This window comes from Enterobacter sp. A103, from assembly GCF_034427535.1.
GTDB lineage: Bacteria > Pseudomonadota > Gammaproteobacteria > Enterobacterales > Enterobacteriaceae > Enterobacter > Enterobacter asburiae_B.
Genome location: NZ_JAXQPQ010000001.1, coordinates 736,399 through 851,741, shown reverse-complemented (window position 1 = coordinate 851,741; position 115,343 = coordinate 736,399). Strand labels below are relative to the sequence as shown.

Genomic DNA, 115,343 nt, shown 5'->3' with positions numbered 1-115,343 from the left:
CTACACCACCGATGAAGACCTTAAGAGCTTCAACATCGACAACCAGGTGACCAAAACCGTTGCCCTGGGCGACTGGAAACACCACCTGCTGGCCGGGTTTGACTATCAGAAGCTGAATTCCCATTTCCACTATCGCTACGCATCGGCCACGCCGGGTATCGATATGCGGCATCCTGACTATTCGCAGATCCAGGAAAGCGCGCCGGGGCTCTATACCGCCCAGAAAAACCGTCTCAGCTACCAGCAGAACGGCTATTACTTACAGGATCAGGTAGAGTTTGGCGGCCTCAACCTGCTGGGCAGCCTGCGCTACGACGATTACCGCTCCGTTACCACCAACTACCTGCAAAACGGTGATAAAGCCTGGGTATCGCAGGATCGCGTCACCAAACGCCTGGGCGCGCTTTACGCCTTCGATAACGGGATTTCGCCGTTTATCAGCTATTCAGAAGGTTTCGCGCCGGTGTCACCGCAGGGTACGCTCGTGGCGAAAGACGTCAAACCGACTACCAGCAAGCAGGTGGAAGGCGGGGTGAAATATCTGCTGGCCGACTACGCCACCACCTTTACCGCCTCGGTGTTTAACATCCGGCAGAAAAATGTCGTCACCTCCGATCCGGGCTTCCTGAACTATCGTCAGACCGGGGAAGTGGAATCCAAAGGGGCAGAGCTCTCCGCCATCAGCCGTCCGACGGACAACCTGACGCTGATTGCCAACTATGCGTACACCCACGCGATCAACCGGGAAGATGACAAATACAAAGGCAAACGTCCAACGCAGGTACCGGAGAATGCCTTCAACCTCTGGGGGGATTACACCTTTGACAACACGCCGCTGAAAGGACTGATGCTGGGGGCTGGGGCACGCTACACCGGGCCGATGGAAATCTCTCCGGCAAACGATGCGGGTAAGCTGGGCGGCACTACGCAGTACGATCTGGCGGCTTCCTACCGGATGGGTGAAATCCTGCCTTCGCTGGCAGGGCTAACGCTTAAGGCCAGCGCGCAGAACATCACCAATAAAGAGACGCTGACCTGCTACGACGCGACCAACTGCTGGATTGGGCGTGACAGGACGTATCAGCTAGGGGCGAGTTATAGTTTCTAAGGAACCAGGGAAACCCCGTCAAAAATGCGCAATCGGACTGCCCCCTCTCCCTTGAGGGAGAGGGCTGGGGTGAGGGGGAACATACGGCTGAGGTGGTCATTCCGTTCACTTTATGTTCCTTGCTACTCTGTAACGATGTGACCGGTGAACGTGCCAGGGGGGCTCAGTCGCCGCCACCCCGGCAACCCGGGCTCCCGGCGGTAAATCGCCGCTTCGCGGTGCCCTCGGCGTATTCCTTCCGGCTTATCGTGGACGGGCGGAGGTAACATCCCTGTAAAGCCCGCCCTCTCGGCGCATCCATGCGCCTCGCCCCGGCCGGAAGGCAAACGCCTCAGCGATTTACAGCCGGACCATGGCATCGCTGAAAGCGTTCAGGCGTTCTGAAACAACGTTATTGCTTCTGCTCAAAACTTACTGGCTAACCTTCTCCCGGAGGGAGAGAGCCAGCACGCGCAGGCCGGGTAAGGCGTAGCCGCCACCCGGCAATACCCTTACTGCGCCGCAGCTTTCACCGGCGCAGCCTCCTCATTCGCCGCAGGCTGATTCTCCGGCACGCTGTCGCACGGTTTTGCTTTCGGACAGACCCGATCCAGCATTTTCAGCGTCACGCCGTTGCTCCAGCCGAAGCCGTCCTGCAGCGGATACTCGCCGCCGCCGCCACCCGTACCGGTTGTCGACACGTCATACTTCTCGACCAGTTTCTTTTCCCTGTCGTAAGTATGCTGGACGTTCTTCAGGAAGCGCCAGGTCACGTCCATCGAGACCTTCTCCTGTCCGTAATTCTGCAGCCCTTCCGCGGCCACCCACTGTAGCGGGGCCCAGCCGTTTGGCGCATCCCACTGCTGGCCGCTATTGACGGTGGTGGTCGCAATACCGCCCGGCTTCAACAGGCGCGACGAGGTTGCCGCGGCGACTTTATCGGCCCGGTCCTGCGCCGCCGCCTTCACGTAAAGCGGGAACAGGGCTGCCGCCGTGAGCTGATTGCGTACCTTCTTGCTTTTCAGATCGTAATCCGCGTACCAGCCCTCTTTATCATTCCACAGGTGGCTCTCGATGGCTTTCTGACGCGCCGTTGCCAGCGCCTCGTATTTACTTGCGCTGGCGGCGTCGCCACTCTCCTGGCTTGCCCGCGCCAGCAGTTTTTCCATCTTGAACATCAGGGCGTTCAGGTCCACGGGGACAATGCTGGTGGTTCGGATGGTGCCGAGCTTTTGCGGATCGTCCATCCAGCGCGAGCTAAAGTCCCAGCCCGAGGCCGCAGCGGAACGCAAATCACGGTAGATCTCGGTCGCAGGCCGGTTAGGGTTACTTTTGGCGGTATTCACGTCGTCAAGCCAGGACTCCGGGCGCGGGGTATCGCGGTCGTCCCAGTAGCGGTTGAGGATAGCGCCGTCGTCCAGCTTCACCACGCGTTTGTTAGCCTGCCCCGGCTGAAGGGCGTCGACGCCGTCCATCCAGTAGGCATACTCTTTCTCCATCTGCGGACGGTACTTCTTCAGCGCATCGCTGTCGTGGGTCGCCAGCAGTTCAACCATCATTGAGAAAAACGGCGGCTGGGAGCGGCTCAGGTAATAGCTGCGGTTGCCGTTGGGAATGTGGCCGAAGGTGTCAATCTCATACGCAAAGTTATCCACCATGTCGCTGATTTTGTCCCAGTGTTCGCTCTCCGCCAGGCCCAGCATGGTGAAATAGCTGTCCCAGTAGTAGACCTCGCGGAAACGGCCGCCGGGCACAACGTAAGGTTTGGGTAACGGCAGAAGGGAATCCCATTTGTTGCTGGCTTTATCCGTGGTGCGCGTCAGTACGGGCCAGAGATCGTCGATGTGCTCACGTAAACTTTGTCCAGCAGGCGGAACATATTTTTCCCCTTCCGCAGGGAGCGTAAAGTTCATCTCGACAAAGTGGCGTAAGTCAAAGCTGGACTGCGCGTGCTGCATCCGGTAATCCGCCAGAATCATCAGCGGGTCGCTTTTGGGGACGGCATCCGCGAAGGTTTTCTGATCGGGAAACAGTTTGGCGCTTTGCACATCGTTAAACAGCGGGCCCAGCAAAATATCGGGTGAGGTTGTCTGGGCTGCGGGGCTATCATCGGCATAACCGCAAGTCGTGACGCCGAGCAGCGCGCCTCCTAACGCAAGGGGCAAGAACGCGGGGCGTAGTGTACGAGGTCTTATCATCAGTTCGTCTCCTGTCTTCACCAAACAGCGTGACCGCTGTTGTCAATCACCTGAAAACCTTAGACGAATATTGCCCGCTTCGCGTTAATAATTGCCTGCCCGTCAGACCTCTTCCGGCGTCTGGCTGGCTTCCCGCAGCGTGCCCGGCGCATGTCCTATGATGCGCTTAAATGCCCGGCTAAATGCCGCCAGAGAGCCGTACCCCAGCCGCAGCGCGACGGTTTCAATCGGCTGATTTTCGTGGCGAATGTACTGGATGGCCAGGCGCATTCTCAGCTCGCTGAGATATTTTGCCGGGGTGGTTCCCGTCGCGGCCAGAAACCGTTCGGCGAACACGGAACGGGACGTGCCCGCTTCTTTTGCCAGATCCGCCACGCTCCAGTTCAGGCCGGGCTGCTGGTGCATGGCGTAAATGGCCCGGCTCAGGCGCGGGTCGCGCAGAACCTGCACCCAGCCGGTGGCTTTACCACATCCGCCTTCAACCCAGCCGCGCACGATTAACGCCGCCACCACGTCGGCCAGACGCGCAAGGATCCCGGCGTACCCGGCCTGGCGCGACACGGACTCCCGCTCCATCGCCGCCAGCAGCGGGTGGATCTCCGGCCAGGTGGACATCAGCCGGCTGACCATCATCACTTCCGGCATCGCCTTGATCAGCGGCTGCATCCCGCCCAGCTCAAAATCCATGCACCCGCTAAAGATGATGGTGTTCTCGCTTTCCGGGCAGGGCTCGCAGGTGATGGCACACACCGAGCTGCAGATGGGCTCGCTGGGAAAGGCATTGATGGGCGTAATGGTTGCCCGCTCGTCAGAGAGCAGGGCATGGGAATCACCGCAAGGAATAAAGAGGGCATCGCCGCTGCTCAGTTCGAACGTCGCACCGCTTTCCATTCGCAGCAGGGCGCTACCGTGGCTCACAAAATGAAACTGCGCCCTACCGGGCGCCTGATGGAACGCGACGCCAAACGGCGCGCTGGCCTGGATCCGCCGGTATTTCACACCTGAAAGACGCATGCCGCGTAAAAGTTCGCTGATCAGATCGGGTGACTGTACGGTCATGGCGCAACTCCGGACGAATAATCAATAAGTGGAGATTATATGTCATAGATCGTCCAGGGTGAACCTTCTATGCTTTTGCGACAGTTGTCACATTTTTATAACGGGAGAAAAACAGATGAATTCATGTGTCGCGGCGAGCGAGGCGGTAGCGCCTGCAAAACCCGCCTGGCGGGCCGTCTATTCACTGGGGCTGGGGGTGTTTGGTTTGATTACGGCAGAATTTCTGCCCGCCAGTTTGTTAACGCCGATGGCCGCGAGCCTGGGCGTGAGTGAAGGAATGGCCGGACAGGCCGTCACCGCCACCGCGCTGGTGGCGCTGGTGACCGGACTGCTGATTACGCCGGCGACCAAAAGCATCGACCGCCGCTGGGTGCTGATGTTTTTCTCGGTCCTGCAAATTATCTCCAGCCTGCTGGTGGCCTTTGCGCCCAACCTGCACGTCCTGCTGATGGGGCGTTTGCTGCTCGGGATAGCCATCGGCGGATTCTGGGCGATGTCGACGGCGACCACGATGCGCCTGGTTCCGGCGGATAAAGTGCCGAAGGCGCTGGCGGTGATCTTCTCCAGCGTATCGATAGCCACGGTGGTCGCGGCGCCGCTCGGCAGCTATCTGGGCAGCCTGATCGGCTGGCGCAACGTCTTTGTTCTCTGCATTCTACCGAGCATGCTGGCGCTGCTGTGGCAGCTCTGGGTCCTGCCGTCCATGAAGCCGGAGAGCAGTGGCAGCCTGAGTACGCTGTTCCGCGTGCTGCGTCGTCCGGGGATGATCGGCGGCATGCTGGCGACCATCCTGATTTTCAGCGGCCATTTCGCCTTCTTTACCTACCTGCGCCCGTTCCTGGAAACGGTGGGGCAGGCGAGCGTGGAGACCATTTCGCTGATCCTGCTGGGCTTTGGGCTGGCCAACTTTGTCGGCACCTCCGTTGCCGGGCATCTGCTGGCACGCAATCTGCGCCTGACGCTGGCGCTGGTGCCGTTCGCGATGGGCGTTCTCGCGCTCACCATGGTGGCGTTTGGTCATCTGGCGATGCTGGACGGGTTCCTGGTCGCGCTGTGGGGCTTTGCATTTGGTCTGGTTCCGGTGGGCTGGTCAACCTGGCTTGCTACCACCGTTCCGGATGAAGCCGAAAGTGCAGGCGGGCTGCTGGTGGCCTCAATTCAGCTGGCGATAAGTGCCGGTGCGGCCGGGGGCGGCGCGGTATTTGACCTCAACGGCGCCAGCGGCGTATTCGCCGGAAGCGGGCTTCTGCTGGTAACGGCGATGGTGATTGTGTTTATGGGCGTGAAAGTGAAAGCAGAGTGAGCCTTTTCCCTCTCCTTTGGGAGAGGGACTTAACGGGTGTTCATTGTTCTATGCTGTTGCTCTTTCATTCCAGGTGTCTTTGAACATGATATTCCCGTCGCAATATTTCCATTCAATCGATTCATAGCGAAGTTCGACTTCTTCCATATGTGCACTTGCGATACCGAGCGGGTGCAATACTGGAGAGATCCTCGTTATCTTTACGTTTTCCAGAGTGATATTGAAGTATTCGCGCTCAATACCGGCGTCATCAATTTTATACATTTTGATTAATGCCGTTTTGAAGGTTTTACCTGTACATACGGCACGAAAAAGATGGGGTGTGATGCGATCTATTTCTTTTTCAAAGGTGATTGGAACATGAAGGCGTGTCCCGGTTAGTTTTCCCGTGTTGGAACTGGTGGGGATCCAGACGGAGTGATTAAACGATTTGAGTTCGGTAGAGCCCAATCTTGTAGGCATTAAACACTCGCCTAATACGGGAGCATTATTTTCGTCAGTAAACCATATATGTGCTGGTGTAGACATTTATTGATCCTTTGTTTTGTAACGAAATGCAATGAAGTACACAACTAATATAATAATCCCAACGATTCGTAGCGCAATTTTTTCGTTTTCTATAAAACTCACCACGATAGCACCGAGAATGATGGCGAATATTCCAGTGCCATACCAAAAAAAATCATCCATAATGTCTTGTAAGAAACTTTTTAAAAATTGTTTCAAAAATGCTTTTATCGATTGCCACATTATCGCATCATTCTATTCAGCGCATCAGCAATTTCGCTATCGGATGCAGTGTTTAAGTTAAGATAACCGGCTTTCATTATCACCGGTTCAATAAGGAAATACATCATTTCCAGCTTTTCAACATATAGCGCATGGTAAAATAACGGCTGAAATTTTTTAAGTGTATTTGCGCTGTCTGCCGCATGCTGAACTATAGCGTAAAGGTTTAATACGGTAATTACACCTCCTGTGCTCAAACCAACCTTTCTCATAAATGCACTTTTTACGGCCGCGTTCATTTTATTACCATAACAGATGTATGACGTGGCGGCATAAATCAAACCGCTCTTAGATACTTGCTTTACTGAATAGTTTGTTGTAAATGGTATTAATTTTTCGAGAATAATTTTTCTTTGAATAATGGATCTGTTCTGAAGCATCGTTTCAATATAAATCCTTACCATTCTAAAAATTACATCTCTATGCTTAACAAGTTCAGCGACTCCTGCTAAAAACCTCAAATCTTCCGAACCCAATTTTTTACAGACATCCTGATAATTATCAGTGAAGCAAGAGGTATAATAAAGCAATCGCGTGGTCGCATCGCCAAGATTATTTAAATATTCTATGGCACCGTCCTTTACCCCCGCGACGGCACGATCGAGCCTTAATGCAAGATCTTTATCGGCTCCAATTCTTTCTATAATTTCCTTGCTGTAATACATAATATGTCCCTGTTGTGTGCAGGGTGTATCATGGTCTACGTTATCGACTAAGGACAGTGATCGGACTCGCACTTTTAAACGTAAAATAAAGAATAAATATTAACCTATTTTCTAAGTTAATTGGTGCGTTTTTATAATTGATGCGATGAATTAGAAAGAGTTAAATAATCTTGAGATTATTAAGAATTATATATTCAGCGAGGAAGGGGGAGATATTACTGAATGATGACATAATTTGTAGGCCGGGTAAGCGCATGCGCCACCCGGCATCACGGTAAGACTTACAGCCCTTTCTTATCCATCCACACCGCCAGATCCACCAGACGGTTTGAGAAGCCCCACTCGTTGTCATACCACGCCAGGATCTTCACCATGTTCCCGCCAATCACCAGCGTGGAAAGCCCGTCGATAATTGAGGAGCGTGGGTCGCCCTGGTAATCGCTGGAGACCAGCGGTTCATCGCTATAGCCCAGAATGCCTTTCAGAGGCCCGCTGGCGGCCGCGTTGCGGAACGCGTCATTCACCTCTTCGGCGGTTACGTTACGGCTCAGCGTTACCGTTAAATCCACAATCGACACCACCGGCACCGGCACGCGCAGGGAGTACCCGGTCAGTTTGCCGTCCAGAGAGGGGATCACTTTCCCCAGCGCTTTTGCCGCGCCGCTGGAGTAAGGCACAATCGACAGCGCCGCCGCGCGCGCGCCGCGCAGATCTTTCTCCGGCTGATCGTGCAGCGCCTGGCTGTTGGTGTAGGCATGCGTGGTATTCATCAGACCATGCTCAATCCCGAACTGCTGATGCAGAACCTGAGCGGCCGGCGCCAGGCCGTTCGTGGTGCAGCTCCCGTTACTCACCACCGCGTGACGGGCGGGATCGTACTGCTCGTGATTAACCCCCATCACAATCGTCAGGTCGTCGTTCTTCCCGGGGGCGGAAATGATGACGCGCTTGGCGCCGCCGTGAGTGATATGCACCGCCGCTTTTTCCCGCTCGGTAAAGAAGCCGGTGGCCTCAATCACCACGTCAACGCTGACGTCACGCCACGGGATATTCGCCGGATCGCGTTCGCTAAATACGGCGATCCGCTGCCCGTCTACCTGCAGCGCGCCGTCTGCCGCTTCAACCGGGGCGGGAAGCTTGCCCAGAAGGGAATCATGTTTCAGCAGGTGGGCGAGGGTTTTACTGTCCGTCAGATCGTTAATGGCCACAATCTGCAGATCCGGGTTACCCAGCGCCGCGCGCAGGAAATTACGTCCGATACGGCCGAAACCGTTAATACCGACCTTAACCATGGTGCACTCCTTATCTCTGTTGTCTGGAGTCACTGTAGGCGTCGGGCCGGTTGGCGTAAACGACAAAAAAGGATCAGATTACGCCATCTTGCGGCAGTGGAAGCGCTGGCGGTACTCGCCGGGCGTGAGGTGAAGCTGTTTCTCAAAGATGCGGCGCAGGTTAATGCTGGTGCCAAACCCGCTTTGCTCGGCAACGCGTTCAAGGGAGTCATGGGTCTGCTCAAGCAGCTGGCGGGCCGCGGCCAGACGCGCTTCGGTAACGTAGCGGGCCGGAGAAACTCCCGCGTCGCGGGTAAACACGCGGGTGAAATTACGCGGGCTCATCGCCGCTTTCTCGGCCAGATTTTCCACGCACAGGTCGGCGGTGAGGTTCTGCAGGATCCAGGTTTGCAGTTCGCTTATCGGGCCCGATGTGCCGGGCTGCTGCAGGCTGTAACGGCTGAACTGCAGCTGGCCGCCGGGACGGCGCAGGTACATCACCATATCCTGCGCCACGTCGCGGGCGAGGGTAAATCCGTAGTCGTCTTCCACCAGCGCCAGGGTCAGATCGAACCCGGAACTCACGCCGCCCGAGGTCCAGATGGGGCCATCCTGAATATACAGCGGACCGCCTTCGACGTGGATAGCGGGATACTGGGCTTGCATCGTCTCCAGCAGGCGCCAGTGGGTGGTCGCGCGGCGACCGTCCAGCAGGCCGGTCTGGGCCAGCAGCATCGCGCCGCCGCAGATAGAGGCTACCCGCCGGGCGTGCGGCGCAGCGAGGTGCAGCCAGTCCACCACCGCCGTGCTCTCCTGCTCGTTCATGCCGCGTCCGGTGATGATAATGGTATCCAGCGGTTCACGCGGGTCCAGCTCCGGCAGGCGATAGTCCGCCAGCAGATTCAGGCCGGACTGGCCGTGGATCACCTGGTGAGGCTGCGTGGTGGCGATGATAATCCGGTAGCGGGGCTGCGCAAGACCTTCCGGATGCAGCCGGTTGGCCTGCATCAGAATATCGGCGATACCGGCGGCTTCAAACAGCATGCCGCCGTCGGGAACAATAATCAGGATCTTCTTCATGTCCTGAAAAGTACCTTTATCACAGAATAAGTCAAGCGACGCGTGCGCCCCACGTTTCTGGCAAAGCAAAGCGATTTAAGTTGTTTGTTATTTCAGTCGTTATCCCCGATCGTCAGAGAATTATCTCTGGCGAAACGGCGTCTGAAGGAATGGGTCAACGAAGCTCCCTCTATTTACATCCGCAACAACGCGAACAAATCCGCCATCTTGCATCGGGTTTTTTATGGCGCAGCGAACTGCCCACGTGGCTGTTGATTATCATGATTTATGCAGGCTGGTTTGCCACGCTGGCGTTCTGGCAAACGCTTGGCCTGCTGCCCGCCACGCTGCTGCTGATCGGGTTTACCGCCTGGTACATGTCCCTGCAGCATGAGCTGATCCACGGGCACCCCACGCGTTTTGCCTGGCTCAACCAGCTGTTCGGCACGCTCCCGCTGGCGGTCTGGTATCCGTATGGCCTGTACCGGGACTCCCATCTCGTCCATCATCGGCACCATAGCCTGACCCATCCGGTGGATGACCCGGAGTCATACTATTTTACCGACGAGAGCTGGGCGCGCTTTTCCCCCTGGCAGAAACGTATGATTCGGGCGCGGAATACCTTCGCCGGGCGGCTGATGCTGGCCCCGCTGCTGGATATCCTTCAGACGCTGGGCAGCGCTGCGGCGGCGTTTCGTCACCTTCAGCCGCGGGCAATGTCAATGTGGCTGGTTCACGTTTTGCTGCTGGTGGCGCTCTTCGCCTGGATGACGCGTACCGGTTTTTCACCCGTCTGGTTTGTGCTGGCCGTCAGCTATCCGGCGCTGGCGCTGACCAAGGTCCGATCGTTTTTCGAACATCGCGCGGCGGACGACCCGCTGGCGCGCTCCGTCATTAACGAGGCCGGGTTATTCTGGCGGGTACTGTTTTTGAATCTCAACTACCATTCAGTGCATCACGATCTGCCGGGCGTTCCCTGGTACGGGCTGAAGGCCATCTACCAGCAAAACCGGGAGGCGTACCAGCAGCGAAACCACGGTTTTCTCGTCAGGGGCTATGGTGAATGGCTGCGTCAGTTCTGGGTGAGACCCGTCGACGTCACCGTTCATCCCGCAAAACAACAGGGGGAAGGGTATGAGTAACCTGCTGGCGTTTCCCATGTATGCCGTGGATCGCGCCGATACCCGCGCGCTCTGGCTGGCGGTAAAGGGGCTGTTGGCCGCGCGCGGTGTGTTCGTCGATCGTGACCCCGGCTGGCCGGAGTCTGACCTGCTGAACCACTGGCAACAGCCTGCGCTTATCCTCAGCCAGACCTGCGGTTATCCGCTGGTCACGCAGCTCCCGGACGTGCAGGTGGTCGGCTGTTTTCACTACACGGCACCGGGCTGCGAAGGGATCCAGTACCGCAGCTTTCTGGCGGTGCGCGAGGAGGATCGGCACCTCACCCTGGCGGATTTTCGCGGACGCCGGGCGGTTTGTAATTCCCCGGATTCCCAGTCCGGCTACAATGCGCTGCGAAAAATAGTGGCTCCCCTGGCGAGCGGCGGTCCCTTTTTCGCGCAAGCGTCCTTCAGCGGCAGCCATCGCCAGTCGCTGACTGATGTGAAACGCGGGGCGGGGGATATCGCGGCCATCGACTGTGTGACCTGGGCACTGCTGCAGCGCCATGAGCCGGAACGGCTTGCGGGGCTGGCGGTCATTGACCGCACCCCGCTGACGCCGGGACTGCCGCTGATTACCTCGCCTAACACCTCGCCTGAAACGCTTAACGCCATTCGCGATGCACTCCACGAGCTGGTGGATGCGCCGGAATACCGGGAGGTGCGCGACGCGGTGCTGATCGACGGTTTTAGCGTAGTGACGCGCGAGGCCTACGCCTCATTGTCCGCGTGATAAATCTCCTGCGCGTCGGTAAAACAGCGCAGCGCCAGCGAGGAGACGGGCTTCTGCCTGCGCATAATCAGGCCGACGGGAGCCTCAATGTTCGCGTCGGCGATGGGGACAATCCTGAAGTTGCTGTTCAGTGCCTCCAGCCCGTTGTTCAGCGGCATCACGGCGCAGCACACGCCGCTCTGAACCGCCTGAATGATCTGGAACGTCGAGTCGCTCTCGAAAACGGACGTGGGTTCGATGCCGGCAGATTTAAAGCTGGCCTCCATATGCGCCCGGTAGTGCATCCCTTTGGTCAGAAACCCCAGCGGAAAATCCGTCAGGTCGTGCCACGTCAGCGCTGCCTGGCCGAGCTGGAAATGGCGGACGTCGTGCAGCAGGCCCATCTTCGTTTTTGGCAGCTGGATAATGTCAAACAGGCTGGTGTCGATGCTGTTGAGGTAGCAAATTCCCAGCTCAAGCTGATTGCGGCTGACGCCGTCGGCAATCTGCGCTGAGGACATGGAATAGAGGCTGTAGGTCAGCTCCGGGTATTTTTGCGTCAGCAGACGAATAAAGATCATCGGATCCACGCTCGCCAGCGGCACCATCCCCAGACGTAATTCGCCCACCACCTGACCTTTACACAGCGCGGCTTCTGCCTGTAGCCCGTCATGCGCGGCAAGCAGGGCGCGGGCCCACGCGAGGATGCGTTCCCCCTCCGGCGTAAACCCTTCAAAGCGCTGCCCGCGCACGATCAGCACCAGCCCCAGCTCCTCTTCCAGGCTGCGGATGCGCATGGAGAGGGTCGGCTGGGTGACGTTGCACTGCGAGGCCGCTTTACCAAAGTGCCGGGTCTCGTCGAGTGCGATTAAATATTTTAACTGTTTAATATCCATCATTATTTCTGCGCGAGCAGCCTTACAGCATGCGGATCTCTTTCGAGCGCAGGGTGATGCGAACCGGAACGGATTTATACGACGGCGTACCGCTGTCCTTATCCAGATAATCAAGCGGTACCAGCACGTTGGCCTCCGGGTAATAGGCGCCGACGGTGCCCGGCGCGATGCTGTACGCCACCACGGTAATGTCCTTCAAACGCTGGACGCTGCCGGGGAGGGCGGTTTCGATATCCACGCGGTCGCCGTGTTCCAGGCCTGACTGCGCCATATCGTCTTCGTTCATAAACAGCACGTCGCGGCGGCCAAACACGCCGCGGTAGCGGTCGTCCAGGGCGTAAATGGTGGTGTTGTACTGGTCGTGGCTGCGCAGCGTGATTAACCGCAGAACGTGCTCACCTTCGCCGCTGGCGTTCTCGTGAACGCCGTCGAACACCGAGAACATCGCTTTCCCCGTCGCCGTTGGCCAGATGCGTTGCGTCGGCGGCAGCGGCATACGGAAGCCGCCGGGAACGCGGATCCGCGCGTTGTAGTTCTCAAAGCCCGGAATGGTCTGCTCGATCAGATCGCGGATCCGGTCGTAATCTTCTACCAGCGTCAGCCAGTCCACGCGGGTTTCCGGCAGCGTGGCTTTCGCCATGCCGGCGACGATAGCGGGTTCCGAACGGAGCAGCGGCGAGGCGGGCTTCAGCTTGCCGGACGAGGCGTGCACCATCGACATGGAGTCTTCGACGGTAATGGACTGACGGCCGGTGGCCTGGAGATCCAGCTCGGTGCGGCCGAGACACGGAAAGATAAAGGTCTCTTTGCCCACCAGCAGATGGGTACGGTTGAGCTTGGTCCCGACGTGCACGCTCAAATCCAGGTTACCCATCGCCGGAAAACCCCGCTCGTGATCGGGCATCGCGACGGCAAAATTACCCCCGAGGCAGATGAGCGCCTTCGCGCGGCCGTCGATCATCGCCTGCGTGGCCTGCACCGCATCGTGTCCGTGGTGAGAGGGCGGCTCAAAGCCGAAAACGTCCTTCAGACGGTTCAGGAAGGCCGGGGTAGGCTTCTCGCTGATCCCGACGGTGCGGTTCCCCTGAACGTTAGAGTGGCCGCGCAGGGGGCAGATTCCCGCGCCGGGCTTGCCGATGTTTCCGCGCAGCAGCAGCAGGTCGGCAATCAGGCGGACGTTCGCCGTGCCTTTATTGTGCTGGGTAATACCCATCCCGTAGGTAATGATGGTGGCATTTGATTTCGCATAGGCGTCGGCCACCTTCCCGAGTGCCGCCCGATTCAGGCCCGACTCGCGCTCGATCTCGTCCCAGCGGGTTTGCGCGATATCGGCGGCGAAGTCCTCAATGCCCTGGGTGTGTTCGGCAATAAACGCATGGTCGAGCACGTCACCGCGTTCGGCCTCCATTTCCAGCAGATGTTTGGCAATGCCTTTCAGCGCGGCGGCATCGCCCCCGGCCTTCACCTGGAAATAGGTCGAGGCGATATCCGTGGAGCCGTAGGTCGCCATTTCAATCACGCTTTGCGGGTCGGCGAAACGTTCGAGGGCGCGCTCGCGCAGCGGGTTAAAGACGATAATCGGCACGTTGCGGCGGGCCAGCTCATGGAGCGTCCCCATCATTCGCGGATGGTTGGTGCCGGGGTTGTGGCCGATGGAGATCACCAGCTCGGTCTTATCGAAGTCGTCCAGCGAGACGGTGCCTTTCCCGATGCCAATCGAACGCGGCAAACCGACGCTGGTGGCCTCGTGGCACATATTCGAGCAGTCGGGGAAGTTATTGGTGCCGTATTCGCGAGCGAACAGCTGGAACAGATACGCCGCTTCGTTAGAGGCGCGTCCGGAGGTATAGAACTCGACCTGGTCCGGTTCGAGCCCGCGCAATACTTCGCCGATGCGTTGAAACGCCTCTTCCCAGTCGACGGGCCGGAAGGTATCGCTCGCCCGGTCGTAGCGCAGGGGATGCGTCAGTCGACCGTAGCCTTCCAGTTCAAAGTCCGATTTTGCCAGCAGCGAGGAGACGCTGTTTTCGGCCAGAAACGCGGGAGTAACGCGTTTGCTGGTGGCTTCCCAGGTCACGGCTTTGGCGCCGTTCTCGCAGAACTGGAACGTCGACTTGTGTTCTTTATCCGGCCACGCGCAGCCCGGGCAGTCGAAACCGTCAGGCTGGTTGGTGCGCAGCAGCGTGGCGGGAGCATCAAGGGTATCCATTTGGGTACGTACCGCGATGGCCGTCGCTTTTAACGCGCCCCAGCCTCCGGCAGGACCGTCATAGTGTCTGATACCCGGCACCGAGCGTCTTTTCTTATTCATACCCACTCCTGATTTCTTCGGTCACACAACGTCTGAACCCATAAAAACGCTGCAAAGGACAATAAGTGAAAGCAATGACGGCCGGATGGCTATGCGCATACGGTGTTGAAAAATGCTTTATCTTAAATTCGTTTTATTACAGCGATTTATCAGATCTGATGTTTAAATATTTAAAGAAATTATAACGAAATTTTATCATTTTAATAATAAATCTTATCTATCACACGGTAGGCAAGATAGATGAGGCGAGCAGGAGAGGGTGTAGCAACAATAAAATTTCGAATGAAGGCTGTGGGCGGCAGCAATAAACACGGGTCGCTGCTGGCGGGCTGTTGCGAGCATTTTTGGCGGCGATAATGTCAGGATGGTTAACTCAGGCTTAATGATTAAAGGATAAAATTCAGGCCTGGTTGGGTAATTGTCGCAACGCGAAATATAAAGTTATTTTGAGGCGTAAAATTAACGTTGTGCAACATAAGTGAAATAGTCACATTCACGTTAACACGTGCATTCAATATTAAAGTTACCCTGATAGTGCAACAAATAATTCATCTTTCATATATTCTGCAGACCTCACCAATACGCGAATTCTACTAATTATGGTAGTGGCGATAATAGCCGTATTGCGTTAATGAAAGTGGTTCTCTTTTGTGTTTTTTTTGTTTATAAAACAAATGATTACAATGTTGTGTGGCTAAGAAATAAAAGGGCGTAGGTCATATCGGGTTTTTTCATAGGATTAATCCTATAATTTTCCGACTGCTTCATTTACCAACAGTTACGTACCGGTAAATATTGAATTGAGACGAAGCTCATGTAAACTTGTTTACCGTTTGTCAAAATATGTCAGGAAGACACTGGGCCTTATTCTGAAGGGCTCGTGCGGTAGCTATGCCCTTAAAATAGTAACGCCCCGAAAATATCCTGGCTATTTTAACAATAGCACCTAAGTCAAACTTCACTCCCTTATCTTCATCATCGAAATATCGCTACGGAAAAGCATATGAAAATGCGCGTACTGTTTTCACTTCTGTTTGTAATGGCGGTGGCGGGCTGTAAAGCGCCGCAGAAACCTGTGATCAACGACGATACGATCGAGACCAGCCAGGTCAACGGCGTGACCTTAACCCACCGTCACGCTGTGACGCCGCCGGCGGAGTTCAACCCGGTCAACGAACCGTATCGCGCCATGTATCCAGCCTCCCTGATGAGCCGTCCTGACTTCGGCGGCAAAGTTATCCGCACTCTCGACACCGGAAAAACGTACGTGGTGCTGGGTCAGGTTGAACACTACTGGATGGCGCTTGCCGATGAAGGTAACGATCAGCTGATTGGTTACGTCCCGATGCGCGCCGTGATCAAGGCCGACCTGTACGATGCGGCCGTGCGTAAACAGGCCATTCGCCCGAAGGCGCGTAAAAAAGCGACCTGTGTCGACGTCGACGGCAACAGCAAAGCCTGCAAAGACAGCGCTAACGGTACCTGGATCCTGAACTAAACGGCTTGCATGAGCGCATTTTTATGAATAATAAAAATTTTCATAAGCTGTGGTTATTCTTTTACGCGGTGATTTTCGCCCTGGTCAGTGGTTGTACGTCGTCTTCACACAGCGACCCCTCCCGCTACAATCTGCAGTTTCAGGCTCATCCACAAATCAATGAATCTGCGCCGCTTAAGGTCCGGGTGCTGCTGCTGAAATCCGATGCGGATTTCATGTCCAGCGACTTCTACTCTCTGCAGAACAACGCGTCAGCCACGCTTGGCGCGAATCTGCTGAACAGCGACGTGTTCTTCCTGATGCCGGGACAGCTGTCCAAAACCCTCAGCGGGCAAAGCTCTCCGGAGGCCCGCTACATCGGCGTGATGGCGGAGTATCAGATGCTGGATGGCAAAAAATGGCGCGTTTCACTCCCTCTGCCTGTGCCTGGCGAAAATCATATCTACCAGTTCTGGAAATGGTCCGCGGATGAACTTCAGGCCAACGTTTTTCTCGACGTGAACGGCATTCGGGTCATCAGCCAGTAACGCGCTTCAACACAGGAAACACATCATCATGACGAAAGCAGAAAAGGTCGTCTGGACCGAAGGCATGTTCCTGCGTCCACACCATTTTCAGCGGACTGAAAGCTATCTGCTCAACCATGTTCGTGAATGGGGTGCGCTACAGCGATCGTATCTCTGGGGCTTTCTTGACGTTGAACTGGATGAAGCGATGCTTCGTCAGGGATGCATTGCCCTGAGCTACTGCAGTGGCTTGCTGCCGGACGGCACCTTTTTCCAGGTGCGTAACGGGCGCAACGGTCCTGCACCGCTGAAAATTCCTGACAATCTCACCAACGAAAAGGTGGTGCTCGCGCTGCCGGTTCGTCGTGGCGAGAGAGAAGAGGTGATTTTTAGCGAAGAGCCGGCCTCGCTGGCGCGCTTCATCGCTTTCGAGCAAGAGGTGGAAGACGACAACGCCATGTCGGTGGGGGATGCCACCGTCCAGTTTGGCCGCCTGCGTCTGACCCTGATGCTGGAAAAAGACCTCACGGCGGAATGGACCGCTATCGGCGTGGCGTTTGTGACGGAGAAACGTAACGACAACCACGTGCGGCTCGATAACAGCTACATTCCGCCGATGCTCAACGCCAACAACAGCCCGCAGATCTACAGCATGATCAACGATCTGCACGGTCTGCTGGTCCAGCGCAGCCAGCAAATTGGCGGTCGTCTGCGCCAGCCTGGCCGCTTTAACACCTCCGAACTGATTGAGTTCACGCTGCTGTCGCTGGTTAACCGTCATCTGGGCGAGGTTTCTCATTTAAAAACCCTCCCGCTGCTGCATCCGGAAACGCTCTGGCGCAGCTGGCTGCCGTTTGCGACCGAGCTCGCCACCTGGACGTCGCAGCGTACCGCCGAAAGCGTGCTGCCGATTTACGATCATGACGATCTGGCTAACTGCTTCAGCAAACTGATGCTGATGCTGCGTCAGGGGCTGTCGCTGGTGATGGAAGACCACGCGATTCAGCTGCCGCTTAACGAACGCTCTCACGGCCTGAACATCGCCACGGTGCCTGAAACCAGCATGGTGCGCGAGTTCGGCTTCGTGCTGGCGGTAAAAGCCAACGTGCCAGGCGAACACCTGCAAACCCATTTCCCGGCGCAGATGAAGGTCGCGCCGGTCTCGAAAATCCGCGATCTGGTTCAGCTCCAGCTGCCGGGCATTATGCTGCGCGCCATGCCGGTCGCGCCGCCGCAGATCCCGTGGCATGCCGGCTACAGCTACTTTGAACTGGAGAAGGGCAGCGAGCTGTGGCACGAGATGGATAAGTCCGGCGCATTCGCCCTGCATCTTGCAGGGGAGTTCCCGGGGCTGGATATGGAGTTTTGGGCCATCCGTAGCCCGACAGAATAATAAAGCGAGCGCTTAATATGCAGGAACGACAGGACACCGGCAGTGATGCCGCGTTTACCGGAGCCAGTAGCAACAATCAGCTGGTGGCGGCCGCCAATCCGCTGCTCAACGCGATTCCGCAGATCCGTCATTCGGTCTCCCATGACGATCAGGTGGCGTTACGCCAGCGTCTGATCGATGAGATTCGCCGTTTCGAAGTCCGCTGTCAGCAGGCGGGGCTGCCCTACGAAGTGATCGTCGGGGCGCGTTACTGCCTGTGTACGGCGCTCGATGAGGCCGCCGCGCTCACCCCCTGGGGCAGCAGCGGCGTCTGGTCAAGCAACGGTCTGCTGGTGACGTTCCACAACGAAACCTGGGGCGGCGAGAAGTTCTTCCAGCTGCTGGCGCGCCTGTCGCAGAACCCGCGCGAGCATATCCTGCTGCTGGAGATGATCAACTACTGCCTGCTGCTGGGCTTCGAAGGACGCTATCGGGTGCTGGATAATGGCCGCACGCAGCTTGAAACCATCAAGCAGCGGCTGTGGCAGATGATCCGCGGCGTGCGCGGCAGCTATCCGCCGCCGCTTTCTCCCCATCCGGAAGATCGTCCGGTACTGCGCAAGCTCTGGCGGCCGATGGTTCCCCTGTGGGCCTGCGTGGCGCTGGCCGGGTTTATCGCCTGCCTGTTTTATATCGTGCTTAACTGGCGCCTTGGCGATAACACCAACCCGGTGCTGGCGAAGATTTACCAGTCCCAGCTGCCGGAAACCACTATTCAGCAACCGGCCCGTCAGCTTCCGGCGGTGCTGAACCTGCGCGGCTTCCTGAAGCCTGAAATCGAGGCGGGCCTGGTCGCGGTGAAAGACGAAGCGGATCGCAGCGTCGTGATCCTGAAGGGCGACGGGCTGTTTGCCTCCGCCTCTACCGTCGTGCGTGACCGCTATGAACCGGTCATCAACCGCATTGCGCAGGCGATGAATAACGTCAGCGGCAAAATTCTGGTGGTGGGCTACAGCGACAACGTGCCGATCCGCAGCGCGCGCTTTGCCTCGAACTATGAACTCTCTCTGGAACGCGCCCGCTCGGTACAAAAAATGCTGCAGGGAAGCCTCTCTCAGCCTGGCCGCGTGAAAGCGGAAGGGCGGGGCGAGATTAACCCGGTGGCGCCGAACACGACGCCTGAAAACCGCGCCCGTAACCGCCGTGTGGAAATTACTCTGCTGGTGTCGCCTGAAAACACTCAGGCTGAGCTGAACGGATTGCCGCAAGGAAACTAAGGATGCTGACTACACTTCTTTCCATTTTGACCAACCGCATTCTGTGGAGCTTCCTCGGCGTAACGGCGCTTGCGGCGGTGATCTGGATGATTGGTCCCCTGTTGTCCATCGTGGACACCCGACCGCTTGAGTCTGAGCAGAACCGCATTATCAGCATTGCCGTGGTCTATCTGCTCTGGGCGCAGGGCCACATTCTGCCGCGCCTGTACAATGCCTGGCTGAACCGCAAGCTGATGGACAAGCTCAAAGAGAACACCGCCAGCCCGGAAGCGGCGGATCCGCAGAAGCGGCTGAACAGCGAGGAGCAGATCCTCGCCAGCCGCTTTGATGAAGCCGCGCAGATGCTGAAAAAAGCGCACTTCAGCAAAGCGGGCCAGGGCGCCCAGTGGACGCAGCGCTTCAGCACGCAATATCTCTATCAGCTGCCGTGGTACGTCATTATCGGCGCGCCGGGCTCCGGCAAAACCACGGCGCTGGTCAACTCCGGGCTGCAGTTCCCGCTGGCCGATCGCTTCGGTAAAACCGCGCTGCGGGGCATTGGCGGCACGCGTAACTGCGACTGGTGGTTTACCAACGAGGCGGTGCTGCTGGACACGGCGGGCCGCTACACCACCCAGGAGAGCGAGCAGGTGCAGGACGCCGGCGAATGGCTGGAGTTCATGGGGTTACTGCGCAAGTATCGCCGCCGCCAGCCGATCAACGGCGTTATCATCACCATCAGCATTTCTGACCTGCTCACCCAGTCCGCCGAGGCGTCCCGCCAGCAGGCGGTGAACCTGCGCCAGCGTCTGTCCGAGCTGCATGAACAGCTGGGTATTCGCTTCCCGGTGTACGTGATGGTGACCAAGGCCGACCTGCTTAAAGGCTTCCGCGCCTGGTTTGCCGACTACGACAAAGCGCAGCGCGACCAGATCTGGGGCTTTACGCTGCCGTGGGAGCAAACCAAACACGCCGATTACGACCTGATGGGCAACTTCCAGCAGGAGTTTTCTCTGCTCCAGCAGCGCCTCGATGCCGGGCTGCCGGAAACCATGCTGAAAGAGCATGACGCGAAAACCCGCGCCGAAGCGTATCTCTTCCCGCAGGAGTTCGCCGCGCTGCGTCCGCTGCTGGCGGATTACCTGAGCACGGTCTTCGCCCGCTCCAACTTCGAAACCGAGTTCTCTCCGCGCGGGATCTACTTCGCCAGCGGGACGCAGGAAGGTATGCCGTTCGACCGCGTGATGGGCGAACTGAACCGCGCGCTGTCGCTGCCGGAAGGGGGAGAGGCGGATAACTGGGATTCGGTCAGCAAAGAAGCGCCTATCCCGGGGGCAAAAGGCCAGAGTTTCTTCATTAAGAACCTGCTGCAAAACGTCATCTTCCAGGAAGCCGGGATCGCGGGCGAAAACCGCTGGTGGGAGCTGCGCAACCGGGCGGTGATCTGGTCTGGCTACGCGGCGCTGCTGGCCCTGTTGGTCATCCTCGGCGGTCTGTGGCTGACCAGCTATGCCAAAAACAAGGCCTATCTGGAAGAGGTGGATGCGAAGGTGCCGCTGCTGGACCAGCAGAGCAAAGCGCTGCAGAACCAGACCCAGCGTGACCTGTTCGATCTGCTGCCGCTGCTGAACGGTCTGGTGGACCTGCCGAAAAGCGACGCGTTTGATGTAAACGATCCGCCCGTCTCCCGCCGTATGGGGCTCTACCGCGGAGATGACGTCAGCGATGCCTCGCAGTCTCTGTACCAGAAAGCGCTGGATCAGATGCTGTTGCCTGTCGTCGCTATACACATCACCACCTGGCTGCGCAACGACAACGGTAGCGATGTGGAATATAGCTATGAAGCGCTGAAAGCCTATCAGATGCTGTATCAGCCGAAGCACTACGACGGCAAATTCCTGCATTCGTGGGTGATGCTCAACCTGCAGCGAAATCTGCCGCAGAACGTCACGAAGGCGCAGCTGCAGCAGCTTGAATGGCACCTGACGCAGCTGCTGGAACCGAAAATTCAGGCCTCGCCCTACGCGCAGGATGAATCGCTGGTGGCCCGCGAAAGAGCGATGATCAATCAGCAGCCGCTCTCCACGCGCGTATACGGTCGTCTTAAACGCCTGCTTGAACATGATGATAACCTCAAGCCGGTCTCCCTTTCCGACCTGGGCGGACCGCAGAGCGAGCTGGTGTTTTCACGCAAAAGCGGCAAGCCGGTGAGCGAAGGCGTGCCGGGTCTTTATACGCCGGACGGCTACTGGAAAAGCTTTAACGGCCAGATTGACAGCGTCACCACCGCCCTGCACGAGGACGACGCCTGGGTGCTGGGGGCCGCGACGGCGCAGGAAGATAAACAGCAGATCGATAACGCCGTGCGCCAGCTCTACATGCGCGACTTTATCGCGAACTGGGATCGCTTCCTCGCCGACATTCAGCTCAATAACAGCGCCGATCTCTCCCAGCGCATCAACACCGCGCGCCTGCTCTCCGGCGCAAACTCGCCTCTGCGCCGTCTGGTGCAGAACCTGAGCCAGGTCCTGACGCTGTCACGCAATGCGCCAGCGCCGGAAGATGCGGATAAAGCGCAGGCGCAGAGCAACCGCGCCACCCGCACGCTGGAAGCGCTGTTCAGCAACAATGACGCTGCGCCGACCCAGGCCGCCGCGGTCACCCAGGCGCCGGAACAGCTGGTCACCGACCACTACGCGCCGATGATTGAGCTGGCGCAGCCGCTGGAGAAGGGCGGGAAGACCATCGTGTTTGATGATTTTCTCAAGCAGGTGGATGAGCTCTATCGCTACCTGACCGCCGTCCAGGACGCGGCCAACAGCGGCATGCCGGCTCCGGGCGGAGAGGCGATCAGCCGCCTGCAGGCCAGCGCCGGTCGCCTGCCGGGCGGGCTGCAAACCATGTTCAGCAATATGGCGGTGGGCGCCAGCAGCGATACCCAGCGCCGCGACCTGGAAAACGTGCGGAAGCGGATTAACGTTGAGGTGGGCGGTTTCTGCCGTCAGGCGATCGCCGGCCGTTACCCGCTGGTGCGCAGCGCCAGCACCGAGGTCACTCCTGACGATCTCGCGCGCATGTTTGCGCCGGGAACCGGGCTGATGGACGCTTTCTTCCGCGACAATCTGACCAATAAAGTGGATACCACGCAGGCAAACTGGCGCTTTATGCCGGGCATCGACGGGAAAACGCTGCCGGGAAGTGAAGGGCTGCTGAGACCGTTCCAGCAGGCCCAGTCGATTCGCGACGCCTTCTTTGCTAATGGCGCCACGACGCCGTCCTTCAAGGTGACGGTTCGCACCGTGCGAATGGATAACACCATTCTGAACCTGACGCTCGACGTCGACGGCCAGCTGCTGCGCTACAGCCACGGTCCGCAGGCCGTACAGATCATGAACTGGCCGGGGCCTGGCGGCACTAACCAGGTACGCATGCAGCTGGGGCTGGCGAACGGCAGCACGGCGACGCTGGTCACCAACGGTGCCTGGGCGCTCAACCGCTTCTTCGATAAAGCGAGCACCAGCCCGGGCGCGGGTAGCCTGAGCCGTCAGGCTACCTTCAACGTCGACGGACATCAGGTCACGCTGGAGTTTGCGCCAAACAGCATTCGTAACCCGTTCCAGCTTCCCCGTTTCTCATGCCCATAACCGCAAGGACAGCCGTATGACGAATACCCCTGCGATGAACCGCTACAGCTGGTATGGCAAATTACCTAGCGCCGGAGATTTTTTGCAGCGTCGCTTTCCTGACACTTTACAGCGCCAGTGGTCACACTGGTTCCAGGTCGGCCTGCTGGCCTGGCAGCAGGAAGAGCAGCGCAGCGGCGAGCGCCAGTTTAACAAAGCGCCAGTCTGGAATTTTGTGGTGCCGCCTATGCTTGGCAGCCAGATGATCCAGATGGGCTGTCTGCTGCCCGGCCGCGACAGCGTTGGCCGCCAGTACCCGGTTTGCCTTCAGCTGAGCTTCGCCCCGTCAGAGTGGTCGACCAGCCTGCTCAGCCAGGCCGAAAGCTGGTACCAGCAGATTGGGCGCCTGGGGCTGCACGCGGTGCGCAACAGTTTTTCCGCCTCGCAGCTGGATGAGATGCTGATGACCATTCCGGCGCCGCAGCCCGTCGAGCCGCAAAAGCGTTCCGACATCCTTGATGTGATTGGCTATGACGAGGACGGGCAGAGCACGCTGGGCTGGCCTCAGGCGGCCGAGTGTTTTGATCCGCTGCGTCAGACCAGCTACTGGTGGACCAACCGCTGCGACGGCTACCCGCTGTACACCCACGTACACAGCGGGAACTTTACCGGGCAGCTTTTCACCCTGCTGTTCGACCCGGCAGGGGGCGCCCGTCCGGGGCGTCACGGTCTCTATCCGCCCATGTTTGAATAAGCAGGGATCTCATGAATATCGAAGAATTTCTCGCGCCAATCAGTCCCGAAAAACCCTGCGGGGAAAACCTGGAGTACGACGCCGACTTCCAGATCATGAATCAGGCAAGTCTTGGGAAAGCGGAACAGCAGTTTGGCGACACCATTATCCCGGCAGAGCCCGCTGACTGGAACACGGTGGAAAAATACGCCACCAGCCTGCTGACCCGCACCAAAGATCTTCGCGTACTGCTGGCGTTAACCCATGCCTGGACGCGCCGCCGCGGGCTGGCGGGCTACGCGGACGGATTGTTGCTGGTGCAGGAGGCGATCGCCCGTTACTGGGAGACGCTCTATCCGCTGCTGGAAGAGTATGGCGAAACCGATCCGTTCTATCGCATTAACGCCCTGGCAGGGCTGAGCGATAAATCCGACCTCACCGTCGCCGTGCGAAACGCCTCGCTTCTGCGTTCAAACGGCGATGAAATTTCGCTCCGGGATGCCCAGGCCCTGCTGGACGGCAGCAAGACGGAATGCCCGGACTATCCCGGCGGCCGTCCACGGCTGATTGACGAGCTGGCCCGCGGCGACCAGCCGGGAACCGCAGCGGTTATCGTCATTAACGAACGTCTGCTGGCGATTCGCGAGCTTCTCACCGGGCATCTCGGTGAAAGCGGCGTGCCCGAGATGGAACAGCTGCTGAAAACCGTCGGGCTGGTCGCCAGCGCGTGTCAGGTAACCGACATCAGCAAGCTGCTGCCGAACCGTGAGGCGCAGGCAGAACCCCAGGCCGAGCAGCAGTCGACGGCAGCGCAGCCCGTTCAGCCGGTCGCCGACTGGCGCAGCGTGCAGATCACCAGCCGCGCCGACGCGCAGCTGATGCTGGAAAAAGCGAAGCAGTATTTTGCGCAGTACGAACCGAGCCACCCCGCACCGCTGATGATTGAACGGGTGCAGCGGCTGTCAGAACTTAACTTTATGGACATTATTCGCGACCTTGCGCCAGACGGCGTTAACCAACTTGAAAACATCTTTGGGCGCCGCGAATAACGCGTCCAGGCATTATGACGACAGGCATGGAGCCTGCCGTTTCACCTTCACCGCGCATCTTTGATGGAGAACATCATGGCAATGAGTAACAGTGGGCAGAAATTCATCGCACGTAACCGTGCCCCCCGCGTGCAGATCGAGTACGACGTAGAGATCTACGGTGCAGAACGTAAAATTCAGCTGCCGTTTGTGATGGGCGTCATGGCCGATCTGGTCGGCAAACCGGTGGAAAATCTGCCGGCCGTCGACGAGCGTAAATTCCTCGAAATCGACATCGACAACTTTGACGAACGCATGAAGGCGCTGAAGCCGCGCGTGGCGTTCCAGGTGGATAACACCCTGACCGGCGAAGGTAAGCTCAACGTGGATCTGACCTTCGACAGCATGGACGACTTCCTGCCGGATGCGGTGGCCCGCAAGGTCGAGCCGCTGAACAAGCTGCTGGAAGCGCGTACCCAGCTCTCCAACCTGCTGACCTATATGGACGGCAAAAACGGTGCGGAAGAACTGATCGCTAAAATTCTGCAGGATCCGACGCTGCTCAAATCCCTGAGCCAGTTGCCGAAAAATGATGAAAGCGCGAAAGGTAGCGAGGAATAATCGATGAGCAACCAGACTCAACAACACGAGCAGCAGGCGGGTCAGGCGTTCAGCCAGGATGAATTCAGCGCGCTGCTGAACAAAGAGTTCCGCCCGAAAACCGATCAGGCCCGTTCAGCCGTCGAAAGCGCGGTCAAAACGCTGGCGCAGCAGGCGCTGGAAAATACCGTCACTTTCTCCAACGACACCTACCGCACCATTCAGAACCTGATCGCCGGTATCGACGAGCAGCTATCGCAGCAGGTAAACCAGATCATTCACCACGAAGAGTTTCAGAAGCTGGAGAGCGCCTGGCGCGGTCTGAGCTACCTGGTGAACAACACTGAAACTGACGAGATGCTGAAGATCCGCTTTATGAGCATCTCCAAGCAGGAGCTGGGCCGCACCCTGAAGCGCTTCAAGGGCGTGGGCTGGGACCAGAGCCCGATCTTCAAGAAAATCTACGAGCAGGAGTACGGTCAGTTCGGCGGCGAGCCGTTTGGCTGCATCGTGGGCGACTACTACTTCGACCACAGCCCTCAGGACGTTGAGCTGCTGGGCGAAATGGCGCGCATCGGCTCTGCGGCGCACTGTCCGTTTATCACCGGTACCGCACCGGGCGTGATGCAGATGGAGTCCTGGCAGGAGCTGGCTAACCCGCGCGACCTGACCAAGATCTTCCAGAACACCGAATACGCGGCCTGGCGTTCGCTGCGTGAATCCGAAGATGCCCGCTATCTGGGCCTGGTGATGCCGCGCTTCCTGTCGCGCCTGCCGTACGGTATTCGCACCAACCCGGTCGACAGCTTTGACTTTGAAGAGCAGACCGACGGCGCGAACCACAACAGCTACTCCTGGGCGAACGCCGCGTATGCGATGGCCGCCAACATCAACCGCTCCTTCAAAGAGTACGGCTGGTGCACCTCGATTCGCGGCGTGGAGTCCGGCGGGGCGGTGGAAAACCTGCCGTGCCATACCTTCCCGAGCGATGACGGCGGCGTGGACATGAAGTGCCCAACCGAGATCGCCATCAGCGATCGTCGTGAAGCTGAGCTGGCGAAAAACGGCTTTATGCCGCTGGTTCACCGCAAAAACTCTGACTTTGCCGCCTTCATCGGCGCGCAGTCGCTGCAGAAACCGGCCGAGTACCATGACCCGGATGCCACCGCCAACGCGCGTCTGGCCTCTCGTCTGCCGTACCTGTTCGCCTGCTGCCGCTTTGCGCACTACCTGAAGTGCATCGTGCGCGACAAAATCGGCTCCTTCCGCGAGCGCGAAGAGATGGAGCGCTGGCTGAACGACTGGGTCATGAACTACGTCGACGGTGACCCGGCGAACTCCTCTCAGGAGACCAAGTCCCGTAAACCGCTGGCGGCAGCGGAGGTGCAGGTGCAGGAGATTGAAGACAACCCGGGCTACTACGCCGCGAAGTTCTTCCTGCGTCCACACTACCAGCTGGAAGGTCTGACCGTTTCCCTGCGTCTGGTTTCTAAACTGCCGTCGCTGAAGACGAAAGACGCGTGATGAAGACACGGACGCCCCCTCTCCCTTGAGGGAGAGGGCGGGGGTAAGGGGAAAATACCGCTGCGGTGGTTATTCATTTTTCCTCAAACGTCACGGTCCGTAAGAATTCAAAAAATTAATCCCCGGTAATGCCGGGCTTATTCGGTTCCAGAATAACGCCCGGTAGTAAAGGCTTCACATTCTTTCCGTTCATTCAGGGGGAATGTAAGACTGTCAAATGACACGGGTCATTTGATGTGAGGCAGAGGTAAAATATGGACGGTTTTATTCAGCCCCATGCTTTCCTGTTTGCCATATAAGTGCTTTTTCGAAAGCAATATTGTTCATCCACGAAGAGTAGATATTATGGCTATTGATATGTTTCTGAAGGTCGAGGGTGTTACGGGCGAATCTAAAGATTCTAACCACACCGGCTGGACTGATATTACCTCCTTCTCCTGGGGCGCTTCCCAGCCAGGTAATATGAGCGTTGGCGGTGGCGGCGGTGCCGGTAAAGTTAACTTCAACGACCTGCACGTTAACGCGCTGATCGACAAATCCACCACCGCTATCCTGAAACACTGCGCCAGCGGCAAACACCTGACCAAAGTTGAGCTGTCCGTCTGTAAAGCCGGCGGCCAGCAGGTGGAATACTCCCGCATCACGCTGGAAGATGTGCTGGTCACCTCTGTTCAGTACACCGGTGCTGACAACGGCGATACCGTTGGTGTGACCTATGCATTCCAGGCTGCGAAAGTGAAACAGCAGTACTGGGAGCAGACCACGTCTGGTGGTAAAGGTGCTGAAAGCAGCGCTGGCTGGAACATCAAAGAAAACAAAGAAGCGTAATTGCGTATGTGGCCGGGGAGTTTTCCCCGGTCATTATGATTGCTTCACTATTCGGCGCGTATTTGCGATGGAAAGAGCGTTAACGGTTATACCCATTGTATTATCATGTAGCGCCTGCATATCCCACCCTGCTCAGTTTCAGAGTTTAACTGTTAAGGTGGAAAAAAATGCACCCTGTTTTGGCGTTTCGAATGACACTGAACCAGGTGAGGTTGTGCTAGTTTATGAACCCTCGATATCTCGACGTGCAGGTAACGAATGGGAAAGCATCTTCTCTCCAGGAGCATTTCCTTCCAGCCGCTTTTTGAAATCTGAAGAGTGCCTACGCTGGGATAAAGTAGACTGGCAGTCAGGGGAGTATGATGTGGTATTAGAATCGAGAAATCATAATACTATTGTTCGATATGCTACTCGCTTTATTCTCAGTATAAATTCCAGAGGCGAATTATCGCTGGTTAGAATAGAATAGGAGCGTTTTCAAATGTTGATGTTTTTAAGAAAGTGTCAACCTTTGGATATTAATTCAACTCCGTTTTTATTTAAATGGGTATGCTTATTTGTGAGCGTTTTTGTAAAAATCAAAGGGAATGAATATGGCTAGCCAATCATTAGTTAATCCGGGATATTGTATTGTTCAGCAACCCGGAACCCTGGATTTCCAGACAAGGCTTTTATTCAACGATCCAAATAGTGATGCTGCACGTTATTTCATGCAGGTTAATAGTGATGTGCAGTGGTCAAAACCTGGGCAGATGTTGATTCTTGGTGCACCGGGAAGTAATAATTCTGTGCAGCTTAAGCAATTACAGCTCGCTAAAAAGAAAGTCAACGGTGCTCTGGCCGATCTTAATTCTGGTGAAGCGAATTTCTTTAATCAACATTTTAGTACCATAGCTGCAGTTACTAATTTTATGGATAAGTCCCTTGGTGTCGTTGCTGATGCAGGTGAAAAATATTTTAGTGAAATAGAAAAAAAACTTAAATCCATTGAATTGGCTTACCAGAATCAGTACAGAGCACAAGGGACATTGATAAGCCAACAGTTTTTTGTTGAACGTCAGCGCCTCTTTTCTGAGTTGGATGGTTTATTAAACAAATTGTCCCGACTGACCTTAAAGATGAAGCCCTATAACGAATTGAAGCATGCATTAGGCTTGTCAAGCAGATCCATTGTACATGAATGGAGTACAGCCGGGGTCGCCTCTATTCGTGGTTATTCAACTTATATCGATAATGCCTCTAAGGCCGCTCGTTTTCTTAAAGCGGGAGGGTGGCTTGCAATAGGTTTTGCAGGTGCAAATACCACTAATGAAGTTTACAATGCCTGCACCGTAGGACGAGAGCAGAGTTGTTCTAAAGTCGCTGTGAAAAAATACAGCAGCTTTGGTGCAAGCCTGGCAGGGGGTATTTACGGTGGTAAATACGGAGCAATGGCAGGTGCTGGTGTATGCGTTGCGCTTGGTGTTGCGACGGGGGGCGTAGGACTGCTCGCCTGCTCTATTGTTGGGGCTGCTGCAGGTGGATACGTTGGTGGCGAGATAGCGGGCGGAGCGACTGAGTATATGATGGATAAAATATGGTGAATATAGAGAATTTATCATTATTTCTTATCGTGGTTTTATTGCTGGTTGTTGTAATTATGGATTTGTTCAGTTCTCGTTATTTCAAAAAACACGAGGCTGATTATAATCGGTTACTTTCAGACTATCGGCGCAAGGGATATGATCTGGATCTTGTAACCAACTATGCTTCTTTTTTTGGTTCGCTGGCCAATTATCAAAAAATAATCTGGTTTGTTCGCCTTTATAAAGGCGTTGAAATGAAATTCACGCGTGAAAGGCTTGTTCAGGAAGATGCTTATAAATATGTACAGTCGTTACCTGAAGAAAGAATTGGTTGGATGCTAAAATTACATCGCCGTTATAAGTTACAGGCGTTAATATTCACTCTATGGCTCATTGTTGGATTATATTTTATCACCTTCATTAAATAGTTTTGATATTCAATTTCTCAAACGCCGCCGTTCTCGCCCCGAGAGCGGCAGCGTTTGAGCGCTAATCATACCAGCAGGAATACGCCATGCGATTCACGATTATTTCTACGAAACCCGGTCATCAGCCGCCGCAAAGCAGCTGTGATTTTTACGCCCCGGGCGGCACCATTGGGCGCGGTACGGATAACAATCTGGTGTTGCCGGATAATGACCGCACCATCTCTCGTCTGCAGGCCATTGTTCACGTTGACGCCCAGGGCGAATGCCGCGTGACCAACCGTGGCAGCGTCACCCGCGTGGTATTAAATGACATTCCGCTGGAGCGAGGGCGTCAGGTTGAGCTGCAGGATGGCGACATTCTCGGTATTGATGACTACCGTATCGAAGTGACCGAACTGATCCACGATACGCAACCCGTAAGCCGTATGGCGGCCAGTATGCATCAGCAGGCGCGTCCGGCAGCCGCACCCGCGCCCGCTGCGCAACCGAAGCCGGCGAGTGCCGCACCGCGCGGGAAGGCCGAGCCAACCGCCGTGCCAACGGAGATCTGGGATAGCCTGATGCAGGAGTTCTCCATCTCCGACAGCATCTCCAGCAACCGTACAAAACCGCAGCCTGCTGCATCGCACGATCCGTTCTCCCAGCCTGCGGCCCCGGAGCGTAACGCGGAAGATCCGCTGGCGATGTTCAACGACAGCGATCCAAAGCTTGAGCGTAAGAACGTTGACCCGGACACGCTGTTCAGCGACGAAGCGTTGTTCAAAAAAGAGAGTATTTTTGACGACGTCACCCCGTCAACGCTGGTGCCGCCGGGTGAGACGACCCCCGCTAAGCCAGAAGATGAGGCGACGGACGAGCTCGATCCGCTGGCCCTGTTTGGCGGTAAGGCCAGCGCGCCAGCCGCGCGTAATGACGACCCGCTCGGGCTGATGGGCGGCGCACCGTTAACCCATCCGGATGACATTCTTGCCGAAAAGCCTGCGCCAGTGCCTGAACCCGAGCAGGAAGAGGACGTGCTGGCCGATTCTCCGCTGTTCGCCCCTGAGCCGCAGGAAGAACCGCGTGCTGAAGAAGAGCCCGCGCGACCGGATTACGCAGGCTTCACCATGCCAACGCCGCAGGCCGTTGCGCGCAGCAGCGCTCAGGCACCGAAAGGCCGTCTGCGCATTGACCCGGTCAATAACGCCGCCGCCCCAAGCGCTACGGCGAACAGCGGTGAGAAGGGCGAAGTGCTGCAGGGCGAGCTGCTGGAGGCGCTGCTGGAGGGGATGGGTCTGAGCGAAATGCAGCCCGTCCCGCAGTTTGATCGTGAAAATATGCGTCAGCTGGGGCAGATCCTCGGCATGTTCTCTCAGGGGACCGTGGCGCTGCTCTCCTCGCGCTCCATCCTCAAGCGCGGCGTGAAGGCCGATATGACCATGGTGCTGGACGATGCCAACAACCCGTTCAAGCTGCTGCCGACCGGCAAAACCGTGCTGATCCAGATGTTCGGCACCCCGATGCCGGGCTTTATGCCGCCGACCAAATCCGTGCGCGACGCGCTGATCGACCTGCAGGCGCACCAGCTGGGCATGATCTCCGGTATCCGCGCCATCATTGCCGCGATGCTGCAGTCCTTTAACCCGGAACAGCTGGAAGAGCAGGCGAAGCAGAACGGGATGACCTCTCGTCTGGCGCTGCCGGGCAGCCGCAAAGCCGCCCTGTGGGACTATTTTGTGCGCAGCTATGGCGAAACGGCTGGCGAGATTGAGGATGACTTCCACACCCTGTTCGGCGAGGCCTTCCTTCATGCGTACGACATGGAGGTGAACCAGTACAAAGACTCACAGAGCGGATCGGAAGACAAATGAATATCGCAACGGCTTCTCTCTCCCGCCAGGGGACGCGCGCCAGCAACCAGGACCAGACGGGAGAAACCATAGGGGAACGTTCGGCCTGCTTTGTCGTCTGCGACGGCATCGCGGGCCTGCCGGGCGGTGAGGTGGCTGCAGAGCTGGCCCGCAACAGCATTATCTCCCGCTTCGATGGCGACAAACATCTTAACGCGCAGCATATCCGCGACTACGTGCAGACGGCGAACCGCACCATCCTCAGCGAACAGCAGGCCGTTCAGGACTATCGCCGGATGGGCACGACGCTGGTCAGCCTGTTCATTGACCGTGATTACGGCCTGGCCTACTGGGCGCACGCCGGAGACAGCCGCCTGTACCTGTTTCGCCGGGGATGGCTGTGGCATGTGACCACCGACCACAGCCTGGTGCAGCAGATGAAAGACGCCGGGCACCAGACCGACAACCTGAACAGCAATTTGCTCTATCTGGCGCTGGGAATTGAAAACGGCGGGCCGGAAGCGAGCTACAGCGACGTGGTGCAGGTTGAAGACGGCGATGCATTCTTACTCTGCACCGACGGGTTCTGGCACGGCGTTAGCGAAGAGCAAATGAAGCAGTCGCTGCATATGGTCAATACGCCGCAGGAGTGGCTGACCTTAATGAACCAAATCATTCAAAAGAATGGCGAACAGGAGGGGAATGCTCAGGATAACTATACTGCCCTGGCGGTATGGATGGGCAACCCTCAGGACACCACTTTGCTGCACACCCTCTCTGACGCAGCACAATTTCTTCCCTGCGGAACTGATTAGACACACAAGGAACGATATGAAACTTTGGCTATCGGGTTTGGCACTTTTGGCGGTCACCTCCACCGCGCAGGCTGAGAATTTCCGCATCGTGCAGTCTCCTGCGCAGAAGCTGGATATCTGGATCGACAACATCAAAGACAACACGCCGCAGAGCTGGTGTAAGCCTGAGGTGGCGCTGCGCATTGTGGCGAACGGCAAGAAGGACGTCTCCGTGCTGGAGAACTTTGTGCCGCGCCTTGGCTCCCTGCTGGAACACCAGTGCAGCAAAGTGAATAAGCTTAGCTGGACGCTCAACGATCCGGCGGGTACCACGCTGGCGCAGGGTACGGCAGGCAAAGCGCAGGACTGGGCGCTGGTGGTGAAACAGGAGCAGGCCGCGCCTGCTGCGACCGTCACCGCAACCCCGGCCAGCGGCGCGCTGCTGCCGCCGGACCAGAACGTGGCTTCCCGCACCGTCGCGGCTGACCGCACGCCGTGGCAGGAATTCACCCTGCAGGACGGCTGTCACCTGCGCACCTTCTGGGAAGGGGGCGCTTCCGCTCCGGCGCTCTTTATTCCGGATTCTGACACCACCCGCTGCGGTAACGGCAGCTGGCTGAGCGGACACACCGTGGTTTCACAGTCCCGCAACGGCGGACAGAAAGAGATGGCGGTGACGTATATCCACGGCTTCCCGGTGACGGGTCTGAATCAAAGCGCCGATCCTGAAAACGCGCTGATCACCTCCGTCAACAAAGAGCGCATGGTATTCAGCACCCCAAACAGCGACCAGAGCTGGATGATCCTGCCTTACGATAACGCCCTCAACAGCTGGAAGAGCAACGGCACCGTAGCGGTGGAGATTTCCCGTGAAATCGCCAGCGACGATGCAAAACTGCAGGCGCGTATTGCGGCGGTGAAGAAGACCTGGAGCGCCTGGGTCGCACCCGGCACGCCGCTGAATATCGTCCTGATTGACACCCTGCGTCCTCAGCTGCGCGATCCGGCCGTCGGCGCATGGCGCGCGGCGAATTAAGGAATGGCTATGAATACGCTCTATCAACACCTGGCGGGCGAGTCGCTCAGCGATGCGCTGGCGCGCCTTGAAGCTGAAATCAAAGCCCGTCCGGCGGATGCCGACCTCCGCGCCGCGTTCGTGCAGTTTTTAACCCTCAGCGGCAACTGGACGCGCGCGCTGACCCAGCTGAAAAGCTGGCTGGCGCTGAAGCCTCAGGCGAAGCCCACCGTCACGCTGCTGGAGCAATCCATTCAGGGCGAGCTGCAGCGCGCGCAGGTGATGGCGGGACAGGCGCGTCCGGCCATGCCTGAAGCCCAGTGGCCGTGGCTGACGACCCTGGCCGCGGCGCTGAGCGAGGAGGGCGAGCGCGCCCGGGCGCTGCGTCTTGACGCCCTCGATCGGGCTGAGGCCACCGCCGGCCAGATTATCCTCGAAAACGAGGAGACGCAGGCTTTCGAGTGGCTGATGGACGGTGATGCCCGTCTCGGCCCGGTCTGCGAAACCATCGTGAATGGCCGTTATTTCTGGCTGCCGTTCAGCGCTATGGCGGAGATCCGTTTCCAGGCACCCGCCAGCGTGACCGATCTGGTCTGGCGTCACGCGCTGGTGCGCCTGACCGACGGTACGGAGCAGGTGTGTCAGATCCCGGCGCGTTACCCGTTTGCTGCCGATGCCACTGATGCGGTCAGGCTGGGCCGCACCACAGAATGGCAGCCGCTCGACGAAGACGGCACCCTTTACGAAGGCAGGGGCCAGAAGGCCTGGCTGAGCGAGCAAAGCGAATACCCGCTGCTGTCCTTAAGCCTCGTGACGTTTGCGACGGATGGAGACGATGAGTAATCCCGCTGGCGAAGGCGATCTGCTGCGCAGCGGCTGGCAAGCCCGCAGCAGGCAGGAGAAGGTGGGGGCGCGCGACAAAATGCAGCCCTCGCTGCTGGATCGCCTCACCGATAACGACCCGGAAAAAAAACGCGAGTCGGCCAACAGCAATCTGATCACCCACGCCGCCCTGCGCCGCAACGTCCTGCGCGATCTGCAGTGGCTGTTTAACACCATCAACCACGATGCCTCCGGCGATTTGAGCGCCTTGCCGCACGTGAAGCGCTCTGTGGTCAACTTCGGCGTCGCGCCGCTGGCCGGGAAAAGAATGTCGGATATCGAATGGCACGACATTCAGCGCAAGCTCACCGAGGCCATCATCAATTTTGAGCCGCGCATTTTGCCGCAGGGGCTGCAGGTCCGCTGCGTGTCGGATACCTCCTCGCTGGATCTGCACAACGTGCTCTCCATCGAGATCAAAGGGCGTTTGTGGTGTGTGCCGTACCCGCTGGAGTTTCTGTTTCGTACCGATGTCGATCTGGAAAACGGCCATTTTGAACTGAAAGATGCGGGGTAATCATGGAAAGTAAACTGCTCGAATATTACAACCGCGAGCTGGCCTACCTGCGCGAAATGGGGGCCGAGTTTGCCGAACGCTACCCTAAGGTCGCCGGACGGCTGGGCATGCGCGGAATCGAAGTGGCGGACCCGTATACCGAACGTCTGATGGAGGGCTTCGCCTTCCTGACCTCCCGCGTGCAGATGAAAATGGACGCGGAGTTTCCGCGCTTCTCCCAGCGTCTGCTGGAGATGATTGCCCCTAACTATCTCGCGCCCACGCCGTCGATGGCGATCGCGGAGATTGAGCCCGACAGCAGCCGGGGCGACCTGAGCAAGGGCTTTATCGTGCCGCGCGGTACCATGATGGACAGCCTGGCGCTGAAAAAAACCGGCGTGACCTGCAGCTATACCACGGCGCACGAGGTCAACCTGCTGCCGCTGAAAATCGACAAGGTCGAGCTGGGCGGCGTGCCCGCCGATCTGCCGCTCGCGCAGCTGGGGCTGAGCCAGCGGGGGATCGGCAGCGCCTTAAGGATCCGCATCGCCTGCGACGGCCCGCAAAACCTCGGACACCTGGATTTCGACCGTCTGGAATTCTTCCTCGGCGGTCCGGATATTGAAGCGCTGAAGCTGCTGGAGCTGGTGATGGAGCATCACGCCGGGATCGTCTGTCAGACGGTCAGCCCGCAGCCGCAGCGACAGCTGCTGGCGTCGGACGCGCTGCGCCAGGAGGGCTTTGAGCCTGACCAGGCCCTGCTTCCGGACGATCTGCGCAACTTTGACGGCTATCGCCTGCTGCAGGAGTATTTCGCGTTTCCGGCCCGCTTCCGCTTCATTAGCCTGAGCGGTCTGGGCAAGCTTATCGAGCGCTGTGAAGGCGAAAAAGCCTTCGACATCTTCATTCTGCTGGATAAGTCGGATGAACAGCTGGAGCGCGTGGTTGATGCCAGCCATCTGGCGCTGCACTGTACCCCGGTCATCAACCTGTTCCCAAAGGTCGCGGCGCGTCAGAAGCTGAATGAAGGCCAGCATGAATACCATCTGGTGGTGGATAACATTCGTCCGCTGGATTATGAAATTTACGCGGTCAAAAAAATCTATGGCAGCGCGGACGGCCAGCGCGATGACCAGACGTTTCGTCCATTCTGGAGCACCTGGAGCGGCGATGCGGGCAACTACGGGGCCTATTTTTCCCTGCGCCGCGAACAGCGCGTGCTGTCCGAGCACGCCCTGCGCTACGGTACGCGCACCGGCTATATCGGCTCGGAGGTGTTTGTTTCGCTGGTGGATGAACAGCACGCCCCGTGGCAGGACAACCTGCGCTATATCTCTGCCGAGGTGCTCTGCACCAGCCGCGATCTGCCGCTGATGCTGCAGCAGGAGCTCGGGCAGTTCATTATGGCCGACTCCATGCCGGTGAAATCCCTCACCCTGCGTAAAGGCCCGACGCCGCCGCGCCCGGCGCTGGCGGAAGGGTTCAGCACCTGGCGGCTCATCAGCCAGCTGCAGATGAACTACCTCAGCCTGATGGACAGCGAAAACGAAGACGGCGCGGCCGCGCTGCGCCAGCTGTTAGGGCTGTACGCCAACCTGGCAGAAACGCCCGTTGCGCGTCAGGTGGAGGGGGTACGCCACTGCGTGCTGGAGCCGGTTCACCGCCGCGTGCCTGAACCCGGCCCGGTCGTTTTCGCCCGCGGGATCGGCATTACCCTGACGGTGGACGAGCGTGCCTTTTCCGGCGCCAGTCCGTGGCTTTTTGGCAGCGTGATGGAGCGTCTCTTTGCCCGCCTGGTGTCCATCAACAGCTTTACGGAGTTCACCCTGAAAAGCCAGCAGCGCGGCGAGATCGGCTACTGGGCGCCGCGCATGGGTAAAAGGGCGCTGATATGAGTGACGCTGCCACTGCACCGCTGCGCGTGCATCGCCTGACCCGGCTGCCGGACGCGTTCTGGCAAGGGGTTCGCGAGACGCCCTGGCGCTACGACCTGTTTCAGCTGTTAAGGCGCATTGATGCCCAGGGCGGCGAGCGCTACCCGCTGGGACGCGCGCCGCTGCCGAAGTTTGAGCCGCTGCGCATCGGCCAGCAGCCGTCGATGAGTTTTGCACCGTCGACGCTGGCTCAGGTCCGCCAGCGGGAGGAAAGCGGGCTCCACGAGGTGTCTATCCTCAGCTTCGGCCTGTTTGGCCCGAACGGCCCGCTGCCGGTCCATATGACCGAATACGCCCGCGAGCGGATTTATCATCATCAGGACACCAGCCTCAGCGCGTTTGCCGACCTGTTCCATCACCGCCTTGCGCTGCTGTTTTACCGCGCCTGGGCGGATGCGCAACCCACCGTCTCCCTCGATCGCGCTGATAACAGGCGCTTTGAGGGGTATCTGGCATCGCTGATTGGCATGGGCCAGCCGGGACAGATGAACAAAGGCAGCCTGAGCTCGCATGCCCGCTTTACCCACGCCGGGCACCTGACCCGTCACGGGCGGGATCCGGAGGGGCTGGAGAAGATCCTGCGCAGCTATTTTAAAGCGCCGGTCAAGCTGGTCAGCAACGTGCCGCAGTGGATGCCGCTTTCCACGCGCGAGCAGGCGCAGCTGGGAGCAGGACGCCGCATGCCGCGCATGGGGGAATCCGCCTTTCTCGGCGTTGCCGTCCGCGACGTGCAGCACAAGTTTCGCATCGAAATTGGCCCGCTGAGCGCGGAGGAGTATAACCGTTTTCTGCCGGGTGAAGCGTGGGTCACCGAGCTGCGCGACTGGGTGCGTCAGTACGCCGGGGTGGAGTTTGAATGGGAAACGCGGGTGATCCTGCGTGAAGACGCGGTGCAGGGCACCACGCTCGGCAGCAATGGGCGATTAGGCTATAACACCTGGCTGGGCCTTCAGCCGCAGCCTGTCCCGCGTGGCGATCTGGTGTATCGCGCAGAGCGGTAATCCTTCCGTATACCGAATCATTGTTAATGGAAACTAACATGTCAGAAATTAGCCGTGCCGTGCTTTTCGGCAAACTGGATACGCTGTTATTTACCTCTCTGGAAAGCGCCACTGCGTTCTGCAAGCTGCGCGGCAACCCGTACGTTGAGCTGGTGCACTGGCTGCATCAGCTGATGCAGCAGCAGGATGGCGATCTGCAGCAGGTCATCCGCCACTTTGCCCTCGATGAACAGCAGCTGACCCGCGATATCGTGGCCGCGCTGGATGTCCTTCCGCGTGGCGCCAGTTCCGTTTCCGATCTCTCCGAGCATATCGACAGCGCCGTGGAGCGCGCCTGGGTGTTTGGATCGCTGAAGTTTGGCGTCAGCCGTATTCGCGGCGGTCATTTGCTGATCGGCATGCTGAAAACCTGGAATCTGGCCAACGTGCTGAAAAGCATCTCGTCGCAGTTCACCCGCCTGAACGTCGAGGTGCTGATTGAGCAGTTCGACGCGATTTGCGCCAACAGCAAAGAGACGCAGCAGGCCGCTGCCGCCGCAGACGCACCGGCGGGTACGGTACCGGCGGCGCAGGGGACGCTGGCCCAGTACGGCCAGGACCTGACCGCCCGCGCCCGCGAAGGGAAGATTGACCCGGTTGTCGGGCGCGACGAGGAGATCCGCCAGATGGTGGATATCCTGATGCGTCGCCGCCAGAACAACCCGCTGCTGACCGGGGAAGCCGGGGTCGGGAAAACGGCGGTGGTGGAAGGGCTGGCGCTGCGTATTGCCGACGGCGACGTTCCGGAGCCGCTGCAAAATATTCAGCTGTGGCTGCTGGATATCGGCATGCTGCAGGCTGGCGCAGGCATGAAAGGCGAGTTTGAAGCCCGTCTGCAGGCGCTCATTAACGAAGTCCAGTCCAGCGCCACGCCAATCATTCTGTTTATCGATGAGATCCACACCCTGATTGGCGCAGGCGGCCAGCAGGGGACCGGCGATGCGGCGAACCTGCTGAAGCCCGCGCTGGCGCGAGGTCAGCTGCGCACCATCGGCGCCACCACCTGGGCGGAATACAAAAAATACATCGAGAAAGACCCGGCGCTGACCCGTCGTTTCCAGACGGTGCAGGTCCACGAGCCGGACGAAGCGAAAGCCATTCTGATGCTGCGCAGCACCGTGTCGCCGCTGGAGACGCACCACCAGGTGCTGCTGCTCGACGAAGCGGTCAGCGCGGCGGTGAAGCTGTCGCATCGTTACATCCCGGCGCGTCAGCTGCCGGATAAAGCCGTTGCGCTGCTCGACACCGCCTGCGCCCGTGTCGCGGTCAGCCAGAGCGCGCCCCCTGCGCAGCTGGAAGACTGCCTGCGCCACCTTGCCGCGCTGGACGTGGAAATTGAGATTGCTGAACGCGAAGCGCGCGTGGGAGCCGGTGACGCCGATCGCGTAACCGCTTTACTCGCCGAACGCGACGCGTATGAGACAAAACGCGAAGCCCTGGCCCAGCGCTGGGAAGAAGAGCGCAGCCTGGTGCAGGAGATTATCCGCCTGCGCGCGGCGCTGTTCGCGGCGGGCGATGACGATAGCGCCGAGCTGCGCGGCCAGCTGGCGGAACAGCAGCAGGCGCTGAACGCCCTGCAGGGCGATGAGCCGCTGCTGTTTGCGGCGGTGGATGAAAACGTGGTTGCCGCGGTGGTCTCTGACTGGACCGGGATCCCGCTGGGCCGGATGGTGAAAAACGAGATCGACGCGGTGCTCAACCTCGCCGACACGCTTAACCAGCGCGTTATCGGCCAGCGTCACGGTCTGGATCTCATTGCCCGCCGCGTGAAAACCTCGCGGGCGAAGCTCGACGATCCGAACAAACCGGTGGGCGTCTTTATGCTGTGCGGCCCGTCCGGCGTCGGTAAAACCGAAACCGCGCTGGCGCTCGCGGAATCCCTGTACGGCGGCGAGCAGAACGTTATCACCATCAACATGAGTGAGTTCCAGGAAGCGCACACCGTTTCCACCTTAAAAGGTGCGCCTCCGGGGTACGTAGGGTATGGTGAAGGCGGCGTGTTGACCGAGGCCGTGCGCCGCCGCCCGTACAGCGTGGTGCTGCTGGACGAAATTGAAAAAGCGCACCCGGACGTCCACGAGATCTTCTTCCAGGTCTTTGATAAAGGCTGGATGGAAGACGGCGAGGGGCGCCACATCGATTTCCGCAACACCATCATTATTCTGACCTCCAACGTCGGCACCGACCTGATTAGCGCCATGTGCGCCGATCCGGAGCTGATGCCGGAGCCTGATGCGTTAAGCGGCGCCCTGCGCCAGCCGCTGCTGGAGGTCTTCCCACCGGCGCTGCTGGGCCGCCTGCTGGTGGTGCCGTACTACCCGCTCAGCGACGAGATGCTGGGGCAGATTGTTCGCCTGCAGCTCAAGCGCATTCAGCGTCGTCTGGAAGAGAATCACAGCATTATTTCTGAGTTTGACGACAGCGTGGTGGAACAGATTGTTCAGCGCTGTACCGAGGTGGAGTCCGGGGGCCGCATGGTGGATGCTATTCTGACCAACACCTTGCTGCCTCAGATGAGCCAGATCTTACTTACCGCCAGCCGCAGCGACGAGCAGTACCGACGTCTGCACGTCACCTGCGAGCAGGGCGAGTTTCACTGTCAGTTTGCCGCGTAATAATCATCAAGAGAACTGTAAAAGATGACGGATAATGATAACAATCGGACTGTCCCAAACGCGCTCCCGGTCGGGTACCGCTTCAACGAGTTTGAAATCAAAGAGGTGATCGGCGGCGGCGGTTTTGGCATCGTCTATCGCGCGTGGGATCACCAGCTCGAACGCACTATCGCTATCAAAGAATTTATGCCTTCCTCGCTCGCCGTGCGCGGCGACGACATGACCCTTGTGCTGCGCAGCGAGCGTTTTGGCAAAGCGTTTTCCGCAGGCCTGAACAGCTTTATTCAGGAGGCGCGTCTGCTGGCGCGCTTTAACCACCCGAACCTGCTGCACGTTCTGCGTTTCTGGGTGCAAAACGACACGGCCTACATGGGGACGCTGTTTTACAGCGGCACCACGCTTTCGCGCCTGCGCGAGGAAAAGCCGGAGCTGATCAACGAGGCCTGGATCCGCCGCACGCTGCCGATGCTGTTCGGTGCGATCAAGACCATCCATAACGAAGGCTATCTGCACCGCGACATCTCGCTGGATAACATTCAGATCCAGGATAACGGCCTGCCGGTGCTGCTTGATTTCGGCTCCGCGCGCCGCACCATCGGTAACCTTTCCGATGAAACGGAAACCATGCTGCGCCCGGGCTTTGCGCCGATCGAGCAGTACACCGACGATAACGAAAGCGAGCAGGGCCCGTGGACGGATATTTACGCCCTCGGCGCGGTGCTGCGTACCCTGATTGTGGGTTCTCCGCCGCCGGTCAGCGTGGTGCGCTCGATTCAGGATACCTGCAAACCGCTGGTGGAAATCATGCCGCAGGGCTATTCCATTCCGCTGCTGCAGGCCATCGACCGCGCGCTGGCGCTGCACATGGAGGACCGTCCGCAGTCCATCGACGAGTTCGCCGCGCTGATAGAGATGCCGGTCGCCGGGATCAACGACGTGCTGACGGCGAAAAAGCCCGGCACGATGCTGGTTCCGGTCGAAGACGAAAAACCGGCTTCGCTGCTCGACTGGCGCCGCTACAAGATCCCGGGCATGGTTGCCGCAGGCGTGCTGGTGGGTATTGTCGCCGGGGCGATGCTGTTCAGCGGCGGTAACGATGCTCCCGAGCAGGCGGCACAGGCACCGGCAGAGACGCGTCCGACTGAAACCGCCGCAAACGCGCCGGACGTGAAGCCGGAAACGGCGAAGGTTAACGAGCAGGCGACGGCCCAGCAGACTCCGCCGCCTGTGGAGAGCCCGGTTGCGCTGGTCTATATCCGCATCCTCGACGGCGAAACGCTGAAAGTGAACGGCGAGCCAAAAGCGCTGCGTCCGGCGACCAACGGCTATGCATCGCTCAAGCTGCCGGCCGGTGAGGTGAAGATTGAACTGCAGGGCAACGGAAGAACGCGTGGCCAGACGCTGGATATCACCAAGCCGGGCACCTGGCTGGTGAACCCTTAGAATTACGCTCAGTCACAGATGCGAACCTCTTTTCTGAATCGCATAAGCTAGATGGAATAAAGATTATGCTCAACCGAATTACCGTTCAGCTCCCGGTGGAGGGGCTTCTGTTCTGGAAACTGACGGGCCGCGAGGCGATGTCCGAGTCGTTCGCGCTGACGCTGACCGTGCTCGGCACGGACGCGCGCATCGATCGCAGCAAGCTGCTGGGCCAGCCGGTCACGGTGACCATCCCGACGCAGAACCTGCTGACGTCCCGCTATGTTAACGGCAAAATTACCCGCGTGGCGGTCAGCGCCGTCGAGCTGACGGGCACCCGCTATGCGGTGTACCAGCTGACGGTTGAGCCGGACCTGTGGCCGATGAAGCGCGACCGTAACCTGCGTATCTTCCAGGGGCAGACGGTGCCGCAGATTGTGAAAACCCTGCTGGGCGAGCATCAGGTTAACGTTGAGGATAAACTCACCGGCAGCTACCGGGTGTGGGACTACTGCGTGCAGTATCAGGAGTCGAGCCTGGACTTCATCAGCCGCCTGATGGAGCTGGAGGGGATTGCCTATCACTTCAGCCACGAGGCGGACAAACACACCCTGGTGCTCACCGACGCCGCCACGCAGCATCAGCCGTTCAGCGGCTATGAGGTCATTCCTTACCACCAGACGCCGTCCGGCGGCAGTACGGACGAAGAGGGCATCAGCCAGTGGGCGCTGGAGGATAGCGTGACGCCGGGGATTTACAGCCTCGACGACTATGACTTCCGCAAGCCGAACGCGTGGCTGTTCCAGGCCCAGCAGAACCCGGCGTCGCCGAAGCCGGGCAGCATCGACGTGTACGACTGGCCGGGTCGCTTTGTGGACAAAGGCCACGGGGAGTTTTATGCCCGTATTCGTCAGGAACGCTGGCAGGTGGAGCATCAGCAGATTCAGGCCACCGCCACGGCGGCGGGGATTGCGCCCGGGCACACCTTCACCTTAACCAACGCGCCGTTCTTCAGCGACAACGGCGAGTATCTGGTGACGGCGGCGGGTTACCACTTCGAAGAGAACCGCTACGCGAGCGGCGAGGGTGAAACCATTCACCGCACCGATTTTACGGTCATCCCGTCGGCGGTGGTGTACCGTCCGGCGCAGACCACGGCGTGGCCGCGCACCTACGGCCCGCAGACCGCGAAAGTGGTGGGGCCGAAGGGCGAGAGTATCTGGACGGACAAATACGGCCGCGTGAAGGTGAAGTTTCACTGGGACCGCCTGGCGAAGGGCGATGACACCAGCTCCTGCTGGGTGCGCGTGTCGAGCGCGTGGGCGGGCCAGGGCTACGGCGGGGTGCAGATCCCGCGCGTCGGCGATGAGGTGGTGGTGGACTTTATCAACGGCGATCCGGACCGTCCGATTATTACCGGTCGCGTGTACAACGACGCGAGCATGCCGCCGTGGGCGCTGCCTGCCGCCGCGACGCAGATGGGCTTTATGAGCCGCACGAAAGACGGTTCCGTCGACAATGCCAACGCCCTGCGGTTTGAGGATAAAGCGGGCGCAGAGCAGGTGTGGATCCAGGCCGAGCGCAACATGGACACCAGCGTTAAAAACGATGAAACGCACAGCGTCGGCGGGGCGCGCAGCCATTACGTGAAGAAAAATGAACTGCACCGCGTGGAAGCGAACCAGACTCAGGCCGTGAAAGGTGGAACCGAGATCCTGACGGGGAAAGGCAAGCTGGATGCGGCGGTGGAGCAGTATGTGATTGCTTCCGGGACGAAGCTGCGGCTGGTCTCAGGTGAAAGCGCCATTGAGCTGAATGCCAACGGCAAGATTAACCTGATCGGCAAAGAGTTTAACTTCTTCGTGGAAGGGGATGGGTATATCACCACGGGCGGTAAGCTGCATCTGAATACCTCTGGCACCAAGCCGGGCACAACGGCACCAGGATCGGGGCATAAAGGGGATATTGATGCGGCGGTGCAGGCGAAATTTACGCCGGGAAAGGAGAATAAGGCAGGTGCGGCTGCAAGCGCGCCTGCCGAAACCTCTAAAACTGCAACACCCCCATCATCAGGTGTGCCTTCAAGCGGATATGGCAAGGATGTAGATAGTCTTGTCGATAAATCACCGACCATGAAAAATGACATAGCTACGTTAAAGAAACGAGGCTGGACATTTGAAGAAGGTGAAGCAGGTAAGGGGACGTTTGCCAATCGTCAAAAGCGAGTTATTACCGTTGATAAAAACGAGCTCGGTAATCCGAATGCGGTTGTTCAGTCTCTGTCACATGAAAGTGGTCACGCTTTATATGAACCCAACATTGATTTTTCTTCGCGCGACGCCTATCTCAACAGCACACTCAGTGATGAAGGCGCTGCAACGTTAAACAATATCCGGGTCCAACGCGAAATCATAGCCAACAAGGGTGGGGATATTGGTATTGCGGGCAATCCGGTAAATCAGACACAATATAATCGTATCTATGATTCTCTCGAACGTGGGGCTATAAAGGAAAGTGAAGCGCGTACGCAGATAGGCCGTATCTTTGGCAAAGGCGAACAAACGTCCACCACGGGGCAATATTACGAAGATTATTATGGCGGTTGGTATGATAAAAATTATCCATAGTCTAAAAACGTGTGCGGTGCTTGCGGCTTTATTAACGACGGGAATGGCAGGAGGTAACATGCAGAAACAGGATCTTTGGCAGTTCATTGCAAAAATGAGCGCATCACTCAAAACGTTGTCCGTTAACAGTCTGGATAACGCTCCGTTGTCATTCAGGCTAACGAAACAGAATGAATATATCAATTTCTACAATGCCGACGATATCAAACTGGCGGATGGAACGAACATTACTGCAATTGATTTACGTTTAAGTAAAGAAAGTGACGGTATGGCACCGTTACTGAATTTTTCACCGTCCGGCCAGTGCATCACTCTCGATACTGTTAAAAAGCATTATCCGCAGCTGACGTTAACTGATTATCCACGAGGCCGCTCTGAGAACGAAGTGACCAGTTATACAGCGCCAAAAGATATGAATGGACAAAAGGTGAGCTTCAGTTTCACCGTGAAAAATCCTGACTGTCTGGGTTCAGTCGTCATAAGCGCCGAATAAGAAACGCTGCTTCCATGTCCTGGCGATGTTTCCAGTGGTGAGAAGCGCAATAAATATTCATTAAATGACAATTAATGTGAAAAAACATACTCCGACATTTCTTTGTTCTGCCCTGATGTTTACCTGTCTGAGCAGCAATGTGGTTTTGGCAGAAGCTATGCCGCCCGTTCTGACAAAACAGGATCTTTCCGTCAAGGTCAAAGGCCAGCCTGTCGCATTAGGCGACAGATGGACTCCTGATATTGCCCGTAAAATTGACGTGCCGCTTGAAGGCCATTTTGTCGGTGAGGTTCCTTTTGACGGAACCCAATATAAGTTCTTCCAGCATCAAAAGGCTGGTTTAGAAATATTCACTTCCAATCTCTGGTGGGATAAAGCAGAAAGAAGCGTTGATGATTATATCGTCTCCCAGATTACGCTGACTGCCTCAGATATTTTAACGCCGCGTGGAGTTCATGTGGGTTCAACAATCAGAGCACTGAACAATGCATACGGCGATGGCCAGGTTGAAAATGATTCCGGGGAGCAGTGGATTTCCTATGAATTGGGTAAGAAATTGCTCTCTTTTGAGGTTAAAGACAGTAAGGTTGTGAAAATAACCATGAATTACGAAAATGGTTCTTCAGAGTGATTTATGACCAAAAAATATCTGGCAGCCGTATTGTTCACGGCTTTATTGGCTGGCGTTGTTGAAACGTCATCGGCGCTTGAATTATCGCAATACAATAAGCTCGAAACGGTTAGCCGCATCGTTAACGACAGCGAAGTAACAGACAGTCTCAGGACGTTGCTGGGAAATCATTACCAGATCTTTATTGATAACTTTGATGTCTTCGGTGAACCGCATACCACCGCAGGTGGCGGATTGTTTGTTGAAGGCTGGCTAAAAGATCTCTATCTGGAGAACGCGTCAGCGCTGGTTATCGATCCTGACGGCAAAATCTTTGCGGCCTGGGTGGTTCCGGAGTCGGACGTTATTCATTACCAGTCTTCAGATAATAGCCCGGTTATTAATGCCGATATTCAGCAGTGGGCTGCCAGATTTGATGCGATGCATTTTGCAACGAACAAATAATCAAGATTATGCACCTGCGAAATTGGCTGTTAGCAAAGGCAGCCATGTTTTAGTCGAACAGTCAGGTCAATGGCGTAAATAATAAAACAGCCAGCCAGAGGGCCAGCATGGATTGGCCTTTTTGTTTCTCACAATATTAATCATCCCGAGTTCACTTATGAAATACACCCTCCAGGAAGGTTCGTTTTCCCTTTTTCCTGCTGCCTGGCAGGATAACAGCATGAATATTATTCGCGATGACGAAAGCGGGCTGTCAGTGGTGGTCAGCCGCGGCGTTATCCCCGATGGCAGCGACTATGAACAAGAGTTCCACCGCCAGTGGGATGTGCTGCGTCCTCAGATGGGCGAAATTGCCCAGAGCGAATTCCGGAATGTAAAAGCCGGGCCTGACGGAAAAATTAACGGGCTGGAAGTTGAGACCACCTTTGACCGTAACGGGCAGCGCCTGTGGCAAAAACAGCTGGCCGTACATACGCCGGGTAAACCGGTATTGATGATTTTTACCCTCTCGGCACTCAGGGCATTCACCGAAGAGGACGAGGTGCGCTGGAGCGCGCTTAAGCAGAGTCTGACGCTAAACGACAACCGGAATGTGTAAGGCATGAGCGATAACAACGCGGCCCGTAAGGGCGACGAGATTATTCACTCCAGCATTTTTGCTGACATCACCAGCATTGTGGCAGAAGGTGCCGCCTATGCGGTGATCGGCGCGGCGGTAGGCGCAGCTGCAACCGTAGCGGCGCCATTGCTGGGCGCAGGGGCGGCCGCAGCGGGCGTGGCAGCAATTGGATCCAGCTGTCTGTTAAGCGGGATTATCGGTGGCGTGCTGGCGAACGTCGCGGGGATCACCGACGATATCAGCAACGCCGCGGAAGGATTAGGCAATGCGCTTTTCCCGCCGTCGCCTGCGGGTAAAATCACTACCGGTTCCAGTAACGTTCTCACCAACGCAATCCCCGCCGCGCGCGCGGCAGGCACGCTGACGCCCGCCGATACGCCGTCTCCTGAGCCGCAGTCGCCGGGCAGCTTTGCCGATTACGCGGGCATGCTGCTTTCCGCCGCCGGACAGTTTGGCAGCGAAATGTGGCAGCCGAGCGTGGCCTCTGCCGCCGCGGGAACCTCGCCGCTGGAAGAAGACAAGGTGGTGTGCGAAAAGCACTCCGGGCCGCAGTATCTGGCGGAAGGCTCTAAAAGCGTCTTCATCAACGGGCAGCCCGCGGTGCGCGCCAAAGATCGCACCACCTGCGAAGGCACCGTTTCCGACGACGTCTCCCCGAACGTAATCATCGGCGGGGACACGCTCACGGTTCGCGATATCAAAAGCGGTAAAACGCCGGGTCTGGCGCTGGGGATGATTGCGCTCTCCCTGCTGCGCGGGCGTCCGGGCAAGATCCTGAAAAACATGCCCTGTGCGCTGGCGGCGGCCGGCGGCGGGATGCTAGCCGATATGGCGGTGAATGCCGTGTTTGGCTCCTCGCACCCGGTTCACGCCGCCACCGGCGTGAAGGTGCTGAATGACGACGACGAGCTCGACTTCTCGCTGCCGGGGCGCTTTCCGCTTCGCTGGCAGCGCAGCTACAACAGCCTGACCACCCGGGAAGGGCTGTTCGGTCTGGGCTGGGCAACGACCTTTGACAGCTATCTCACGCTGGAGGACAACAACGCCACCTGGTTCGACGAAACCGGGCGCGAGCTGAGCTTCGAGCTGCCGCCTGTCGACCGCGCGTTTTACAGCATCAGCGAAGGCATCATTATCCGCCGCAATGAGAGCGGCGACGTGGCGATTGCCGACGATGACGGCGCGGTGTGGCGTCTGTATAAACCGACCCGGGCGAATCCATCTATCCTGCGTCTGGCCTCCCTCAGCGACGAATACGGCAACGCGCTGCTGACGGAGTGGGACGAGCACGGCAGGCTGGTCGGCCTTCACGACGAGCCGCGGGCGATAGACGTCACTCTGCGCTATGAAGATGAACGTTTCCCGCAGCGCGTTACCGCAGCCAGCCATTTCGACGGCAGCCAGACATGGCCGCTGATGCAGTGGGGCTACGACGCGTGCGGCCAGCTGGCGAGCGCGACGGATGCCTCCGGCGTGGTGACGCGTGAATACCGCTATAACGAGCAAGGGCTGATGGTCTGGCACCGGATGCCGGGCGGTCTGGAGAGCGAATACCGCTGGAAAAAATTCGACCACTGGCGCGTGGTGGAAAACCGCACCAGCACCGGCGACGGCTGCCGCTTTAGCTACGATTTAGCCGCCGGGCTGACGACCGTCGAGCACTACGACGGCCAGACGCGCCGCCACTACTGGAACGCGCAGAATCTGATTGTCCGCTACGTTGACGAGCGCGGTGAAAACTGGCGCTACGAGTGGGACGAGAACGAGCTTCTGACGCGCCGCATCGATCCGCTCGGCAATGCCGTTACCTTCGTCTACGACGAAATGGGCAACCGGGTTCAGGAGATCGACGCCGACGGCAATACCCGCACCACCGCCTGGCTGGAACACCGCGCGCTTCCTGCGGCCATTATCGAAGCCGACGGCAGCGCCACCCGGTTCTGGTACGACGAACATCACGGGCTTAAGCGCGTGGTGGACCCGATGGGGCAGACCACGCAGCTGCGCCGGGACGAGTTCGGCCAGGTCGTTGAAGAGGTCGATGCCGCCGGAAACAGCCGCTACCAGGAGTACAACGAGGCCGGGCAGATCGTTCGCTCGACGGACTGTTCCGGGCGTATTACCCGCTACCGCTATCACCCGCTGGGCTGGCTGGTGGCCGAGACTGGCGCCGACGGGGAAGAGACGCGATATCGCTACGACGCCGCAGGGCGTCCGGTGCAGCTCGATCGCCCGGAAGGCTGGACGGAATCGCTCAAATGGAACGAACGTGGCCTGCCGGTGAAGCATGCGGGCGCCGACGGTAAAGAGAGTGAGTTCAGATATGATGCGGCAGGGCGATTAACCGCGACGCGTAATACCCAGGGTGAAGAGGTCCGTCGCCGCTGGGACAGCCGCGGGCGTCTGATTGCCCTGGAAAATGAAAACGGCGAAGCGTATCAGTTCCGCTGGGGCGCGGACTCGCTGCTGCTGGAAGAGGTGGGGCTCGATGGCGTAGCCTCGCAGTATCGCTATGACGCCTGCGGACGCACGATAGCACGCACGTTTGCCGCCGGTCATCCGGATGCCATCACCCATGCCTTCGCCTGGAGCGCGAGCGGCCAGCTGGTCGCCCGCACCACGCCGGAGGGGCAGACACGCTATCACTACACGCCGTCCGGGCTGTTAAGCCGGATTGGGCTGTATCCTGCGCTTGCAGCCGACGCGTGGACCACCGAGGCAGAGCAGGAGCTCGCCTTTGAGTATGACGCACTCGGTCGCGTGACGCGCGAGGCGGGCGAGCACGGCGAGCTGGCGTGGGAGTATGACGCGCTGGGCAACCGCACCTCCGTCACGCTGCCCGATGGCCGCGAGCTGAAGCAGTTTTACTACGGCAGCGGGCATCTGCTCAGCATTGCCCTCGATAAGCTGTCGGTCTCCGACTTTACCCGCGACGAACTCCACCGGGAGACCAGCCGCACTCAGGGGCTGCTGACCACCCGCAGCGAATACGATCGTCTTGGGCGACTGCATCGCCGGGACGTCTTTACCGGCAATGCCCAGCGCCCGTCGCCGCGCCGCTGGTCCCGCCGCTGGGATTACGACTACCGCAATAACCTGGTGCGGGAAGAGCGGGACGATAACCCGTTCAGCTGGTACCGCTGGCAGTACGACAGCGCCGGGCGTCTGCTGGTTCAGGACGGCACGCTGCCCGGACAGGAGCAGTGGCGCTGGGATGCTGCCGGTAACCCGCTGGAAGGGGCTGCTGAGAAGGTCACGCACAACCGCCTGACGCAGCTTAACGGCATTCGCTGGCGCTATGACATCCACGGCCGCACCGTGGAAAAAGATAACGGCCAGACCCGCTGGCACTACCGCTACGACGGTGAACATCGCCTGACGGAGGTCATCAGCCAGCCGCGGGACCGCAACAAACCGCAGACGCAGGTCAGCTTCCGCTACGATCCGCTCGGGCGACGCATCAGCAAAACGCGACGCCAGATTCTGGGCGGACAGCCAACCGGCAAGCCGGTCACCACCCGGTTTGTCTGGGAAGGGTTCCGCCTGTTGCAGGAGGTACACGGGGATGTGCCGCTCACCTACGTCTACAGCGATCAGGACAGCTACGATCCGCTGGCGCGTATCGATGGCGTGGATGCTCCGGAGATCTTCTGGTTCCACTGCCAGCCCAACGGCACGCCGGAGCGGATGACGGATATCGAAGGTCAGGTGCGCTGGGAAGGGGTGAACAGCGCCTGGGGCAAGCTGCTGCGGGAAAGCGAGACGCAGGTATCAGGATATTCTCAGAACCTGCGCATGCAGGGGCAATACCTGGACCGTGAGACAGGGCTGCACTACAATCTGTTCCGTTATTATGACCCGGACTGCGGGCGGTTTACGCAGCAGGACCCGATAGGACTGGCGGGGGGGATTAACCTTTACCAGTATGCGCCGAACGCGCTGGGTTGGGTGGATCCGTGGGGGTTGGCATTAAAGGGAGTTGACTTTACAGGAAGTCCAGATCTTTTCCCTACCAATGGAACGAAACAGAATATTGTATCTATTACAATGCAAGGAACTCGAGATAGAGATTTCACCGAGGCTTTCAAGGCAGCCGGTATTTCTAAAAGCGAAGCAACCGGATATACATGGCATCATGTCGATGACTTTGACCCAGCCACAGGAAGGACAACAATGCAATTAGTAAAAACTTCTGCGCATGAAGCTACTTTCCCACATAAAGGCTCAGTCTCACAATTCGAGAAATATTTTGGCGTAAAATATGGTTCCCAAGAAGCCATTGCTGTTTCTCATTCTAAAGGCTGGTTGAAGGGGCGTGTCCCGAAAAAATTGCGTGCAAACTGTCACCAGTGAGGTATAAATCTATGAATCATTTCAGTAACTGTGAAAAAAAGATTGGACGTGCAGATATTGCTAAAACGGAAGAGAAATTATCTATTACTCTTCCGGATGATTTCGTTTCACATTATCTGCAATTTAATGGTGGCATCCCAGAGAAAAGTTGGTGGGACGGTGATGAGGATTTTGAGCCAATAGAGGTGGCTGCGTTTAAGCCATTTGTTTATAATAGTCAGACAAATAATGCCCTTGGATCTTTAATTGACGGTTGCTATATCAGCATGGTGGATAGGGAAGTGATTCCTAAAAACCTGCTTCCTTTCGCAAATGATTGGGGAGGCAATTTCTTCTGCCTGGATTTAGATAATTACTCAATTGTATATTTTGCTACAGATTCTTTTGATGAGGATTTGACTATGCAAGAGAATCACACAAAACTTCAAAGATATCTGACAAATTCATTTGCTAACTTTGTTAACGGATTAGTAGCAGAAGAGGATCTTTCTTAAAGAATACTTAAGAATTTAATCGATTTATTTAATTCGATTGCTGTTATTTTGCTATTCATATTGTTAATAAAACTCTGTGACACAAATCATAGGGTTTTATTATAAAACACCATGGCGCTTGGTGGTATGAACATCCCTAGGATCCCAGGTGAAATAAATTACATTAAAACATGAAAATATTCCAGTTAGCAACATATATATAAATAATATTAATTGACTTGTTAATCTTGGTATGACAACGGCACTCACTGGTGTTTTCTAGGCTCAGTCTCTTAGCTTATTTATAAAATGGCTGAAAACTTATGAATGTGAGAGCACCAACCTGGAAGCAGTTAATGAAATAACGGGTTATCTCGCAAAAAAGAGACTAACAAATATCAATGCTGGAAATCTTTAGTCAAAGAACCTAAGAAAGTTGTGTAGAATAATATTATCCCAAAAATAACCTTCCCGGAGTCTGAGGAAGGCTCAATGACTGAGAACTTAAAATGGAACCTTGTGAATTACTTGCTTGAAGATGCGTATAGTAATTTTCTTCAAGAGCCATTCTTTTTTGACGGATTAATTAATGTTTATGAAGCTGGGCATATGCCCTGTGGGTGGTCAGGTACTTGGCCAGCGGGTAAACTCGTTATCTATTGATAGATCACGCGCAAAAAAAATCCACGCCAAAGCGTGGATTTTTTTCATTCAAAACAACTCAAACGTTAAACAAGAAGTTCATCACATCGCCATCTTTAACGATGTAGTCTTTACCTTCCGCACGCATCTTGCCTGCTTCTTTCGCGCCTTGCTCACCCTTGTAGGTGATAAAGTCTTCAAACGCGATAGTCTGCGCACGAATAAAGCCTTTCTCGAAGTCGGTGTGGATTTTACCGGCCGCCTGAGGCGCAGTCGCACCTACAGGAATGGTCCACGCACGCACTTCTTTCACGCCAGCGGTGAAGTAGGTCTGCAGGTTCAGCAGCTCATAGCCTGCGCGAATTACGCGGTTCAGGCCCGGCTCTTCCAGACCCAGCTCGGCCATGAACTCTTCACGGTCAGCGTCGTCCAGCTCGGCGATGTCGGATTCAACGGCAGCGCAAACCGCCACAACCACAGAACCTTCAGCCGCTGCGATTTCACGCACTTTGTCGAGGTACGGGTTGTTCTCAAAACCGTCTTCGTTAACGTTGGCGATGTACATGGTTGGCTTCAGGGTCAGGAAGCTCAGGTATTTGATCGCCGCTTTGTCTTCTTCAGTCAGGTTTTTCAGCGCGCGCAGCATGCCCGCATTTTCAAGCTGTGGCAGACATTTTTCCAGCGCAGCCAGTTCCGCTTTCGCGTCCTTGTCGCCGCCTTTGGCTTTCTTCTGCACGCGGTGAATAGCGCGTTCGCAGGTGTCGAGGTCAGAGAGCGCCAGCTCGGTGTTGATGACGTCGATGTCGTCAGCCGGATCCACTTTGTTGTTAACGTGGATGATGTTGTCGTTCTCGAAGCAGCGCACAACGTGGCCGATCGCTTCGGTTTCACGAATGTTGGTCAGGAACTGGTTACCCAGACCTTCACCTTTGGACGCGCCTTTTACCAGGCCCGCGATGTCCACGAATTCCATGGTGGTTGGCAGAATGCGCTGCGGCTTAACGATTTCCGCGAGCTGGTCTAGACGCGGGTCCGGCATTGGCACAACGCCGGTGTTAGGTTCGATGGTACAGAACGGGAAGTTCGCCGCTTCGATACCCGCTTTGGTAAGCGCGTTAAACAGGGTGGATTTGCCCACGTTTGGCAGACCGACGATACCGCATTTGAATCCCATTTCTAAATCACCTTAATATCTTGATAATCAATCCGTTAACGATAACCGACTGATGAAAAGTAAATAACTACGCCTATTATACACGTAACCCGCATGACGCGCGGTAAAAAAGCCGGATCGGGCGGATTATTGCGCTTTGAAAGCGTGTAAGCGGTTTGTCGCTTTGGTTAACCCATCTTTAAGCCAGATTTCAGTGCAGCGCGCCGCTTCGTCTACCGCCTCGTCAATCAGTTTCTGCTCAGAAACCGGGGGCTTACCGAGTACGAAACCGACAACTTTGTTTTTATCGCCCGGATGGCCGATTCCTACGCGCAAACGGTGGAAATTCGGGTTATTTCCCAGCTTGCTGATGATGTCTTTAAGACCGTTGTGGCCGCCGTGCCCGCCGCCAAGCTTGAATTTTGCCACGCCGGGCGGGAGATCCAGCTCATCGTGTGCGACCAGAATTTCATCCGGATTGATGCGATAAAACGTTGCCATTGCCGCCACCGCTTTACCGCTCAGGTTCATAAAGGTGGTGGGCACCAGTAAACGAACATCCGCGCCAGCAAGGTTGATACGTGAGGTATACCCGAAGAATTTAGGTTCTTCACGCAGGGGAGCACGTAACCGCTCGGCCAGCAGATCGACGTACCATGCCCCGGCGTTGTGGCGAGTGGCCGCATATTCTGCGCCCGGGTTGGCGAGGCCGACAATCAGTTTAATCGTCACGATTCAATTCCTAATGGGTTCCAGATCTGGCGCGTAGTTTACTGTCTGGCGCGCCGCTTGACAAAATTCTGCGATCTTCCCAGCGAAATATGAATAATTTCTGATTTGAACCATTAGAATTTCAAGCTGTTCAAAGCCTTATTTGTAAACTTTTGTTTGGGACTTATCTGTAATTGTGATCATTCACGCAACTCATAAAAGGGGCGTTGTCTATACTTTACACACAAGGATTAGGGGCTTTTCCCCTGACAACCCAAAGTTCCGGAGGTGACACATGAAACGCAAAAACGCTTCGTTACTCGGTAACGTACTGATGGGATTGGGGCTGTTCGTGATGGTAGCCGGCGTGGGTTATTCCATTTTAAACCAGTTACCTCAGATTGACCTCCCGCAATACTTCGCGCACGGCGCGATATTGAGCATCTTCGTTGGTGCGGTATTGTGGCTTGCAGGGGCGCGCGTGAGCGGCCATGAGGAAGTCTGCGATAAATACTGGTGGGTGCGCCACTACGACAAACGCTGTCGTCGCGATCAGCATAAGCACAGCTAGTGCTACGATAAAGAACGCCGAAACGGCTCCCGCGGGAGTCGTTTTTTTTTGCGTCAAGGGTTGACCCTCCCGTAACGTAAGGCTCCAGAGTGGCGCCACTGGCAAAGAAAAAGGAGCAGTTATGTTGATTCAGGTGGGTGAACTGGCGAAACGCGCCGGGATCACCGTGCGGACATTGCACCACTATGAGCAAACAGGGTTGTTGCTGCCTTCTGCCAGAAGCGCGGCAGGTTACCGGCTTTACAACCTGGCGGATGTCCAGCGTCTGCATATGATCCAGGCGCTGGCAAAAGCGGGGCTGGAACTTGCTGAAATCAGGGATTTCCTGGAACAGGAGTCGCTGTCGTTAACCGAGTTACTCGATGCGCAAATCACGCTGCTGGATAAACAGCTGCGCAGCATACATACGCTGCGCGACCGGCTGGTGGAGCTGCGAACCGGGCTTCTCGACGATGCGACGCCGGATCTGGAATCCTGGCTACAGACTCTGGAGTTAATGAATATGTACGATCGCTGGTTTAGCAAAGAAGAGTTACAGCAGCTGCCGTTTGCGGTGCAGAAGGATGCGCTGGCGGCTATCTGGTCAGGGCTGGTTGCAGAGGCCAACACGCTGCTGGAGCACCATATACCCGCTACTGACGCCCGGGCGATGGATCTGGCGACGCGCTGGATGGAGCGCCTTGAGCAGGACACGGCGGGCAAGCCGGAGTTTCTCACCCGGCTGAACGAGATGCACAGCGTTGAACCGCAGATGCAGGCGCAGACCGGCATCACGCCGGAGATGACGGATTACATCACGCGCGCGTTTGCTGAGTCTAAGCTCTGCATATGGGAGAAGTATCTCACTGCCGAAGAGATGGCCTTTACCCGGGCACACTACTTTGACCGCATGATGGAGTGGCCGCCGCTGGTGGCGAAACTGCATCAGGCGCAGCGGGAAAATATCGATCCTGCCTGTGAGGAGGCGCAAAAGCTGGCTGAAAACTGGCTGGCATTGTTCCAGTCTTACGCGGGCAAGAACCCGGAAACTCAGCAAAAGTTTCGTACTGCCATGCAGCAGGAGCCGCACCTGATGAAAGGAACCTGGATGACGCCTGCCGTGCTTGCATGGCTCCAGCAGGCGATCGGGGTGATGATGCAGAGACGTTTCTCTGCATCAGGTAACTCACAGATCCGCTAACGCGGCTTCACGGTTAGGGTAGAAGGAGAGTCGGCCAGGGATCGGCTGTACGCCCGCGCGCGCCATGGTGCGCAGCGGCTGAAACTCCAGGTTACTCACCCGCAGCTCGCAGCCTTCCGGCAGACGTTTCACAAAGCGCTGGAAGGCATCCAGGCCGCCTGCATCCAGCACCGGTACGGCATCCCATTTCAGCACCACAACCCGTTTGCCCGCGATGCGGGACTCCAGATCGCTGAACAGACCTTCCGCCGCGGCGAAGAACAGCGGGCCAATCACGCGCAGCACCAGCACATCGTCAGGCACCTCGACGTTAACCGGAGAAAGGCGCGTCATCTGCGCGATGCGGCGCATAAACAGCAGGGAAGCCAGCACGATCCCGACGCTGATGGCGATAACCATATCGAACAGCACGGTCAGCGACATGCATATCAGCATCACGATGATGTCGTCTTTCGGCGCGCGACGAAGCAGGTTCACCACCTTGTGCGCCTCGCTCATGTTCCAGGCCACCATCAGCAGCAGGGCGGCCATGGCGGAAAGCGGTAGCCAGGAGAGCAGCGGGGCGAGGATCAGCAGGGCGAGGATCACCAGCACGGAGTGGATAACCGCCGAAACCGGTGAGGTTGCACCCGCGCGCACGTTGGCCGCAGAACGGGCGATGGCTGCCGTTGCGGTAATACCGCCGAAGAACGGCGCGACGAGGTTGCCTAATCCCTGACCGACCAGTTCGCTGTTGGCTTTGTGCTTAGTGCCGGTCATGCCGTCCAGAACGACGGCGCAGAGCAGGGATTCAATTGCCCCCAGCATTGCCATAGAGAACGCGGCGGGAAGCAGGGCGCGCAGGGAATCCCAGCTTAGGGTAAAGCTGGAGCCGGGCATGTCCCACGGCAGCACCAGCTGCGGTAGCAGTTGCGGAATGCCGCTACCCTGTGAACCGTCCGCCAGAACATAGTGGAACTGCGAGCCGATAGTCGCGACGTGACCACCGGACATATTGACGATGGCCATTACCGCGCAGCCCAGCAGCAGAGCGGGCAGATGGCCCGGCAGACGAATACCGAGGCGAGGCCAGACGATCAGCGTGCCCAGCGTCACAATCCCGATGGCGGCGTCGCCCAGATTGGCCGTCGGCAGCGCCATAAACAGCGCCCCCACTTTTTGCAGATAGTGCTCTGGTACGTGGGGCATCTGCAGGCCGAGGAAATCTTTGATCTGCATGGTTCCGATGGTAATACCAATCCCCGATGTGAATCCCAGCGTCACGGAAAGGGGGATGTACTCGATCAGCCGCCCAAAGCGGGCCAGACCAAACAGAATCAAAAAGACGCCGGACATCAGGGTGGCGACCAGCAGGCCTGCCAGACCAAACTGCTGTGAAACCGGGTAGAGGATCACCACGAAGGCGGCGGTCGGGCCGGAGACGCTGAAGCGCGAGCCGCCCGTCAGGGCAATGACTATCCCGGCAACGGCCGAGGTGTACAGACCGTACTGCGGCGCAACGCCGCTGCCAATCGCCAGCGCCATCGCCAGTGGGATGGCGATAATGCCGACGGTGATCCCGGCAATCAGGTCACGAACAAAGCGTGACGAGGTGTACTTCTCTTTCCAGCAGGCGTCGATGAGGGCGCGAAAGGGCAGAACATGTGAGGAGGCTACGTTTTTCACAATTATCTATCATCCGTATGCGCATCATCTGTCATATGAATGGCAGGTGAAGGAGGCATTAATCATACAAATAAAACCCGGAGACAAAAAAACCCGCCGCAGCGGGTTTTTCGGCCGTGTTCGATTAGTGTTCGAACATTGCTGAGATGGATTCTTCGTTGCTGATACGACGAATCGCTTCGGCCAGCATCCCGGACAGGGTCAACGTGCGCACGTTTGGCAGTGCTTTGATCTCGTCGCTCAGTGGGATGGTATCGCATACCACCACTTCGTCAATGACGGAGTTGCGCAGGTTGTTTACCGCGTTACCGGAGAAGATCGGGTGAGTCGCGTAAGCGAATACGCGCTTGGCACCACGCTCTTTCAGCGCTTCAGCTGCTTTACACAGCGTGCCGCCGGTATCGATCATGTCGTCAACCAGCACGCAGTCACGGCCAGCAACGTCACCGATGATGTGCATCACCTGAGAAACGTTAGCGCGCGGACGGCGTTTGTCGATGATCGCCATGTCGGTATCGTTCAGCAGCTTAGCGATAGCACGGGCACGTACCACGCCGCCGATGTCCGGAGAAACCACGATTGGGTTATCCAGGTTCAGCTGCAGCATGTCTTCCAGCAGGATTGGGCTGCCGAATACGTTATCAACCGGGACGTCGAAGAAGCCCTGGATCTGCTCTGCGTGCAGGTCAACGGTCAGTACGCGGTCAACGCCGACGCTGGACAGGAAGTCAGCGACAACTTTAGCGGTGATTGGCACACGTGCGGAACGGACGCGACGGTCCTGACGGGCATAGCCGAAGTAAGGGATTACAGCAGTGATACGGCCTGCTGAAGCGCGACGCAGGGCGTCGACCATAACAACCAATTCCATCAGGTTGTCGTTTGTTGGAGCACAGGTGGACTGGATGATGAAAATATCACCACCGCGTACATTTTCGTTAATTTGTACGCTGACTTCGCCGTCGCTAAAGCGACCTACGGCGGCGTCGCCGAGGGAAGTGTACAGGCGGTTGGCAATACGTTGTGCTAGTTCCGGGGTGGCGTTACCAGCAAAAAGCTTCATATCAGGCACGAGAAGAACCTCAGGCATGCGTCCAGTGGTGGATAGCGTTCGCCGCAAACTGTGCGGGCCAGGCGAAGGCTATCCAGGCGGTGTATTAAAGAGCGCGATGCAACGTCTGGAACAGGGTGACGTTGTCACCGAAACTCAGTCTGCGCCAGAATGGTCTGCTGTAGGGGGGAGGTGTTCATCCCGCGTGCTACAAAACCATGCAGCCAAACCGGCGCTTGCTCAAGCACCTGACGAGCGGCGGATTCGGTGTCAAATTCAGCAAAGACACAGGCTCCTGTACCAGTCAGGCGCGACGGCGCGTATTCTAACAGCCAGGAAAGCACCGCATCAACCTCGCGAAAACGTTTTCTTGCGATATCCTCGCAATCGTTGCTGAATTCACAATTTAATAACGTTTCTATTGACCGAACCGGGGTATTCCTTTTCAGGTCAGGATCTTTAAAGATAACCGGCGTCGGAATGCTCACGCCAGGATGGGCAACCAGATACCACTTCTCCGGCGGTTCAGCCGGGGAGAGGATCTCACCCACGCCTTCAGCAAAGGCCGCATGACCGCGCACAAACACCGGGACATCCGCCCCCAGCGTCAGGCCCAGGGCTGCCAGTTCGTCCTTCGACAGCCCGCAGCCCCAGAGGTGGTTCAGCGCAACCAGCACGGTGGCGGCGTTGGATGAGCCGCCGCCCAGACCGCCGCCCATCGGCAGGCGTTTCTCGATACGGATATCCGCACCGCTTCCCGCGGGCAGACGGCCCGATTCCGCCGCGGCTTTCATCAGCAGACGCGCGGCGCGCACGATCAGGTTGTCCTCATGCGCCACGCCTTCGACAGGCGTTAGCAGGCAAATCTGCCCGTCCTGGCGCAGTTCAATAGAGATCGTGTCGCAATAGTCAATAAACTGAAACAGCGTCTGCAGGGTGTGATAACCGTCAGCACGCTGGCCGGTGATGTATAAAAACAGGTTCAGCTTTGCCGGAGAGGGCCAGTGGGTCATCATTTAACGATCCAGTTGTCCATTTTCAGCTTGATACGCTGGCTGCCTTGGGTCAGCTCCATGTTTGATGGCAGCGACGGTTTACTCTTGCTGTCATAGGCGCTGTACACCACTTTCCAGGTTTTGCCGTTCTGGGTGTAGTTCACCTGGCTCAGACGGTACTGGTCGTCAAGGGTGTAGTCAGTTGCCTCACCCGGCAGGCCAAGGATCCACTGGCGCAGGCTGTTGAGCGGGATAGGCATCCCGGTCAGCTTGCCAATCATCTCTTCGGCATCGGTCGCGGTATAGTGCTGGCCTTTGTTATCGGTGATCTGCGCTTCGCCCGGTTTGGCGATAAGCTCCAGCTCGGTGCTGCCCAGCGGGTTCAGCAGCAGAAGGCGGTAGTTGTCCTGCCCCGTCTGCTGCCAGAAGAAGCGGGCATAAACCTTTTGTTCGTCAGAGAGATAAGCGAAAGCGCCGCGGGTCTGGTACTGGTTCAAATTACGGACGTCCTGCTGGTGCTGACGCCACTGCGGTGAATCAGGGCTTTTGCCCGGGCCTTTTGGTTGGGTGACGGTACAGGCGGTCAGAACCAGTGCTGCCAGCGGCAGCAGGCGAATCAGTCGGGTCATAATGAGGACAAATCCTTGAGATACGTTGCAGTTATAACTGTTAATGCTAGCGTCGAAGGGGGCTACCGTCTACGTTCAAATTATCTCAAAGGGTTGTGTAACCTATTACTCCGAAAGGAGGCAGTCCCTTTTATTGATCTCGCGCATCCTGTATGATGCGTTCTGCTAACCTTATTAACGCTGGTACTACTCCCGCTCAACATGACCCTATTAGCACTCGGCATCAACCACAAAACGGCTCCGGTTTCGCTGCGAGAACGCGTGACGTTTTCGCCGGATACGCTTGACCTGGCGCTGGACAGCCTGCTTGCACAGCCTATGGTGCAGGGTGGCGTGGTGCTCTCGACGTGCAACCGTACCGAGCTGTATTTAAGCGTGGAAGAGCAGGACAACCTGCACGAAGCGCTGATCCGCTGGCTATGTGACTACCACAACCTCAATGAAGACGAGCTGCGCAACAGCCTGTACTGGCATCAGGACAACGATGCCGTCAGCCATCTGATGCGCGTCGCCAGCGGGCTGGATTCGCTCGTGCTGGGCGAGCCGCAAATTCTGGGTCAGGTGAAAAAAGCCTTTGCGGATTCGCAAAAAGGGCATCTGAAGGCCAGCGAGCTGGAGCGCATGTTCCAGAAGTCGTTCTCCGTGGCGAAGCGTGTGCGAACAGAAACCGACATTGGTGCCAGTGCGGTTTCTGTTGCTTTCGCGGCCTGCACCCTTGCACGCCAAATCTTTGAATCCCTTTCTACCGTCACCGTGATGCTGGTGGGGGCGGGCGAAACCATCGAACTTGTGGCGCGCCATCTGCGCGAGCATAAAGTGAAAAAGATGATTATCGCTAACCGCACCCGCGAACGCGCGCAGGTGCTGGCGGATGAAGTGGGTGCAGAGGTGGTTGCCCTGAGCGACATCGATGAACGCCTGAAAGAGGCTGACATTATTATCAGCTCAACCGCCAGCCCGCTGCCGATTATCGGAAAAGGGATGGTGGAGCGTGCGCTGAAGTCCCGCCGTAATCAGCCGATGCTGCTGGTGGATATCGCCGTCCCGCGCGATGTTGAGCCGGAAGTGGGAAAGCTGCCTAATGCCTATCTCTACAGCGTGGATGACCTGCAAAGCATCATTTCGCACAACCTTGCCCAGCGTAAAGCCGCGGCAGTTCAGGCGGAAACCATCGTTGAGCAGGAAACCAGTGAGTTTATGGCCTGGCTGCGCGCGCAAAGCGTCAGCGAGACCATCCGCGAGTACCGCGGGCAGGCGGAGCAGGTGCGTGATGACCTGACTGCCAAAGCGTTAGCAGCCCTTGAACAGGGCGGCGACGCAAATGCGATTATGCAGGATCTGGCGTGGAAACTGACCAACCGCCTGATCCATGCACCAACCAAATCTCTTCAGCAGGCTGCCCGTGACGGGGATGATGAACGCCTGACTATTCTGCGCAACAGCCTCGGGCTGGAATAGCGCCCTATACCCATTTTCTAAGACAAGGTGCACTTACGCCTATGAAGCCTTCTATCGTCGCTAAACTGGAAGCTCTGCACGAGCGCCATGAAGAAGTACAGGCGCTGCTCGGGGATGCCGGGACCATTGCGGACCAGGAACGTTTTCGCGCGCTTTCGCGTGAATACGCGCAGTTAAGTGATGTTTCTAAATGCTTTACCGACTGGCGACAGGTTCAGGAAGATATCGAAACCGCGCAGATGATGCTCGACGATCCTGAAATGCGCGAGATGGCGCAGGAAGAGTTGCAGGATGCGAAAGCGCGTTCTGAAGAGATGGAGCAGCAGCTTCAGGTGCTTCTGCTGCCGAAAGATCCGGACGACGAGCGTAACGCGTTTGTGGAAGTGCGTGCCGGTACCGGCGGTGACGAAGCTGCGCTGTTTGCCGGGGATCTGTTCCGCATGTACAGCCGCTACGCCGAATCGCGTCGCTGGCGCGTGGAGATCATGAGCGCCAACGAAGGCGAACATGGTGGCTACAAAGAGGTTATCGCCAAGATCAGCGGCGACGGCGTGTACGGTCGTCTCAAGTTTGAATCCGGCGGTCACCGCGTGCAGCGCGTGCCGGCCACCGAATCTCAGGGCCGCATTCACACCTCCGCCTGTACGGTTGCGGTGATGCCGGAGCTGCCGGAAGCTGAACTGCCCGACATCAACCCGGCGGACCTGCGTATTGATACGTTCCGCTCCTCTGGCGCGGGCGGTCAGCACGTTAACACCACCGATTCCGCTATCCGTATTACCCACCTGCCGACCGGCATCGTCGTTGAATGTCAGGACGAGCGTTCGCAGCACAAAAACAAAGCCAAAGCGTTGTCCGTGCTGGGCGCGCGTATCCACGCAGCTGAAATGGCGAAACGCCAGCAGGCGGAAGCGTCTACGCGCCGTAACCTGCTGGGCAGCGGCGATCGCAGCGACCGTAACCGCACCTACAACTTCCCGCAGGGGCGCGTAACCGATCACCGCATCAACCTGACGCTGTACCGTCTGGACGAGGTGATGGAAGGGAAGCTGGATATGCTGATCGAGCCTATCGTGCAGGAATACCAGGCCGACCAGCTGGCGGCGCTGTCCGAGCAGGAATAATGGATTTTCAGCGCTGGTTACGTGAGGCGGCCGGTGAGCTTTCAGAAAGCGAAAGCCCGAAACGCGACGCCGAAATTTTGCTTGAGCATGTGACGGGTAAAGCCCGCACGTATCTGCTGGCTTTTGGCGAAACCGAACTGACCGCGGAACAGGAAGCGCAGCTCGGCGCGCTGCTTGCCCGCCGTAAAACCGGCGAGCCGGTGGCGCACCTTGTCGGTGAGCGTGAGTTCTGGTCGTTACCGCTGTACGTCTCGGCGGCGACGCTGATCCCGCGTCCGGACACCGAGTGTCTGGTGGAGCAGGCGCTGGCGCGTTTACCGGCGGCGGCCTGCTGCATTCTCGATCTCGGTACCGGGACCGGGGCTATCGCGCTAGCGCTGGCCACCGAGCGCCCCGACTGCGCGGTAACGGCGGTGGATGTGATGACCGACGCGGTGGCGCTGGCGCAGCGTAACGTGGAACGTCTCGGGCTTCGCAACGTGACGGTGCTGCAAAGCAGCTGGTTTGCCGCGCTGGAGAATCGCTCATTTGCGATGATTGTCAGCAATCCTCCCTACATCGACGAACATGACCCGCACCTTTCGCAGGGAGACGTGCGCTTCGAACCGCTGACGGCGCTCGTGGCCGCCAACGCGGGATTAGCCGATCTCGAACACATTGTGACAATGTCACGGAAGCATTTACTTCCCGGCGGCTGGCTGCTGGTGGAGCATGGCTGGACGCAGGGAGAAGCCGTTCGGGCACTGTTTACGCAAGCTGGCTACGCCGCTGTCGAAACCTGCCGCGACTATGGCGGCAACGAACGCCTGACGCTGGGGCAGTGGCTATGAGCCTGTTTACCGTGCTCATTACTGTCCACCTCATTTCCGTTGCGCTGACCATCAGCTTTTTCATCGTCCGTTACTGGTGGCGCTACAGCAACAATCCGCTGATGGATGCCCGCTGGGTGCGTATCGCACCGCACTGCATCGACACGCTATTGCTCCTTTCCGGTGCCGGGCTCATGTGGAAGACCGGCTATCTGCCATTTACTGATAAAGGTGCATGGCTGACTGAAAAGCTGTTTGGCGTTATCATCTACATCGTTTTGGGTTTTATCGCGCTTGGGCGTCGTCGTCCGCGCAGCCAGCAGGTCGGGTTTATCGCCTTTCTGCTGGGTCTGGTGGTGCTGTACATCATCATTAAACTCGCCACCACAAGAATACCGTTACTGGGGTAAGTCATGAGGTCCTTAGCCGATTTCGAATTTAATAAAGTGCCGCTTTGCGATGGCATGATCCTGATTTCCGAGATGATTCGCGACGATTTTACGTCGCAGTTTGTCTACGATGAGCTGGAGAATCTGGTCAGCCTGGCGCGTGAAGAGATTAATCAGGCTCGCCCGCAAGACTGGCAATTAGAGAAGCTGCTGGAGCTTTTCTACGGCGAATGGGGTTTCTGCGACACGCGGGGCGTGTATCGCCTGTCTGACGCGTTATGGCTGGACCAGGTCTTAAAAAATCGTCAGGGCAGCGCCGTGGCGCTGGGCTCTATTTTGCTGTGGGTCGCGCACCGTCTGGATATTCCGCTGGTCCCGGTCATTTTTCCGACGCAGATGATCCTGCGCGCTGAGTGGCTGGACGGCGAAATGTGGCTCATTAATCCCTTCAACGGCGACACGCTGGATGAACATACGCTGGACGTGTGGCTGAAAGGCAATATCAGCCCGGTGGCTGAGCTCTTCAACGAAGATCTCGACGAGGCGGATAACGCCGAGGTCATTCGCAAGCTGCTGGATACGCTGAAGTCTGCGTTAATGGAAGAGAGTCAGATGGAGCTGGCGTTGCGCGCCAGTGAAGTGCTGCTGCAGTTCAACCCGGAAGACCCGTACGAAATTCGCGATCGTGGGCTGATCTACGCGCAGCTCGACTGTGAGCACGTGGCGCTGAATGATTTGAATTATTTCGTTGAACAGTGTCCGGAAGATCCCATTAGCGAAATGATTCGTGCGCAGATCAACGCGATCTCGCACAAACAAATTACACTGCATTAATCTTAATTCCGATTCACACCTGAATAAGGCGATCCTATGAAACAAAAAGTGGTTAGCATTGGTGATATCAAGGTAGCAAACGACCTGCCGTTCGTACTGTTTGGCGGCATGAACGTGCTGGAATCCCGCGATCTCGCCATGCGTATCTGCGAACACTACGTGACCGTGACCCAGAAGCTGGGCATCCCGTACGTGTTTAAGGCCTCTTTTGACAAAGCCAACCGCTCCTCCATCAACTCTTACCGTGGCCCGGGCCTGGAAGAGGGAATGAAAATTTTCCAGGAGCTGAAGCAGACCTTTGGCGTGAAAGTGATCACCGACGTGCATGAAGCCTCACAGGCACAGCCGGTGGCAGACGTGGTGGACGTGATTCAGCTTCCGGCGTTCCTGGCGCGCCAGACTGACCTGGTTGCGGCGATGGCGAAAACCGGTGCCGTGATTAACGTGAAAAAACCACAGTTCGTCAGCCCTGGCCAGATGGGTAACATCGTCGATAAGTTTATCGAAGGCGGAAACGATCAGGTCATCCTGTGTGATCGTGGCGCAAACTTCGGTTACGACAACCTGGTTGTCGACATGCTGGGCTTCAGCGTAATGAAAAATGTCTCCGGCCAGTCTCCGGTGATTTTCGACGTGACCCACGCTCTGCAGTGCCGCGACCCGTTTGGCGCCGCGTCCGGCGGCCGTCGTGCCCAGGTGACCGAGCTGGCGCGCGCCGGTATGGCGACCGGCCTGGCCGGCCTGTTCATTGAAGCGCACCCGGATCCGGCTAACGCGAAATGCGACGGCCCATCAGCGCTGCCGCTGGACAAGCTGGAGCCGTTCCTGAAGCAGATCAAAGCGATTGACGATCTGGTGAAGAGCTTCGACGAGCTGGATACCAGCAACTAATAAAAAAACCCGCTTCGGCGGGTTTTTTGTTCTCCCTCTCCCTGTGGGAGAGGGTTGGGATGAGGGCATCAGCCCGCGCCGGATAAAATTATGCAAATATCGTCATCAGATACGCAATAAACAAGGCCATATGCGCCGCGCCGTTCAGCACGTTGGTGCGCCCGGTTGAGAACGAAATCTGGCACAGCAGCAACGAGGCGACCATCACAATCATCTCCGGCGCGCCCAGCGCAAACTGCAGCTCGTTGCCCGTCATAAAGGCAATCAGCGTCACCACCGGTACGGTAAGTGAAATCGTCGCCAGTACGGAGCCGAAGAACAGGTTCATTGCGCGCTGTACCTGATTATTCAACACCGCTTTCAGCGCGCCCAGCCCTTCAGGGGACAGGATCAGCAGCGCCACCAGGAAGCCGGTAAACGCCACCGGCGCGTTCAGCTCGGTTAACAGCGTCTCCAGCGGGTTAGCGTTCATCTTGGTGACGGCAATCACCGCAATCAGATGCACGATCAGCCAAACCGTATGCCACGCGCTGCTGTGGGCCGACGGCTTGCCGTGGTGCGGGTCATCATCGTCGCCGTCATCTTCATGCTCGTACACAAACAGGCTCTGGTGCGTTTTGGTCTGAATCAACAGGAACACGCCGTACATGGCGGCGGAAATCAGTGCGACCAGCAGCGCCTGCCCGGTGGAAAAGTTTGCACCCGGCAGCGCCATCGGGAAGACCAGCACGATAATCGCCAGCGGGAAGAGGGCGATCAAATACTGTTTAATGCCGAACAGGTTCATATACTGGGTCGCAAATTTGCGCCCGCCCAGCAGAAGAGAGAAGCCCACCAGGCCGCCCGTCACTATCATAATGATCGAGTAAAGCGTGTCGCGCATCAGCGTCGGCGCGGCATCGCCGGTTGCCATAAGGGCGGAAATCAGGCTGACTTCGAGAATAACAACGGAAAGGCTGAGAATTAACGATCCGTACGGCTCGCCCAGACGGTGGGCCAGGACGTCCGCATGGCGAACAACGCTAAATGCGCTGGTTAAGATGCCGACCAGGGCAAGAATATTGATACCAACCACCACTGGCAGTGACTGACTGCTTCCCCAGAAGAGCAGCACAGCCAGTGCCAAAACCGGGAAAATGAGCGACGTCTCCTTGTGGCGGGTCTTTACCGCCTCGTGTGTTGCTGTCATGTGCTTCTCCATCAATGCAGGTGCTTGTAATTATAGATAGATTTTTGAGGTCATTAAATTAACAGATCTCTGATAAATACCCTTTATTTTTTACTTAATTTTACCCTTTGTCATTATTTTCATTGATGATGGGTATAATGCAGATTCTTTGTTGATTACTTATTAAATAACAATAAATTAAAAATATAATTTACTCATAAATTATGGCCGGGTGGCACCATGGCGTATCGTCGTCCACACTTATCTCTTTAACCAAAAGAGAGGTTAGTGATGCCCTATAAAGCGAAACGTGAATTACCGGATAACGTGCAAAACGTGCTGCCCGCTCACGCGCAGGATATCTACAAAGAGGCGTTTAACAGCGCCTGGGATCAGTACAAAGACAAGGACGATCGCCGGGATGATGCCAGTCGTGAAGAGACGGCCCACAAAGTCGCCTGGGCCGCAGTAAAACATGAATATGAGAAAGGAGACGATGATAAATGGCATAAAAAGAAATAGCCGTGAAATGATTCGCTGCCTTCATTTTGACTTTTCAGGCGGTTGAACTTCCGTTGTATTGCAACTGGTCCGCTAATTGCTTATCGTTATTCGACTGCTGGCAAAATGACCAGCATAAAATGCCGGGAAGGCGAATTACAGATGTCGCAAGGAAGCATGCAGTGGCGGAGGTGGAAAGTGTTAACGCGTGATTTCTTAATGAAGGCAGATTGTAAGACGGCATTTGGTGCTATTGAGGAATCGCTTCTCTGGTCAGCTGAACAACGTGCGGCGTCACTCGCTGCTACGCTTGCCTGCCGCCCGGATGATGGCCCGGTATGGATTTTTGGCTACGGCTCCCTGATGTGGAACCCGGCTCTGGAATTTGTCGAATCGGCAACGGGAACGCTGCCTGGCTGGCATCGCGCATTTTGCCTGCGCCTGACGGCCGGACGCGGCAGCGCGTGCCAGCCTGGGCGCATGCTTGCACTGAAAGAGGGCGGGCGCACCACGGGCGTGGCGTATCGCCTGCCGGATGCCACGCTGGGAGAGGAGCTCACGCTGCTCTGGAAGCGCGAGATGATCACCGGCTGCTATATGCCGAGCTGGTGCAAGCTGGAACTGGACGACGGACGCACCGTCAATGCGCTGGTGTTTATTATGGATCCGCGCCATCCGCTGTATGAAGCGGATACCCGCACGCAGGTGATTGCCCCGTTGATTGCCGCCGCGAGCGGGCCTCTGGGCACCAACGCGCAGTATCTGTTCTCCCTCGATCAGGAGCTGACCCGCCTCGGCATGAAGGACGATTGTCTGAATGAGCTGGTGGTGAAGGTGAAGGCGCTGCTGGAAGGGAACCCGCTCAACAGCGCGCTGCGACCGGGTTTTGCCTGACAATACGCCCGGCTTGCCGGGCGTTTAAACTTATGCTGCCACGTAGCTGACGGAATGCTCCAGCGACTGGCTGTGGCTATCAATCAGCACATCCCACGTGCCGGTATACGGCACGGTAAGCCAGGCCTTATCGTCCTGTACGGTGAGAATATCCGCCTGGGACTGTTTTTGTGCTTTCGAACTCATCAGATGAATACGACAGCGTTCTGAGCAACGCACCACTACCGTATCCCCACCAAACAGTTTCAAACTTGTTTTTACCAGTGCCATTTTTTACCCCGTAGTCTTAAACAACGCTCTCCCTGCTGCCATATCCGAGCGTGATGTTGTTCACAATTTACTCATGGCATAACACCAAAGGGGAGGGGGCGGGATGCTGATTTTGATCAAAAAATGGCATAACGATTAAACAAAAATGACAAAATTCCTCAAAATTTAGGCTAGCGCGCGTTTTACCCGCTAAACGCGCGCCGGAAGAAGATTAAATGCGGAAATGCCCGGCTGTTTCAGCAAGGTCGCCCGCCTGGCTCTGCAGGGCTCCCGCGGCGGCGGCGGATTCCACCACCAGCTCGGCGTTCTGCTGAACCATTCTGTCGAGATGGGTCACCGCGTGGTTGATCTCATGAATCCCTTTCATCTGCTCGCTGGTGGCGATGGAGATTTCACGCATGATGCCAGAGACGCTGCCGATGCTGGAGCGGATCTCATCCATGCTTTCCCCCGCCAGATGCACGTAGCGGGAGCCGGTTGCCACGCTGTCGGTGGTGGAGTCAATCAGAGATTTGATCTCTTTCGCCGCCTGAGCGCTACGACTTGCCAGGTTACGCACTTCACCTGCTACGACGGCAAACCCGCGTCCCTGCTCACCCGCACGCGCCGCCTCGACGGAGGCGTTCAGCGCCAGAATGTTGGTCTGGAAAGCAATGCCGTCAATCACGCTGGTGATATCGCCAATTTTTGCCGACGCGACTTCAATGGACTGCATGGTGCTGATCGCCTGCGATACCACCTCGCCGCCGCGCGCCGCGGCCGCTGAGGCCTTGCTCGCCTGGTCGTTCGCTTCTGCCGCCGATTCATTCGACTGCGTCACGGAGGCGGTGATCTGCTCCACGGCGCTGGCCGTCTCGCGCAGGCTGGATGCCGCCTGCTCGGTACGTCCGGAAAGATCCTGGTTTCCTGCGGCAATCTCCTGCGCGGCGTTTTTCACCGATTCGCTGGCGTCACGGAGCTGCACCATCACCACCGACAGCTTATCGCTGAAGGCGTTAAAGGCCTGCGCAATCTGCGCGACCTCGTCTTCGCCGTTATCCGGCAGGCGCTGGGACAGATCGTTAGTGCCGTTAGCAATGTTGTGCATCGCGTCGCGAATGTCGGACAAACGCTTGAGCAGGCGGGCAATCAGGAAATGCACAATCGCCGCGCTCAGGAGTGCGAGGATCACCAGCGAAATCGCCGAGGCTTTAAGCAGGGAACGCATGCCGGAGGTGGCGTCACCGCTGTCGAGCGCGACGACTAACAGCCAGTTTGTGCCCGGCACGGCTGTCGCCACGAAGGTTTTTTCCGCGTCGTTCAGCGTTCCGTCGACGGGGTTACCGCTTTTCAGCGCAGCAAAATCAATGCCCTTGATCGTCTCACCAAACGGTTTCAGCGTCAGAGCCGGATCGTTAGCGGCAATCACGCTGCCGTCGCTGTTCAGAAGCAGCCCGCTGCTGGCCGGGGTGGGATGGATCCCGCGCACGTTAGCCACCACGCTGTCCATCGCCACATCGCCCGCCACCACCGCTTTGAGCGTGCCATTTTCTTTCACCGGCACGGCGAAGGTTACCACCAGTTTACCGGTCCCCGCGTCAACGTAGGGCGCGGTGACAACCGGACCGTCCGTGCTGACCACCTGCTGATACCACGGGCGAATAGTCGGGTCATAGTCCGCCGGAACGCCCGCCGGTTCAGAGAATTTCGCCGTTTTGCTGGCGTAGCCAACATAGACGTTGGTGAATCCACCCGCCTGCGCAAGCTGTTTAAACACCGGAACCGGGTCGTCATTCAGCGCAACGGTCTGCGCGGAGGCGATCACCGTCATCTTGCTTTTTACCCAGTCGGCAATCGCCATGTTATGGCTGGCGCTGGTGCTGGTCAGGATATCGCGCTGGGACTGCTGGTTATCCTGGCGCGTGACCTGGAAGTTGATAACGGTATTAAGGAGAAGGGCGACGACCAGACAGCCTGCCGTCGCCGCGATGATGCGTGCACGAATCGATCTGAACATAAGTGAAATACCTGCTGTGTTGTTTCCATGCCTATCGGCAACCCCGCAGGTAAACTTGATGCTGAAACCGCGTCCATAAGAAAATAATATTTTTACGGGTTTATTATTAAAAAGTTAATACTTTATCGGCGGACAGCGTCCACTCGGCCAGCTCAACCAGCGTACCAATCTCTACGCCATCAATAAGCGGCAGACCGGTAATGCCGCGGCCGTCGGTGCAGGTCTTGCACAGCTTCACCGGCACGTTTTGCGCGGTGAGGATCTCCAGCATCTGCTGAATGTTATAGCCTTCTGCCGGTTTTTGACCCTTCAGCCCCGCGGTGACCGCGTCCGACATTAAAAAGAGTCGTAACGCCAGGTCGCTCTCTTTTTCACGCAGCGCAATCGCCAGGCGCAGGCTGTTAAAAAGGGATTCGCTGCCGTAAGCCGCACCGTTGGCGACGATCACAATCTTCTGCATGTTGACTCCTGTTCTTATAAAGGCACGAATATTGCTTAGCTTTCCCGAGTTTCGCTGTTCTGGAGAGTAAGCATGACATTAATGGCTGGCATTTCGCCAGGCGCTGGCGAATGGCTCGAGCGCGCAAGAATGATGCGCCGGGAGCAGCTCAGCAAGCTGGCACAGCTTGGCGTGCTTGTGCACGGCATTAGCCAACTGGTGCATATGTTACAGTGCGAGCGTGGGGCGTCCAACGTCTGGCTCTGCTCACAGGGTAAGCTCTACGCCCCCGAATGCAAAGCCAGCCGGGCGCTGGTGGATGAAAACCTCGCTGCACTTTATGACATTCTTGAAAAACAGTCGCCGATCCCGGGAAGTACCGTCTGTGAACGTATCGGCGGCGCGCTTCAGTGCCTTGATATGCTTCCCGCGCTGCGCGACGGTGTTATTCAGCAAACGGTAACGGCGCCGCAGGCGATGGAACACTACTCCCGCATGCTCCGCCATCTGCTCAGTATCGTGCCGCAGCTCAATGACAGCATTGACGATCCGCAAATCGCCGGGCGTTTTGTTGCCCTTTATAGCCTGATGCAGGGGAAAGAGCTGGCGGGACAGGAACGGGCCCTGGGGGCGATTGGCTTCACGCAGGGCTTTTTCGATGATGTGACTCGCCAGAGGCTGGTTGACCGCATCGACGGGCAGCAGGCCTGCTTTGAAATTTTTCTCTCACACAGCTCCGCTGACGTCCAGACCACCTTTTCTCTCCACTGCCAGCCCGATCGTGAAACGGAGCAACTCCGGCGCGTAGCCTGTACTCGCCAGCCTGCCGCGGATGATGGCCTTACCGCTCTGGCCTGGTTTGCTCTGCAAACCGCGCGCCTTGAGCATCTGCGCACGCTGGAGGAGACGCTCATCGCCGATCTGATGACGGCGGTGGACGAGCGTATTTACCGTAACGATGAGTACGTGCCTCCCGCCGATGAGCAGGACGACCCGCTGATACAGTATCCGGAAAAACCGTTGCTCACCCTGGTGCGCCAGCAGGCACGCGAGATAGAACAGCTCTCGCGCCAGCTAGCATCGCTGCGCGATACGCTTGAAGAGCGCAAAGTCATTGATAAAGCGAAAAGCGTGCTGATGACCCACCAGAATATGAGTGAGGAACAGGCCTGGACGGCGCTGCGCAAAATGGCGATGGACAAAAACCAAAGGATGGTGGATATCGCCCGCGCGCTGCTAATGGTGAAGAATTTATGGCAGGTAACACCAAAGGAGTAGCTGCACGGTCAGCGGGCATTTTGTGCCTGATTAAGGTGCGTGCAGGCGAGGGGAGTTCGGTTAGCGCCCCGGAAACTGCGGGTTAAAACCTGGCATTCACTTTGCATTATCGGATTAACCATTTTTGACGATGCGCCAACGGCGGCGCATGCGTCTTCGGGATAAAGGCGTCCACTGGTGCTTCGGCATCGTGGGCGCTTTTTTTGGTTTTTTTTCAGGAGTGGTTGGTCATGGCGGATTTGTCGAGACGGCGTTTTTTGCAGGCCAGCGTGCTGGCGAGTGGCGCAATGCTGTTACCGGGTATCATGCAGGCCGCATGGGCGGCAGGCTCGGATAAACCGGAGCAGGAAACGGTGCGCATCGGGTTTATCCCGCTGACCGACTGCGCCCCGGTGGTTATCGCGGCGCTGAAAGGCTTTGATAAAAAATACGGTATTACCATCGTGCCCACCAAAGAGGCGAGCTGGGCGGCTGTGCGCGACAAGCTGGTGGCGGGCGAACTCGATGCCGCGCACATTCTCTACGGCCTGCTGTACGGCCTGGAGCTGGGCATCGCCGGCAAGCCGCAGCAGATGGCGAACCTGATGACGCTCAATCAGAACGGCCAGGCGATTACGCTTTCCAGCGATCTGGCTGAGAAGGGCGTACGAGACCTTGACGGGCTGAAAAAGCTCATTGGGCAGCAGGCGCCCGGCACCTACACCTTCGCGCACACCTTCCCGACCGGGACGCACGCCATGTGGCTCTACTACTGGCTGGCCAGCGCGGGCATTAACCCCTTTGACGACGTGCGCACGGTGGTGGTGCCGCCGCCGCAGATGGTGATGAACATGCGCATTGGCAACATGGTTGGCTTTTGCGTCGGCGAGCCGTGGAACGCCCGGGCAATCAACGACCGCATCGGTTTTACCGCCGCCACGTCGCAGTCTATCTGGGCCGATCATCCGGAAAAAATCCTCGGTACGCGCCGCGACTGGGTGGCGAAAAACCCGCACACCGCGCGGGCGCTGGTGAGCGCGGTACTGGAGGCGGCGCGATGGATCGAAGCCTCCCCGGAAAACAAACGCGAGACCGCGCAGATCCTCTCCCGCCGGGCGTGGCTCAACTGCAAAGAACAGTATCTCACCGGACGCATGCTCGGCGAGTACGACAACGGCCTGGGCCAGCGCTGGCAGGACGCGCACCCGATCCGCTTCTTCAACGAGGGGGCCGTCAGCTACCCGTATCTCTCCGACGGCATGTGGTTCATAACCCAGTTCCGCCGCTGGGGCTTGCTCAAATCCGCGCCGGACTACGCGGGCATCGCGCAGCGCATTAACCAGACCGCGGTCTGGCAGGATGCCGCCACGGCGGTGGGGGGCATCAGCACACCGACTTCACCATTACGCAGCAGCACATTGATGGACGGCACCGTCTGGAACGGTACCGACCCGGAAGGATACGCCAGCCGTTTCGCCATTCACCGTAAAGAGGCCTGATTATGCAGCATCTGCAAAAGACGAATTCACACGAGACGCCGGAGAGTGGGGAGGTGATTGTCCTGCCTCCGGTGCAGGTTCGCCGCCGTACGCCGACGTTTGCGCGTCGGATTAACGCGATCCTCCAGCGCATCATCCCGGCGTTTCTCGGTCTGGGACTGCTGGTGGTGCTCTGGCAGCTGGCGGCGATTAACAGCAAAGGTTTCCCGACGCCGCTCAGCACGCTCGATTCCGCCATCACCCTGTTTGCCGATCCGTTTTATCGCGACGGGCCTAACGATATGGGCATCGGCTGGAACGTGCTCGCCTCATTACAGCGCGTGGCGGTGGGCTTTGGCCTGGCCGCGCTCGCCGGGATCCCGCTCGGCTTCCTGATTGGTCGCTTCACCTTTTTCTCTCGCATGTTCGGCCCGCTGATCGCGCTGTTACGCCCGGTTAGCCCGCTGGCCTGGCTGCCCATCGGCCTGCTGCTGTTCCAGAAAGCGGAGCCCGCGTCGAGCTGGACCATTTTCATCTGCTCCATCTGGCCGATGGTGATCAACACCGCCGAAGGCGTACGCCGCATTCCGCAGGACTACCTCAACGTGGCCCGGGTGCTGCAGCTTTCCGAGTGGACCATCATGCGCCGCATTCTCTTCCCGGCGGTGCTGCCCGCGGTGCTGACCGGGGTGCGTCTCTCCATCGGCATCGCCTGGCTGGTGATCGTCGCCGCTGAGATGCTCACCGGAGGTTTAGGGATCGGCTTCTGGATCTGGAACGAGTGGAACAACCTCAACGTCGAAAACATTCTCATCGCCATCGTCATCATTGGCGTGGTCGGGCTGCTGCTGGAGCAGGGGCTGATGCTGATCGCCCGTCGCTTTAGCTGGCAGGAAAAATAAGGAGCGAACATGAAACCATTAATTCAGGTCCAGGCCGTGAGCCAGCGTTTTTCCACCGCCAGCGGCGAGTTTCTGGCGCTGCAAAACGTCTCGTTTGATATCCACGAGGGCGAAACCGTCAGCCTGATCGGGCACTCCGGCTGCGGCAAATCGACGCTGCTGAACCTCATCGCCGGTATTACCCTGCCGACGGAAGGCGGGCTGATCTGCGACAACCGTGAAATCGCCGGGCCGGGTCCGGAACGTGCGGTGGTCTTCCAGAACCATTCGCTGCTGCCGTGGCTCACCTGCTTCGACAACGTGGCCCTGGCGGTCGATCACGTGTTTCGCCACAGCATGAGCAAGGCGGAGCGCAGGGAGTGGATCGAGCACAACCTCGACCGCGTGCAGATGGGGCACGCCCTGCACAAGCGACCGGGGGAGATATCCGGCGGCATGAAGCAGCGCGTCGGTATTGCCCGCGCGCTGGCGATGAAGCCGAAAGTCCTGCTGATGGATGAACCCTTCGGCGCGCTCGATGCGCTGACGCGCGCGCATCTGCAGGACTCGGTGATGCAGATCCAGCAGGCGCTGAACACCACCATCGTGCTCATTACCCACGACGTGGACGAGGCGGTGCTGCTCTCCGATCGCGTGCTGATGATGACCAACGGCCCGGCGGCCACCGTCGGGGAGATCCTGCACGTGGACCTGCCGCGCCCGCGCAACCGGGTGCAGCTGGCCGACGACAGCCGCTATCACCACATGCGCCAGCAGATCCTCCATTTCCTCTATGAAAAGCAGCCGAAAGCGGCGTAACGAGGGGGCTTTGATGCGACTGGTCATTATCGGAAATGGCATGGCGGCCACGCGGCTGATTGCCTCGCTCACCGGGCGTGCTGCCGGTCGTTTCGCTATCACCGTCATCGGTGACGAGCCGGAGCATGCCTATAACCGCATCCAGCTTTCGCCGGTGCTGGGCGGTGAAAAGCAGGCTGCAGACATCTGTTTGCAGGATGACGACTGGTACCAGTCGCGCGGCGTGACGGTGCTGCGGGGCGAAAAGGCGATCGCCGTGAATGTGGACGCGCGGGAAGTGCAAACCACCGCCCGCACGCTGGGCTGGGACGCGCTGGTGTTTGCCACCGGATCAACGCCCTTTATTCCGCCAATCCCCGGCTGCGATGCGCCGCATGTGTTCACGTTCCGCACCCTGGAGGATACCCGGGCCATTCGGACGATCGCCGGTCCGGCGGTGGTGCTGGGCGGCGGCGTGCTCGGGGTTGAGACGGCGGCAGCGCTGGCGCGCTCAGGTGACAACGTCACGCTGGTTCATCGCGGCCCGTGGCTGATGGAGCAGCAGCTGGATCGGCAGGCGGGAATGCTGCTGGAAGAGGCGCTGGCGGCGCGGGGCGTGCGCTGTGAGCTCGCCTCGGGCATCGCAGCGGTGGGCGGGAATAGCGTGACGCTGCTCAACGGGCGCCGCGTCGTCGCCGCGCGCGTGGTGCTGGCGACCGGCGTGCAGCCCAGCGTCGCGCTGGCGCAGGCCAGCGGCATTCGCTGCGCGCGCGGCATCGTGGTGGATCACCAGATGCAAACCTCCGAACCGAACGTCTACGCCATCGGCGAGTGCTGCGAAATTGACGGGCAGACGTTTGGCCTGGTCGCCCCCTGCCTGGCGCAGGCGGAAATCCTGGCCGCGCGGCTGGCCGGGGACGCTACCGCGCCGTTTACCCTGACCGACAGCGGGATGCGCCTCAAGGTGACGGGCGTGGAGCTGTTCAGCCTCGGCCGTGCGGCGGAGCAGGAGGGCGACGTGGTCTGGAGCGCATGGGATCCGATGACCCGTCACTATCGTCGTTTATTGATCCATCAGGGGGCGCTGGCTGGCGCGCTGTTGATGGGCGACTGCCGCAGCGCGGCAACGTTTACCGATTTACTGGCAACGGCCACGCCCGCCCACGCGGACTGGCTGTTCGATCGTTTCACTACGCAACCGCAGGTTGCAGGACAGAATGCTATGACAAAACCTACTCTGGTGGTGGTTGGGCACGGTATGGTCGGCCATCATTTCCTCGAAGACTGCGTTAAGCGCAATCTGCATCAGCAGTATCAGATCGTCGTCTTTGGCGAGGAGCGCTATGCCGCCTACGACCGCGTGCATTTGTCGGAATATTTTGGCGGCCGCAGCGCGGCGTCGCTCTCGCTGGTGGAGGGGGATTTCTTTGCCGACAGCGGCATTGAGCTGCGCCTGTCGCAGCAGATCGTCGGCATCGACCGCGACGCGCGCGTGGTGCGTACCGCCAGCGGGCATGAGACCCACTGGGACAAGCTGGTGCTGGCGACCGGCTCATACCCGTTCGTTCCGCCCGTGCCGGGCAACGATTTGCCGGGCTGTTTTGTCTACCGCACCCTTGACGACCTGGACAACATTGCTGCACATGCGGCTGGCTCGCGCCGCGGCGTGGTGATTGGCGGCGGCCTGCTCGGACTGGAGGCGGCGAATGCCCTGAAGCAGCTCGGGCTGGAAACCCACGTGGTGGAGTTTGCGCCCAACCTGATGGCGGTCCAGCTCGACAACGACGGCGCGGCGATGCTGCGCAAGAAAATCGAGGCGCTGGGCGTCTGCGTTCACACCAGTAAAGCCACGACGGAGATCGCCACCGCGGACGGCGGGCTGGTGCTGCGCTTTGCCGATGGCGAACAGCTGGAAACGGACATGGTGGTCTTTTCGGCGGGCATCCGTCCGCAGGACGCGCTGGCGCGCAGCAGCGGGCTGGCTATCGGCGAACGCGGCGGGATCTGCATTGACGACGGCTGCCAGACCTCCGATCCGGACGTGCTGGCCATCGGCGAATGCGCCCTGTGGGAGGGGAAAATCTTCGGTCTGGTCGCGCCCGGCTATCAGATGGCGCGCGTGGCCGCCGCCGCGCTGGCGGGAGAGGATAAAACCTTCACCGGCGCGGATATGAGCACTAAGCTCAAGCTGCTCGGCGTGGACGTGGCCTCGTTCGGCGACGCCCACGGGCGCACCCCGGGGGCGCTGAGCTACCAGTGGACGCACGGCCCGCAGCAAATCTACAAGAAAATCGTGGTCAGCCACGACGGCAAAACGCTGCTCGGCGGCGTGCTGGTGGGCGATGCCAGCGAATACGCCACGCTGGTGCAGATGATGCTTAACGGCATCAGCCTGCCGAAAGAGCCGGAAACGCTCATTTTACCCGCATCGTCAGGCAGCGCGCCAAAAGCGCTCGGCGTGGCGGCGCTGCCGGAAAGCGCGCAGATCTGTTCGTGTCATAACGTCAGTAAAGGCGATATTTGCCGGGCGGTGAGCGCGGGCGCGGCGGATATCGGCGCCGTTAAGCAGTACACCAAAGCGGCGACCGGCTGCGGCGGATGTAGCGCACTGGTGAAGCAGGTGATGGAGTTCCAGCTGGCGGAGCAGGGCGTGGAGGTGAAAAAGGACATCTGCGAGCACTTCCCGTACTCGCGCCAGGAGATTTACCACCTCGTGCGCGTCAACCATATCCGCACCTTTGACCAGCTTATCAGCCGCTACGGACAGGGGCACGGATGCGAGATCTGCAAGCCGCTGGTGGGATCGGTGCTCGCCTCCTGCTGGAACGAGTATCTGCTGAAACCGGCGCACCTGCCGCTGCAGGATACCAACGACCGCTACTTCGCCAACATCCAGAAGGACGGCACATACTCCATCGTGCCGCGCATGCCCGCAGGGGAAGTGACTGCCGACGGGCTGATTGCCATCGGGCAGATTGCGAAACGCTACAGCCTGTACAGCAAAATTACCGGCGGTCAGCGTATCGACCTGTTTGGGGCCACCCTCGAACAGCTGCCGGCGATCTGGCAGGCGCTGGTGGAGGCCGGGTTTGAAACCGGACACGCCTACGGTAAATCCCTGCGCACGGTGAAATCCTGCGTCGGCTCGACCTGGTGCCGCTACGGCGTGCAGGACTCCACCGGCCTCGCGGTCCGGCTGGAGCACCGCTACAAGGGCCTGCGCGCGCCGCACAAAATCAAAATGGCGGTCTCAGGCTGCACCCGCGAGTGCGCGGAGGCGCAGAGCAAAGACGTGGGGGCGATTGCCACCGATAAGGGCTGGAACCTCTATCTGTGCGGCAACGGCGGGATGAAGCCGCGCCACGCGGATCTCTTCGCCAGCGATCTGGACGACGAAACGCTGATCCGCACCGTCGACCGTTTCCTGATGTTTTACATCCGCACGGCGGATCGCCTGCAGCGCACCAGCACCTGGATGGACAACCTGGAAGGCGGCCTCGACTATCTGCGGGAGGTGATCCTCAACGACAGCCTCGGTATCGCCCACGAGCTGGAGCAGGAGATGGCCCGGGTGGTGGAAGCCTACCAGTGCGAATGGCAAACCACGCTCAGCGATCCCAGCCGCCTGGCGCTGTTCCGCACGACGGTGAACGAGACCGCGCCGGATGAAAGCAAGCGCTGGCAGGAAATTTGCGGCATCGACGATATCCCCGAGCAGGCGGGCATCGGCGCGCGGCTTGGACGTAAGCCGATTGCGCTGTTCCGCTTTGGCAAAACCGTTTACGCCCTCGACGATCGGGAGCCGGGCGGCGATGCGAACGTGCTTTCACGAGGCATTCTTGGCGATGCGGCGGGCGAGCCTGTGGTAATTTCACCGCTCTACAAGCAGCGCATTCGCCTGCGCGACGGCTGTCAGGTAGAGAACGGCGAACCCGCGGTGCGCGCCTGGCCGGTGAAAATTGAAAACGGCAAGGTGTGGGTTGGTAGCGACGCCCTGGTAATGCGTGCGGAGGCCTCATGACGGAAACCCGAACAACGTGCCCCTACTGCGGGGTGGGCTGCGGCGTGGTCGCCCGCGTGGAAGGTGAAGCGGTAAGCGTTCATGGGGATGAAACCCATCCTGCGAACCTGGGCCGCCTGTGCGTGAAAGGATCGGCCCTGGGGGAAACGACGGGCTTACAGGGGCGGCTTTTGCGCCCGGTCGTTGACGGCCTTGAGGTGGACTGGGCGCAGGCGCTGAGCGCGGCAGGAGAGCGTCTGCGGGACATTATCGATAAATGGGGGCCGCAGGCGGTGGCGTTTTACGCCTCCGGCCAGCTGTTGACCGAGGATTACTATGCCGCCAACAAGCTGATGAAAGGGTTTATCGGCGCGGCAAACATCGATACCAACTCCCGGCTCTGTATGTCCTCGGCGGTGGTGGGCTACAAGCGCGCCTTTGGCGAAGACGTGGTGCCGTGCGGCTACGAGGATATGGAAAACAGCGATCTGGTGGTGCTGGCTGGCTCGAACGCGGCCTGGACGCATCCGGTGCTCTATCAGCGGCTGGTGCAGGCGAAGCACGACAACCCGCGGATGAAGGTGGTGGTAATCGATCCCCGCAGAACCGCCACCTGTGATATTGCTGACCTGCATCTGGCGCTCGCCCCCGGCAGCGACGCCGGGCTGTTTGTCGGTCTGCTTAATGTGATTCAGGGAACGGATGAGTGGCCCGTTGAGCGCGTGGCGGCGTTTTGCGGCCTCTCGCCGCAGGATATAGGCACCTTTTACGACTGGTTTATGACGGCGCCCCGGGCCATCACGCTCTACACCATGGGGATCAACCAGTCCGCCAGCGGCAGCGACAAGTGTAACGCCATCATTAACGTCCATCTTGCCAGCGGGAAGTTCAACCGTCCGGGCTGCGGCCCGTTTTCGCTGACCGGACAGCCAAACGCGATGGGCGGACGGGAAGTGGGCGGGCTGGCTAACCAGCTGGCGGCGCACATGAACTTTGAGCCGGACGATCTCTCGCGGGTGGCGCGTTTCTGGGGAACGGAACGGCTGGCGCAAACCCCGGGCCTGATGGCGGTGGAGCTGTTTGACGCCATTGCCCGCGGCGAGGTGAAGGCGGTGTGGATCATGGGCACTAACCCTGCCGTGTCGCTGCCCGACAGCCACGCGGTGTGTCAGGCGCTGGCGAGCTGCCCGCTGGTGATGGTTTCTGAGGTGATGAAGGATACCGATACCAGCCGGTTCGCCCATATCCGTTTTCCGGCGCTGGGCTGGGGGGAGAAGGACGGGACGGTGACAAACTCGGAACGCCGCATTTCGCGCCAGCGCGCGTTTCTGCCCGCGCCGGGCGAAGCGAAGCCGGACTGGTGGATCGTCGCGCAGATGGCGAAACGGCTGGGCTACGGCGAGGCCTTTGCCTGGCAACATCCGCACGAGATTTTTTGCGAACATGCGGCGCTGACGGCCTTTGAAAATGACGGCGCGCGGGCATTGAGTCTTCATGAACTGGCTGCGCTAACCCGCGAGGAGTGGGATCAGCTTGAGCCTTATCAGTGGCCGACGGGGAGTTTTCCGCGCCGAAACATCGTTCCCGTTAACCCTCTGTCGCACGGCGCGACGGTCAGCGCGTTATACCCGCTGATTCTCAACTCGGGGCGCATCCGCGATCAGTGGCATACCATGACCCGAACGGGATACGTGGCGAGGCTGATGCAGCATATCGCCGAACCGTTTGTTGAGGTTGGCCCGGCAGACGCCGTTCGTTTTTCCCTGTGCGACGGCCAGCTGGCGCGCATCAGCTCGCCGCGCGGCGTGATGTTGGCAAGAGTGCGAATCAGCGACGGGATACGGGAAGGCGAGGCGTTTGCCCCGATGCACTGGAACGCCGGGTTTGCCCGCCAGGGAAAGGTGAATGCGCTGGTGGAAGGGCGCTGCGATCCGGTTTCGGGCCAGCCAGAGAGTAAACAAACCGCCGTCAGGATCCTGCCCTGGCAGCCCGCCTGGCAGGGGGAACTCTATGCCCGGGAATGGCCGGAAATGCCCTCTTCGGCTTACTGGTGGCGCAAAGCCTCACGCCTGACGGTGGCGGGCGATCAACCGCTGCTGCCGTGGGTAATGGAATACGTCAGCGACCGGGGCTGGCAGCTGCAGGTTGCGCAAACCGGCGAACGCAGCAGCGTGCTGGCCTGGCATGAAGGCCAGCTGATGCTGGGCTTCTGGGAGGGCTCCGCGTTACCGGCGCTGGCGCATTCGGTGATTGAAGCCGCTTTTCAATCCCCACCCGTGCTTCTCGCAGAACGCCACGCCTTGTTGAACGGGCAGAGCGTCGGGAAGGCGGCGGATCCGGGACGCATCATCTGCAGCTGTTTCAGCGTCGGGGAGAATGCGATACGGGAGGCGATCGTCGGCGGGTGTGATTCCGTCACCGCGCTGGGGGCGACGCTGCGCTGCGGTACGAACTGTGGCTCCTGCGTGCCGGAGCTGAAAGGGCTGTTTCAGGATAATCCTGAAATGTCCGTCAGGACTGCATTTCAAGGCTTATCGCGTTAACATAATAAGAGTTTGTTCATTAACACAGGTTCTTATTTACGACGTTGATGGCTGTATCGTCCCGCATTCGTTTGCTGTTTTTACTCTCCCTTGTTACGGCCGGAGCCGTTCACGGTGCGCCGAATTCCTTTATCCATCAGGCGCAAAATCCCTTTGATAATAACGGGGATAGTTTGCCCGACCTCGGCATGGCGGCGCCAACGGGCGAGGGGGAGAAGCACCTGGCCGAAATGGCGAAAGCCTTCGGTGAAGCCAGCATGACCGACAACGGTCTGACAACGGGCGAGCAGGCGCGTCAGTTTGCGTTTGGCCAGGTGCGCGACGCGGTGAGCGGCGAAGTGAACCAGCAGATTGAATCCTGGCTTTCGCCCTGGGGGAACGCCAGCGTGAACCTACTGGTGGATAACGACGGCAAATTTAACGGCAGCAGCGGGAGCTGGTTTATCCCCTGGAACGATAACAACCGTTACCTGAGCTGGAGCCAGCTTGGCCTGACCCAGCAGGCGGATGGTCTGGTCAGTAACGCCGGAATAGGCCAGCGCTGGGTCGCCGGGAAATGGCTGCTGGGTTACAACACGTTTTACGATAACCTGCTGGATGAAAACCTGCAGCGTGCCGGGCTGGGCGCGGAAGCGTGGGGGGAAAATCTGCGCCTGTCAGCCAACTATTATCAGCCCTTTGCTGGCTGGCGCGATCGCTCTGACGTCCAGGAGCAGCGCATGGCGCGCGGCTATGACGTCACCGCTAAAGCCTGGCTGCCGTGGTTCCATCATCTGAATACCAGCGTGAGCTTCGAGCAATACTTCGGCGATAACGTCGATCTCTTCAACAGCGGAACGGGCTATCACAATCCGGTGGCGGTGAATCTGGGGCTTAACTATACCCCCGTGCCGCTGGTCACCCTGACCGCCGCGCACAAGCAGGGCGAAAGTGGCGCGAGCCAGAATAACCTCGGGTTGAAGCTCAACTATCGCTTTGGCGTGCCGCTGGTGAAGCAGCTTTCCGCCGGTGAAGTCGCCGCCACGCGCTCCCTGCGCGGAAGCCGCTACGACTCGCCGGATCGCAATAGCCTGCCGGTGATGGAGTTCCGCCAGCGTAAAACGCTGTCCGTCTGGCTGGCGACGCCGCCGTGGGATCTGAAAGGGGGCGAGACCGTTATGCTGAAGCTTCAGGTTCGCAGCGCGCACGGCATTCGTGAGATCCACTGGCAGGGGGATACGCAGGCGCTGAGCCTGACGTCGCCGGCCAAAAGCAACAGCAGCGACGGCTGGAGTGTGATTATGCCTGCCTGGGATGACAGTGAAGGGGCGACAAACCGCTGGCACCTGTCGGCGGTGGTGGAAGATGAGAAAGGCCAGCGCGTCTCGTCCAATGAGATCGTGCTGACCGTCGTGCAGCCGCTGGTCGCATTGCCGGACAACGACCCGCGCTGGAAGCTTCTGCCGGAGGAGTAATCCTTAAAAAATGCGTTCCTGATGCACCCACACCGCGGCTTCAACGCGGGATTTGAGCTTCATTTTCTTCAGCATATGCTTCACGTGCACTTTGACCGTGCTTTCGGTAATGTCCAGGCGGCGGGCGATCATTTTGTTCGGCAGCCCCTGGGCAATGAGTTTGAGAATATCGCGCTCGCGCGGGGTTAACTGGCTGACGTCACGGTCAGAGGTGGCGCGATTGGCGCGCAGGCTGGCGGCGAGAACCGGCGTTAAGGCTTCGCTGAGAACCATCTCGCCCGCCGCGGCCTGCTGCAGCGCCTTAAGCAAGTCTTCCGGCTCCATATCCTTGAGCAGATAACCATCCGCCCCGCGCTTCAGCGCCGTGACCACATCCTCTTCATGGTTCGACACGCTAAAGACGACGATGCGCCCGGAAAGCGATTTTTCCCGCAGCTTGTCGAGGGTTTCCAGACCGTTCATGCCGGGCATATTCAGATCGAGCAGGATCAGATCGGGATCGAGGGATTCGGCAAGCTCAATGCCCTGTTCACCGTTGCTGGCTTCGCCAACCACGGTGATATCGGGCGCCATGCTGACCAGCTGTTTCACGCCAGTACGCAGCATCGGATGGTCGTCGATCAACAGGATGGATGCCGGTTCCTGATTAGTCATGGGTTTCTCCTTGAGCAGTTGTAAGCGGTTTCTCGGGAATAAAGGTGACCACGACTTCCGTGCCACCCGTCTCTCTCCGGCGAACCTGGCAATCACCGCGCAGGCTTTGGGCGCGGTCTCGCATAATAATTAAACCATAGTGGTTAGTGCGTTCGGCATTTTCCGGCACGCCGCGGCCGTTGTCGTGAACCGTGAGCTTCACCTGATTATTGTGCTGGCTGACGGTGACCGTTACCGCCGTCGCGCCGGAATGCTTGAGCACGTTGCTCAGCGCTTCACGGGCGATCTGCAGTACATGTATGGCCTGGTGGGAGGGGACAAACCGCGGCGGCAGCTGGTAGTCCAGCTTCACCGGGAACCCCAGTCGGGCGCTAAATTCGTGACAGCTGGACTCCAGCGCCGGGCGCAGGCCCGGCTCGGTCAGCTGCAGACGGAAGGTGGTCAGCAGCTCGCGAAGCTGTATCCAGGAGGTGTTCAGCTCGTTGCGGATCTGGCTGAGCAGCTGCTTGTTGCTTTCGGGCATCTCCGCATCCTGCATCTGCAGGCAGCTCACCTGCATTTTCATGCAGGAGAGCGACTGGGCGATCGAGTCGTGAAGCTCGCGGGCGCTGGTCGCGCGCTCTTCCATGACGATCAGCTGCTGCTGCTTTTCCGGATGCCTGTCGAGCGCCAGCGTGGCCGTTAGCTGTTCGACCAGCGTATCGACCAGCTGCTGCTGGTCGTGGCTCAGGTGACGCCCGGCTGGCAGCGTTGCCAGCAGAATACCGTACTGGGTGTGGCTGTCGGTCAGGCGCCACTTCAGGGTGGTGCCGCCGGACGTCAGCGGCGGCAGGCCGCGAGGGCAAAGATGGCAGCCTTTGTCATCGCAGGACATATCCGACTGGCAGGTAAATTCCTGATGGTTATCTTCGTCTTCCACGTCGTAGACGCGCAGCTCAAGGTCGTGAAGGAGGGTCAGATTTTGCAGGCCGTTCAGCACCGGAGAGAGGCGTTCGCATAGCGGCACCTGCATGTGCAGACGACGGTTGGCCTGCCACAGGAAGGAGAGGATCTCGTTTTTCTGCTCCAGTCCGGCCGTTTTTTCCTGAACGCGCTGTTCCAGCACCGCGTAGCTCTCGGAGAGTTCTGCCGACATGGTGTTGAGCGCCTGGCCGAGCATGGCCATCTCGTTGCGCCCGCTGATGTGCGTGCGCTGGGTAAAATCGCGTGCGGTGACCGCGCGGGCCATTGCCAGCAGCTGTTTCCACGGGTTCAGCAGCCGCGCGCGGAGCCAGACGATGGTGAAAATCAGCAGCAGACCCATAAACAGCGCCATCGCGCGGTGCACCATCACCACCCGGTCGATGCGGAGTTCGGTGGTTTGGTCGAAAGAGGAGACCAGCGCATCGATGCGTGAGACGAAACCCGCCACGTCCTGCGCAACGGTTTCGGTGCTGCGCGCCTGTTTCAGCCCGGGCTCCAGCTGGGTGTGCCAGTAGCCCTGAAGGGCTTTAAGCTGATATTGCTGACCGGCGCGGATGGCGGCGTTTTCCAGTTCGGGGCTGAAGACCGTGCGCTCCATTTCATCAATCAGGGGCCGATCGTCCTGCGTCAGGGGAACCGACGCCAGCAGGCGATAACTCTGCATGCGTAGCGAGCCTGCCTCGTTGATGGCATGCGCATTACCCTGCACTCCCTGTACCAGCCAGCCGGAGATCGCCATGCCGGTCACGCCGATGGCGGTGGACAGCAAAACGATAAGGGCTAGCTGATTCACGAGCGTCAGCGGAGATAAACATCTTTTTAACATAGAGGTGGCGTGCTCCTGACGTGGCCTGCTTGCAGGAATGGCGCTATTCTGGTGCATACCCTGGAGTATACCCATACCAATAAAGGATTACCCCTAAATTGCCAACGGAGTAGAGGGAAGGAGGTGGGGGTAGCCAGGAACCCTCAGTGCCGTGAAAAACCACGTCTTTTTTACCGAATTAGTCTACTCACTAAGGGTGAGGCCTTATTTTACGCCGCAAATCCCCCCACTTTTCCTTTGATTTATATCAACTTACCGCCGCCCTAAAACCCTAATGTTTGCAGCATCATTCGAGAATCAGAGGTGTCTATGAGTCACTCATCCGCTCCCGAAAGGGAAAATGGTGCCGTTATTACAGACTGGCGTCCAGAGGATCCGGCGTTCTGGCAACAGCGCGGCCATCGTGTAGCCAGCCGGAATCTGTGGATTTCCGTGCCGTGTTTGTTATTAGCGTTTTGCGTATGGATGTTGTTTAGCGCGGTGGCGGTCAATCTGCCGAAAGTTGGGTTTACGTTTACGACGGATCAGCTGTTCATGCTGACCGCGCTGCCGTCGCTGTCAGGCGCGCTGCTGCGTGTGCCTTACGCGTTTATGGTGCCGGTGTTTGGCGGTCGTCGCTGGACGGCGTTCAGTACGGGTATCATGATCGTCCCCTGCGTCTGGCTTGGCTTCGCAGTGCAGGATACCTCTACGCCGTTCAGCGTGTTCGTGATTATTTCCCTGCTGTGCGGTTTTGCGGGTGCGAACTTCGCCTCCAGCATGGCGAACATCAGCTTCTTCTTCCCGAAAGCGAAGCAGGGCGGTGCGCTGGGCATTAACGGCGGCCTGGGGAATATGGGCGTCAGCGTGATGCAGCTGATTGCCCCGCTGGCGATCTCTGTTTCTATTTTCGCGGCCTTTGGCGGCGGTGGCGTTGAGCAGGCGGATGGTTCTTCCCTCTATCTGCAGAACGCCGCCTGGATCTGGGTACCTTTCCTGGTGGTCTTCACCCTCGCAGCCTGGTTCTTTATGAACGATCTGTCCGCGTCGAAGGCATCGCTGAGCGAACAGCTGCCGGTGCTGAAGCGTGGACACCTCTGGGTGATGGCGCTGCTGTATCTGGCCACCTTCGGTTCGTTTATTGGGTTCTCCGCGGGCTTCGCGATGCTGTCGAAAACGCAGTTCCCGGAGATTCAGATCCTGCACTTTGCCTTCTTCGGACCGTTTATCGGTGCCCTGGCGCGTTCGCTGGGCGGCATGGTCTCTGACCGTCTCGGCGGTACCCGCGTGACGCTGGTGAACTTCGTCGTGATGGCGGTCTTCTGCGCGCTGCTGTTCCTGACGCTGCCCGTCGACGGGCAGGGCGGTAACTTCATCGCCTTCTTCGGCGTGTTTATGGTGCTGTTCCTGACGGCCGGGCTGGGGAGCGCGTCTACCTTCCAGATGATCTCCGTGATCTTCCGTAAGCTGACGATGGATCGCGTGAAGGCGCAGGGCGGGAGCGAAGAGCAGGCCATGCGCGAAGCGGCGACGGATACGGCTGCGGCGCTGGGCTTTATCTCTGCCATCGGCGCGATTGGCGGCTTCTTTATCCCGAAAGCGTTCGGTATCTCTCTGGACCTGACCGGCTCTCCGGCTGGCGCCATGAAAGTCTTCCTCGTCTTCTATATCGCCTGCGTTGTGATTACGTGGCTGGTATATGGCCGAAATACCAAGAAAAATAAGTAAGTGTGATTATCCGTTTACGCGGCCTTCGGGCCGCGTTTTTTTTGCCAGCATAATAGTTACAACATACTTACGGCTTTTACGGCAGACGCCTGCGGTGACACTGTGATCGCCATCGCTTTGCAGGTGGCTCTACCCCTTAATACCTGAGATGTTAAATTTTGACTGGCTTTTTGTACGATAAAATAAAAATAACTCTATATTTCATGATGATATGAAATTTTTGAGGATACCGCTTTGGTGGTATTTGGTGTAACCCCTCGCCTGAAAGTCCCTCCTCGTCTTGATCGTTATCAATTCTCCCCCTCTTTCAGGGCGTTACCTTCGCTGCAAATCAGCAATGTCGATTTAGAGAGCCACAGGCTCCACACAGGAGATACCCGATGAGCAAATTTTTGGACCGGTTTCGCTACTTCAAACAGAAGGGTGAAACTTTTGCCGATGGGCACGGCCAGGTTCTGGATACCAACCGGGACTGGGAAGACGGTTACCGCCAGCGCTGGCAGCATGACAAAGTCGTCCGTTCGACCCACGGCGTGAACTGTACCGGTTCATGCAGCTGGAAGATTTTCGTTAAAAACGGTCTGGTGACCTGGGAAATGCAGCAGACCGACTATCCGCGCACCCGCCCGGATATGCCAAACCACGAACCGCGCGGCTGCCCGCGCGGTGCCAGCTACTCCTGGTATCTCTACAGCGCCAACCGTCTGAAATACCCGCTGATGCGCAAGCGCCTGATGAAAATGTGGCGTGAGGCGAAAGTACAGCACAGCGATCCGGTGGATGCCTGGGCGTCCATCATCGAAGACGCTGACAAAGCAAAAAGCTTCAAGCAGGCTCGCGGTCGCGGTGGTTTCGTTCGCTCCTCGTGGAAAGAGGTAAACGAGCTGATTGCCGCCTCCAACGTCTACACCGTTAAAACCTACGGTCCTGACCGCGTGGCGGGCTTCTCGCCTATCCCGGCGATGTCGATGGTCTCTTACGCCTCCGGGGCGCGCTATCTGTCGCTGATCGGCGGTACCTGCCTGAGCTTCTACGACTGGTACTGCGACCTGCCGCCTGCGTCTCCGCAGACCTGGGGCGAGCAGACCGACGTGCCGGAGTCCGCGGACTGGTACAACTCCAGCTACATCATCGCCTGGGGCTCTAACGTTCCTCAGACGCGTACGCCGGACGCGCACTTCTTTACCGAAGTCCGTTACAAAGGCACCAAAACCGTGGCTGTGACCCCTGACTACGCGGAAATCGCCAAGCTTTGCGATCTGTGGCTGGCGCCGAAACAGGGTACCGACGCCGCGATGGCGATGGCGATGGGCCACGTCATGCTGCGTGAATTCCATCTTGATAAGCCAAGCCAGTACTTCACCGACTACGTTCGCCGCTACACCGACATGCCGATGCTGGTCATGCTGGAAGAGCGTGAGGGCTATTATGCCGCTGGCCGCACGCTGCGCGCCGCCGATCTGGTGGATTCGCTGGGCCAGGAAAACAACCCTGAGTGGAAAACCGTTGCGTATAACAGCAACGGCGAGCTGGTGGCGCCAAACGGCTCTATCGGCTTCCGCTGGGGCGAGAAGGGCAAGTGGAACCTTGAGCAACGCAACGGCACCACCGGCGAAGAGACGGAGCTGCGCCTGAGCATGCTGGGCAGCCAGGACGAGATCGCCGAGGTCGGGTTCCCGTACTTCGGCGGTGAAGGTTCAGAGCACTTCAACAAGGTTGAACTGAAAAACGTTCTGATGCACAAACTGCCGGTTAAGCGCCTGCAGCTGGCCGACGGTTCTACCGCGCTGGTCACCACCGTTTATGACCTGACCATGGCGAACTACGGTCTGGAACGCGGTCTGGGCGATGAAAACTGCGCAACCGGCTATGACGACGTGAAGGCCTACACCCCGGCCTGGGCGGAACAGATTACCGGCGTGCCACGTGCGCACATTACCCGTATCGCACGTGAGTTCGCTGAAAACGCGGACAAAACGCACGGCCGTTCGATGATCATCGTCGGCGCGGGTCTGAACCACTGGTATCACCTCGATATGAACTATCGCGGTCTGATCAACATGCTGATCTTCTGCGGCTGCGTTGGTCAGAGCGGCGGCGGCTGGGCACACTACGTCGGCCAGGAAAAACTGCGTCCGCAGACCGGCTGGCAGCCGCTGGCGTTTGCCCTCGACTGGCAGCGTCCGGCACGCCATATGAACAGTACCTCCTACTTCTATAACCACTCCAGCCAGTGGCGCTACGAAACGGTCACCGCACAGGAGCTGCTGTCGCCGATGGCGGATAAATCCCGCTACAGCGGCCACCTGATCGACTTCAACGTGCGTGCTGAACGCATGGGCTGGCTGCCGTCGGCGCCGCAGCTGGGCACTAACCCGCTGCGCATTGCGGAAGCGGCGAAGCAGGCGGGCATGTCACCGGTGGATTACACCGTGAAATCCCTGAAGGATGGCTCTATCCGCTTTGCGGCAGAACAGCCGGAGAACGGTAAAAACCACCCGCGCAACCTGTTCATCTGGCGCTCCAACCTGCTGGGCTCGTCCGGTAAAGGCCACGAGTACATGCTGAAATACCTGCTCGGTACCGAAAACGGTATCCAGGGGAAAGATCTCGGCAAGCAGGGCGGCGTGAAGCCGGAAGAGGTGGAGTGGAAAGATAACGGCCTCGACGGCAAGCTGGATCTGGTGGTGACGCTCGACTTCCGTCTGTCCAGCACCTGCCTGTACTCCGACATCGTGCTGCCAACCGCGACCTGGTACGAAAAAGACGACATGAATACCTCGGATATGCATCCGTTTATTCATCCGCTGTCTGCGGCCGTTGACCCGGCGTGGGAATCGAAAAGCGACTGGGATATCTACAAAGACATCGCGAAGAAATTCTCCGAAGTCTGCGTAGGGCACCTCGGCAAAGAGACCGACGTGGTGACGCTGCCAATCCAGCACGACTCTGCCGCCGAACTGGCGCAGCCGCTGGACGTGAAGGACTGGAAAAAAGGTGAATGTGACCTGATCCCGGGCGTAACCGCGCCGCACATTATTCCGGTTGAACGCGACTACCCGGCAACCTACGAGCGCTTTACCTCTATCGGCCCGCTGATGGAGAAAATCGGTAACGGTGGGAAGGGGATCGCCTGGAACACCCAGAGCGAAATGGATCTGCTGCGCAAGCTCAACTACACCAAAGCGGACGGCCCGGCGAAAGGCCAGCCGATGCTGAACACGGCGATTGATGCGGCAGAGATGATCCTGACCCTGGCCCCGGAAACCAACGGTCACGTTGCCGTCAAAGCCTGGGCGGCGCTGAGCGAGTTCACCGGTCGCGACCATACGCACCTGGCGACGAATAAAGAGGAAGAGAAAATCCGCTTCCGCGATATTCAGGCGCAGCCGCGCAAGATTATCTCCAGCCCGACCTGGTCTGGCCTGGAGGATGAGCACGTGTCCTATAACGCGGGCTACACCAACGTTCACGAGCTGATCCCATGGCGCACCCTGTCCGGTCGTCAGTCGCTGTATCAGGATCACCAGTGGATGCGCGACTTCGGTGAAAGCCTGCTGGTCTACCGTCCGCCAATCGACACCCGCTCCGTGAAAGCGGTGATGGGCGCGAAATCGAACGGTAACCCTGAGAAGGCGCTGAACTTCCTGACGCCGCACCAGAAGTGGGGCATTCACTCCACCTACAGCGACAACCTGCTGATGCTGACCCTGTCTCGCGGCGGTCCGATTGTCTGGATGAGCGAAACGGACGCCAAAGATCTGGGTATCGAAGATAACGACTGGATCGAAGTGTTCAACAGCAACGGTGCCCTGACGGCGCGTGCGGTGGTGAGCCAGCGCGTACCGGCCGGGATGACCATGATGTACCACGCGCAGGAACGTATCGTTAACCTGCCGGGGTCAGAAATTACCGAGCAGCGCGGCGGGATCCACAACTCCGTGACCCGTATTACGCCGAAGCCGACCCACATGATCGGTGGCTATGCGCAGCTGGCCTACGGCTTTAACTACTACGGCACCGTAGGATCGAACCGCGATGAGTTCGTGGTGGTACGTAAGATGAAGAATATTAACTGGTTAGACGGCGAAGGTAATGACCAGGTACAGGAGAGCGTAAAATGAAAATTCGTTCACAAGTCGGCATGGTGCTGAATCTGGATAAATGCATCGGCTGTCATACCTGCTCGGTCACCTGTAAAAACGTCTGGACCAGCCGCGAAGGTATGGAGTACGCCTGGTTCAACAACGTGGAAAGCAAGCCGGGCACCGGCTTCCCGACCGACTGGGAAAACCAGGAGAAGTGGAAGGGCGGCTGGATCCGTAAAATCAACGGCAAGCTGCAGCCGCGCATGGGTAACCGCGCGATGCTGCTGGGTAAAATCTTCGCTAACCCGCACCTGCCGGGCATCGACGATTACTACGAGCCGTTTGACTACGACTACCAGAACCTGCACAACGCGCCGGAAAGCAAACACCAGCCGATCGCCCGTCCGCGCTCGCTGATCACCGGTCAGCGCATGGACAAGATCACCAGCGGTCCAAACTGGGAGGAGATTCTGGGCGGCGAGTTCGAGAAGCGCGCCAAAGACCAGAACTTCGAGAACATGCAGAAGGCGATGTACGGCCAGTTTGAAAATACCTTCATGATGTATCTGCCGCGCCTGTGCGAGCACTGCCTCAACCCGGCGTGCGTGGCGACCTGCCCGAGCGGCGCTATCTACAAGCGTGAAGAAGATGGCATCGTGCTGATCGACCAGGACAAGTGCCGCGGCTGGCGTATGTGCATCACCGGCTGCCCGTACAAAAAAATCTACTTCAACTGGAAGAGCGGTAAATCTGAGAAGTGCATCTTCTGCTACCCGCGTATCGAAGCCGGAATGCCGACCGTCTGCTCTGAAAGCTGCGTAGGCCGTATTCGCTACCTCGGCGTGCTGCTGTATGACGCGGACGCGATTGAAAACGCCGCGAGCACCGAGCACGAGAAAGATCTGTATCAGCGTCAGCTGGACGTGTTCCTCGATCCGAACGATCCGAAGGTGATTGAGCAGGCGCTGAAAGACGGCGTGCCGCAGAGCGTGATTGACGCGGCGCAGCAGTCACCGGTGTACAAAATGGCGATGGACTGGAAGCTGGCCCTGCCGCTGCATCCGGAATACCGCACCCTGCCGATGGTCTGGTACGTGCCGCCGCTGTCGCCGATTCAGTCTGCCGCTGACGCGGGCGAACTGGGCAGCAACGGCATCCTGCCGGACGTGGAAAGCCTGCGTATTCCGGTTCAGTACCTGGCGAACCTGTTGACCGCAGGGGATACCCAGCCGGTACTGCTCGCGCTGAAACGTATGCTGGCGATGCGTCACTTCAAACGCGCGGAAACCGTAGACGGCGTGATCGATACCCGCGCGCTGGAAGAGGTTGGTCTGACCGAAGCGCAGGCGCAGGAGATGTACCGCTATCTGGCGATTGCCAACTACGAAGACCGTTTCGTGGTGCCGAGCAGCCACCGCGAGCTGGCTCGTGAAGCCTTCCCGGAAAAAAATGGCTGTGGCTTTACCTTTGGCGACGGTTGCCACGGGTCAGACAGCAAATTCAACCTGTTCAACAGCCGCCGCATCGATGCCATGGATGTGACCAGCAAAACGGAGCCGCACCAATGATTGAACTCGTCATTGTTTCGCGTCTGCTCGAGTACCCGGATGCTGCGCTTGCGCAGCATCAGCAGGAACTCTTTGATGCACTCGCGTCATCTGAAAACCTGGATAAAGACGATGCCCAGCGGCTTGGCGTTTTCCTCCGCGATCTGTTAGCGCGCGATCTCCTGGACGCGCAGGCGGACTACAGCCAGCTGTTTGACCGTGGTCGTGCGACCTCGCTGCTGCTGTTTGAACACGTTCACGGTGAGTCACGTGACCGCGGTCAGGCGATGGTCGACCTGATGGCCCAGTACGAACAGCACGGCCTGCAGCTCGATAGCCGCGAGCTGCCGGATCATCTGCCGCTGTATCTGGAGTACCTGGCGCAGCTGCCGAAAGAAGAGGCGCTGGGCGGTCTGCAGGATATCGCGCCGATCCTGGCGCTGCTCGGCGCGCGTCTTCAGCAGCGCGAGAGCCGCTATGCTGTTCTGTTCGATCTGCTGGTGAAGCTGGCCAACGCCGCGGTCGACAGTGAAAAAGTGGCGGAGAAAATTGCGGATGAAGCCCGCGATGATACCCCACAGGCGCTGGATGCGGTCTGGGAAGAAGAGCAGGTGAAATTCTTTGCTGACCAGAACTGCGGCGAGTCTGAAATCTCCGCTCACCAGCGTCGCTTTGCCGGCGCGGTTGCCCCGCAATATTTGAATATCTCTAACGGAGGACGGCACTAATGCACTTCCTGAATATGTTCTTCTTCGACATTTACCCGTATATCGCGGGCACCGTGTTCCTGGTGGGAAGCTGGCTGCGTTACGACTACGGCCAGTACACCTGGCGTGCGGCCTCCAGCCAGATGCTGGATCGTAAAGGGATGCATGTGGGCTCTAACCTGTTCCACATCGGTATTCTTGGGATTTTTGCCGGTCACTTCCTCGGGATGCTGACGCCGCACTGGATGTATGAAGCGTGGCTACCGATCGAGGTGAAGCAGAAGATGGCGATGATCGCCGGCGGTGCCTGCGGCGTGATGACTCTGGTGGGGGGCCTGCTGCTGCTGAAACGTCGTCTGTTCAGCCCGCGCGTGCGTGCGACCACGACCGCAGCGGATATTCTGATCCTCTCCCTGCTGATGGTGCAGTGCGCGCTGGGCCTGCTGACCATTCCGTTCTCGGCGCAGCATATGGACGGCAGCGAAATGATGAAGCTGGTCGGCTGGGCGCAGTCCGTGGTGACCTTCCACGGCGGAGCCTCCGCGCACCTGGACGGCGTAGCGTTTATCTTCCGCGTTCACCTGGTGCTGGGTATGACGCTGTTTGTGCTGTTCCCGTTCTCACGTCTGGTGCATATCTGGAGCGCGCCGGTGGAGTACCTGACGCGCAAATACCAGATTGTGCGTGCCCGTCGCTAATTCGCCGTTTTGATACCAACCCCGCACTCGCGGGGTTTTTTTTCGCCCCAGCCCAGGTTATTGCCCGCGGCAGCAAACAGGATCAGCGCGCCGCCCGCCAGCTGCGTCAGGTTCAGCGAGTGTCCGAACACCAGATTATCGACAACGATCGCCACCACCGGATAGATAAACGACAGGGAGCCGGTAATGGGCGTAGGCAGCTTCTGGATCGCGCTGTAGAGCAGCTGGTACATAATGCCGGTATGGACGATGCCCAGCGTCAGCAGGATCGGCCAGGGAAAATCACCGGAAAATGACGGCATGCTGGCAAAGGGCAAAAGCATCACGACGCCCGTCAGCACCTGGATAAAGGCAATATGCTGCGGCGCAACGGATCTGAGCTTGCGGGCAATAATGGCCGTGACCGCATAGAAGAAAGCCGCGGCCATCGCAAGGCCGATTCCGGCGAGCCATTCACCGCCGTGCGCGCCGGTCAGCTCGCTGGAGAGCAAGATCACCACGCCGCCGAAGGCGAGGAACAGCCAGCCCCATTTCACCAGACTAACGCGCTCACCTAAAAACATCCCCATTAAGACCAGCATAAACGGCTGGGTGTTATAGATCACGGTAGAAAGACCAATCGAGATCCGTTCATAGGCCGCGAAGAGCAGCAGCCAGTTCACCACGAGCGCTACGCCGCCGAGAATGGCCAGCAGCAGCGTGGTGCGGGTGAGGGGACTGAAGGGCTTTTGACTTGCCCGGATAAAAATAAAAAGCGCTATTGCCCCGATAAGACAGCGCCAGAACACCACTTCCGTCACCGGCAGACCGCTGAGTAAAACAAACGCACCGATAGAGCCGGAAATTAACATCGCCAGGCTCATTTGCCAGACGCCTTTATGGAAATCACGCATCATCCACCTCCTGATTGTATGACGCTATTGTCGAAAATCGCTGTCGGGTTTTACAGGGATGAGATAAGGTGAAATGCAATGATGGCTTTTTAAAATTAGGTGAAAACGATGGAATACCTTCTCGATGATATCGACCGTCGAATTTTAGCCTGTATGGTCGAAGATGCGCGCATGTCTTTGAAGGTGCTCAGCGGACGCATCGGTCTGACTTCCCCCAGCACGGCAGAACGCCTGAAGAGGCTGGAAGAGCGCGGTGTGATTCAGGGGTATGGCGCACGGGTGAATCTGGCGGCGCTGGGGTATACGCTGCAGGCGCTGGTGCGCGTGCGTCCTTTGCCGGGGTTGTTGCATAAGGTGGATAAATACATTCAGGCGATGCCGGAGTGTATAGAGAGCGACAAAGTCACCGGGGAAGATTGCTTTGTGATTAGGCTGGTGGTGCGATCGATAGAGCAGCTGGATGTGCTGCTGGACGGCCTGGCGGAGCATGCCCAGTGCAATACGTCGATTGTGAAGAGTTCGCCGGTGAAGCGTCGTTTGCCGCCGATGTAGGCTTCTGGCTTCTGTCGCCGGGTGGCGGCTGCGCCTGCGAAGGCTTCCCCGTTACGGAAATGCATGATGCCTGGTGCAAAAAGGAGGTTTGGAGTTATTTGAAAGTGATGGTGGTGGGGGAAGGATTACTCGGCGTGTTGCGCCTCGCCCTTCGGGTCGTTGCCTGCGGCAACGCTTTCTCGCTACGCTCGAATCGAACCTTAGTCGAAGCTTCTCATCCTTCCCCGTTACGGAAATACATGATGCCTGGTGCAAAATGGAGGTTTGGAGTTATTTGAAGGTGATGGTGGTGGGGGAAGGATTCGAACCTTCGAAGTCGATGACGGCAGATTTACAGTCTGCTCCCTTTGGCCGCTCGGGAACCCCACCAGGGGTAATTCAAATTTTGATGTCGTGCTGAGAGATGGTGGTGGGGGAAGGATTCGAACCTTCGAAGTCGATGACGGCAGATTTACAGTCTGCTCCCTTTGGCCGCTCGGGAACCCCACCAGGGGTAATTCAAATTTTGATGTCGTGCTGAGAGATGGTGGTGGGGGAAGGATTCGAACCTTCGAAGTCGATGACGGCAGATTTACAGTCTGCTCCCTTTGGCCGCTCGGGAACCCCACCACGGGGTAATGCTTTTTACTGGCCTGCTTCCTGCTGGAAGCGGGGCGCATCATATCAAATGAGGCGCCCCTGTAAAGCATTCCTTTAGGTAAATGAAGCTGTTTGCCTGCTTTTTATCCGTAAAGGCGCAAAGCTAATCAATTCATTTTCCGAAAGATTAAAGAATGATGGTTCTGTTGCCGTAGACAAAGACACGCTGCGCCAGCACCTGATACAGCGCACGACTGAGCACGTTCTTCTCAACGTCACGCCCTGCACGCATCATGTCCTCGGCCGTGTAGGTGTGGTCCACGTGAATCACGTCCTGCATGATGATTGGACCTTCGTCCAGGTTGTCATTCACATAGTGCGCGGTCGCACCGATGATCTTCACGCCGCGCTCGTAGGCCTGGTGGTAGGGACGCGCGCCAATAAAGGCCGGCAGGAACGAGTGGTGAATGTTGATGATCTTGTTCGGGAAACGCGCCACGAAGGATGGCGTTAACACGCGCATGTATTTCGCCAGCACCACGTAGTCCGGGTTATGCGCTTCAATGGCCTGCGCCATCAGATCGTCGTGTTCTTCACGGGTATGGCCTTCGTGGCTCACCAGCTCGAACGGAATATCAAAACGCTCGACCAGCGTGCGCAGCGTCTCATGGTTGCCAATAACGGCAGCTATTTCCACGTCCAGACCGCCGTAGTTTGCTTTCATCAGCAGGTCGCCCAGACAGTGTGCTTCTTTGGTCACCAGGATCACGATGCGGCGTCGACCGGCTGGGGTCAGTTCGCGCACGGAACCTTCCGGAAGCGCGCTGTCGAGATCGGCAAGCAGGGTGGTGTCGTTGAAAATACCTTCGAGTTCGGTACGCATAAAGAAGCGGCCGGTACGGTGGTCAACGAACTCGTTGTTCTGCACGATATTCAGTTCATGTTTGTAGCAAATGTTGGTAATTCGTGCGATCAGTCCTTTTTGATCGGGACAGATGGTGCGCAGAACTTTACGTTGTAATGATTGCATCGCCGGGAAATCCTGTTTGTATTTGCGAAGTCTGGGTTGTCAGGCATTACTGCCCGCAACACTTTTTAAATTTTTTACCTGAACCACACGGGCAGGGATCGTTACGACCAAACTGTGGGCGCGTTCCGTCAATATAATACCACTGCCCGCTTTCCTTTAAGAACCGGGAACGCTCGATAATGGCACCTGGTTTATTATTCTCGGTAAAACGAGCAACAAAGCTGACGTAACCTTCATCCACATGACTGCCCGTTGAGGATTCATAGACGGTAAGGCCGAGCCACTGCGTGTTCGCGAAGCCGGCTTCGATGTCCTGTCTGAATTCGGCAGCGTGGCAGGAGGGATGCCAGGTTTTAATCAGGTAGTCTGCGTCTTTGATCACAAAAGCAGTGTAACGTGAACGCATGAGGTGTGACGGGTCTGGTGCAACCTGATCGCCAGACAGATATCGCTGGCAACATAGGCTATACTCCAGAGCGCTACCACAAGGGCAGAGTTGAGACACGATTCTCTTCCTGGAACAAATAATAAAGGCGTAAAACGCTTCGGGTAGCACTATGTTAACTGAGCTGTTGCGTTGACGCTATGTCAGGAATCCAGGGGAAGTAAAACAGGGCTAATGAGAAAGGTTAAAATTGGACTGGCGCTGGGCTCAGGTGCAGCCCGGGGATGGTCACACATCGGCGTGATTAATGCCTTAAACAAGATGGGCATTAACGTAGATATTGTCGCAGGGTGTTCAATAGGATCGCTTGTCGGCTCCGCTTACGCGTGCGGGAAGCTTCCGGAACTCGAGACCTGGGTGCGTTCCTTCAGTTACTGGGACGTCCTGCGCCTGATGGACCTCTCGTGGCAGCGTGGTGGGCTGTTGCGCGGCGAACGCGTCTTTAACCAGTTCCGCCAGGTTATGCCTCTCGAAGACTTCACTGATTGTCAGATGCCCTTTGGCGCCGTCGCGACGAACCTCAGCACGGGACGCGAACTGTGGTTAACCGAAGGGGATATCCATCTTGCCGTGCGCGCCTCCTGCAGCATGCCGGGGCTTATGGCGCCTGTCCCACACAACGGTTACTGGCTTGTCGACGGTGGCGTTGTAAACCCGGTTCCCATCTCTCTGACCCGTGCAATGGGGGCGGATATCGTGATTGCCGTCGACCTGCAGCACGACGCCCACTTGATGCAACAGGATCTCATGCCGGTCAATCTCCAGAGCGAAGATGCCGAGGGCGAGAAACTGGCCTGGCATGAGCGCCTGCGCGGTAGAATCGGGCGTATGGCCGCGCGACGCTCGGTTGCCGCGCCGACGGCGATAGAAATCATGACCACGTCAATCCAGGTACTGGAGAATCGCCTTAAGCGCAATCGTATGGCAGGCGATCCGCCAGATATTCTTATTCAGCCTTACTGTCCGCAAATCTCTACTCTTGATTTCCATCGGGCTGAGGCCGCCATCGCAGCGGGCTCGTTAGCCGTCGAAAAGAAAATGGACGAATTGTTGCCTTTTGTGCAAACAGCACGTTAAGCACCTTTTTTTGACTACTTCAGCAAAATCTGACAGGCGATAGTGCCGATCGCATGCCACTATTTAGTTACTGTCAGCCAGGGGAGGAACCATGACGCAGCCATTGGCCGGAAAACACATTTTGATTGTTGAAGACGAGCCCGTTTTCCGATCGCTACTGGATTCGTGGTTATCCTCGCTGGGAGCAATCACTTCACTGGCTGAAGATGGTATCGACGCCCTGGAAAAAATGATCAGCATTACGCCCGATTTAATGATTTGCGACATTGAGATGCCGCGCATGAACGGGCTGAAGCTGGTTGAACATCTGCGTAACGAAGGCAACCAGACGCCGATTCTGGTGATCTCTGCCACAGAGAATATGGCGGATATCGCCAAAGCATTGCGACTCGGTGTCCAGGATATTCTGCTTAAACCGGTCAAGGATCTGAACCGGCTGCGAGAAACGGTCTTAGCGTGCCTGTATCCGAATATGTTTAATTCCCGGGTAGAGGAAGAGGAGCGTCTTTTCCAGGACTGGGATGCCCTGGTGAGTGATCCTCCTGCTGCGGCGAAACTGTTGCAAGAACTTCAGCCACCCGTACAGCAAACTATTTCACACTGCCGCGTAAATTATCGTCAGCTGGTGGCGGCTGATCAGCCGGGACTGGTACTGGATATCGCACCTTTATCTGATTCCGACCTTGCGTTTTATTCTCTGGATGTTACCCGGGCAGGGGATAATGGCGTATTAGCCGCGTTACTTCTTCGCGCGCTTTTTAATGGTTTGCTGCAGGAACAGTTATCGCATCAGGGACAACGGCTGCCGGAGTTAGGCAGTTTGCTCAAACAGGTAAACCAGCTTTTTCGCCAGGCTAATTTGCCCGGACAGTTCCCGCTGCTGGTCGGCTATTACCACAGCGGTTTAAAGAATCTGATCCTCGTTTCAGCAGGTCTCAACGCTTCACTGAATACCGGTGAACATCATATTCAGGTGAGTAACGGCGTTCCGCTTGGGACATTGGGTACGGCGTATCTTAATCAAATTAGCCACCGCTGTTCCTCCTGGCAGTGCCAAATTTGGGGCGCCGGGGGACGGCTACGCTTAATGTTGTCCACGGAATAAGCAATTGGATCTTAATTTTAAGATTGCTTTACCTGTGTTTTACGGGGAGTGCTACTATCGCTGCCCAGATTCATGCGTATTTGTCCTAATTGATCGGCAACGCGTTCTTTTCAGACCCGGACTGCGGGGCGAGGCTGATATACTCAACGCGTTATTTATTGCATAAAAGTTCAAAACTTGAACAGCTCAGGAGAATTTGAATGGCTGCCCTAAATTCGAAAGTCAGAAAGGCCGTCATCCCGGTAGCGGGATTGGGGACCAGGATGTTACCAGCAACTAAGGCAATTCCTAAAGAGATGCTGCCTCTGGTTGATAAGCCATTAATCCAGTATGTCGTTAATGAATGTATCGCAGCCGGCATCACTGAAATTGTGCTGGTTACGCATTCATCAAAAAACTCTATCGAAAACCATTTCGATACAAGCTTTGAACTTGAAGCCATGCTGGAAAAACGTGTTAAGCGTCAGCTGTTAGAAGAAGTTCAGTCTATTTGCCCGCCTCACGTTACCATTATGCAGGTTCGTCAGGGCCTGGCTAAAGGTTTGGGCCACGCTGTAATGTGTGCACATCCTGTTGTAGGTGATGAGCCTGTAGCGGTAATTCTGCCTGACGTAATTCTGGACGAATACGAATCCGATCTTTCTCAGGATAACCTGGCAGAGATGATCAAACGTTTCGACGAAACCGGTAGCAGCCAGATTATGGTTGAGCCTGTTGAAGACGTGACGGCATACGGTGTGGTTGACTGCAAAGGCGTTAACCTTGAGCCGGGCGAAAGCGTGCCAATGGTTGGCGTGGTAGAGAAGCCTAAAGCCGACGTAGCGCCTTCAAACCTGGCTGTTGTAGGTCGCTATGTTCTGAGCGCTGAAATCTGGCCTCTGCTGGCGAAAACGCCTCCAGGAGCGGGTGATGAGATTCAGCTGACGGATGCCATTGATATGCTGATCGAGAAAGAGACCGTTGAGGCTTACCATATGAAAGGTAAGAGCCATGACTGCGGTAATAAGCTTGGTTATATGCAGGCGTTTGTTGAATATGGTATTCGCCACAATACTCTTGGTGAAGAATTTAAAACCTGGCTCAAAGAGAGCGTAGGTATTAAGAAATAAGCCACGGGTACATATGTCCGAAACCGGTGAGGCGCTGCCCACCGGTTTTTTTATGCCCTAAACACTTCTGAAACCTGTCTCTAAGTACAGTTATTAAAATTGCAAAATAATGCTTTATGACAGAGTGTAAGGGGATGTTTGCGACAAATTTAGGTTAAAAAAAATCCCGCATTACGCGGGATTTTTCTGAATACGGCTGGATTAATCCTTGATCAGGAAGTCGTCCAGCTGTTTACCTTGTTCGTCCATGGCTTTCTTGATAACAGCAGGAGTGCGGCCCTGGCCAGTCCAGGTTTTAGTTTCGCCGTTCTCGTCAACGTAGCTATATTTAGCAGGACGAGCAGCACGCTTGGCTTTAGTACCAGTTTTAGCTGCAGCCATGCTGTTCAGCAATTCATTTGGATCGATACCATCAGCAATCAGCATTTCACGATATTGCTGCAGTTTACGAGTACGTTCTTCGATTTCAGCAGCAGCTGCGCTTTCTTCTTCACGACGTTCATTAACTACAACTTCTAATTTTTCCAGCATTTCTTCAAGCGTTTCGAGGGTGCATTCTCTTGCCTGCGCACGAAGAGTACGGATGTTGTTCAGAATTTTAAGTGCTTCGCTCATTGTAGTAATCTCAAACTTATAATGGGGGGTGGTTTGTTGACCTAATAATAGAGCCATAAATTCAGTTGTGCAATAGCCAGGAATGTAAGGAATTCAAAAAATACTAAATAATGCCGCTATTATTAATTACGCTAACTTAAATTTCATCACCCAACAGTCTCGTTTGTTATCAGCTAACCCGGCTGGACCCGGTCGATTGCCTCTTTTTTTTGTGACATTTACCGAAGGAATTATAGTTGCGGCGGAGAAATATCAGCCTTTTGTATTAGTTCCCCTCCGTGATGTTAAGAGTGAAATAGTTAATAAATAGTGAATTTTAATGAACGGCGATTCCACTATAAAATGCAGTGTTATGTTTGGCTAAACATATAACATATTGGCCAGGCTGAAGGAGTTTACTTCATGTTTTAGCGGGTTATTTTCATGAAAAGAAGGTTGTGAACTCCGTGCTGAAACGCTTCCTCTGTGTGCTACATCGCTGATGACCAGACAAATTATGGTACAATGAATCATCGGGAATATTACACATTGATTAGGGTTTTACGGCCAATGGCACAACTTTATTTCTACTATTCGGCAATGAATGCCGGGAAATCCACCGCGTTGCTGCAATCCTCGTACAATTACCAGGAGCGCGGGATGCGTACCGTTGTTTATACGGCTGAAATTGACGATCGCTTTGGCGCAGGGAAGGTGAGCTCCAGAATAGGGCTCTCGTCGCCTGCCAGACTGTTTAACCCGAAAACCGATCTATATGAGGACATTCGTACAGAACATGCTTTGCAGCCCATTCACTGTGTTCTGGTAGATGAGAGCCAGTTTCTGACGCGTGAACAGGTTCATGCCCTTTCAGAGGTGGTTGATGAGCTCGATATTCCCGTGCTGTGTTACGGCCTGCGTACGGATTTCCGCGGTGAGCTCTTTGCTGGTAGCCAGTATTTGCTTGCCTGGTCGGATAAGCTTGTCGAATTGAAAACAATCTGCTTCTGCGGTCGAAAAGCCAGCATGGTGCTTCGTCTTGACCAGGCCGGGAAACCTTATGCAGATGGCGAGCAGGTGGTGATAGGCGGTAATGAACGCTATGTTTCAGTCTGTCGTAAGCATTATAAAGAAGCGTTGTCTGTAGGCTCGCTGACGGCGATTCAACACGACAACAGGCAATAACGCCACCCTTGTTATACAGACATAAAAAAACCCGCCATAAAGGCGGGTTTTTTCTTCTGCTTTCAATTAAGCGCTTTTCTTCGCTTTCTTGTCAGCTTTGATGACAGGAACTTCTGTTTTCACAGCGGCAACGTCACCTTCTTTGAACTCACGACCGTAGAAGGTATCCAGCAGAATCTGTTTCAGCTCGGAGATCAGTGGGTAGCGCGGGTTAGCACCAGTACACTGGTCATCGAATGCATCTTCAGACAGCTTATCTACGTGAGCGAGGAAGTCAGCTTCCTGAACGCCTGCTTCACGGATAGATTTTGGAATACCCAGCTCAGCTTTCAGGCTTTCCAGCCATGCCAGCAGTTTCTCAATCTTCGCAGCAGTGCGGTCACCCGGTGCGCTCAGACCAAGGTGGTCCGCGATTTCAGCGTAACGACGGCGCGCTTGCGGACGGTCGTACTGGCTGAAAGCAGTCTGCTTGGTTGGGTTGTCGTTAGCGTTATAACGGATAACGTTGCTGATCAACAGGGCGTTCGCCAGACCGTGAGGAATGTGGAACTGTGAACCCAGCTTGTGCGCCATAGAGTGGCAAACACCCAGGAAGGCGTTCGCAAACGCGATACCGGCGATGGTAGCTGCACTGTGAACGCGTTCACGTGCTACTGGGTTTTTAGACCCTTCGTTGTAGGACGCTGGCAGGTTTTCCTTCAGCAGTTTCAGCGCCTGCAGAGCCTGACCGTCAGAGAACTCAGATGCCAGCACAGAAACGTAAGCTTCCAGGGCGTGAGTTACCGCATCCAGACCACCGAACGCACACAGTGATTTCGGCATCTCCATGACCAGGTTTGCATCAACGATAGCCATGTCTGGGGTCAGTGCATAGTCAGCCAGTGGATATTTCTGACCTGTTGCATCGTCCGTTACTACTGCGAATGGCGTAACTTCTGAACCGGTACCGGAAGTGGTGGTTACCGCGATCATTTTCGCTTTTACACCCATTTTCGGGAACTTGTAGATACGTTTACGGATGTCCATAAAGCGCAGCGCCAGTTCTTCGAAGTGGGTTTCAGGATGCTCGTACATGACCCACATGATTTTCGCGGCGTCCATTGGGGAACCACCACCCAGTGCGATAATCACATCTGGTTTGAAGGAGTTAGCCAGCTCAGCACCTTTACGCACAACGCTCAGAGTAGGGTCAGCTTCAACTTCAAAGAACACTTCAGTTTCTACGCCAGCCGCTTTCAGTACAGAAGTGATCTGGTCAGCGTAGCCGTTGTTGAACAGGAAACGGTCAGTCACGATGAGCGCACGTTTGTGGCCATCAGTAATCACTTCATCCAGCGCGATTGGCAGAGAGCCACGGCGGAAGTAGATAGATTTCGGAAGTTTGTGCCACAACATGTTTTCAGCTCGCTTAGCAACGGTTTTCTTGTTGATCAGGTGTTTTGGACCAACGTTTTCAGAGATGGAGTTACCACCCCAGGAACCACAACCCAGAGTCAGGGAAGGTGCGAGTTTAAAGTTGTACAGGTCACCGATACCACCCTGAGAAGCAGGGGTGTTAATCAGGATACGTGCAGTTTTCATCATCTGACCGAAGTGGGCAACGCGTTCTGGCTGGTTGTCCTGGTCGGTGTACAGACAAGACGTGTGACCGATACCGCCCATGGCAACCAGTTTCTCGGCTTTCTCTACCGCGTCTTCGAAATCTTTCGCACGGTACATGGCAAGCGTTGGAGACAGTTTTTCATGTGCAAACGGCTCGCTTTCGTCAACAACTTTCACTTCACCGATCAGGATTTTGGTTGTTGCCGGAACGGTAAAGCCTGCGAGTTCAGCAATTTTGTAAGCCGGCTGACCCACGATAGCAGCGTTCAGTGCGCCATTTTTCAGGATGATGTCCTGAACGGCTTTCAGCTCTTTGCCCTGCAGCAGGTAGCCGCCGTGGCTGGCGAAACGTTCACGAACTGCGTCGTACACGGAATCAACAACAACAACAGACTGTTCAGATGCACAGATCACGCCGTTATCGAAGGTTTTAGACATCAGTACAGACGCAACGGCACGTTTGATGTCAGCAGTTTCGTCGATAACAACAGGAGTGTTACCGGCGCCCACACCGATCGCTGGTTTACCGGAGCTGTATGCGGCTTTAACCATGCCAGGACCACCGGTCGCCAGGATCAGGTTAATGTCCGGGTGATGCATCAGCGCATTGGAGAGCTCAACAGAAGGTTGGTCGATCCAGCCGATCAGATCTTTTGGTGCGCCAGCAGCGATCGCCGCCTGCAGGACGATATCCGCAGCTTTGTTGGTCGCGTCTTTCGCACGTGGGTGTGGAGAGAAGATGATTGCGTTACGGGTCTTCAGGCTAATCAGTGATTTGAAGATAGCTGTAGACGTTGGGTTAGTTGTCGGAACAATACCGCAGATGATGCCGATAGGTTCAGCGATGGTGATGGTACCGAAGGTGTCGTCTTCGGACAGCACGCCACAGGTTTTCTCATCTTTATAGGCGTTATAGATATACTCGGAAGCAAAGTGGTTTTTGATCACTTTATCTTCCACGATACCCATGCCGGATTCGGCAACGGCCATTTTAGCGAGAGGGATTCGAGCATCTGCAGCAGCCAGTGCGGCCGCGCGGAAGATTTTATCAACCTGTTCTTGGGTGAAATTGGCATATTCACGCTGGGCTTTTTTAACGCGCTCGACGAGGGCGTTCAGTTCAGCGATATTAGTAACAGCCATAATGCTCTCCTGATAATGTTTAAACTCTTTTAGTAAACCAGCGCTCGATACGTCACACAGTATAGACAGAGCCGATACGACTTGCGTAACACAAAGTAAAACAAAGAGTTACTTTCTGCGTCAGCACACTAATTTACTAAAAGAGCCTTACCTTAGCATCATCCCTTTTTGTCAGGTGATCTCCCTGGGGGCGTAACCAAGATTACTCACTTCTGAGTACGGAAATCATGATCTGCGTCAATTTTCCCCCAAGCTGATACCTTTCAGCAGGGTTATTTCGTTGAGATTTTTCAAGTGTTAAATAATTACGTAAGTAATGGAAGCGACGCTATCATTGATTATACATATGTTTAACATCCTGAAATGATAACGTTTTGCCACAGATTTCGAGTGAAGTATGCTAATAAAAAGGGTATCTTCAGCGCGATTTCTCATGACAAAGTGTCAGTCCCGGGCATGTGTATAAGCGGAGCAAAACGTGATCCAAACGCTCTTTGATTTTCCAACGTATTTTAAATTTTTTATTGGTTTGTTTGCCCTGGTCAACCCGGTGGGGATCATTCCTGTCTTTATTAGTATGACGAGTTACCAGACGGCGGCGGCGAGGAATAAGACCAACCTCACCGCTAACCTGTCAGTGGCTATCATATTGCTCACCTCCCTTTTTCTTGGGGACGCCATTCTCCAGCTCTTCGGGATTTCGATTGACTCGTTCCGCATAGCGGGTGGGATCCTGGTCGTGACCATCGCCATGTCCATGATCAGCGGTAAGCTGGGCGAGGATAAACAGAACAAGCAGGAGAAGTCAGAAACCGCCATCCGCGAAAGTATTGGCGTGGTGCCGCTGGCCTTGCCGCTCATGGCTGGCCCTGGCGCCATCAGTTCAACCATTGTCTGGGGCACGCGTTACCATAGCCTGATGCACCTGATTGGCTTTTCCGTTGCCATTGCACTTTTCGCGCTCTGCTGTTGGGGAGTATTCCGCATGGCGCCCTGGCTGGTGCGACTGTTGGGGCAGACGGGCATTAACGTCATAACGCGTATTATGGGCCTGCTGTTGATGGCGTTAGGGATTGAATTCATCGTTACAGGAATTAAAAGCATTTTCCCCGGTTTGCTGCACTGATATTTCGTATGAAAGAACGGAGCCACGGCTCCGTTTTTTTACGTCATTATCAGTAAATCCTATAACTAAAGTTGAAATGCTCACATATCATAATAAATTCTACTAATAATGTTCATTGCTTGTATTTCAACAAGTTATTAATTCCCGCCAAACCCGCGTGCGCAGAAAACCTTCGATCGACCTGTTATTTTACTCACATGATACTCTGGGGCTTGCTGAGAGATAACCGAAATGATATTAGTAAATTCAACATTCCCCTAGATGAATGTGCTAAATAATAACCAGTTGTTAAATTTTTGTACAAAATCACTCGATGATAGCGCAGCGACGCGCGTGTAGAGAAAAATTTCTCTATCTTATTGAATGTCATGATTTTTAAGTGGTGTTCGATGTCCGGCAGGGCTGCCCTCAACGATGCGGTACTCACCGTAAAAGAGAATTGCTTAACAAATTTGCAAAATGTATTGGCGCGCGTTTACGCCATTTGATACTTTCCGGCCTAATATTTTGCAGCATAAAACAAGCAGATGAGAATTATTTTCATATAGTTCTCTTCTCAGATATCCAGTGCAGGTCTCAAACAGGGGAGGCCTGTAAAGAATCGACGCAAGACGGCCATACGAGCGGTCAGTAATAAAAAAGTCGGTGATAGCAAGCAGTAAAAGAAGAACCTGACAGCAGCAAAAAAAACTCCTGCGCTGTACAGGCCCCAAAAGGGGATTACACAGCTGGCGAAGGCCAGTCATTATAATGAGTGGAGTACCAACACAATGTCCATCATCACAAAAAAAAATCTGGTAGCGGCGGGGATTTTAACTGCGCTAATCGCGGGCAACGCTGCAATGGCTGCGGACGTTCCTGCAGGTGTTCAACTGGCGGAGAAACAGACGCTGGTGCGTAACAACGGTGCGGAAGTTCAGTCTCTTGACCCGCACAAAATTGAAGGTGTTCCTGAGTCTAACGTTAACCGCGACCTGTTCGAAGGCCTGCTGGTGACAGACGTAGACGGCCACCCGGCGCCGGGTGTTGCAGAAAAATGGGAAAACAAAGATTTCAAAGTCTGGACCTTCCATCTGCGTAAAGATGCGAAATGGTCCGACGGTACACCGGTCACGGCCGAAGATTTCGTTTATAGCTGGCAGCGTCTGGCGAATCCAACCACCGCTTCTCCGTATGCGAGCTACCTGCAATATGGCCACATCGCCAATATTGATGACATCATCGCGGGCAAAAAACCTGTTACCGACCTGGGCGTAAAAGCGATCGATGCCAATACCTTTGAAGTGACGTTGAGCGAACCTGTTCCGTACTTCTATAAGCTGCTGGTTCACCCGTCCGTCTCCCCGGTACCAAAATCCGCCGTGGAAAAATTTGGTGAGAAATGGACGCAGCCTGCCAATATCGTGACCAACGGTGCCTATAAGCTGAAAGACTGGGTGGTCAACGAACGTATGGTGCTTGACCGTAACCCGCAGTATTGGGATAACGCGAAAACCGTTATTGACCAGGTGACCTACCTGCCAATTTCGTCCGAAGTGACTGACGTTAACCGCTATCGCAGCGGTGAAATCGACATGACCTATAACAACATGCCGATTGAACTGTTCCAGAAACTGAAAAAAGAGATCCCTAAAGAAGTTCACGTCGATCCGTACCTGTGCACCTATTACTATGAAATCAACAACCAGAAAGCACCGTTTACCGACGTACGTGTTCGTACCGCGCTGAAGCTGGCACTGGATCGCGATATCATCGTGAACAAAGTGAAAAACCAGGGCGATCTGCCGGCGTACAGCTATACCCCTCCATACACCGATGGCGCAAAACTGACCGAGCCAGAGTGGTTTAAACAGACTCAGGAACAGCGTAACGCAGAAGCGAAGAAACTGCTGGCCGAAGCGGGTTACACCGCAGATAAGCCGCTGACCTTCAGCCTGCTTTACAACACTTCCGATCTGCACAAAAAACTGGCTATCGCCGTTGCCTCAATCTGGAAAAAGAACCTGGGCGCGAACGTGAAGCTGGAAAACCAGGAGTGGAAAACCTTCCTCGACAGCCGTCATCAGGGCACCTTTGATGTGGCACGAGCTGGCTGGTGTGCGGACTATAACGAACCGACCTCCTTCCTGAACACCATGCTGAGCGACAGCTCGAACAACACCGCGCACTATAAGAGCCCGGCGTTCGACAAGCTGATTGGCGACACGCTGAAAACCACTGACGAAGCACAGCGTACAGAACTGTACTCTAAAGCCGAGCAGCAGCTGGATAAAGATTCCGCGATCGTTCCGGTTTACTACTACGTTAACGCCCGTCTGGTGAAACCGTGGGTAGGTGGATATACCGGTAAAGACCCGATGGATAATATCTACGTTAAAAACTTGTATATTATCAAGCATTAATGGCAATGAGTGGGGCGGGCATGCTCGCCCCACGGTGTCTAACCAACGTCACATAATATAGGCACACGCCAGAAGGTACGGGCAATGTTGAAATTTATCCTACGTCGCTGTCTTGAAGCGATTCCAACGCTATTTATTCTCATCACGATTTCCTTCTTCATGATGCGTCTTGCGCCGGGCAGTCCATTTACCGGTGAGCGTACGCTGCCGCCTGAAGTCATGGCGAATATCGAAGCGAAATACCACTTGAACGATCCTATTTCCACCCAGTACTTCAATTACCTGAAGCAGCTGGCCCACGGCGATTTTGGACCGTCATTTAAATATAAAGACTATTCCGTTAACGACCTGGTCGCGTCCAGCTTCCCGGTTTCGGCTAAGTTGGGTGCTGCGGCATTTATTCTGGCCATCGTTTTCGGGGTCACCGCAGGCGTCATCGCCGCGCTCAGACAAAATACCAAATGGGATTATGCCGTAATGGGGGTGGCAATGACCGGGGTAGTGATACCCAGCTTCGTTGTCGCGCCATTACTGGTGATGATATTTGCCATCACGCTGAAGTGGCTGCCTGGAGGCGGCTGGAACGGCGGGGCACTGAAGTTCATGATTTTGCCGATGGTGGCATTATCTCTGGCGTACATCGCCAGTATCGCGCGTATCACCCGTGGTTCAATGATCGAAGTGCTGCACTCGAACTTCATTCGTACCGCGCGCGCTAAAGGGCTGCCGATGCGTCGGATTATCTTCCGCCACGCGCTCAAACCGGCGCTGTTGCCCGTGCTTTCCTACATGGGACCGGCATTCGTCGGGATCATCACCGGCTCTATGGTTATCGAAACAATCTACGGCCTGCCCGGCATTGGTCAGCTGTTCGTTAACGGCGCGCTCAACCGCGACTATTCGCTGGTGCTGAGCCTGACCATTCTCGTCGGTGCGCTGACCATTCTCTTTAACGCTATCGTCGATGTGCTGTATGCCGTCATCGACCCGAAAATTCGTTACTAACGCTGGAGCACGCCATGATGTTGAGTAAGAAAAACAGCGAGGCGCTGGAAAACTTCAGTGAAAAACTGGAAGTAGAAGGTCGTAGCCTCTGGCAGGACGCGCGCCGTCGCTTTATGCACAACCGTGCAGCGGTTGCCAGTCTGGTTGTTCTGGTGATCATCGCGCTGTTTGTGACCCTAGCGCCGATGCTGTCGCAATTTACCTATTTCGACACCGACTGGGGCATGATGTCCAGCGCGCCGGATATGGAATCAGGCCACTATTTTGGCACGGACTCCTCGGGACGCGATCTGCTGGTGCGTGTCGCTATCGGTGGCCGTATCTCGCTGATGGTCGGTATTGCTGCCGCGCTGGTGGCGGTGATCGTGGGTACGCTCTACGGTTCACTTTCCGGCTACCTCGGCGGCAAAATAGACTCGGTAATGATGCGTCTGCTGGAAATCCTGAACTCCTTCCCGTTCATGTTCTTCGTCATCCTGCTGGTGACCTTCTTCGGCCAGAATATCCTGCTGATCTTCGTGGCTATCGGGATGGTTTCCTGGCTGGATATGGCGCGTATTGTTCGCGGCCAGACGCTGAGCCTCAAACGCAAAGAGTTTATCGAAGCCGCGCAGGTAGGCGGCGTATCTACCGGGAATATCGTGGTTCGCCATATCGTTCCTAACGTGCTGGGCGTGGTGGTGGTTTATGCCTCACTGCTGGTACCAAGCATGATCCTGTTTGAATCTTTCCTGAGCTTCCTGGGTCTGGGTACACAAGAGCCACTGAGCAGCTGGGGCGCGCTGCTGAGCGATGGCGCAAACTCGATGGAAGTTTCACCGTGGCTGCTGCTTTATCCGGCGGGTTTCCTGGTCGTTACCCTGTTTTGTTTTAACTTTATCGGCGATGGCCTGCGTGATGCCCTCGACCCGAAAGACCGTTAAGGAGCGCCGTCATGACAATTATTGAAACGGCCACTGCGCCACAGGCGCAACAGCAGAATAACCTTCTGCTGGATGTGAAAGACCTCCGCGTGACCTTTAAAACGCCGGACGGGGATGTTACCGCCGTCAACGATCTCAACTTCAACCTGCGCGCGGGTGAAACGCTGGGGATCGTAGGGGAATCCGGTTCCGGAAAATCCCAGACTGCCTTTGCGCTGATGGGCCTGCTGGCTGCTAACGGCGTGATTGGGGGCTCCGCTAAATTCAACGGTCGCGAAATCCTCAACCTGCCGGAACACGAGCTGAACAAGCTGCGCGCTGAGCAGATCTCGATGATTTTCCAGGATCCCATGACCTCGCTGAACCCGTATATGCGCGTAGGCGAGCAGCTGATGGAAGTCCTGATGCTGCACAAAGGCCTGGGCAAAGCGGAGGCCTTTGAAGAGTCGGTCAAAATGCTGGATGCGGTGAAAATGCCGGAAGCGCGCAAGCGTATGCGCATGTTCCCGCACGAGTTTTCTGGCGGTATGCGTCAGCGCGTGATGATTGCGATGGCGCTGCTGTGCCGGCCAAAGCTGCTGATTGCCGATGAACCTACCACCGCGCTGGACGTTACCGTTCAGGCGCAGATCATGACCCTGTTGAACGAGCTGAAGCGCGAGTTCAACACGGCGATTATCATGATCACCCACGACCTGGGCGTAGTGGCGGGCATCTGTGACAAAGTGCTGGTGATGTACGCCGGTCGTACCATGGAATACGGTAAAGCGCGCGATGTCTTCTATCAGCCAGCCCATCCGTACTCGATTGGTCTGCTGAACGCGGTGCCGCGTCTTGATGCAGAAGGGGAATCTCTGCTCACCATTCCGGGCAACCCGCCAAACCTGCTGCGACTGCCGAAAGGCTGTCCGTTCCAGCCGCGCTGCCCGCACGCGATGGAAATCTGCAACAGCGCTCCGCCGCTGGAAGAGTTTGCACCAGGCCGTCTGCGCGCCTGCTTTAAGCCGCAGGAGGAGCTGGTATGAATGCATTAGATGAAAAACGCAACGTGCTGCTCGAAATTGCCGATCTTAAAGTGCATTTCGACATCAAAGACGGCAAACAGTGGTTCTGGCAGCCGCCGAAGACCCTGAAAGCGGTGGATGGCGTCACGCTGCGCCTGTACGAAGGGGAAACCCTGGGCGTGGTGGGAGAGTCCGGCTGCGGTAAATCGACCTTTGCGCGAGCCATTATCGGTCTGGTCAAAGCCACCGACGGTAAAGTGGCCTGGCTGGGTAAAGACCTGCTGGGCATGAAGCCCGACGAGTGGCGCGAGGTGCGCAGCGATATCCAGATGATTTTCCAGGATCCGCTGGCATCATTAAACCCGCGCATGACCATCGGTGAGATTATTGCCGAGCCGCTGCGGACCTATCATCCGAAGATGTCTCGTCAGGAAGTGCGCGACCGCGTGAAGGCGATGATGATGAAAGTCGGCCTGTTGCCAAACCTCATCAACCGCTATCCGCATGAGTTCTCCGGCGGTCAGTGCCAGCGTATTGGTATTGCCCGTGCGCTGATCCTCGAACCGAAGCTGATTATCTGCGATGAGCCGGTTTCCGCGCTGGACGTGTCCATTCAGGCGCAGGTGGTTAACCTGCTGCAGAAACTGCAGCGCGAAATGGGGCTGTCGCTGATCTTCATCGCGCATGACCTGGCCGTGGTGAAACACATCTCTGACCGCGTGCTGGTAATGTATCTGGGGCATGCCGTGGAGCTGGGCACCTATGACGAGGTGTACCATAATCCATTGCACCCTTACACCAGAGCGCTGATGTCCGCGGTGCCGATCCCCGATCCGGATCTGGAAAAGAATAAAACGATCCAGCTTCTGGAAGGGGAATTACCCTCACCGATTAACCCGCCGTCAGGCTGCGTCTTCCGCACGCGCTGCCCGATGGCCGGGCCGGAATGTGCTAAAACGCGACCGGTTCTGGAAGGCAGTTTCCGACATGCGGTTTCCTGCCTGAAAGTAGACCCGTTATAATCGCAAGGGCTGACATGATGTCAGCCCTTATTTTTTGCGAGGTAACTGTGTCGCGTTTATTCACGTCAGCCCGTCGGCGGCTATATCATTTTTTATTCGATCCTGAAACGGTTTCCGGGCGACGCTTTGAAGGTCTGTGCGGTTTATTTGCGCTCCTCAGCGTGGTTGTCATCTTTATTGAATCGGGTGCCGGGACGCAATACCACCTGACGTTTGACGAATGGCATATCTTTGTCTGGCTTGAGCTGGCGATTACCCTGGTTTTTACCGCTGAATATCTCCTCCGGGTAATAGCCTGGCCCAATCCGGCCAGATATGTTTTCAGCTTCTGGGGATTTATCGATTTAGCCACCATCCTGCCGCTCTATGTCATGTGGCTGTGGCCGGAGATTAGCCTGAGTTATGTCTTTGCCTGGCGCGCGATGCGCGTGATTCGGGTATTACGTATTCTGAAATTGCTGCGTTTTATGCCGTCATTACGCGTGTTCTGGAGTGCGATCGTCAGCGCCCGGCATCAGCTTATTTTGTTCTACTCGTTTATTGCCATCGTCATGATTGTTTTTGGCGCGCTGATGTATTTAATAGAAGGGCCCAAATATGGCTTTACGACGCTCAATGCGTCCGTCTACTGGGCCATTGTGACCGTCACGACCGTGGGCTACGGTGATATCACGCCCCATACGCCACTGGGGCGCATCGTGGCGTCAGTGCTGATTTTGATTGGCTATTCGGTAATTGCGATCCCGACGGGACTTATTACCACACACATGAGCAGCGCCTTCCAGAACCGCAAGCAGCAGCGCAAGTGTCCTCATTGCCAGCAGGGCGAACATGAACACAGCGCGCGGTTTTGTTACCGCTGCGGCAGTGAATTGCCGGAGTAAATAAAAAAGGCTGCAATCGCAGCCTTTTTTATTATTCGCGCCAGAGAATATGGCACAGCTTGTGGTCTTTCTCGCGACAGAGCAGGACGCGGGCGAAAATATCGTTAATTTCGCCGCCGTCTTCATCGGCCAGCCCAATCACCACTTCGGCAAAGAAGTCAGGATTCAGGTCGAAATCCACATGCTCAGCCCAGTCTTCTGAAGGGTCGAACAATTCAGCGCCGCCGCGCTCTTCGAACTGTAGATTAAAGAGGATCACGTCTGCGGGATCGAGGTTATCAACCGCCAGTTCGAGAAAAATGTCATAGGCCTGCTCGAGCGTTTCGTCTTCGGTCAGGCGATTGTTCAGATCCATTTCCATGATGACTACCTGTTTAACATCGTTGGGCACGTTTTACAGCAACGGACTAAAGAAGTAAAACAGTCGTTCGGCAATTCTCTGCCACATCGGACGTTTTACCCACAGTCTGGCATCCAGCAGCCGCGAGCGGGAGATATAATCATCCTGCACCGCCGCAAGGTCGCCGCCAAAGCCAGCATCATCAATGACCAGCGTGATTTCAAAGTTAAGCCACAGGCTGCGCATATCCAGGTTGACCGTGCCCACCAGGCTCAGCTCACCGTCGACAAGAACGCTCTTGGTGTGGAGCAATCCGCCTTCAAACTGATAAATTTTTACCCCTGCGGCCAGCAGTTCGCTAAAGAATGCCCGGCTGGCCCAGCCCACCAGTAGGGAGTCATTTTTGCGTGGCAAAATGATGCTCACATCGACACCGCGCTGCGCGGCGGTACAGATCGCGTGCAGGAGGTCGTCGCTGGGGACAAAGTAGGGCGTCGTCATGATCAGATATTCACGCGCCGAGTAGGTTGCCGTCAGCAGCGCCTGATGGATTAAGTCTTCCGGGAAGCCCGGCCCGGAAGCAATGGTATGAATGGTGTGACCGCTGGCCTCTTCAAACGGCATAATATTGCCGTCCGGCGGTGGCGGCAGGATACGCTTGCCGGTCTCTATTTCCCAGTCGCAGGAATAAACGATGCCCATCGAGGTGGCAATCGGCCCCTCCATTCGCGCCATCAAATCAACCCATTGACCTACGCCCGAGTCCTGTTTGAAGAAGCGCGGGTCAACCATATTCATGCTGCCGGTGTAGGCAATATAGTTATCGATCATGATCATTTTGCGATGCTGACGGAGATCCATCCTGCGCAGAAACACGCGCAGGAGATTTACCTTCAGCGCTTCAACCACTTCTATCCCGGCATTACGCATCATGCCCGCCCAGGGGCTACGGAAAAATGCCACGCTACCCGCGGAGTCAAGCATCAGGCGGCAGTGAATGCCGCGACGCGCGGCGGCCATCAGCGATTCAGCGACCTGGTCAGCCATCCCGCCGGGCTGCCAGATATAAAAAACCATCTCGATATTATGACGCGCCAGCTGAATATCGCGGATTAACGCCTGCATGACGTCGTCGGACGAGGTCAGCAGCTGCAGTTGATTGCCCTTAACGCCGCCAATCCCCTGACGGCGCTCGCACAGCTTAAACAGTGAGG

The 115,343-nt window shown here is 57.0% G+C and carries 95 protein-coding genes, 3 tRNA genes and 1 other RNA gene (2 of these 99 only partly in view); 67 read left to right on the top strand and 32 right to left on the bottom strand.

Translation table 11 applies throughout. From position 1 onward, the window contains the following. On the top strand, window positions 1–1,108 hold the 3' portion of the coding sequence (locus SPH27_RS04090; protein WP_182072438.1) for a TonB-dependent siderophore receptor. 995 nt of this gene lie to the left of the window's left edge; only the last 1,108 of its 2,103 coding nucleotides appear in the window; the start codon falls outside the window, past its left edge; it ends in the stop codon at window positions 1,106–1,108. Between the two features lie 491 nt (window positions 1,109–1,599). Here SPH27_RS04090 and SPH27_RS04085 read toward each other — a convergent pair whose 3' ends face one another. Together SPH27_RS04085 and SPH27_RS04080 are read right to left on the bottom strand one after the other, a co-directional pair. Further along, window positions 1,600–3,285, bottom strand: a complete 1,686-nt coding sequence (locus SPH27_RS04085; RefSeq protein WP_058841376.1) for an alpha,alpha-trehalase — start codon at window positions 3,283–3,285, stop codon at window positions 1,600–1,602. Between the two features lie 102 nt (window positions 3,286–3,387). After that, window positions 3,388–4,344, bottom strand: coding sequence for an AraC family transcriptional regulator (locus tag SPH27_RS04080; protein ID WP_058841375.1), 957 nt, complete (start codon window positions 4,342–4,344; stop codon window positions 3,388–3,390). A 115-nt stretch (window positions 4,345–4,459) separates the two neighbouring features. On the opposite strand from SPH27_RS04080, the gene SPH27_RS04075 reads away from it, so the two are divergent. Beyond that, window positions 4,460–5,647 carry an MFS transporter gene (locus SPH27_RS04075; RefSeq protein ID WP_033145809.1) on the top strand — a complete coding sequence of 396 codons (1,188 nt, stop codon included), beginning with the start codon at window positions 4,460–4,462 and terminating at the stop codon, window positions 5,645–5,647. Between the two features lie 48 nt (window positions 5,648–5,695). Here the strand turns inward: SPH27_RS04075 and SPH27_RS04070 are convergent, their stop codons facing one another. From SPH27_RS04070 to SPH27_RS04050, 5 genes are all read right to left on the bottom strand, one after another. Beyond that, window positions 5,696–6,175, bottom strand: coding sequence for an Hcp family type VI secretion system effector (locus tag SPH27_RS04070; RefSeq protein WP_064672699.1), 480 nt, complete (start codon window positions 6,173–6,175; stop codon window positions 5,696–5,698). Next, complete coding sequence (locus tag SPH27_RS04065; RefSeq protein ID WP_182073047.1) at window positions 6,176–6,397, bottom strand: hypothetical protein; 222 nt, start codon at window positions 6,395–6,397, stop codon at window positions 6,176–6,178. Further along, complete coding sequence (locus SPH27_RS04060; protein ID WP_182073046.1) at window positions 6,397–7,101, bottom strand: hypothetical protein; 705 nt, start codon at window positions 7,099–7,101, stop codon at window positions 6,397–6,399. Before SPH27_RS04060 ends, SPH27_RS04065 begins: the two co-directional genes overlap by 1 nt. 281 nt (window positions 7,102–7,382) lie before the next feature. Then, entirely contained in the window at window positions 7,383–8,393 is a 1,011-nt protein-coding gene (gap, locus tag SPH27_RS04055) for a type I glyceraldehyde-3-phosphate dehydrogenase (RefSeq protein ID WP_039263614.1), read from the bottom strand. A gap of 78 nt (window positions 8,394–8,471) precedes the next feature. Further along, the gene (locus tag SPH27_RS04050) at window positions 8,472–9,452 is read right to left on the bottom strand and encodes a GlxA family transcriptional regulator (protein WP_039263613.1); all 981 of its coding nucleotides are present in this window, start codon (window positions 9,450–9,452) and stop codon (window positions 8,472–8,474) included. A 149-nt stretch (window positions 9,453–9,601) separates the two neighbouring features. Here SPH27_RS04050 and SPH27_RS04045 point away from each other — a divergent pair, with 149 nt between their 5' ends. Together SPH27_RS04045 and SPH27_RS04040 are read left to right on the top strand one after the other, a co-directional pair. Then, window positions 9,602–10,573 carry a fatty acid desaturase gene (locus SPH27_RS04045; protein ID WP_182073045.1) on the top strand — a complete coding sequence of 324 codons (972 nt, stop codon included), beginning with the start codon at window positions 9,602–9,604 and terminating at the stop codon, window positions 10,571–10,573. Next, on the top strand, window positions 10,566–11,324 hold the full coding sequence (locus SPH27_RS04040) for a phosphate/phosphite/phosphonate ABC transporter substrate-binding protein (protein ID WP_207167527.1): 759 nt from the start codon (window positions 10,566–10,568) through the stop codon (window positions 11,322–11,324). The genes SPH27_RS04045 and SPH27_RS04040 overlap by 8 nt, the downstream gene beginning before the upstream one ends. Here SPH27_RS04040 and SPH27_RS04035 read toward each other — a convergent pair. Both SPH27_RS04035 and SPH27_RS04030 read right to left on the bottom strand, forming a co-directional pair. Continuing rightward, window positions 11,303–12,199: a LysR family transcriptional regulator gene (locus tag SPH27_RS04035; RefSeq protein WP_182072524.1), complete on the bottom strand. Its 897-nt coding sequence runs from the start codon at window positions 12,197–12,199 to the stop codon at window positions 11,303–11,305. The two genes, SPH27_RS04040 and SPH27_RS04035, sit on opposite strands and share 22 nt — an antisense overlap. A gap of 22 nt (window positions 12,200–12,221) precedes the next feature. Further along, complete coding sequence (locus SPH27_RS04030; RefSeq protein WP_182072480.1) at window positions 12,222–14,510, bottom strand: FdhF/YdeP family oxidoreductase; 2,289 nt, start codon at window positions 14,508–14,510, stop codon at window positions 12,222–12,224. A 1,003-nt stretch (window positions 14,511–15,513) separates the two neighbouring features. Here SPH27_RS04030 and SPH27_RS04025 point away from each other — a divergent pair. The 29 genes from SPH27_RS04025 (at window position 15,514) to SPH27_RS03885 (ending at window position 51,801) form a co-directional block, all read left to right on the top strand. Then, the gene (locus SPH27_RS04025; RefSeq protein ID WP_033145802.1) at window positions 15,514–16,008 is read left to right on the top strand and encodes a hypothetical protein; all 495 of its coding nucleotides are present in this window, start codon (window positions 15,514–15,516) and stop codon (window positions 16,006–16,008) included. Window positions 16,009–16,031: 23 nt separating this feature from the next. Further along, complete coding sequence (gene tssJ / locus SPH27_RS04020; protein ID WP_023312162.1) at window positions 16,032–16,535, top strand: type VI secretion system lipoprotein TssJ; 504 nt, start codon at window positions 16,032–16,034, stop codon at window positions 16,533–16,535. A 28-nt stretch (window positions 16,536–16,563) separates the two neighbouring features. Continuing rightward, the gene (tssK, locus tag SPH27_RS04015) at window positions 16,564–17,907 is read left to right on the top strand and encodes a type VI secretion system baseplate subunit TssK (RefSeq protein WP_024909829.1); all 1,344 of its coding nucleotides are present in this window, start codon (window positions 16,564–16,566) and stop codon (window positions 17,905–17,907) included. A 17-nt stretch (window positions 17,908–17,924) separates the two neighbouring features. Continuing rightward, window positions 17,925–19,163, top strand: a complete 1,239-nt coding sequence (locus SPH27_RS04010; RefSeq protein WP_033145801.1) for a DotU family type VI secretion system protein — start codon at window positions 17,925–17,927, stop codon at window positions 19,161–19,163. 2 nt (window positions 19,164–19,165) lie between these two features. Then, window positions 19,166–22,786, top strand: coding sequence for a type VI secretion system membrane subunit TssM (tssM, locus tag SPH27_RS04005; protein WP_182072482.1), 3,621 nt, complete (start codon window positions 19,166–19,168; stop codon window positions 22,784–22,786). Between the two features lie 16 nt (window positions 22,787–22,802). Continuing rightward, the gene (tagF, locus tag SPH27_RS04000; protein WP_033145799.1) at window positions 22,803–23,519 is read left to right on the top strand and encodes a type VI secretion system-associated protein TagF; all 717 of its coding nucleotides are present in this window, start codon (window positions 22,803–22,805) and stop codon (window positions 23,517–23,519) included. Window positions 23,520–23,530: 11 nt separating this feature from the next. Continuing rightward, window positions 23,531–24,547, top strand: coding sequence for a type VI secretion system protein TssA (gene tssA, locus SPH27_RS03995; protein WP_064672691.1), 1,017 nt, complete (start codon window positions 23,531–23,533; stop codon window positions 24,545–24,547). Window positions 24,548–24,622: 75 nt separating this feature from the next. After that, on the top strand, window positions 24,623–25,147 hold the full coding sequence (gene tssB, locus SPH27_RS03990; protein ID WP_008502644.1) for a type VI secretion system contractile sheath small subunit: 525 nt from the start codon (window positions 24,623–24,625) through the stop codon (window positions 25,145–25,147). A 3-nt stretch (window positions 25,148–25,150) separates the two neighbouring features. Then, window positions 25,151–26,650 carry a type VI secretion system contractile sheath large subunit gene (gene tssC / locus SPH27_RS03985; protein WP_014884232.1) on the top strand — a complete coding sequence of 500 codons (1,500 nt, stop codon included), beginning with the start codon at window positions 25,151–25,153 and terminating at the stop codon, window positions 26,648–26,650. 345 nt (window positions 26,651–26,995) lie between these two features. Then, entirely contained in the window at window positions 26,996–27,478 is a 483-nt protein-coding gene (locus SPH27_RS03980) for an Hcp family type VI secretion system effector (RefSeq protein ID WP_008502640.1), read from the top strand. A 593-nt stretch (window positions 27,479–28,071) separates the two neighbouring features. After that, entirely contained in the window at window positions 28,072–29,061 is a 990-nt protein-coding gene (locus SPH27_RS03975) for a hypothetical protein (RefSeq protein WP_058841364.1), read from the top strand. Beyond that, window positions 29,055–29,471, top strand: coding sequence for a hypothetical protein (locus tag SPH27_RS03970; protein ID WP_033145793.1), 417 nt, complete (start codon window positions 29,055–29,057; stop codon window positions 29,469–29,471). The genes SPH27_RS03975 and SPH27_RS03970 overlap by 7 nt, the downstream gene beginning before the upstream one ends. A gap of 86 nt (window positions 29,472–29,557) precedes the next feature. After that, window positions 29,558–31,321, top strand: coding sequence for a type VI secretion system-associated FHA domain protein TagH (gene tagH / locus SPH27_RS03965; protein ID WP_182072484.1), 1,764 nt, complete (start codon window positions 29,558–29,560; stop codon window positions 31,319–31,321). Beyond that, window positions 31,318–32,115: a PP2C family protein-serine/threonine phosphatase gene (locus SPH27_RS03960; RefSeq protein ID WP_014884226.1), complete on the top strand. Its 798-nt coding sequence runs from the start codon at window positions 31,318–31,320 to the stop codon at window positions 32,113–32,115. Before tagH ends, SPH27_RS03960 begins: the two co-directional genes overlap by 4 nt. A gap of 16 nt (window positions 32,116–32,131) precedes the next feature. Beyond that, window positions 32,132–33,130: a hypothetical protein gene (locus tag SPH27_RS03955; protein ID WP_182072486.1), complete on the top strand. Its 999-nt coding sequence runs from the start codon at window positions 32,132–32,134 to the stop codon at window positions 33,128–33,130. 9 nt (window positions 33,131–33,139) lie between these two features. Then, on the top strand, window positions 33,140–33,952 hold the full coding sequence (locus tag SPH27_RS03950) for a type VI secretion system accessory protein TagJ (RefSeq protein ID WP_182072488.1): 813 nt from the start codon (window positions 33,140–33,142) through the stop codon (window positions 33,950–33,952). Further along, window positions 33,945–34,508, top strand: a complete 564-nt coding sequence (tssE, locus tag SPH27_RS03945) for a type VI secretion system baseplate subunit TssE (RefSeq protein WP_023312148.1) — start codon at window positions 33,945–33,947, stop codon at window positions 34,506–34,508. The genes SPH27_RS03950 and tssE overlap by 8 nt, the downstream gene beginning before the upstream one ends. 2 nt (window positions 34,509–34,510) lie before the next feature. After that, a complete protein-coding gene (gene tssF, locus SPH27_RS03940; RefSeq protein ID WP_063440441.1) occupies window positions 34,511–36,382 on the top strand; it encodes a type VI secretion system baseplate subunit TssF in 1,872 nt (623 codons plus the stop codon). After that, window positions 36,379–37,422: a type VI secretion system baseplate subunit TssG gene (gene tssG / locus SPH27_RS03935; RefSeq protein WP_039263600.1), complete on the top strand. Its 1,044-nt coding sequence runs from the start codon at window positions 36,379–36,381 to the stop codon at window positions 37,420–37,422. The genes tssF and tssG overlap by 4 nt, the downstream gene beginning before the upstream one ends. 38 nt (window positions 37,423–37,460) lie before the next feature. Further along, window positions 37,461–40,076: a type VI secretion system ATPase TssH gene (gene tssH, locus SPH27_RS03930; protein ID WP_033145786.1), complete on the top strand. Its 2,616-nt coding sequence runs from the start codon at window positions 37,461–37,463 to the stop codon at window positions 40,074–40,076. Window positions 40,077–40,100: 24 nt separating this feature from the next. Continuing rightward, on the top strand, window positions 40,101–41,519 hold the full coding sequence (locus tag SPH27_RS03925; RefSeq protein ID WP_047652261.1) for a serine/threonine protein kinase: 1,419 nt from the start codon (window positions 40,101–40,103) through the stop codon (window positions 41,517–41,519). 65 nt (window positions 41,520–41,584) lie between these two features. After that, window positions 41,585–44,125 carry a type VI secretion system Vgr family protein gene (locus tag SPH27_RS03920; RefSeq protein WP_069302970.1) on the top strand — a complete coding sequence of 847 codons (2,541 nt, stop codon included), beginning with the start codon at window positions 41,585–41,587 and terminating at the stop codon, window positions 44,123–44,125. Between the two features lie 58 nt (window positions 44,126–44,183). Next, a complete protein-coding gene (locus SPH27_RS03915) occupies window positions 44,184–44,618 on the top strand; it encodes a hypothetical protein (RefSeq protein WP_232937791.1) in 435 nt (144 codons plus the stop codon). A 76-nt stretch (window positions 44,619–44,694) separates the two neighbouring features. Then, the gene (locus SPH27_RS03910) at window positions 44,695–45,249 is read left to right on the top strand and encodes a hypothetical protein (protein ID WP_233476948.1); all 555 of its coding nucleotides are present in this window, start codon (window positions 44,695–44,697) and stop codon (window positions 45,247–45,249) included. Window positions 45,250–45,252: 3 nt separating this feature from the next. After that, window positions 45,253–45,693 (top strand): hypothetical protein, encoded by a 441-nt coding sequence (locus SPH27_RS03905; RefSeq protein WP_404851807.1) that lies wholly within the window; start codon window positions 45,253–45,255, stop codon window positions 45,691–45,693. Window positions 45,694–45,850: 157 nt separating this feature from the next. Further along, window positions 45,851–46,291, top strand: coding sequence for a DcrB-related protein (locus tag SPH27_RS03900; RefSeq protein ID WP_182072493.1), 441 nt, complete (start codon window positions 45,851–45,853; stop codon window positions 46,289–46,291). A gap of 3 nt (window positions 46,292–46,294) precedes the next feature. Further along, window positions 46,295–50,665: an RHS repeat-associated core domain-containing protein gene (locus SPH27_RS03895; RefSeq protein WP_182072495.1), complete on the top strand. Its 4,371-nt coding sequence runs from the start codon at window positions 46,295–46,297 to the stop codon at window positions 50,663–50,665. An 11-nt stretch (window positions 50,666–50,676) separates the two neighbouring features. Then, window positions 50,677–51,159, top strand: a complete 483-nt coding sequence (locus tag SPH27_RS03890; RefSeq protein ID WP_048980911.1) for an SMI1/KNR4 family protein — start codon at window positions 50,677–50,679, stop codon at window positions 51,157–51,159. A 471-nt stretch (window positions 51,160–51,630) separates the two neighbouring features. Continuing rightward, a complete protein-coding gene (locus SPH27_RS03885) occupies window positions 51,631–51,801 on the top strand; it encodes a hypothetical protein (protein WP_223997960.1) in 171 nt (56 codons plus the stop codon). A 58-nt stretch (window positions 51,802–51,859) separates the two neighbouring features. Here the strand turns inward: SPH27_RS03885 and ychF are convergent, their stop codons facing one another. After that, window positions 51,860–52,954 (bottom strand): redox-regulated ATPase YchF, encoded by a 1,095-nt coding sequence (gene ychF / locus SPH27_RS03880; protein ID WP_010432886.1) that lies wholly within the window; start codon window positions 52,952–52,954, stop codon window positions 51,860–51,862. 126 nt (window positions 52,955–53,080) lie between these two features. After that, window positions 53,081–53,665, bottom strand: a complete 585-nt coding sequence (gene pth, locus SPH27_RS03875) for an aminoacyl-tRNA hydrolase (RefSeq protein WP_023336005.1) — start codon at window positions 53,663–53,665, stop codon at window positions 53,081–53,083. 274 nt (window positions 53,666–53,939) lie between these two features. On the opposite strand from pth, the gene ychH reads away from it, so the two are divergent. Together ychH and SPH27_RS03865 are read left to right on the top strand one after the other, a co-directional pair. Beyond that, window positions 53,940–54,215 carry a stress-induced protein YchH gene (gene ychH / locus SPH27_RS03870; protein WP_023312132.1) on the top strand — a complete coding sequence of 92 codons (276 nt, stop codon included), beginning with the start codon at window positions 53,940–53,942 and terminating at the stop codon, window positions 54,213–54,215. Between the two features lie 121 nt (window positions 54,216–54,336). Next, on the top strand, window positions 54,337–55,395 hold the full coding sequence (locus tag SPH27_RS03865) for a MerR family transcriptional regulator (protein ID WP_182072498.1): 1,059 nt from the start codon (window positions 54,337–54,339) through the stop codon (window positions 55,393–55,395). Here SPH27_RS03865 and dauA read toward each other — a convergent pair. From dauA to lolB, 4 genes are all read right to left on the bottom strand, one after another. After that, window positions 55,381–57,060: a C4-dicarboxylic acid transporter DauA gene (gene dauA, locus SPH27_RS03860; RefSeq protein WP_182072500.1), complete on the bottom strand. Its 1,680-nt coding sequence runs from the start codon at window positions 57,058–57,060 to the stop codon at window positions 55,381–55,383. The two genes, SPH27_RS03865 and dauA, sit on opposite strands and share 15 nt — an antisense overlap. A gap of 124 nt (window positions 57,061–57,184) precedes the next feature. Then, entirely contained in the window at window positions 57,185–58,132 is a 948-nt protein-coding gene (gene prs, locus SPH27_RS03855) for a ribose-phosphate diphosphokinase (RefSeq protein ID WP_003856663.1), read from the bottom strand. Between the two features lie 125 nt (window positions 58,133–58,257). Further along, window positions 58,258–59,127 carry a 4-(cytidine 5'-diphospho)-2-C-methyl-D-erythritol kinase gene (ispE, locus tag SPH27_RS03850; RefSeq protein ID WP_182072502.1) on the bottom strand — a complete coding sequence of 290 codons (870 nt, stop codon included), beginning with the start codon at window positions 59,125–59,127 and terminating at the stop codon, window positions 58,258–58,260. Continuing rightward, window positions 59,124–59,735 carry a lipoprotein insertase outer membrane protein LolB gene (lolB, locus tag SPH27_RS03845; RefSeq protein WP_023312128.1) on the bottom strand — a complete coding sequence of 204 codons (612 nt, stop codon included), beginning with the start codon at window positions 59,733–59,735 and terminating at the stop codon, window positions 59,124–59,126. Before lolB ends, ispE begins: the two co-directional genes overlap by 4 nt. A gap of 201 nt (window positions 59,736–59,936) precedes the next feature. Here lolB and hemA point away from each other — a divergent pair, with 201 nt between their 5' ends. The 6 genes from hemA to kdsA are packed head-to-tail and all read left to right on the top strand — an operon-like array spanning window position 59,937 to window position 65,240. Next, window positions 59,937–61,193: a glutamyl-tRNA reductase gene (gene hemA, locus SPH27_RS03840; RefSeq protein WP_023335999.1), complete on the top strand. Its 1,257-nt coding sequence runs from the start codon at window positions 59,937–59,939 to the stop codon at window positions 61,191–61,193. A 41-nt stretch (window positions 61,194–61,234) separates the two neighbouring features. Beyond that, complete coding sequence (prfA, locus tag SPH27_RS03835; protein ID WP_021240360.1) at window positions 61,235–62,317, top strand: peptide chain release factor 1; 1,083 nt, start codon at window positions 61,235–61,237, stop codon at window positions 62,315–62,317. Further along, window positions 62,317–63,147 carry a peptide chain release factor N(5)-glutamine methyltransferase gene (gene prmC / locus SPH27_RS03830; protein ID WP_182072504.1) on the top strand — a complete coding sequence of 277 codons (831 nt, stop codon included), beginning with the start codon at window positions 62,317–62,319 and terminating at the stop codon, window positions 63,145–63,147. Before prfA ends, prmC begins: the two co-directional genes overlap by 1 nt. Beyond that, window positions 63,144–63,536 carry an invasion regulator SirB2 gene (gene sirB2, locus SPH27_RS03825; RefSeq protein WP_032656670.1) on the top strand — a complete coding sequence of 131 codons (393 nt, stop codon included), beginning with the start codon at window positions 63,144–63,146 and terminating at the stop codon, window positions 63,534–63,536. Before prmC ends, sirB2 begins: the two co-directional genes overlap by 4 nt. A 3-nt stretch (window positions 63,537–63,539) precedes the next feature. Further along, on the top strand, window positions 63,540–64,349 hold the full coding sequence (gene sirB1, locus SPH27_RS03820) for an invasion regulator SirB1 (protein WP_182072506.1): 810 nt from the start codon (window positions 63,540–63,542) through the stop codon (window positions 64,347–64,349). Window positions 64,350–64,385: 36 nt separating this feature from the next. Beyond that, entirely contained in the window at window positions 64,386–65,240 is an 855-nt protein-coding gene (kdsA, locus tag SPH27_RS03815; RefSeq protein ID WP_023335996.1) for a 3-deoxy-8-phosphooctulonate synthase, read from the top strand. Between the two features lie 88 nt (window positions 65,241–65,328). On the opposite strand, the gene chaA is transcribed toward kdsA, so the two are convergent. Then, the gene (chaA, locus tag SPH27_RS03810) at window positions 65,329–66,429 is read right to left on the bottom strand and encodes a sodium-potassium/proton antiporter ChaA (RefSeq protein ID WP_023312122.1); all 1,101 of its coding nucleotides are present in this window, start codon (window positions 66,427–66,429) and stop codon (window positions 65,329–65,331) included. Window positions 66,430–66,699: 270 nt separating this feature from the next. Between chaA and chaB the strand changes: the two genes are divergently transcribed. Both chaB and SPH27_RS03800 read left to right on the top strand, forming a co-directional pair. Beyond that, window positions 66,700–66,930 (top strand): putative cation transport regulator ChaB, encoded by a 231-nt coding sequence (gene chaB, locus SPH27_RS03805; RefSeq protein WP_023312121.1) that lies wholly within the window; start codon window positions 66,700–66,702, stop codon window positions 66,928–66,930. Window positions 66,931–67,107: 177 nt separating this feature from the next. After that, on the top strand, window positions 67,108–67,803 hold the full coding sequence (locus SPH27_RS03800) for a gamma-glutamylcyclotransferase (RefSeq protein ID WP_039263587.1): 696 nt from the start codon (window positions 67,108–67,110) through the stop codon (window positions 67,801–67,803). Window positions 67,804–67,833: 30 nt separating this feature from the next. On the opposite strand, the gene SPH27_RS03795 is transcribed toward SPH27_RS03800, so the two are convergent. The 3 genes from SPH27_RS03795 to SPH27_RS03785 all read right to left on the bottom strand — a co-directional run bounded on the left by SPH27_RS03795 (window position 67,834) and on the right by SPH27_RS03785 (window position 70,529). After that, window positions 67,834–68,073 carry a DUF1883 domain-containing protein gene (locus tag SPH27_RS03795; protein WP_010432930.1) on the bottom strand — a complete coding sequence of 80 codons (240 nt, stop codon included), beginning with the start codon at window positions 68,071–68,073 and terminating at the stop codon, window positions 67,834–67,836. Between the two features lie 211 nt (window positions 68,074–68,284). Then, entirely contained in the window at window positions 68,285–70,069 is a 1,785-nt protein-coding gene (locus SPH27_RS03790; protein WP_182072510.1) for a methyl-accepting chemotaxis protein, read from the bottom strand. A gap of 106 nt (window positions 70,070–70,175) precedes the next feature. Next, window positions 70,176–70,529 carry a DsrE/DsrF/TusD sulfur relay family protein gene (locus tag SPH27_RS03785; protein WP_008499522.1) on the bottom strand — a complete coding sequence of 118 codons (354 nt, stop codon included), beginning with the start codon at window positions 70,527–70,529 and terminating at the stop codon, window positions 70,176–70,178. Window positions 70,530–70,601: 72 nt separating this feature from the next. Here SPH27_RS03785 and nasR point away from each other — a divergent pair, with 72 nt between their 5' ends. The 7 genes from nasR (at window position 70,602) to SPH27_RS03750 (ending at window position 82,919) form a co-directional block, all read left to right on the top strand. Further along, window positions 70,602–71,786 carry a nitrate regulatory protein NasR gene (gene nasR / locus SPH27_RS03780; protein WP_033145772.1) on the top strand — a complete coding sequence of 395 codons (1,185 nt, stop codon included), beginning with the start codon at window positions 70,602–70,604 and terminating at the stop codon, window positions 71,784–71,786. Window positions 71,787–72,016: 230 nt separating this feature from the next. Continuing rightward, entirely contained in the window at window positions 72,017–73,264 is a 1,248-nt protein-coding gene (locus SPH27_RS03775; protein WP_048980900.1) for a CmpA/NrtA family ABC transporter substrate-binding protein, read from the top strand. Window positions 73,265–73,266: 2 nt separating this feature from the next. Then, the gene (ntrB, locus tag SPH27_RS03770) at window positions 73,267–74,145 is read left to right on the top strand and encodes a nitrate ABC transporter permease (protein WP_033145770.1); all 879 of its coding nucleotides are present in this window, start codon (window positions 73,267–73,269) and stop codon (window positions 74,143–74,145) included. Between the two features lie 9 nt (window positions 74,146–74,154). Continuing rightward, window positions 74,155–74,943 carry an ABC transporter ATP-binding protein gene (locus tag SPH27_RS03765; RefSeq protein ID WP_021240347.1) on the top strand — a complete coding sequence of 263 codons (789 nt, stop codon included), beginning with the start codon at window positions 74,155–74,157 and terminating at the stop codon, window positions 74,941–74,943. 13 nt (window positions 74,944–74,956) lie between these two features. Then, window positions 74,957–78,943 (top strand): nitrite reductase large subunit NirB, encoded by a 3,987-nt coding sequence (gene nirB / locus SPH27_RS03760; protein WP_182072513.1) that lies wholly within the window; start codon window positions 74,957–74,959, stop codon window positions 78,941–78,943. Continuing rightward, window positions 78,940–81,465, top strand: coding sequence for a nitrate reductase (locus SPH27_RS03755; RefSeq protein WP_182072515.1), 2,526 nt, complete (start codon window positions 78,940–78,942; stop codon window positions 81,463–81,465). Before nirB ends, SPH27_RS03755 begins: the two co-directional genes overlap by 4 nt. Window positions 81,466–81,512: 47 nt before the next feature. Beyond that, complete coding sequence (locus SPH27_RS03750; RefSeq protein WP_182072517.1) at window positions 81,513–82,919, top strand: YchO/YchP family invasin; 1,407 nt, start codon at window positions 81,513–81,515, stop codon at window positions 82,917–82,919. Window positions 82,920–82,922: 3 nt separating this feature from the next. On the opposite strand, the gene narL is transcribed toward SPH27_RS03750, so the two are convergent. Together narL and narX are read right to left on the bottom strand one after the other, a co-directional pair. Beyond that, window positions 82,923–83,573 carry a two-component system response regulator NarL gene (gene narL, locus SPH27_RS03745; RefSeq protein WP_008499531.1) on the bottom strand — a complete coding sequence of 217 codons (651 nt, stop codon included), beginning with the start codon at window positions 83,571–83,573 and terminating at the stop codon, window positions 82,923–82,925. Then, window positions 83,566–85,362, bottom strand: coding sequence for a nitrate/nitrite two-component system sensor histidine kinase NarX (gene narX / locus SPH27_RS03740; RefSeq protein ID WP_322435608.1), 1,797 nt, complete (start codon window positions 85,360–85,362; stop codon window positions 83,566–83,568). Before narX ends, narL begins: the two co-directional genes overlap by 8 nt. A 309-nt stretch (window positions 85,363–85,671) precedes the next feature. On the opposite strand from narX, the gene SPH27_RS03735 reads away from it, so the two are divergent. From SPH27_RS03735 to narI, 5 genes are all read left to right on the top strand, one after another. Beyond that, window positions 85,672–87,069, top strand: a complete 1,398-nt coding sequence (locus SPH27_RS03735) for a NarK family nitrate/nitrite MFS transporter (RefSeq protein WP_033145765.1) — start codon at window positions 85,672–85,674, stop codon at window positions 87,067–87,069. Window positions 87,070–87,449: 380 nt separating this feature from the next. Further along, entirely contained in the window at window positions 87,450–91,193 is a 3,744-nt protein-coding gene (locus SPH27_RS03730) for a nitrate reductase subunit alpha (protein ID WP_039263581.1), read from the top strand. Next, entirely contained in the window at window positions 91,190–92,725 is a 1,536-nt protein-coding gene (narH, locus tag SPH27_RS03725) for a nitrate reductase subunit beta (RefSeq protein WP_039263580.1), read from the top strand. Before SPH27_RS03730 ends, narH begins: the two co-directional genes overlap by 4 nt. Next, window positions 92,722–93,432: a nitrate reductase molybdenum cofactor assembly chaperone gene (narJ, locus tag SPH27_RS03720; RefSeq protein WP_045888023.1), complete on the top strand. Its 711-nt coding sequence runs from the start codon at window positions 92,722–92,724 to the stop codon at window positions 93,430–93,432. The genes narH and narJ overlap by 4 nt, the downstream gene beginning before the upstream one ends. Further along, window positions 93,432–94,109 carry a respiratory nitrate reductase subunit gamma gene (narI, locus tag SPH27_RS03715; protein WP_023312107.1) on the top strand — a complete coding sequence of 226 codons (678 nt, stop codon included), beginning with the start codon at window positions 93,432–93,434 and terminating at the stop codon, window positions 94,107–94,109. The genes narJ and narI overlap by 1 nt, the downstream gene beginning before the upstream one ends. On the opposite strand, the gene SPH27_RS03710 is transcribed toward narI, so the two are convergent. Next, window positions 94,106–95,002 carry a DMT family transporter gene (locus SPH27_RS03710; protein WP_182072526.1) on the bottom strand — a complete coding sequence of 299 codons (897 nt, stop codon included), beginning with the start codon at window positions 95,000–95,002 and terminating at the stop codon, window positions 94,106–94,108. The two genes, narI and SPH27_RS03710, sit on opposite strands and share 4 nt — an antisense overlap. Window positions 95,003–95,110: 108 nt before the next feature. Here SPH27_RS03710 and SPH27_RS03705 point away from each other — a divergent pair, with 108 nt between their 5' ends. Further along, window positions 95,111–95,554 carry an Lrp/AsnC family transcriptional regulator gene (locus SPH27_RS03705; RefSeq protein WP_182072522.1) on the top strand — a complete coding sequence of 148 codons (444 nt, stop codon included), beginning with the start codon at window positions 95,111–95,113 and terminating at the stop codon, window positions 95,552–95,554. Window positions 95,555–95,662: 108 nt separating this feature from the next. On the opposite strand, the gene SPH27_RS03700 is transcribed toward SPH27_RS03705, so the two are convergent. The 6 genes from SPH27_RS03700 to SPH27_RS03675 form a co-directional block, all read right to left on the bottom strand. After that, a non-coding RNA gene (locus SPH27_RS03700) (RtT sRNA) lies at window positions 95,663–95,793 on the bottom strand. Window positions 95,794–95,838: 45 nt separating this feature from the next. After that, window positions 95,839–95,923, bottom strand: a tRNA-Tyr gene (locus tag SPH27_RS03695). A gap of 35 nt (window positions 95,924–95,958) precedes the next feature. Then, a tRNA-Tyr gene (locus SPH27_RS03690) sits at window positions 95,959–96,043 on the bottom strand. 35 nt (window positions 96,044–96,078) lie between these two features. Next, window positions 96,079–96,163 (bottom strand) — tRNA-Tyr (locus SPH27_RS03685). A gap of 157 nt (window positions 96,164–96,320) precedes the next feature. Beyond that, window positions 96,321–97,163, bottom strand: coding sequence for a formyltetrahydrofolate deformylase (gene purU, locus SPH27_RS03680; RefSeq protein WP_023312104.1), 843 nt, complete (start codon window positions 97,161–97,163; stop codon window positions 96,321–96,323). Window positions 97,164–97,209: 46 nt separating this feature from the next. Then, entirely contained in the window at window positions 97,210–97,668 is a 459-nt protein-coding gene (locus SPH27_RS03675) for a YchJ family protein (protein ID WP_045888025.1), read from the bottom strand. A gap of 114 nt (window positions 97,669–97,782) precedes the next feature. Between SPH27_RS03675 and rssA the strand changes: the two genes are divergently transcribed. The 3 genes from rssA (at window position 97,783) to galU (ending at window position 100,899) form a co-directional block, all read left to right on the top strand. Next, window positions 97,783–98,685, top strand: a complete 903-nt coding sequence (rssA, locus tag SPH27_RS03670) for a patatin-like phospholipase RssA (protein ID WP_023312102.1) — start codon at window positions 97,783–97,785, stop codon at window positions 98,683–98,685. A gap of 91 nt (window positions 98,686–98,776) precedes the next feature. Continuing rightward, entirely contained in the window at window positions 98,777–99,790 is a 1,014-nt protein-coding gene (gene rssB / locus SPH27_RS03665; RefSeq protein WP_033145760.1) for a two-component system response regulator RssB, read from the top strand. A gap of 200 nt (window positions 99,791–99,990) precedes the next feature. Next, window positions 99,991–100,899 carry a UTP--glucose-1-phosphate uridylyltransferase GalU gene (galU, locus tag SPH27_RS03660; RefSeq protein WP_008502780.1) on the top strand — a complete coding sequence of 303 codons (909 nt, stop codon included), beginning with the start codon at window positions 99,991–99,993 and terminating at the stop codon, window positions 100,897–100,899. 201 nt (window positions 100,900–101,100) lie between these two features. On the opposite strand, the gene hns is transcribed toward galU, so the two are convergent. Further along, window positions 101,101–101,514, bottom strand: a complete 414-nt coding sequence (gene hns / locus SPH27_RS03655) for a histone-like nucleoid-structuring protein H-NS (RefSeq protein ID WP_008502781.1) — start codon at window positions 101,512–101,514, stop codon at window positions 101,101–101,103. A gap of 549 nt (window positions 101,515–102,063) precedes the next feature. On the opposite strand from hns, the gene tdk reads away from it, so the two are divergent. Continuing rightward, entirely contained in the window at window positions 102,064–102,678 is a 615-nt protein-coding gene (gene tdk / locus SPH27_RS03650) for a thymidine kinase (protein ID WP_182073007.1), read from the top strand. A 66-nt stretch (window positions 102,679–102,744) separates the two neighbouring features. Here tdk and adhE read toward each other — a convergent pair whose 3' ends face one another. Next, window positions 102,745–105,423, bottom strand: coding sequence for a bifunctional acetaldehyde-CoA/alcohol dehydrogenase (gene adhE, locus SPH27_RS03645; protein WP_023312099.1), 2,679 nt, complete (start codon window positions 105,421–105,423; stop codon window positions 102,745–102,747). Window positions 105,424–105,901: 478 nt separating this feature from the next. Here adhE and SPH27_RS03640 point away from each other — a divergent pair, with 478 nt between their 5' ends. The 7 genes from SPH27_RS03640 to SPH27_RS03610 all read left to right on the top strand — a co-directional run bounded on the left by SPH27_RS03640 (window position 105,902) and on the right by SPH27_RS03610 (window position 113,789). Continuing rightward, on the top strand, window positions 105,902–106,549 hold the full coding sequence (locus SPH27_RS03640; RefSeq protein ID WP_023312098.1) for a YchE family NAAT transporter: 648 nt from the start codon (window positions 105,902–105,904) through the stop codon (window positions 106,547–106,549). Between the two features lie 770 nt (window positions 106,550–107,319). Then, window positions 107,320–108,951, top strand: a complete 1,632-nt coding sequence (gene oppA / locus SPH27_RS03635) for an oligopeptide ABC transporter substrate-binding protein OppA (RefSeq protein ID WP_033145757.1) — start codon at window positions 107,320–107,322, stop codon at window positions 108,949–108,951. An 84-nt stretch (window positions 108,952–109,035) separates the two neighbouring features. Continuing rightward, a complete protein-coding gene (gene oppB / locus SPH27_RS03630; RefSeq protein ID WP_008502786.1) occupies window positions 109,036–109,956 on the top strand; it encodes an oligopeptide ABC transporter permease OppB in 921 nt (306 codons plus the stop codon). A 14-nt stretch (window positions 109,957–109,970) separates the two neighbouring features. Next, window positions 109,971–110,879, top strand: coding sequence for an oligopeptide ABC transporter permease OppC (gene oppC, locus SPH27_RS03625; RefSeq protein ID WP_023312096.1), 909 nt, complete (start codon window positions 109,971–109,973; stop codon window positions 110,877–110,879). 11 nt (window positions 110,880–110,890) lie between these two features. Continuing rightward, window positions 110,891–111,904 (top strand): ABC transporter ATP-binding protein, encoded by a 1,014-nt coding sequence (locus tag SPH27_RS03620; protein WP_023312095.1) that lies wholly within the window; start codon window positions 110,891–110,893, stop codon window positions 111,902–111,904. Beyond that, window positions 111,901–112,905, top strand: a complete 1,005-nt coding sequence (gene oppF / locus SPH27_RS03615) for a murein tripeptide/oligopeptide ABC transporter ATP-binding protein OppF (RefSeq protein WP_023312094.1) — start codon at window positions 111,901–111,903, stop codon at window positions 112,903–112,905. The genes SPH27_RS03620 and oppF overlap by 4 nt, the downstream gene beginning before the upstream one ends. A 14-nt stretch (window positions 112,906–112,919) precedes the next feature. Then, window positions 112,920–113,789: an ion transporter gene (locus SPH27_RS03610; RefSeq protein ID WP_048975814.1), complete on the top strand. Its 870-nt coding sequence runs from the start codon at window positions 112,920–112,922 to the stop codon at window positions 113,787–113,789. 31 nt (window positions 113,790–113,820) lie between these two features. Here SPH27_RS03610 and SPH27_RS03605 read toward each other — a convergent pair whose 3' ends face one another. Continuing rightward, a complete protein-coding gene (locus SPH27_RS03605) occupies window positions 113,821–114,150 on the bottom strand; it encodes an HI1450 family dsDNA-mimic protein (protein WP_006810881.1) in 330 nt (109 codons plus the stop codon). A gap of 33 nt (window positions 114,151–114,183) precedes the next feature. Continuing rightward, window positions 114,184–115,343 carry the 3' portion of a cardiolipin synthase gene (cls, locus tag SPH27_RS03600; RefSeq protein WP_029741729.1) on the bottom strand. It continues 301 nt past the right edge of the window, so only the last 1,160 of its 1,461 coding nucleotides appear in the window; the start codon falls outside the window, past its right edge; the stop codon is at window positions 114,184–114,186.

Coding starts and splice junctions, on each gene's coding strand:
- SPH27_RS04085 (WP_058841376.1), bottom strand. CDS start 3,285: ATGATAAGACCTCGTACACTACGCCCCGCGTTCTTGCCCCTTGCGTTA.
- SPH27_RS04080 (WP_058841375.1), bottom strand. CDS start 4,344: ATGACCGTACAGTCACCCGATCTGATCAGCGAACTTTTACGCGGCATG.
- SPH27_RS04075 (WP_033145809.1), top strand. CDS start 4,460: ATGAATTCATGTGTCGCGGCGAGCGAGGCGGTAGCGCCTGCAAAACCC.
- SPH27_RS04070 (WP_064672699.1), bottom strand. CDS start 6,175: ATGTCTACACCAGCACATATATGGTTTACTGACGAAAATAATGCTCCC.
- SPH27_RS04065 (WP_182073047.1), bottom strand. CDS start 6,397: ATGTGGCAATCGATAAAAGCATTTTTGAAACAATTTTTAAAAAGTTTC.
- SPH27_RS04060 (WP_182073046.1), bottom strand. CDS start 7,101: ATGTATTACAGCAAGGAAATTATAGAAAGAATTGGAGCCGATAAAGAT.
- gap (WP_039263614.1), bottom strand. CDS start 8,393: ATGGTTAAGGTCGGTATTAACGGTTTCGGCCGTATCGGACGTAATTTC.
- SPH27_RS04050 (WP_039263613.1), bottom strand. CDS start 9,452: ATGAAGAAGATCCTGATTATTGTTCCCGACGGCGGCATGCTGTTTGAA.
- SPH27_RS04045 (WP_182073045.1), top strand. CDS start 9,602: ATGGGTCAACGAAGCTCCCTCTATTTACATCCGCAACAACGCGAACAA.
- SPH27_RS04040 (WP_207167527.1), top strand. CDS start 10,566: ATGAGTAACCTGCTGGCGTTTCCCATGTATGCCGTGGATCGCGCCGAT.
- SPH27_RS04035 (WP_182072524.1), bottom strand. CDS start 12,199: ATGGATATTAAACAGTTAAAATATTTAATCGCACTCGACGAGACCCGG.
- SPH27_RS04030 (WP_182072480.1), bottom strand. CDS start 14,510: ATGAATAAGAAAAGACGCTCGGTGCCGGGTATCAGACACTATGACGGT.
- SPH27_RS04025 (WP_033145802.1), top strand. CDS start 15,514: ATGAAAATGCGCGTACTGTTTTCACTTCTGTTTGTAATGGCGGTGGCG.
- tssJ (WP_023312162.1), top strand. CDS start 16,032: ATGAATAATAAAAATTTTCATAAGCTGTGGTTATTCTTTTACGCGGTG.
- tssK (WP_024909829.1), top strand. CDS start 16,564: ATGACGAAAGCAGAAAAGGTCGTCTGGACCGAAGGCATGTTCCTGCGT.
- SPH27_RS04010 (WP_033145801.1), top strand. CDS start 17,925: ATGCAGGAACGACAGGACACCGGCAGTGATGCCGCGTTTACCGGAGCC.
- tssM (WP_182072482.1), top strand. CDS start 19,166: ATGCTGACTACACTTCTTTCCATTTTGACCAACCGCATTCTGTGGAGC.
- tagF (WP_033145799.1), top strand. CDS start 22,803: ATGACGAATACCCCTGCGATGAACCGCTACAGCTGGTATGGCAAATTA.
- tssA (WP_064672691.1), top strand. CDS start 23,531: ATGAATATCGAAGAATTTCTCGCGCCAATCAGTCCCGAAAAACCCTGC.
- tssB (WP_008502644.1), top strand. CDS start 24,623: ATGGCAATGAGTAACAGTGGGCAGAAATTCATCGCACGTAACCGTGCC.
- tssC (WP_014884232.1), top strand. CDS start 25,151: ATGAGCAACCAGACTCAACAACACGAGCAGCAGGCGGGTCAGGCGTTC.
- SPH27_RS03980 (WP_008502640.1), top strand. CDS start 26,996: ATGGCTATTGATATGTTTCTGAAGGTCGAGGGTGTTACGGGCGAATCT.
- SPH27_RS03975 (WP_058841364.1), top strand. CDS start 28,072: ATGGCTAGCCAATCATTAGTTAATCCGGGATATTGTATTGTTCAGCAA.
- SPH27_RS03970 (WP_033145793.1), top strand. CDS start 29,055: ATGGTGAATATAGAGAATTTATCATTATTTCTTATCGTGGTTTTATTG.
- tagH (WP_182072484.1), top strand. CDS start 29,558: ATGCGATTCACGATTATTTCTACGAAACCCGGTCATCAGCCGCCGCAA.
- SPH27_RS03960 (WP_014884226.1), top strand. CDS start 31,318: ATGAATATCGCAACGGCTTCTCTCTCCCGCCAGGGGACGCGCGCCAGC.
- SPH27_RS03955 (WP_182072486.1), top strand. CDS start 32,132: ATGAAACTTTGGCTATCGGGTTTGGCACTTTTGGCGGTCACCTCCACC.
- SPH27_RS03950 (WP_182072488.1), top strand. CDS start 33,140: ATGAATACGCTCTATCAACACCTGGCGGGCGAGTCGCTCAGCGATGCG.
- tssE (WP_023312148.1), top strand. CDS start 33,945: ATGAGTAATCCCGCTGGCGAAGGCGATCTGCTGCGCAGCGGCTGGCAA.
- tssF (WP_063440441.1), top strand. CDS start 34,511: ATGGAAAGTAAACTGCTCGAATATTACAACCGCGAGCTGGCCTACCTG.
- tssG (WP_039263600.1), top strand. CDS start 36,379: ATGAGTGACGCTGCCACTGCACCGCTGCGCGTGCATCGCCTGACCCGG.
- tssH (WP_033145786.1), top strand. CDS start 37,461: ATGTCAGAAATTAGCCGTGCCGTGCTTTTCGGCAAACTGGATACGCTG.
- SPH27_RS03925 (WP_047652261.1), top strand. CDS start 40,101: ATGACGGATAATGATAACAATCGGACTGTCCCAAACGCGCTCCCGGTC.
- SPH27_RS03920 (WP_069302970.1), top strand. CDS start 41,585: ATGCTCAACCGAATTACCGTTCAGCTCCCGGTGGAGGGGCTTCTGTTC.
- SPH27_RS03915 (WP_232937791.1), top strand. CDS start 44,184: ATGCAGAAACAGGATCTTTGGCAGTTCATTGCAAAAATGAGCGCATCA.
- SPH27_RS03905 (WP_404851807.1), top strand. CDS start 45,253: ATGACCAAAAAATATCTGGCAGCCGTATTGTTCACGGCTTTATTGGCT.
- SPH27_RS03900 (WP_182072493.1), top strand. CDS start 45,851: ATGAAATACACCCTCCAGGAAGGTTCGTTTTCCCTTTTTCCTGCTGCC.
- SPH27_RS03895 (WP_182072495.1), top strand. CDS start 46,295: ATGAGCGATAACAACGCGGCCCGTAAGGGCGACGAGATTATTCACTCC.
- SPH27_RS03890 (WP_048980911.1), top strand. CDS start 50,677: ATGAATCATTTCAGTAACTGTGAAAAAAAGATTGGACGTGCAGATATT.
- SPH27_RS03885 (WP_223997960.1), top strand. CDS start 51,631: ATGACTGAGAACTTAAAATGGAACCTTGTGAATTACTTGCTTGAAGAT.
- ychF (WP_010432886.1), bottom strand. CDS start 52,954: ATGGGATTCAAATGCGGTATCGTCGGTCTGCCAAACGTGGGCAAATCC.
- ychH (WP_023312132.1), top strand. CDS start 53,940: ATGAAACGCAAAAACGCTTCGTTACTCGGTAACGTACTGATGGGATTG.
- SPH27_RS03865 (WP_182072498.1), top strand. CDS start 54,337: ATGTTGATTCAGGTGGGTGAACTGGCGAAACGCGCCGGGATCACCGTG.
- ispE (WP_182072502.1), bottom strand. CDS start 59,127: ATGATGACCCACTGGCCCTCTCCGGCAAAGCTGAACCTGTTTTTATAC.
- lolB (WP_023312128.1), bottom strand. CDS start 59,735: ATGACCCGACTGATTCGCCTGCTGCCGCTGGCAGCACTGGTTCTGACC.
- hemA (WP_023335999.1), top strand. CDS start 59,937: ATGACCCTATTAGCACTCGGCATCAACCACAAAACGGCTCCGGTTTCG.
- prfA (WP_021240360.1), top strand. CDS start 61,235: ATGAAGCCTTCTATCGTCGCTAAACTGGAAGCTCTGCACGAGCGCCAT.
- prmC (WP_182072504.1), top strand. CDS start 62,317: ATGGATTTTCAGCGCTGGTTACGTGAGGCGGCCGGTGAGCTTTCAGAA.
- sirB2 (WP_032656670.1), top strand. CDS start 63,144: ATGAGCCTGTTTACCGTGCTCATTACTGTCCACCTCATTTCCGTTGCG.
- sirB1 (WP_182072506.1), top strand. CDS start 63,540: ATGAGGTCCTTAGCCGATTTCGAATTTAATAAAGTGCCGCTTTGCGAT.
- kdsA (WP_023335996.1), top strand. CDS start 64,386: ATGAAACAAAAAGTGGTTAGCATTGGTGATATCAAGGTAGCAAACGAC.
- chaA (WP_023312122.1), bottom strand. CDS start 66,429: ATGACAGCAACACACGAGGCGGTAAAGACCCGCCACAAGGAGACGTCG.
- chaB (WP_023312121.1), top strand. CDS start 66,700: ATGCCCTATAAAGCGAAACGTGAATTACCGGATAACGTGCAAAACGTG.
- SPH27_RS03795 (WP_010432930.1), bottom strand. CDS start 68,073: ATGGCACTGGTAAAAACAAGTTTGAAACTGTTTGGTGGGGATACGGTA.
- SPH27_RS03790 (WP_182072510.1), bottom strand. CDS start 70,069: ATGTTCAGATCGATTCGTGCACGCATCATCGCGGCGACGGCAGGCTGT.
- SPH27_RS03785 (WP_008499522.1), bottom strand. CDS start 70,529: ATGCAGAAGATTGTGATCGTCGCCAACGGTGCGGCTTACGGCAGCGAA.
- nasR (WP_033145772.1), top strand. CDS start 70,602: ATGACATTAATGGCTGGCATTTCGCCAGGCGCTGGCGAATGGCTCGAG.
- SPH27_RS03775 (WP_048980900.1), top strand. CDS start 72,017: ATGGCGGATTTGTCGAGACGGCGTTTTTTGCAGGCCAGCGTGCTGGCG.
- ntrB (WP_033145770.1), top strand. CDS start 73,267: ATGCAGCATCTGCAAAAGACGAATTCACACGAGACGCCGGAGAGTGGG.
- SPH27_RS03765 (WP_021240347.1), top strand. CDS start 74,155: ATGAAACCATTAATTCAGGTCCAGGCCGTGAGCCAGCGTTTTTCCACC.
- nirB (WP_182072513.1), top strand. CDS start 74,957: ATGCGACTGGTCATTATCGGAAATGGCATGGCGGCCACGCGGCTGATT.
- SPH27_RS03755 (WP_182072515.1), top strand. CDS start 78,940: ATGACGGAAACCCGAACAACGTGCCCCTACTGCGGGGTGGGCTGCGGC.
- SPH27_RS03750 (WP_182072517.1), top strand. CDS start 81,513: ATGGCTGTATCGTCCCGCATTCGTTTGCTGTTTTTACTCTCCCTTGTT.
- narL (WP_008499531.1), bottom strand. CDS start 83,573: ATGACTAATCAGGAACCGGCATCCATCCTGTTGATCGACGACCATCCG.
- narX (WP_322435608.1), bottom strand. CDS start 85,362: ATGTTAAAAAGATGTTTATCTCCGCTGACGCTCGTGAATCAGCTAGCC.
- SPH27_RS03735 (WP_033145765.1), top strand. CDS start 85,672: ATGAGTCACTCATCCGCTCCCGAAAGGGAAAATGGTGCCGTTATTACA.
- SPH27_RS03730 (WP_039263581.1), top strand. CDS start 87,450: ATGAGCAAATTTTTGGACCGGTTTCGCTACTTCAAACAGAAGGGTGAA.
- narH (WP_039263580.1), top strand. CDS start 91,190: ATGAAAATTCGTTCACAAGTCGGCATGGTGCTGAATCTGGATAAATGC.
- narJ (WP_045888023.1), top strand. CDS start 92,722: ATGATTGAACTCGTCATTGTTTCGCGTCTGCTCGAGTACCCGGATGCT.
- narI (WP_023312107.1), top strand. CDS start 93,432: ATGCACTTCCTGAATATGTTCTTCTTCGACATTTACCCGTATATCGCG.
- SPH27_RS03710 (WP_182072526.1), bottom strand. CDS start 95,002: ATGCGTGATTTCCATAAAGGCGTCTGGCAAATGAGCCTGGCGATGTTA.
- SPH27_RS03705 (WP_182072522.1), top strand. CDS start 95,111: ATGGAATACCTTCTCGATGATATCGACCGTCGAATTTTAGCCTGTATG.
- purU (WP_023312104.1), bottom strand. CDS start 97,163: ATGCAATCATTACAACGTAAAGTTCTGCGCACCATCTGTCCCGATCAA.
- rssA (WP_023312102.1), top strand. CDS start 97,783: ATGAGAAAGGTTAAAATTGGACTGGCGCTGGGCTCAGGTGCAGCCCGG.
- rssB (WP_033145760.1), top strand. CDS start 98,777: ATGACGCAGCCATTGGCCGGAAAACACATTTTGATTGTTGAAGACGAG.
- galU (WP_008502780.1), top strand. CDS start 99,991: ATGGCTGCCCTAAATTCGAAAGTCAGAAAGGCCGTCATCCCGGTAGCG.
- hns (WP_008502781.1), bottom strand. CDS start 101,514: ATGAGCGAAGCACTTAAAATTCTGAACAACATCCGTACTCTTCGTGCG.
- tdk (WP_182073007.1), top strand. CDS start 102,064: ATGGCACAACTTTATTTCTACTATTCGGCAATGAATGCCGGGAAATCC.
- adhE (WP_023312099.1), bottom strand. CDS start 105,423: ATGGCTGTTACTAATATCGCTGAACTGAACGCCCTCGTCGAGCGCGTT.
- oppA (WP_033145757.1), top strand. CDS start 107,320: ATGTCCATCATCACAAAAAAAAATCTGGTAGCGGCGGGGATTTTAACT.
- oppB (WP_008502786.1), top strand. CDS start 109,036: ATGTTGAAATTTATCCTACGTCGCTGTCTTGAAGCGATTCCAACGCTA.
- oppC (WP_023312096.1), top strand. CDS start 109,971: ATGATGTTGAGTAAGAAAAACAGCGAGGCGCTGGAAAACTTCAGTGAA.
- SPH27_RS03620 (WP_023312095.1), top strand. CDS start 110,891: ATGACAATTATTGAAACGGCCACTGCGCCACAGGCGCAACAGCAGAAT.
- oppF (WP_023312094.1), top strand. CDS start 111,901: ATGAATGCATTAGATGAAAAACGCAACGTGCTGCTCGAAATTGCCGAT.
- SPH27_RS03610 (WP_048975814.1), top strand. CDS start 112,920: ATGATGTCAGCCCTTATTTTTTGCGAGGTAACTGTGTCGCGTTTATTC.
- SPH27_RS03605 (WP_006810881.1), bottom strand. CDS start 114,150: ATGGAAATGGATCTGAACAATCGCCTGACCGAAGACGAAACGCTCGAG.